The following is a 93017-nucleotide window of genomic DNA, read 5'->3' as shown; positions in this document are numbered from 1 at the left end:
AGCTTGCCAGCAGTCACAGTCAACCCAGGCGAAACGGTCAAGACGGGTAAGACGACCGTTACGAACGATAACCCAGGCGTGACGATGACGCATGACACGCCAGGAACCGATACCAACGGTAAGCCAACTACTGACCAGACCGGCGAGACGATCAACCCAGATGGCACGAGTTCATTCTGGAAAGTTCCTGAACCTGTTTCGACGACGAAGGATGGTTACTACGTCACTACAACGACGAAGGATCCAGATGGCGGTACTACCGACACCAAAGTTGATGGCAGCGGTGCTGTTACCCAGATTGATAAGACTTGGGGCGATGGTGATAAGACTAAGGTAACGATCGATAAGACCGGTAACGCAGTCTTCACTGAAACTCCTAATGGTCAGCCTAGCTTGCCTAGTCAAACTGTCACACCAGGTAACACGGCAACAGCTGGTAAGACAACCTTGACTAATAACGAGCCAAATGGTATTCAATTGACTCACAAGCCAGGAGATGCACCTAGTGTAACTGAGACGGTTACGCCAGATGGCAGCATTACCTTTGGCATGATGCCAGAACCTGTCAGCGTGGAAAAGAGTGGCAACACGAATGGAAATCCTGGCAAACCGGGTGATAATGGCAACAACCCAACTGGTAATACTGATAACGAAGGTGGAAATACCAATACCTCAACTGGTAACGGTACTGGTTCAACTGGTACTGACACAACAACTGGTTCAAATGAAGGTACTGCAGTGAAGACACCTAATGGCGAGTCGTCAAATGGCGGTTCGACCACTGGTGATAACACAGGCAACGCCAACGTTTCAACTAATGTTGCTGGGGATCAATCTGTTGGGAACAACCAAGCTTCTGTAACCGGCACAAACGGTAACGTTTCTAGTCAGAACCAGAAGACAGTTGCTCAAGGTAAATTGCCACAAACTAACGACCAAAAGAATTCTGTAGGTGCAACGATTGGCCTCGGATTGTTAGGCTTGTTAGCTGCACTTGGACTCAAGCGTAAGAAACGCGACGATGAATAATCGTAGTTAGTCTTTAGACTTGAAGCCAAGTAACGCGAAAAACGACTTATCGACATCCTTTACGGGATGCTGATAAGCCGTTTTTTGGTTTCGCTTTGAATCGCGAATTCATCACTCAAGTTCATTTGTGAAAAGTCTGTGTCTTCACGTAATCTTTGATATAATAGAGCTAACTTAATTCTGTTTAATCAAGACGTTTAGGAGTGATACTCATGAAGATTGGATTCATCGGTGTCGGTGGTATGGCGCAGGCAATTATCACTGGTCTGCTTAAGCAAGCCAAAATTTCTCCAGCAAATATATTGATTCACAGTGCTCATGCGTCAACCTACGAAGCAGTGGCGAAAAAAACTGGCGTTACTGCAATGAACACTAACACAGAAGTGGCTAAAGCTAGTGATGTGGTTGTCTTAGCGGTGACACCTAATGTTGCTACTCCGGTAGTTCAAGAGATTAGAGATCAGCTTGACCCTAAAACTAAAACGTTGATTTCAATCGTTGCCGGACTATCACTTGAGCGGCTAGAGGAATTAGCCGGGTATGATTTACCCATTTTACGGACACTGCCTAACTTGAATGTTGCCATTGGCGCCGGTATGACAGCTGTTCATGCCAACGAAAATCTTACTGGCGAACCTAAACAACAAGCGGTTGGCTTGTTTGACCAAATTGGGAGTACTGTCACATTACCCGAGTCTGATTTTTCAACCTTTTCAGCCTTAGCGGGGTCTAGTCCTGCTTACGTCTATTTCTTCATTGATTGTTTGAGTCGTGCCGGCGTTAAGCATGGGTTGACTAAAGCTGCAGCCACTAAGATTGCTGCACAAGCAGTCATGGGTTCAGCGGAGATGGTTTTAAAGTCTGACGAAAATCCATTTGGCTTGATTGACCAAGTTTCTTCACCAGGCGGCAGTACTGTCGCTGGATTACTCGCGATGGAAGAAGCCGGCTTTATGACCTCAGTAGTAAAGGGAATCGACGCCACCATTGCCCGTGATAACGCTGATTAGGATTCCTCACGCAAAAGCCAGTGAACACCGATACAACGGGCTTGCAACATGGTCTATACCAGTATATAATAAACTCGTAAACTTCAACGAGTACATGAGAGTTGATTAGGAGGAAGAGTTTATATGAGTATCGTGTTGAAACACGCGACAATTTACACTGGTGAAGACGTTATTACAGATGGTTATATTCGTTTTAATAAGACGATTGAAGCGGTTGGGCAGATGAATGATTATCGGGCACAACCAAACGACGAAGTTAAGTTTGTTAACGGCAAGGTGATCGTTCCTGGCTTCATTGACGTCCACACGCATGGTGGTTATGGTTTCGATTCCATGGATGGTGACGCTGAACAGATTGATCAGATGGTGAACTTGATGGTCAAGGAAGGGATTACCACGGTATTTCCGACGACCATGACCCAGTCCAATGACAATATTGCTCATGCGATGACGGGCATTAAAGAAGCAGCTAAAGTTAACCCCGTTATTAAGGGCGTGCACCTGGAAGGGCCCTTTATCGCGGCAATTTATAAGGGTGCTCAACCGGAAAAGTACATCAAGGATCCCGATGTGTCACTGCTGGATCATTGGAACGAACTCTCTGGTGGTTTAGTCAAATTAATCACTTATGCACCTGAAGATGAGGGTTCACGAGCTTTTGAGGATTACTGTCTCGAACACGATATTGTGCCATCAGTAGGTCACAGTAACGCTACCCGGGCGCAAATGCTCGCTAGTCGGGCCACTCATGTAACTCACCTATACAACGCTCAGCGTGAGTTCAAGCACCGCGAACCAGGAGTTACGGGTCACGCCATGTTAGAAGATAATATGTATGCCGAATTGATCTGTGACGGGTTCCATATCGTTCCAGATATGATTAAGTTGGCGTACGAACAAAAGGGACCGCACCGGATCGAGTTGGTGACTGATTCAATGCGGGCCAAAGGGATGCCTGAAGGGGTCAGTGAGCTGGGCGGTCAAAAAGTGATCGTTAAGGATAAGCAAGCTCGCCTTGAAACCGGTAATTTAGCGGGTTCAGTCCTACGCTACGATGATGCCTTTCGTAACGTGATCTCCTTCACCGGCTGCACAATTGAAGATGCGGTTCAAATGTCATCTGTTAACCAAGCAGAAGAATTCGGTTTGACTCAAAAGGGCAAACTTCTACCAGGGTTAGATGCTGATCTGAACGTCTTTGATCGAGCACTTAACCTACAAACAACTTATAGTTATGGCCGCGAATTTGACGCTGGTCAAACTGATTAGTTAGATAAGAAAGGTCGTAAATTTTATGGGATCACCTGTCTATATTCAAATTCATAATGAAATCAAGAAAGCAATCGAGGCTGGTAAGTGGTCAGTGGGCGATCGTATTCCTTCTGAACGTGAGTTAGCCGTACAATTCCATGTCAGTCGAATGACACTTCGACAAGCGATTCAAACCTTAGTCGAAGAGGGAATTTTAGAGCGCTTTGTTGGCTCCGGTACTTTTGTGGCAAATCAAAAAGTACAGGAAAAAATGTCAGGGGTCACTGGATTTACTGATCTCATGCTTGCCCAGGGTAAGAAACCATCCAGTAAGACGATTTCCTACCACGTTATGAGCCCATCTTTGAGTGAAAGTGAGAAGCTGGAGCTTAAGGATGATACCCAAGTGCTGCGAATGGAACGGGTGCGTTATGGTGATGATGTGCCGATTAGCTTTGAAGTGGCAACCATTCCCTTAGAGATTGTGGATGGCCTTTCAAAACAGGAAGTGTCAGAATCTCTGTACCGAACTTTGGAAACTAAAAAAGGCTTGGTTCCTGGACACGCTAAACAAATGGTATCAGCATCCTCTGCCTCAGAAAGAATTGCTGAGTTTTTGGATATTAAGCGAGGCGATGCCATCTTACGTTTACGGCAAATTTCATATCTGCAGGATGGCAGACCGTTTGAATACGTTAGGACTCAATACGTTGGTGAACGATTTGAGTTTGTACTGGAAAAATAATAAAGAACCTAGAGGTCAATGACTTCTAGGCTCTTTTCATACTCAGCTTACTTTTGATGACGTGCCGCTTTTTTAACCGTGTTAAGGTAACGCGGTAGGACCATCATACGTTTGAATCGAGTTGGCTCCGTAATCAAGCGGTAAAACCACTCTAGATGATGTTGTTGAAAGAACTTCGGTGCCCGCTTGGTATGACCACTGAGGACGTCAAAGCTGCCGCCAACACCCATCCATAAACCGTTATTTTGGTGTCGGTAATCAGCGATCAGCTGTTCTTGCTTAGGGAAGCCAACTGCTAAGAACACCATATCCGGCTTAGTCTTAGCGATGTCCTGTGCAATCGGTGCAAAATCTGCGAAGTAGCCATCATTGGTGCCCACTACGTTCAGGTGCGGGTAGCGGTCAGCCACCACGGTAGCCACATCGGTGATTACCTCAGGCTTAGCACCCACAAGGTACACGGACTTCTGTTGTTCATTTCCCCATTTGAGTAGCGCCAGCATGGTATCGTAGCCGGTAATTCGCTCGGGCATGGGAGTGCCCAAAATTGCAGCACCCTTTAAAATACCAATTCCGTCTGGTGTGATGTAGTCGGCATTGCTTAGAATCCGCTGGTAATCGGGATTTTCTCGGGCATACATGACGATCTCGGGATTAGCCGTCACGATAAACGTGTTGAGCCGAGCGTTGATTCGTGATTCAACCGTGGTTAAAAAGGCTGCTTGAGTTGTATTGATAAATGGCACGTTGAGCACATTGACCAGTGGGAATTCTTTAGACATAATAACCATCCATTCTAGAATTAGTCTTAAAAGCTTCTGTTTAACTGACGATAATTCAGATTAATGATAGAATAGTTCTCATAAGTAGAAATATCAATCAGTCAAAGGAGTTTTACAACCATGGCAAAGCAGTATCCAGATGATAGCACAACCTTGCACACGGATGCGTATGAATTAAGTATGATTCAAACTTATTTTGCAAAAGGAATTCAAAATAAGCAAGCTATCTTCGAAGTTTACTTTCGTGATATGCCCTTTAAAAATGGATTTGCTGTTTTTGCAGGACTAGAACACATCATTAATTATATCGAACAATTACACTTTTCAAAAACAGATATTGAATATTTAAAAGAAACCACAGATTATTCACCTGAATTATTACAGTATTTGAGTGACTTTCAGTTTAAGGGAACGATTCGCTCTGCTGTGGAAGGTGAATTAGTCTACAGTAATGAACCAATGATGCAAGTCGAAGGCCCATTGGCTGACTGTCAGTTAATCGAGACGGCTGTGTTGAACATCGTGAATTATCAGACACTGATTGCGACTAAAGCAGCCCGGATCCGCTCGGTTGCAGGTAATGATGGCATCATGGAATTTGGTTCACGACGGGCACAGGAATTCGACGCTGCTATTTGGGGAACTCGGGCAGCGTACATTGGTGGCTTTGACGCGACTTCTAACGTCCGGGCCGGTAAGATTTTTGGAATTCCCATCAGTGGAACTCATGCCCATTCCCTGGTTCAAACTTATGGGAACGACTACGATGCTTTTCGGGCTTACGCGGAGACACATAAGGATTGCGTGTTCCTAGTTGATACTTACGATACGATTAAAAGTGGGGTACCTAGTGCCATTCGGGTTGCTAACGAAATGGGCGATCAGATTAATTTCTTGGGTGTTCGAATTGACTCAGGTGATATGGCCTATCTGTCAAAGCGGGTTCGTGAACAGTTAGACGAAGCCGGTTATAAGGACGCCAAAATCTATGCTTCCAATGACTTAGACGAAAAGACCATCATGTCGTTGAAGATGCAGCGGGCCAAGATTGATGTTTGGGGCGTAGGTACCAAATTAATTACGGCTTTCGATCAACCAGCATTGGGCGCTGTTTACAAGATGGTTTCCATTGAACGAGACGGCAAGATGGAAGATACCATTAAGTTGTCCAACAACGTTGAAAAAGTGTCAACACCTGGTCCTAAGCAAGTATGGCGGATTACCAAAAAAGACGGTGGTAAGTCAGAAGGAGATTATATCGCCCTTTCAACTGAGGATCCCCGTGAACAGGACGAACTGTACATGTTCCATCCTAATTACACTTACATCAATAAAACGGTCACTGACTTCGACGCACGACCAATCCTGCAGCCGATTTATGATCAGGGCCGATTAGTCTATCAACAACCAGAACTGGTTGACATCAAGCGTCGGAGTTCTGAGAATCTGGAAAATCTCTGGCCAGAGTACAAACGGGATCTAAACCCGCAAAAGTACCCAGTTGATCTGTCTCAAAAACTATGGGACAACAAGATGAATCTGATTAAAAAAGTTCACGAATACGTCAAACAAATCGATTATGATAATAAGTAAGAGGACGAAGCCATGAGAGAATTACAAAAGGAAATTATTTCTGCTTTAAAGGTTCAACCACAGATTGATCCAGAAACGGAGATTAGACGCAGCGTTGATTTTTTAAAGGCCTACCTGAAAAAAACGGGTTTGAAGACCTTAGTACTTGGTATCTCTGGTGGTCAAGATTCGACTTTGGCTGGCAAGTTATCAGAAATGGCAGCTACGGAACTTCGCACAGAAACTCAGGATGACAGTTACCAATTTATCGCGGTTCGACTACCATACGGGAAACAGGCAGATGAATCCGACGCAATGGATGCCATCGATTTTATGCAAGCTGACCGGGTTGATCGCGTGGACATCAAGCCTGTTACGGATGCCACCGTTGCGGCGGTGACCGCTAATCAGGAAACCATTTCTGATTTCAACAAGGGAAACATTAAGGCCCGCCAGCGGATGATCGCCCAGTTTACGATTGCTGGTGCCAATCAGGGTGCCGTTGTTGGTACTGATCATGCTGCTGAAGCAGTTACCGGGTTTTACACCAAGTTTGGTGACGGGGCTGCTGACATTACCCCAATTTGGCGATTAAATAAGCGCCAAGGTAAACAATTACTTGAAGTGCTGCATGCACCCAAGCACTTGTACACCAAGGTTCCCACGGCTGATCTTGAAGAGGACCGGCCGTCGTTACCTGATGAAGTCGCACTAGGAGTGCATTATGATGACATTGATGATTATCTGGAAGGCAAAACCGTTTCTGATAAAGCAGCAGAAACGATTGAAGGCTGGTATTTAAAGACGCAGCATAAGCGTCATTTACCCGTGACGGTCTTTGATACTTTTTGGAAATAGGCTTCGTTCAACTGCGTGATACGATGAGGGAGTAATCGGCAGAATCTTCTGTGACCAACCCGTCAGCAAGGAGCAACTGTCTCCCGGGAAGGTCTTAATCGATGAGACTTATAACGAAAATAACAGGTTTCAGACTTAACAGGAGGATTTTATATGGCAGACAAACCGTGGTACCAGCAGACAACAGATGAATTGTTCGCTAATTTGGATACACAAGAACAAGGACTCACAGAAGCGACCGTCAAAGAGCGTCGAGAAAAGTACGGTGAGAATAAATTAGCAGCCAAGCGTCAGACCACGCTGTTGGAAAAATTTATTGCTCAGTTTAAGGACTTCATGATTATTGTACTGATTGTGGCAGCACTAATCGCTGGCGCAACCGGTGAACTGGTTGATGCGTTGATTATTTTGGCCGTTGTGATCCTCAACGCGGTGTTCGGTGTTTTTCAAGAATCGAAAGCTGAAGATGCGATTAATTCGTTGCGTGAAATGGCCGCCCCAGTGGCACACGTGGAGCGCAATGGTCAGGTCATCACCGTCAAAAGTGATGAGCTCGTGCCGGGCGATATTGTTCATCTCGAAGCGGGTGACATTGTGCCAGCTGATATTCGCTTACTGACAGCCAACGTCATGAAAGTTGAAGAAGCCGCTTTAACTGGTGAGTCCGTGCCGGTGAACAAAACCAGTGATGTGTTGGCTGAGGATGATTTAGCTCTGGGTGACCGGTCCAATCTGGTCTACATGACCGCTAACATTACGACCGGCCGAGGTACCGGTGTTGTTGTGGCAACCGGTATGAAGACCGAAGTTGGTCAAATTGCCGGTATGATCGAAGACACAGCAGAAACTAAGACCCCATTACAGGAGAATCTCAATCAGTTAGGTAAGTGGCTGACAGCTTTAATTTTGGCCATCGCCGCCCTGGTTTTTGTGATTGGTATGGTTCGCGGGGAAGAAACGTTGGTCAACATGCTGCTGACAGCTATTTCCTTGGCCGTAGCTGCCATTCCGGAAGGTCTGCCAGCCATCGTGACGATCACCTTGGCATTGGGCACACAGCGGATGGCAAAGCGTCATGCTTTGATTCGGAAGTTACCGGCAGTGGAAACCCTTGGGAGTACGGACATTATTGCGTCCGATAAAACGGGTACCCTGACGCAAAATAAGATGACGGTTGAACAGTTGTATGAAAATGGTCAACTTGTTGATGCTAAACAGCAACAAGTTGATTTAACCGACCCCATAGCGTTAGCCATGGTGTTGAATAACGATGGTAAATTTACGGATGATGGGTTGACAGGCGATCCCACCGAAACCGCTTTGATTCAGTATTACCTTGATCAAGGCGAACCCGCCGCTGCAACTATCAGCAACAACAAACGGGTTGCTGAGATTCCATTTGACTCAGAACGAAAATTAATGTCGACGTTTAACGAAGACCAAGATGGCAACGTGACCCAGTATGTCAAGGGGGCACCTGATCAATTATTGAAGCGGGTTGACCGAATTTCACTGAATGGTGAAGTTCGCAGCATGACTGATGCGGATAAACAGCAGATTTTAACGACTAACCATCAGTTGGCCACGCAAGCTTTGCGGGTGTTGGCCTTTGCGTACAAGCCAGTTGACACAGTTCCCACAGATCTAAGCAGTGAAACCGCTGAACAGCATTTGATCTTCATCGGTTTGATTGCCATGATCGACCCAGAACGGCCAGAAGTTGCCCAAGCAGTGGTCGAAGCACATGAAGCCGGTATTCGACCGATTATGATCACTGGTGACCACCGTGATACGGCTACGGCCATTGCCAAGCGGTTAGGGATTCTGGATAAAAATAGTACGGATGATCAAGTGATTACCGGTGCTGAATTGGATAAACTTAGTGATGACCAGTTTGATCAAAGTGTCGACCAATACGCAGTTTATGCGCGAGTTGCACCAGAACATAAGGTGCGAATCGTGAATGCTTGGCAAAAGCGTGGTAAAGTGGTGGCGATGACGGGTGATGGTGTGAACGACGCACCAGCTTTGAAGGCTGCGGATATCGGCGTCGGTATGGGAATTACCGGTACTGAAGTCTCTAAGGGTGCCAGCGATATGGTATTAGCGGATGATAACTTCTCCACCATCGTTGTGGCGGTGGAAGAGGGACGCAAAGTCTTCGCTAACATTCAAAAAGCGTTGCAGTACCTCTTGTCTGCCAACATTGGTGAAGTTCTGACACTGTTCGTGATGACCCTGTTAGGCTGGCAAATTTTAGCGCCAGTGCAGATTCTTTGGATCAATCTGGTGACTGATACCTTCCCGGCTATCGCACTTGGTTTGGAACCAGCTGAACCTAATATTATGAAACGTAAACCAAGGGGCCGGTCATCGAACTTCTTTTCTGGTGGCGTGTTCGGCAACGTTATCTACCAAGGGGCATTAGAAGGTCTGATTACACTTGGCGTTTACGGGCTGTCATTAAAGTTCCCAGTTCATACCAGTGCCCAATTAGCCCACGCGGATGCTTTGACAATGGCGTTTGCAACCCTTGGCCTCATTCAGTTGTTCCACGCCTTTAACTCCAAGTCGATTCATGACTCAATTTTTAAAGTTGGTTTGTTTAAGAACCGCTCACTTAACTGGGCGATTCTGACAGCGTTCTTGTTATTAGCGGTCACAATTGTTGTCCCTGGTTTTAATACCGTTTTCCATTTGACTGAACTGAATGTCCTTCAATGGGGAACTGTTTTTGGTGCTGGTATTTTGATGATTGCAATTGTTGAAATCGTCAAATTAATCCAGCGCCAGTTTGAAAAATAGGAGGGGTTTCTATGAAACCAAAAACAATGGCAAGTTATTTACCAGCCTTAAGTAAAGTGATTGAAGATACAGAAAATACCGGGTCTGAAATGAATGCAGATTTCGAAAAATTACGACAGGCAATTGACGATGACTCAGTTGCTGATCTGGGCACGGATACGTTAACTGCGATTAAAGCGACCTTCCAAAAGGGAACGGATGCTTATACCGAGAACTTGAATCGTCTTCAACAGGCTTCAGTGCCGGTTCGAATTCTTGGCAAACATAAGCAGCTCGTGGCAGCCTATCGCAACTACGCGCAAGCCTGTCAGGCAATGGTTGATGCCATTGATTCTGAGGGCCAAAAGGTAAACGTTGACGCCTTCAATGATTCTGAACATGAACAAGAAAACATGATGGCAAAGGTTACCTCAGCCGCACAGCGAATTATGTCGATGGTGATGTAACAAGTAAAAAATAGAGCACGATTCCGTCAAATAGACGTGAAGGTGCTCTATTTTTACGTTAAGGGTTTGTGACACCATGGTATAATGGACACACTACACGTAAGGATGTTGAAGAATGGAAATTGAAACCCGAAAACTTATTAAACAGGCACTTCCAGCCTACAAGGCACATCAAATCGATGTTACCTTAGACCTGTTAGATGACAATAACACGGTACCGTTTATTGCCCGGTACCGAAAAGAAATGACTGGCAATCTTGATGAAGTCGAAATTCGTGAAATTCAGGATGAAGCTAATCGGATTACTAAGCTCCAGCAACGAAAACAAGAAGTTCTGAACCAGATTTCTGAACAGGGGAAATTAACGGCTAAATTGTCGGCAACGATTAATGCAGCCACTCAGATGCAACAAGTCGAGGATCTCTATCTACCGTACAAGCAGAAACGTCGGACTAAAGCGACGATTGCCAAGGACGCTGGGCTATATCCATTGGCACAGTGGGTGTTGCAGTTTAAGCGTGAGGCGGTTGAAACGGTTGCCAAGCAGTACGTGAATGAAAAAGTGCCGGATGTCGACAGTGTTTTGGCCGGTGTTCATGAGATCTTAGCAGAAGCAATTGGTGAACGGGCGGAATTTCGTGAATGGGTTCGGCGATATACACAACGAAATGGTATTTTAGCCAGTAAGCTGAAGCGTAACGGTGAGGCCAAAGACGAAGATCAAGTCTATCAAATTTACTATGACTTTCAATCTGCTTTAAAAAAGGTGAGCCCTTATCAAACTTTAGCCATTAACCGTGGTGAAAAAGCCGGGGTTCTTACCGGAAAAATCACTGTTGATGAGGTCGCTATTGAGCGTTACCTGAAGTTCCAGTTGATAGGTTCGCATCAAGGACCCGCAGTTAGCCTTGTTGAGGCAGCTTATCAGGATGCCTATAAACGCTTTATTGGTCCTGCCATTGAGCGGGAACTCAGGCGGTCGTTGACCGATACTGCTCAGGAACACGCCATTCAGGTCTTCGGCAATAATCTGTATCATTTGTTGATGCAGGCACCGTTGAAAAACCATGTGGTGATGGGCTTTGACCCAGCATACCGAACCGGTTGTAAGCTGGCGATCATGGATGGTAATGGTAAGTATCTCGCTAAAAAAGTCATTTATCCGCACAAACCAGCGCCCACAGTCAAACGGGAACAGGCAATGCCGGAGTTTATCAAATTACTGAATGACTATCAGGTGGACATGATTGCCATCGGTAACGGTACTGCCAGTCGCGAGTCTGAACTGTTCGTGGCTGAGGCAATTAAACAAGTTAAGCGTGATGTTAGATATACCATCGTTAACGAGGCGGGTGCGTCGGTTTATTCAGCCAGTGCCGTAGCGCGGGCTGAATTTCCCGACTTCAATGTTGAAGAGCGTTCAGCCGTTAGCATTGGTCGTCGCCTGCAAGATCCCCTGGCTGAGCTGGTTAAGATCGATCCGAAACCAATCGGGGTTGGTCAGTATCAGCATGACGTGCCAGAAAGTGGCTTGGATGAACAGTTGGAACGAGTGGTTGAAACGGCGGTCAACCAGGTTGGTGTTGATTTGAATCGGGCCAGCATTGAGCTCTTAGAACATATATCAGGGCTCTCAAAGCAAACCGCTAGTAACATTGTGGCTTACCGCGAGGAAAATGGTAGTTTTAGCAGCCGGCCGGAGCTGAAAAAAGTGCCGCGATTAGGACCGAAAGCCTACGAACAATCAGTTGGTTTTTTGCGTATCATTAACGGGAAAAACGTCCTGGATAACACTGATATTCACCCAGAAAGTTACGCGGTTGCCAAGCAGGTTTTAAGCAATCTTGGATTGAAGTTAGACCAAGTTGGTACGCCAGCGGTAGCTTCCGTGATTGAGAACGCTGATGCAAGTCGTTTGAGCAATGAGCTAAACGTGGGAACGGCAACGTTGCAAGATATTCTTCAGAGTTTGCAGCGACCCGGTCGTGACCGCCGAGATGAGATGCCGGCACCAATTTTGCGGACAGATGTGTTGCAGATGAGTGATTTAAAGCCCGGAATGAAGCTTCAGGGTACCGTTCGAAACGTGGTGGACTTTGGCGTGTTTGTTGATATTGGTGTTAAACAGGACGGTTTGGTACACATTTCTCACCTTTCCAATTCCTATGTGAGTGCGCCTTCAGCGATTGCGTCGGTGGGGGATATCGTCACTGTGTGGGTTTTGGAAGTGGACGAGCAGCGTCACCGGATTCAATTGACCATGGTGGAACCAAATGACTGACCGAGAGTTACAGGAGTTAGTAGAACGCATTTCCCTTCAGTCTTTTGGCAAGCCGTTTAGGCACCAGGCAGTTTTTAACAGCCGCTTGAAAACGACTGGTGGGCGTTATCACCTGCAAGACCACCATATCGATATTAATCCGCGGATGTTGACCATGTTTGGTGAGTCGACGTTGGAGGGTGTCATCAAGCACGAACTGGTGCATTATCACCTTCATTTGGCAGGGCAATCCGGTCAGCACCGAACGCGGGCTTTCAAACAGTTACTGCAGGCTGTGGGTGGGCTGCGTTACGCACCACGGCAACCGAAACAGATTAAGCCAACAACCTACTTAATTTATCGCTGTGAAAATTGTGGCCAGATATATCAGCGTAAGCGCCGAATCAATACACAGAAATTTGTCTGTGGTAAGTGCCACGGGCGGTTAATTTTCCAAAAGCGGGTTGCGCAATAGTGATTGAAATTTGAATTGATCTACATGATAATGAGTAAGAAAACTGAGAACGGTAATCAAAGATATCATTTTGAATGGAGGGTTAATTTATGGGTAAAATCGTGATACGAGTGCCAGCCACATCTGCTAATTTAGGACCAGGATTTGATTCAATTGGTGTGGCGCTGCACTTATACTTGACCGTGATCGTGGAAGAAAAAACGGAAGTATGGCGGGTAAACCATGCTTTGGGGCCAGATGTGCCAACGGATGACCAAAACTTGATCGTGCAGGCAGCATTGAAGGTAAATCCTAAGCTGCAACCGCATCAGTTGACAGTCATGTCAGATATCCCGGTGGCTCGTGGCTTAGGTAGTTCTTCTACCGCGGTCATTGCTGGCGTGAAAATTGCTAACGAACTTGGTGAAATGGATCTCTCGCTTGCTGACCAAGTCACTTTGGCGGCCAATATCGAAGGGCATCCAGATAACGTGGCCCCGGCACTATTAGGCGATGTCACCGTTTCTGACTATGATGGTGAGACGGCTACTAGTGTTAAATTGGCGATGCCTGAAGGCCTGAAGATGCTGGCATTTATCAAAAACCAGCCCTTGTTAACATCGGAAAGTCGTGAAGTGTTGTCAGATCAGTTACCACGTAAGCAAGCTGTGATTGGCAGCAGCGTGGCAAACGTTATGGTTGCCGCTTTAGCAACTGATAACTGGGAATTGGCCAGTCAAATGATGGAACGGGATCAATTTCACGAAACCGCGCGCACCAAACTGGTTCCTGAACTGCCAATGATTCGCGAAACGGCACACAAGTTGGGTATCACTGGAACTTATCTCAGCGGGGCTGGGCCAACTATCGGTACCTTTGGCACTGAGCCGCAACTGATCGTTTTACGGCAGAAATTAACCGATATGGACGTCAAAGGCAGCCTACGAATTTTTGATATTGATCGGCAGGGTGCAACGGTAAATGCTGAGTAAATATGAATATTTTACAAATAACCATTGAAAACAGGTGATAATTCTGGTATATTATTTCTTGTTGATGCGGCCATGGCGGAACTGGCAGACGCGCAAGATTAAGGATCTTGTCGGGGTTTTCCCGGTGGAGGTTCGAGTCCTCTTGGCCGCATACGTAAGCTCGGAATCTTCGACCAGTTTTGGTTGAGTATTCCGGGCTTTTTTGTTGAAATTAAGCGGAGGTCATGATGAATGAATAATTTTATTTTTGATGTGGATGGGACTTTACTCGATACGGAAGCCATGTATATGAAGGCGCTGGATAAGGTCCTTCGTCAGCACCAAATTCAGCACCCGTACAACGAGTTAGCACAAACCTTTGGGATTACCAGTTTTGATGCACTAAAGCAGCTTAAAGTGCCAGCAGAGCTGATTCAGCCAATACTAGATGAATGGGCACAAGCTATTCCGGAATTTCAGCATCTCGTTCACGTGTATGACGGAATTGAAGCCATGTTGACTGGGTTGAAAAATGCTTCCGGAACACAACTGGCTATTATGACATCAAAACAAAAGTATGAGTTTAAACGAGATGTAACGCCATTGGGCTTAGATCAATATTTTTCGGAGTTTGTTTTCTTTGAGGATGCTAAACGCGGAAAACCGGCACCAGATCCGATTCTTGTTGCCATTGACCGTTTGGGTGCGGATCCCGCCACAACCATCTATGTTGGAGATACGCAGTATGATCTTCAAGCTGCCCACGCTGCCGGGGTTAAATTTGGACTGGTTGCATGGGGTAATGGCCACACCAAGCCAATTGAAGGTGCAGATTATGTATTCGCAGCACCCAAAGATATCCTTGCGCTGACTGACTAACCGTTTATGTTGTTACAGCGCGAATTGGCGCGATGTGCTATGATGATACCAGTTATGAACGTATGAACAAATTTTGTTTATTGACGAGGAGGCAATGTTTTGATTGCCATTGTGATTGCTAGTCATGGAGACTTTGCTAAGGGACTGTTGCAGTCCGCAACGATGATTTTTGGAAAACAGACCGACGTTGCGACTGTGACTTTTGAAGACCATGAAACATCGGATGATTTGATGATTAAATTTCAAACCGCATTAAGTAAATTTGAGTCTGTAGATGGCGTGTTATTTTTAGTGGATCTGTGGGGTGGTTCGCCATTTACGATTGCTGAACACATCGTGAGTCAACAACCGGGCCAGATGGCGCTGATTACTGGCGTTAATCTGCCAATTGTCATGGATGCCTTTACTATTCGGGATCAACCGTTAGACAAGGTTGTCGCCCATTTAGAAAAAAGTGGTCAGAAGGGTATCCGGCGGTTTGAACCAGAAGCACACCACGAAGGAGCTTGATTCCTATGACCATGGACATCCAGTTTGCACGAATTGGCAGCCGTCTGTTACCGAAGCAAGTGGCGAGAGATTGGGTTAAAACAATTGCGCCTAATCGAATCTTAGTTGTCTCAGATCGGATAGCAAAAGATGCCTTCCGACAGACGCTGATTTTACAGTCTTCACCAACAGGGATTGAAACGAATGTCTTAACGGTAAAGAAGATGCTGAAAATTTATCAGGACCCGCAGTTCAATGCTTACCGAGCGTTTTTATTGACTGAAACGGCCAAAGATATGGCAGAACTGGTTAAAGGTGGGGTTCAGCTGAACCAAGTTGGTGTTAACTTAGGTATCCTTGCCTATCAGAACGGGATGCAGATGCTGACTGATAGCGTTGCCGTCGATGAAAGTGAGGCAGCTGCTTTACGCTATTTAACTCATAGTGCCAAGCTGAAAGTCGTTGTGCAAGAGCAGCCTGCGGACCTTCAAGTTGATATTAAACCATTGCTGGACCGGCTTACATTTTAAAACAGAGGACAAAAAGAGCTTAGCACTTCAACAGTGCTAAGCTCTTTTGATACCTCGTATTAATAACCTGAACCGCTTGTTGATGACACATAGTTGCTGTCATCGCCGGTGCCTGTAGAGCTAGACGTTAACTTAGTTGATTCACTAAGGCCTAATGTATACCGAATGTTTTTGGAAACCTTTTGCAGTTCCGACAGTGGGGCAACTTGATAAGAAATGCCATCGATCATGGCATCTTGTCCCTGAAGAGTTTGAGATTTAATGTGATGGCTAGCATCACCATACTTGGTCCGAATAGCCAGCATATCATTAAAGGTCATATCGGTTTTCATATTGCCATTTAAAGAAGTCAAGATTTGTTTATAACGGGGGATTGAGGTAATCCCAACGCCCTTTACAACCAGTTTCTGTAAGACTTGGCGCTGACGTTTCTGACGACCATAATCACCTAATGGATCTTCCTCACGCATGCGGGAATAATCTAGGGCTTGCTTACCATTTAGATGAATTTTTTGACCTTTAACCACGTTAGCGTTGCCATAGTGGAAAGTCATTGGTGGTACGACGTCAACACCGCCAACTGCATCTACCATTTTCTCTAGACCGCCCATGTTGACGATGGCGTAAAAGTCGATCGGCACGTCCAGCAAATTCTCAATGGTGGAAACTGCGGTTGCGGGACCGCCAATGGTATAAGCAGCGTTGATCTTTTCATACGGCTGAGAGTCACCCTTAACTTGAACGCGTGTGTCACGCGGGATACTCGTTAAATAGGCGGTTTCTTTCTTAGGATTAATCGTAGCCACAATCATCGTATCGGTTCGGCCAACGTCGTTTCTGCCAAGCGCTCCCGTATCAGTTCCCATTAAAAGAATTGAGAAGGGCTTTCCCTGTTTAATGACATCATCGACGTTTCTAAGCTTATTGGTTTGACCAGCTTGAAAAGTACTATCAAAAGTTTTCTTGGCTTCGTTGTAGGCATGATAACCATAGGCAACCCCACCAGTGATTATGATCAGTACCACGATCAAGATGCTCCAAAGTAAGCCGCGATGTTTCTTCCGGCGCTTAAAGTGTGAATAATCACTGCGCCGCGTTGGTTGGTTATTTTGATTTGGATCGAAATTATTTGATGCCATAAGTTCCCCTCGCCTTTGTAAAATCTCTCTGTATTATAAAACTATTATTTTAGGTCGTGTTAATCTCTCATGAAGTTTAAGTTGAATTTAAAAAATAGCGGCATTTTCCTGCCTAACTGTACTATTACATCACAAATAATGGTTCCCGTAAACCTCCTAATGAAGAAAAGCTTAAAATGCGACAAGTCAGCGTATTGCTCTGTCTATTTTTTTGCCAAGCAACACTCAGATTAATAGAGTTGTGAAGTCAACGTTCGAGAATTATGCTATAATAAATATTAATTTTTGATGTGAAAGAAGGTATATTACACAATGTTGCTTTTGTTCGCCCGAAGTGTTGCGGGCGTGGTTGAAATTCTTTTAATGATTGCGTTAGGTTACCTTCTAACTAATCTCGGCTGGTTTAACGAATCAGCCAGTAAACTGATTGCCCGGTTAGTTACCCAGGTTGCCTTACCCGCATACATGGCATACACCATTACGAGCAAGTTTACGTTCAAGCGGTTGGTTGAAACGCTACCTGACTTGCGATTTCCAGTAGCCTCAATGATGATCTTATTTGTCGTTTCAATTATTGTCGCGAAAGTTCTACATATTAGAAAAAGTCATCGGGGACTTTTTGAATCCATGTTTTTTAATTCAAATACGGTGTTTGTCGGTTTGCCCGTCAATGTCGCGTTGTTTGGTGCCGCTAAAAGTTTGCCGTACGTGCTGGTTTACTACATGGCTAACACAACAATTTTTTGGACCCTCGGCGTTTACCTGATTCAGCGGGATGGGGAAGGCGACTATCACTTTAGTTTGAGTCAAACCCTCAAAAAGGTTTTTTCACCGCCGCTACTTGGTTTTATGGTTGGGGTGGTGTTGGTGTTACTAAAGATTCAACTGCCTCAATTTATTATGGCTGATTTAAATTACATTGGTGGGTTGACGGTACCACTGTCAATGATCTTTATTGGGATTGCGATTGCCAACGTTGATTTCCGGGACCTCACGATTAATCGTGGTAGTCTAGGAATTCTGCTTGGTCGCTTTATCCTTGCGCCCGCTTTAATGGCACTTTTGGTGTTACCTACTGGAATGCCAATGATGATGAAACAAGTCTTCATTATTCAGTCAGCTATGCCGGTGATGACTAACGCCCCCGTTGTGTCGAAACTTTATGGTGCAGATTCCAGCTTTGCTGCCGTAATGGTGACTGAATCAACGCTATTGAGTTTGTTAGTTATTCCGATTTTGATGCTACTGTTGAATGCTTCTCATTAATACAATAAAGGGACCTCGGCTTTTATCGAGGTCCCTTTATTGTATTCAGCGCCGGTGATATACTGGTATGTGAATGAAAGAGCATGAGAAGAGAGGAACAGTTTTATGGTTAAATTAGTCATTTTGCGTCATGGTGAAAGTCAGGCCAACCGGGATGGCGTTTTTACTGGCTGGAGTGATGTCTCGCTGACAGAAAAGGGGATAACGCAAGCCCATCAAGCTGGTAAAGTCATCAAAGAGACGGGCTTGCAGTTTGATCATTTGCATACCTCAATGTTAAAACGGGCAATTATGACGGCCAACATTGTGCTGGAGGAAATCGATCAGCTTTACATCCCGGTGACAAAGTCCTGGCGCCTTAATGAACGGCACTATGGTGCGTTGCGAGGAAAGAAGAAAGCCGCGGTTAAAGCTGAAGTTGGTGAGAAACAGTTCAAGCTTTGGCGCCGCAGTTACCACGTTGTACCGCCGTTGTTGGCACAACCGGATCAAGATCCGCGTTACATTCCCTTGGGTGTTACCGAACCTCGCGGAGAAAGTCTTGAAATGGCATACGATCGCCTGATGCCGTATTGGCAAGATGAAATTGCACCACGGTTATTGGATGGTCGTAATCAATTAGTGGTTGCTCATGGTAGTACTTTAAGAGCGCTGATCAAATATATCGATCGGATTAGCGATTCTGATATTGACCATTTAGAGGTTCCCAATGGTGAGCCAATTGTTTATGACTTTGACGGGAAATTAAACGTGATCAATAAAGAAGTATTGAAGGCGTAGTAGGGAAACTTGCCGGGGGAGTTGCCCTTTAGTGAGTTCCTAACAATCATGTCAAAAACGTGTTCAGGTAGGCAGAGACTTGCACGTAAGCAAAAAGGAACGTGAAACAGGTAAAAGCGCCTGTTTCACGTTCCTTTTAACTTACGCTCCAGTCTCTAAGCGCCTACCTTCACACTCTATGCTAAAGCACCCATTGGATCCCATGGTGCTAATACAGTTGGTGTTTCTGCTTGGGCCTCACGCAGTTCTGGGGTCAAATATTTTTTGTTCACGACAACTTGGTAGCAATATTCTTCCATCCAACTATCGCTCATCACGAAGTAGCCTTTTGTACCGACTTTTTCACCCCAAGAATTTTCAACTTTCCACTTAGTTGGTTTGCCATCAACCAAGTCAACGCCAGTAATGACCATGGCGTGGGTCATCAAACTTTCACCATAATCCAAGCGTTCTGCTTTTGTCATGGAAAGGTCCATGTCCAGCAACTCGTTCTTTTTATAAGTGTTTGTGTCCATAATCCCCTTTTGACGGTCGGAGCTTTGACCAACGTCACAGCCAAACCAAACGCTTTGGCCATCTTTTAACTGTGCAATTGCGAGTTGTTTGAAGTCGTCCATGGTGACGTTTAAGTGTTTGACTTCACGGCCGCCCACAACGTTACCAAGCATTTCAACGGTATAGGTCTTGTTATAAGGCTTGTCTGAAGTTGGGGAATTGATGATAGAAACGTAGTCGGTTAAGTTCCAACCAACGTATTTATCGTAAAATGACTTCGGTGTTAAACCACGGTCGATATGGTAGTTCTTGTCATCATCGCGATATTCGAAATCAAATTTCTGTGCGGGTTCACCCAGGGTGTAGCAAAGCAGCCGGTAAACTTCGCCCAGCATCTTGTCGCGAGCAGCTGCAATTTCATCAGCGCTGGCACCTTTAGCCGTTAAATCACGAAGAGTGACAGCATCCTTACGCAACTTCTTGTTCAAAGTACTGTTTAGTTCACTGGACTTGGAACTATTGTAGGTTTCTGGCATAACTGACTTTGGCACGATACCATACTTTTCGATGATGGCGCATAGCATGTCCCACTGACCGCCATCCTGTTGTGGTGTCGCCATGAGAAAGGCCACCTTACGACTGGTCAATGGCTGGTCAGCTGTATTCAGAACATTTTGATAAAAGTAGTTCGCTTTTTCGAATTTATCCCAGAAATTAGTGTAGTTTTGGGAGAGTTCAAAATCGCTAAGATCGAAGAGGTCAGCAAGATGATGACGCATGGTGTTTAACGCGGCAAACATCCAGCAACGGCCACTTTGCTTTTGATTGGCAACTTTCCCAGTATCCAATTCAATCGAAAAAACCGGGGTCATATCAGTGTCGGAAGCAAAATCGGCACTGGTAGCTAGAATGCCTTGGTGGGAAACGGCACGTTCCACCACTTTGGCATCTTTACGGTCGTTAAATAAAGTCTGATAACGGGTAATCTGATCACTGCTGATTGCAGCTGTTTTATCATTACTCAAATGAATCACACTCCTTCTCGTTCAATAGTCATTATTGTACAACATTTACCGGTAAAAGTGAGCTTACTATGAGTAACTTTTGGGGTGTTTTCCAGCCACTTTATAGTGTAAGATAAAACACATGCATGAAAGGGGAGAATGATATGACACGAGGGTTTGAAATTGTTTCTTCGTACGCTAATGAAGGACTGCATCTCCCATACCGCACCACTAAACGGGCTGCTGGTTATGATTTTGAGAGTGCAGTGGACTTTAAAGTGCCCAGTATTTGGAAATTAGACTTTTTAAAAGTATTGTGGGCCATTCGCCACGAAACCGAAGTGGATAATGAAACAGCTAAGAAAGCGAAAAAAATTCTTAAACCATTTTTAATTCCTACTGGGATCAAAGCCTACATGGGTGATGATGAGGTGCTCATCTTAGCTAACCGATCTAGTAACCCGCTAAAGCGGAGCCTAGTTATTCCTAATGGAATCGGCGTGATTGACGCTGACTATTATAATAATGACAGCAATGAGGGCGAAATTTTTATGCAAGTGCTGAACTTTGGGCTTACGGATGCCGTAGTTGCTAAAGGGGACCGCATTGGGCAAGGCATTTTCATGCAATACCTGACCGCTGATGGCGAACACAAACCGCAACAGGAGCGCCAGGGTGGATTTGGTTCCTCGGGTAAGTAATATTAAAAAGAATTTAAGCTCAATAGTCTGAGACTTCAAAAGGTCAAGACTATGCTAAAATAAGATTGGTTAGTATTAGTCAAAGTTTACCAGAAAGGATTGAAACGATTGGCGAAAGAGAAGACACAGTTTGTCTGTCAAGAATGCGGTTATCAGGCGCCCAGATTTTTGGGTCGCTGCCCAAACTGCGGTAAGTGGAACACCTTTGTTGAAGAAGTGATTGCACCTTCGACCACCTCAGCAAAGACGGCAACCAGTTTTAGCGGTGGCGCAGTGACTAAGCCAGAAAAGTTAGCCGCCGTTTCGATGCAAAAAGAGCCCCGAGTCAAAACCCAGCTGGGTGAACTAAACCGAGTACTTGGCGGTGGTGTTGTGCCCGGTTCGCTAGTTTTAATCGGTGGGGATCCTGGGATTGGTAAATCAACGTTACTGCTGCAAGTTTCCGGACAGTTGAGTCAGACTGGCGGTAAGGTACTCTACGTTTCTGGTGAGGAAAGTGCTAACCAAATTAAAATGCGTGCTAATCGTTTAGGGGTCGCAAGTGATAACCTTTATTTGTATCCTGAAACCGATATGAGTCGAATTCGGACTAACATCAATGAAATGAAACCAGACTATGTCGTGATTGATTCCGTTCAGACCATGTCTGAACCGGAAATTACTTCGGCAATCGGCTCGGTCTCACAGATTCGTCAAGTGACTGCTGAACTGATGCGTATTGCTAAGTCTCAGGGCGTTACCATCTTTGTTGTAGGTCACGTGACTAAGGGTGGCGCTATTGCCGGACCGAAAGTTTTGGAACATATGGTGGATACTGTGCTTTACTTTGAAGGTGATCTGCACCATACGTACCGAATTTTACGTGCCGTCAAGAACCGGTTTGGATCCACTAATGAACTAGGTATCTTTGAAATGCAGGCAGATGGGTTAAAAGAAGTTAAAAATCCGTCTGAAATTTTCTTAGAGGAACGGTTAAAGGATGCAACTGGTTCAGCGATTGTGGTTTCCATGGAAGGGACCCGACCAATTCTGGTTGAGATTCAGGCTTTACTGACACCTTCTGTTTTTGGTAATGCTCAGCGAACCGCTTCCGGTCTTGACCGAAACCGAGTATCATTGATCATGGCAGTACTGGAGAAGCGGGCCAACCTGATGCTGCAAAATCAGGATGCCTATTTGAAGGCTGCTGGTGGTGTCAAGTTGGATGAACCAGCAATCGATTTGGCGTTAGCTATCAGCATTGCCAGCTCATACCGTGACAAAGGAACCAATCCTAATGAGTGTTATGTGGGTGAAATTGGGCTGACTGGTGAAGTTCGCCGGGTCAACCGAGTGGAAGATCGTGTCAAGGAAGCGTCTAAGCTTGGCTTTAAACGAATCTACATTCCTAAAAACAACTTGAAGGATTGGACCGCGCCAACGGACATTGAAGTTATTGGGGTGGCAACACTTGGAGAGGCACTGCATAAAATTTTAGCTTAATGGATTTGGAGGTGAATTATTTGAACAAAAAAAGAGCAATTATTCAAGTCATTTTCGCATTTATCGGATTAGGGCTTGGCGCAGCCTATATTCCGTTGATTTGGGCGGGATTTGGCTACACCAACCGTACCTGGTTTAACAACGAGATCGTCAATGCGGTTATCGGGGCGCTAGTGTTATGGCTATTATCCCTTATTTTTTCAGGTTACATCGAGCGCTTAATTAATCGATTCGAAAAGTCACTGACTTCGAAGAGTCCTTCTTATTTATTGTTTGGAAGCGTCTCAACCATTATTGGGTTGATCCTAGCAATATTGATTTCGACACCATTATACCGGCTTGATTCTCCAATTCTTGGGGGCCTTGTACCAATTATTTTAATGATCTTATTTGGCTATTTGGGCTTTCGATTGGGAACAACCAAGCGGGAGGAATGGCGGAAGCTATTTTCATTTCGGACCAAGAAAAATGCGGACGATAGTGAAAGTATTATTGATCGACCAATTGATGATAACTATCACCACTATAAAATTTTGGATACCAACATTTTAATTGATGGTCGAATCTATGATCTGGTTAAGACCGGTTTTATTGAAGGCACGTTGTTAGTTCCTAACTTTGTGCTCTACGAGTTGCAATACATTGCTGATTCCAGCGATAGTATTAAGCGAGTTCGTGGCCGTCGAGGTCTGGATATCTTGAATAAACTTCGTGAGGAAAACATCATTCCCGTTGAAATGTATGAGGGTGATTACGATGATATTTCCGAGGTTGATAGCAAGTTGATTCGGTTGGCTAAAGAAGTCAATGGTGTGATTGTCACCAATGACTATAATTTGAATAAAGTAATTGAATTTCAGAAGGTTCAAGTGCTTAATATCAACGCTTTAGCAAACGCATTGAAGCCACGTGTCATCCCGGGCGAACACCTGGATGTCATGGTCGTTAAGAACGGAACTGAGCGTCAGCAAGGGGTTGCCTATCTGGATGATGGGACCATGGTCGTGGTTGAAGACGGTCGCTACTATCTGAATGAACACTTAGATGTCATCGTTACTTCAGCGATTCAAACGGATGCTGGCCGGATGATCTTTGCCAAGCCAGCCCACTCAACGCATGAAATCAATGAAGAAAACGAGCATGTCGGTCGGAACAGCACGGCTAAGCAAAAAAATAATAATAAGAAGTCGAACTAACTTTTCTTTTCAGAGGTTCCATTGTACACTTAAAAAGATGTCGATTGTTTGGTACACTGAAACACTGTATGAAGTGTGTTCGTCAAATAGGGGATGCATCGATCGGTGTGTCCCTTTGTTGACGGACAAAGGAAGTTTCAAATCGAACTATTTTGAAAGAGGCGGAATTAATATTGGCAAATGATTCAATTCGCGTTCGTTATGCACCTAGTCCTACTGGGCATTTGCATATCGGTAACGCACGGACAGCACTATTTAATTACTTGTTTGCGCGTCACTACAAGGGTAAGTTTATTATTCGAATCGAAGATACTGATACAAAACGGAATGTGGCCGATGGTGAAAAGAGCCAACTGGATAATCTGCGTTGGTTAGGTTTAGACTGGGATGAAGGTCCTGATAAGCCAGGTGACTACGGTCCTTATCGTCAATCAGAACGGTTTGACATTTACAAGCCATTCATTCAACAGTTGTTGGATGAAGGTAAGGCTTACAAGTCTTACCGGACTGAAGAACAGCTTGAAGCTGACCGTGAAGCGCAACGTGCGCGTCACGAAATGCCCCATTATGAATATGAATACGCGGGCATGTCAGACGACGAGATCAAGGCTCAAATGGCTGAAGCCGAGGCTAAGGGCTTGAAGCCAGTTATTCGATTCCATGTCCCAGAACACAAAACTTATGCTTGGGATGATATGGTCAAAGGCAAGGTTTCCTTTGATTCTGACACCATTGGCGGTGACTTTGTCATTGTGAAAGCGGATGGCATTCCAACCTATAATTTTGCGGTTGTCTTGGACGACCATTTGATGAAAATTTCACACGTCTTCCGTGGTGATGATCACGTTGCCAACACACCAAAGCAACTGATGATTTATGAAGCGTTTGGCTGGGATGCACCTAAGTTCGGCCACATGAGTCTGATTATTAGTAAAGATACTGGTAAGAAGTTATCTAAGCGTGATGAGACTGTTCTACAGTTTATCGAGCAGTACCGTAAGTTAGGTTACCTGCCAGATGCACTCTTGAACTTCATCATTTTGCTTGGCTGGTCACCAGTGGGCGAGGACGAAATCTTCTCACTGAAAGAATTCGTCAAGATGTATGATGAAAAGCGGTTGAGCAAGTCACCGGCAACTTTTGATAAGAAGAAGCTGGAATGGATCAACAATCAGTACGTTAAGTCCTCTGATGAAGACGTGGTTGTTGACTTAGCCTTACAACAATTGATTGCAGCTGGTAACATTGCCGAAAATCCAGATGCTAAAACCCTTGAGTGGGCGCGTCAGTTGATCAACTTATACAAGCAACAGATGAGTTATATGGCTCAAATCAATGACATGGCCAGTGTCTTCTTTGAAGAACCTGAAAAAGTCAGTGGAGAAGCCTTAGATGAGATTTCCAACGATACAGCACCAGTTGTTTTGAAAGAATTCTCTGACCGGATCAAGCAGTTGCCAATTTTTGATAAAGTTCAGATTTTAGCAACGATTAAAGCCATTCAAAAGGATACTGGTATCAAGGGTCGTAAGCTTTGGATGCCGATCCGAATTGCCGTTACTCATGAAATGCACGGACCAGAATTACCAGAATCAATCGAATTAGTCGGTCGTGACAAGACCTTGGAGCATGTCGCTCAAACCTTGGCACAATTGAATTAAACTTAATCAACGCGTTAGAGGGCTTGGTTGCAGGTAAGCGAATCTGCAATCAGCCCTTTTCTTGTTTCAATGGCAAAAATGGGTTATCGTAAGGCGCGAAAGTCTAATTAATTTGTAATGATGTCCCTAAAATTGTGGGCACGGTGATTAATTATGATAAAATATACTTACGATTAATCAGAGAGGAGCTCCCACATGCTTAAGGTATTCAACACACTTACACGACAAAAAGAAGTGTTTACCCCGATTACTTCGGGAATTGTAAAAATGTACGTTTGTGGGCCAACCGTCTATAATTACATTCACATTGGCAATGCGCGCAGTGCGATTGCATTTGATACTATTCGTCGGTATTTCGAATACAAGGGCTACCACGTTAAATACGTTTCTAACTTTACGGATGTTGACGATAAGATGATTAAGGCGGCAAAAGAGGCCAACACCACGGTTCCAGCTATTGCAGACAAGTTTATTGCCGCATTTATGGAAGACACGACGGCGTTAAACATCGAACCAGCAACCAAGCATCCACGCGCGACCGAAAACATTAAGGATATCATCGACTTTATTCAAGATCTAATTGCCAAGGGTTATGGCTATGAATCGGAAGGCGACGTTTATTATCGTGCCCGTAAATTTGCTCATTATGGTCAGTTGTCTCACCAAAATATTGATGATCTGGAAGTCGGTGCCAGTCAGCATACGGATCCAGAAGAGGTCAACCGGAAGGAAGATCCCGTGGACTTTGCGCTGTGGAAGGCTGCTAAGGCGGATGAAATCTCTTGGGATTCCCCATGGGGCAAAGGTCGTCCAGGTTGGCATATTGAGTGCTCAGTGATGTCGACGAAATACTTAGGCGATACCTTCGATATTCACGGCGGCGGCCAAGATTTAACTTTCCCACACCATGAAAACGAAATTGCTCAAAGTGAAGCTAAAACCGGACAAAAGTTTGCTAATTACTGGTTACACAATGGTTTTGTGACGGTGGGCGATGAGAACGAAAAAATGAGCAAGTCACTTGGCAACTTTGTGACGGTTCACGATATTTTGAAGACTGTCAATCCTCAGGTGCTTCGTTTCTTCATGGCAACGACACAGTACCGCCGGCCAATTCAGTATACTCAAGGTAATTTGGATGATGCCGCTAACAATTTGAAACGCCTGCAGACTGCATTTAACAATCTTAATTATCGATTAAAGGATGCCGAACCCGGCAATGATCCTAAAATCGAGCAGGAAATTCGTCAGATCGAAGCTGACTTTGTTGATCAAATGGACGATGATTTTAACGTGCAAAACGGGATTGCTCAAGTCTACGAATTGGCTAAATTAGGCAATGTCTACGCTGAACGGCCAGTGGTCTTTGAAGATAGTTTGAGTTTCATTTTGAAGACCTTGACAGAATTAGTGAACATTTTTGGCATCGCGTTCAAAAAAGAAAGTCTCAACGACGATGGTATCGAAAAGTTGATTAATGAACGGTTAGCCGCTCGCAAGAACCGTAACTTTGAGCGTAGCGACGAGATCCGCGAACAGTTGAAGGCCCAGGGAATTATTCTCGAAGATACACCACAGGGAACTCGCTGGCATAGAGATGATGGGAAAGGAAACGCATGAGCGAACAAACGCAACAGGATTATCAGCAGTTAAATGGCGTTGCTTTGGCCTACATGGGCGATGCTGCTTATGAGGTCTTTATCAGACGTCATTTAATTGAGACGGGCTTCACTAAACCAACCAAACTGCACCATAAGGCGACCATGTATGTATCAGCCAAAGCACAAGCCGGCTTGATAGCGTTAATGGAGGAAGACGACTTTTGGACTGAGGAAGAAGAATACTACTTTAAGCGCGGCCGCAATGCCAAAAGTTACACACACGCTAAGAACACAAGTGTCATGACGTATCGTATTTCGACTGGGTTTGAAGCAATCTTTGGCTATTTGACGTTGAGTAATCAACAAGATCGGTTAGCTGAGATGGCGCAATGGTGTATTGAACAAGTTGAAGCAGGGAGATTACCAAATGAAAAATAATGAACAGCTATCAGATGAACCGTCTGAATTTATTTTCGGTCGTCATCCAGCAATTAATGCGTTAAAGAGCGATCAGGAAATCAATAAGGTGTTCATTCAGGACGGCCTGAAAAACGAGCTGATTGGTGAAATTATCAAGCTGGCTAAGAAACGCGGCTTGGTGATCCAGATGGTGCCAAAGTCAAAGTTGGAGCGACTAGCACCGCGTGAAAATCACCAAGGTGTCGTGCTAGCAGTTTCAGCTTTTGATTACGCTAGTATTGATGACTTGTTTGCGAAGGCTCAGGAAAAAGACGAACAGCCATTTTTCTTGATTCTAGACAACATTAATGATCCGCATAATTTAGGGTCAATCATGCGTACGGCAGACGCGGTGGGTGCTCACGGTATTATTATCCCTAAGCGTCGTTCAGTCGGACTCACCGGTGTGGTGGCTAAAACCTCCACCGGTGCCATTGAACACGTGCCAGTTGCTCGTGTGACAAATTTAGTGAATACGGTCAAAGAGCTGAAAGATCGGGGCCTTTGGGTGTTTGGTACGGATATGAACGGGACCGACTACCGCCATTTTGACGCTAAGGGTCCGGTTGGCATTATCATCGGCAATGAAGGTAAGGGAATTTCACCACTGCTGAAAAAGGCGGTCGATGAGATGCTGACAATTCCGATGGTCGGCCACGTTCAAAGTTTAAATGCCAGCGTTGCCGCCAGCCTGTTGATGTATCAAGCCTTTTCTTCTCGCCACCCACTGAATTAAATGGAATGGGTGAGTTAATTGAAAAAAGATATTTTAATTGTTGACGCCTACAATATGATTGGCAACTGGCCCGATTTGAACCGGCTCAAGTTAACTGGACGTTTGGAAGAAGCCCGTGACAACCTGTTGTCGATTTTGTCGGAATATCACAAGTACCAACGCATCGAAATGATCGTGGTTTTTGACGCTATGTATGTCCCAGGAATGTCCAAGAAATATGACCACTACGGCTTGGAGGTTGTTTGGACTGGTCAGGATCAAACTGCTGATGAATATATTGAGATGCTAACCAAGCAAAAACAGACCCGCTTTACGCAGGTGACGGTTGCAACCAGTGACCAAGCTGAACAATGGACGGTCTTTTCTGCAGGAGCGTTACGAATTCCCGCGGGAGAGCTTCTGGCTAACATTAATCGAACTCGCAAAGAAGTTCATACGCAAGCAGTCAAGTTTGCTGATAAAGGCCAGGTTCGCCATTCGCCATGGAGCGAAGGCCAATTATCTAAGTTAGAAAAACTGCGTGATCATTTGGGTGATGAGCATCATCCAGATGTCTAACCGAAAAGTGACCGTTAAAAACAATCGATTCGATTTTTGGACTAGCAGCATAAACGGGAGTACCGTTATACTACTAGCTGAATTTCACGAATCGGTTGTTTTTTATTTGTACAATGGGGCTTTACGTTTGGTATACACCAATAACACGGGTTGTTATATTGTTTCCAATGGTGAACTACTCATAATGGAGGAAACAATATGCATGTCGGAAACGAAGCGGATTGGGTGTTGGTTGAACAGGCTCGTGATGGTAATGAACAGGCCTTGCAAGAATTGATCAACCGCTATAAGCCACTCATATTAAGTATTCAAAACCGTTATTACTTGCAGGAATTAGAACTGTCTGATTGGCTTCAAGAATCAGTAATCGTGATCTGGGAAGTGGTGATCCGTTTCGATGTGACACGAACGCATGCGTTTGGCTCATACTTGAAAGCTGCCTTGCTAAATCGTAGGCGGGATTACGCTCGGCGAATTAATGCCAAGAAGCGGAAGGCTACGGGGCCGGTTACCTCCATCGATGCTAACCCGACTTATTTCTCAGAAACCTTAGCAGACGAACATTTATTTTCATCTGAAAAGCGGGTTATTTTTCAACAGCAACTCGTGGAAACAGTGAAAAAGGACATGTCGAAAATGGAACGGTCAGTTTTGATTGCGCTACTCTCTGGTGAAACAGAAGAAACGATCTGCCAGCGACTTGGCCTTACCCATACCCAGTTTCATAATGCCAATGAACGGATAAAACGCAAAATCAGAGAACGTAAATAAGTTTTGTTGGGTTTCAACATTGCTTGACACATACTCGGCGTAGATGCTATTATGAAGCTTGCTATAAGGAGGTGTTGAACGTGGCTCAAAAGAAAGTTGCGTTAGCATGTTCTGTCTGTGGATCCCGGAACTACACGGTCCCGGCTAGTCCTAATCGTAAAGTTCGACTTGAAGTAAAAAAGTACTGTAAGTACTGTGGTAAGCATACGTTACATCGGGAGACCCGGTAACGCGCGAATGCCCGGTGTAAGGAGGAGCTCATGCGCTTTTTTAGATTTTTAGTTGGTGTTAAAGATGAGATGAAGCAGGTTTCTTGGCCTGATGCCAAACAGACACGAAAGGATACTAGCAGCGTGATTTTCGTTGCTTTATCCATGGCGATCTTCTTGGGACTTGTGGACTATCTGGTTCAACTGGGATTAAAGTTCTTGGCTTAATGCCACTAGACGGTAATCTATGCTATAATAGGTTTTGTTGAAAACTTCGCGCGGTCGGAGTTTTTTTATTTTGATTTTTAATGACAGTGTCAGTCCCTTTAGGAAAGGATGGAACAAAATGGTTGAATCAGCTGAAAAGCAATGGTATGTCCTTCATACCTATTCTGGCTATGAAAACAAAGTGAAGATGAACTTGGAGTCACGTGCCCAGTCAATGGGGATGCAGGACTACATTTTTCGGGTAGTCGTCCCAGAAGAAGAGGAACGCGAAGTTAAAAACGGTAAGGAAAAGATCAAGATGGATAAAACCTTCCCAGGTTACGTTTTGGTTGAAATGGTGATGACGGATGACGCATGGTACATTGTGCGTAACACACCAGGGGTTACCGGCTTTATTGGTTCTCATGGTCAAGGCTCAAAGCCAACGCCATTGTTGCCAGACGAAGTTGAATTGATCTTGAAGCGCCTAGGTATGAGCAGTCGGCATGAAGATCTCGACGTCGACGTTGATGATACGGTCAAAATCGTTGATGGTGCCTTTTCAGGCATGGAAGGCAAGATTACCGAGATCGATCACGAAAAGGGTAAGCTTAAAGTTAATATCAATATGTTTGGCCGTGAGACGAGTGCTGAACTTAATTTTGATCAAGTTGATCCAGTTGCCTAAATAATCTGAATAATTACTTGGCAAGACGTTGTAATTGTGGTAGTTTATATGAGTATGTTCTGCATACACGTGTGGGAGGAGAAATCTGCTCTCCATTTACCACAACACGGACTCAAGGAGGTATGTCTCGTGGCTAAAAAAGTAGCTAATATTGTTAAATTGCAAATTCCTGCGGGTAAAGCAACACCAGCTCCGCCAGTTGGTCCAGCATTGGGCCAAGCCGGAATTAACATCATGGGCTTTACGAAGGATTTTAACGCTCGTACTGCCGATCAAGCTGGGATGATCATTCCAGTTGTTATTACGGTTTACGAGGATCGTTCATTCGACTTCGTAACTAAGACTCCGCCAGCAGCCGTTCTTTTAAAGAAGGCCGCCGGTGTTGAACATGGTTCAGGCGAACCTAACACGAAAAAGGTTGCTAAGGTAACCAAGGATCAAGTTAAGCAAATCGCTGAGACCAAAATGCAAGACCTAAACGCTGCTGACGTTGAAGCAGCAATGCGCATGGTTGAAGGTACTGCTCGTAGCATGGGCTTCACTGTAGAAGGTTAATCCCAGCTACAACACTACGGATACTTTGTTAAAGCAAATGTATCAAGTGGGAGGCCAAGCCGTTATAACCACATTTGCAAGGAGGAATTCACAAGATGGCTCATAAAAGAGGTAAAAAGTATCAAGACGCTGTCAAGCAAGTAGAAGCTGAAAAGAACTACGCACTTGATGAAGCTGTTGATTTAGTTAAGAAGATTGATTTTGCTAAGTTTGATGCAACGGTTGAAATTGCATTTAAGCTTAACGTAGATACTAAGCAAGCTGACCAACAACTTCGTGGGGCAGTTGTTCTGCCTAACGGTACTGGTAAAGATCAGACTGTTGTTGTATTTGCTAAGGGTGACAAGGCTAAGGAAGCTCAAGCCGCTGGCGCTGACTTTGTTGGTGAAGACGACTTAGTTGCCAAGATCCAAGATGGCTGGTTGGACTTTGATGTTGCAATTGCAACACCAGATATGATGGCCCAAGTTGGTCGTTTAGGTCGTGTTCTTGGACCTAAAGGCTTAATGCCTAACCCTAAGACTGGTACTGTTACTATGGACGTAACGAAGGCTGTTAACGATTCTAAGGCTGGTAAGGTTACTTACCGGACTGATCGTGACGGTAACGTTGCTGTTCCTGTTGGTAAGGTATCATTCGATGCTGACAAGTTAGTTGAAAACTTGAAGACAATTGCGAACGTGGTTGTTTCAGCCCGTCCTGCAGCTGTTAAGGGGACTTACGTACAACACGTATCGATCTCATCAACCTTTGGCCCAAGTGTCAACGTTGATGTGGCATCCCTTTAATTAAATAGAAAATCCCGTATTGACTTTTGTTCTAGCATTCGGTATGCTTAACAAGTTGATATTTGTTCTGCCCAAGACTCAGGTGGCGAAAGCCTTAATCTACCTGCCGAGGAAGATGTGAATTTAGTTTTACATTTCTCTCTATGCCTGGCGGACATAGGGATTTTTTATTCCTAAAATTTTTCAGGAGGTGAAACTAATGAGTAAAGAAACTGTTGCAATCAAAGCTAAGGCAGTCGAAGAAGCCACTGAACGTTTTAATAACGCCCAGTCAGCTATTGTCGTTGACTACCGTGGTTTAACGGTTGCTGAAGTGACTGACTTACGTAAGCAATTACGTGATGCCGGTGTTTCAATGAGTGTCATCAAGAACAAGATTTTGACCCGTGCTGCTGAAAAAGCTGGTTATGCAGACTTAAACGATACTTTCGTTGGTCCTACTGCCGTTGCCTTTTCTGACGAAGATGCAATTGCACCTGCTAAGATCTTGAAGAAGTTTGCTGACAGCCATGATGCCTTGAGTCTTAAGGGTGGTATGGTTGAAGGTAAGGTTGCTTCTATTGATGAAATCAACGCTTACGCTACGATGCCAAGTCGTGAAGACTTGTTGTCAATGCTTGCTAGTGCCTTGTCTGATCCAATGCGTAAAATTGCGCGTGCGGTTAAGGCAGTCGCTGACAAGGGTGACGGCGAAGCTGCCTAACCCTGTATCTCAAATAACTTATTCAATATAAAATGGAGGAAACAAAAATGGCTTTTGATAAAGATGCTATCATCGCTTCATTAAAAGAAGCGTCAATCTCAGATTTAAACGACCTTGTTAAGGCAATCGAAGAAGAATTCGATGTTTCAGCTGCTGCTCCTGTTGCTGTAGCTGCTGGTGGTGCCGATGCTGGTGCTGCTAAGGATTCATACGATGTTGAATTAACTGAATCAGGTGACCAAAAGGTTAAGGCTATCAAGGCTGTCCGTGAGATCACTGGTCTTGGTTTGAAGGATGCTAAGGGTCTTGTTGATAACGTACCTTCAGTTATCAAGGAAGGCGTTTCAGAAGACGAAGCCAACGATCTTAAAGCTAAGCTTGAAGAAGTTGGTGGCGTGGTTACCCTTAAGTAATTTAAGGCAACCCGTTCAAAAAGCATCGCGCAATTGCGCGATGCTTTTTTTGCGCTCTGCTAAGACCTGATAGCTCTAAATCTGACTGTGAGTGCGTATTATTTAGAATAAGGTATTTACTTGGAGACAACGATAAGTTACCTTAGGATCTTATTTTATAAGGCTAACAGCTGGTAACGTCGATGGTGGCTCGTTGCCGGCTAAAACAAAAAGGATGACGTCTTTATGTTTCAAGACGTCATCCTTAATTTTGTTAAAAATTTTATCGCTTAAATATCGTAATCGCTATCCTGCATGGCTTCCACGTTTCCTAAGAGGTAACCGTTACCCACTTGGGAGAAGAAATCATGATTGGCAGTGGTGGTTGAAATCCCGTTCATAACGATTGGGTTGACATCATCTGCAGTATCTGGGAACAACGGATCTTGACCGAGATTCATCAACGCTTTATTCGCGTTGTAACGGATAAATGATAATACTTCATCGGTCCAACCAACTTGATCATAAACTAAGTGGGTGTATTTTTCTTCGTTTTCGTACAATTCGTACAAAAAGTTGAACATCCAGTCTTTCAGGTCTTGTTGTTCGTTTTCACCTAACTGGTTGAAGCCAATTTGGAACTTGTAGCCAATATAGGTACCATGGACGGATTCATCACGCAAAATCAACTTGATGATTTCGGCAACGTTGGCTAATTTATTATGTCCAAGATAGTAAAGTGGGGTAAAGAAGCCAGAATAGAAGAGGAAGGTTTCAAGGAAAACGTTGGCAATCTTCTTCTTCAATGGATGACCATCATCATGGTACAGATCGCGAATTCGTAAAGCTTTGTTTTGCAAAAATTCTTCAGAATCGCTCCAATTAAAAATCTCATCGATTTCATCTGGCGTATTTAAGGTTGTAAAGATTGATGAGTAACTTTTGGCATGGACAGATTCCATGAATTGGATGTTGTTCAAGACGGCCATTTCGTGTTGAGTCTGTGTATCTTTTCTCAATGAAGCCATTCCGTCTTGAGATTGTAATGTATCCAGTAGCGTTAAACCACCGAAGACGTGACCCACGACCCACTTGTGTGTATCATCCAGCTCGCGCCAATCATCTAAGTCATTTGAAAGCGGAATCCGGGTATCCAGCCAAAATTGTTCCGTTAGTTTTTCCCAGGTGGCCTTGTCGATTTGATCGTCCACCGCGTTCCAGTTAATTGCATGGTATGATTCTGTCATTTTCCTGCTCCTTTAGTGTCTAATTTTAACGGTTTGACTACTTGGTTAAATAACGCAGCTTTCGCATTGGTTAGCGCCGATTTCATCCGCATCATCCGTAAATGTCCGGACGTAGTAGATCGACTTGAGGCCCTTTTTGTGAGCGTAGTTCCGCAGAATCGTCAAATCACGGGTCGTCATCTTATTCGTTCGACCGTTCTTCCATTCGTACAAGCCTTCTGGGATTGTTGAGCGCATGAAGAGTGTCATACTCATACCTTGGTCAACGTGTTGTTGCGCGGCAGCGTAGACATCAATTACTTTGCGCATGTCAGTATCATAGGCTGACTTATAATAAGGTAACGTTTCGTTAGACAAGTAAGGAGCGGGGTAATAGATATTACCAATTTTCTTTTCTTGGCGTTCTTCGATTCGGTTGATGATGGGGTGCAAACTGGCAGTGGTGTCGTTAATGTAAGAAATTGAGCCATTAGGCGCAACCGCCAAACGGTTTTGGTGGTACAAGCCATCTTTCATGACTGCTTGCTTAAGTTTTTCCCAGTCAGCCGCGGTTGGAATGAAAGTGTCCTTAAAGAGTGACTTAACTTTGTCTGACTGTGGCAAAAATTCACCGTTTTGATTCGTGTACTTGTCGAAGTAACTGCCGTTAGCGTAATCACTCTTATCAAAATTGTAAAAAGTCGTGTGACGTTCTTTAGCAATGTGGTTAGAGGCAACCAGCGTCCAGTAGTTTAACAGCATGAAGTAGATGTTAGTGAATTCAACGGTTTCGGGATCGCCATACATCATTTGGTTTTTAGCAAAGAAACTGTGAAGCCCCATGCCACCAAGACCAATGGTGTGACCAAGTTTGTTACCGTTTTGAATAGAAGGTACGACGTCGATGTCAGAATGATCCGTGATGAACGTCAATGCCCGGACCATGGTCTCAACGGAGTGGCCAAAGTCGGGACTAGCCATCAAGTTAACGATGTTGGTTGATCCCAAGTTGCAGGAAATATCTCGGCCCATTTGAACGTAAGTCTGGGTGTTATCCACCGTAGATGGTGTTTGAACCTGAAGAATCTCTGAGCAGAGGTTACTCATCACGATCCGACCGTCGATAGGGTTGTCCCGGTTGGCGGTATCAATGTTGATGATGTATGGGTAGCCAGATTCCTGCTGCAACTTGCCGATTTCTGTTTCGAGTTCACGAGCGGGTAACTTCTTTTTGTGGATTGCGTCGTTAGCCACCATGTTATCGTACTCTTTAGTGATATCAACGTAGCTAAATGGTTTGCCATATTCCCGTTCAACATCGTAGGGACTGAACAAGTACATCTCCTGATTATCACGGCAAAGTTCGTAAAACTTGTCTGGGACAGTAATTCCCAGCGACAAAGTTTTAAGCCGAATCTTTTCGTCGGCGTTTTCTTTCTTTGCAGAGAGAAACGCAATGATATCTGGGTGGAAGACGCTCAGGTAAACGACACCGGCACCTTGGCGTTGGCCTAACTGGTTAGAGTATGAAAAACTGTCTTCAAGTAACTTCATGACGGGAACAACGCCGCTAGCTGCACCTTCAATGTTTTTGATTGGGTCACCAGCACCACGCAGGTTGGACAGGTTGATACCAACCCCGCCACCGATTCGTGACAACTGTAGTGCCGAGTTGATGGTCCGGCCAATCGTGTTCATATCATCAGTGGTTTGAATTAAGAAACATGATACCAGTTCACCACGTTGCTTACGGCCGGCGTTTAAGAAACTGGGGGTAGCTGGTTGATAACGTTGATGCACCATTTCATCAGCCAGATCCATAGCCAGTTGTTCATCACCATCAGCGAAGTACAGTGCGTTCAACGCCACACGGTCAATGTAGTTTTCCAAGTAGTAATCGTTGTCGTTAGTCCGTAGTGCGTACTGTGCATAAAACTTGTAAGCAGCCATGAATGATTTAAAATGAAAATCTTGGGATTTCAGATAATCGTATAGTGACTGAATAAAGTCAAACTTGTACTTGTTATAAAAATCTGATTCGATATAGTCGTTATCCAATAAATAGTTGAAACGATCCTGTAAAGAATCGAATTTCATGGTGTTGGGTTCAACGTTTTGCTTCAAGAAGGCTTGTAAGGCTTCTTGGTCTTTATTCAGCGGAATCTGACCGTTGACTGGAATGTTGATTTCGTTGTTGAGATCATAATAAGTGACATCTTTAAGCTCTTTTAAACTCATTTGTAAAATTCACTCTTTTCTATTGAGGGTAAAATACGTAAAATAAAAAAGGTGACGTTTTCTGGTATCCAGAATACGCCACCTTAACGCCTGCGTATGTTAAATGGCCAGTTTCTGTAATTTATCTGGTCTGAAGCCACTAAACTGGGTATCGCCAGTTTCGATGACGGGCAGGGATTGAAAACCGCGGTCCTTGAGATAATCAACATACTGCGGGTCTTCGTTAATGTTATGTTCAACAAAATCGACATGGTGCTCGGTTAAAAATCGCTTCGTCATTTTGCATTGCATGCAGTTGTTCCGTGAATAGATCGTTACTTTTGCCATGTGAATCACTCTCCTATGTAAACTCGATAAATAGAGTTTACACCAGTCAGCGAAAAATTCAACCTTCAAACCCCATATTTTGTGTTCAATTTTAAACTCAAACACCAAATATGGGGTAAGGACGGCGATTATAGTTACTTTTAGTCAGTGAAGAATATTTTTGACTACCAGGGATGGTAGTATGAGAAAGGTGATGTGCACGATCGAAAACGATAACCGTTATATGGAAGAAGCATTGTTAGAGGCACATAAGTCAGCGTTGATCGGTGAAGTGCCGATTGGAGCGGTAATTGTCCATGATGGTGAAGTTGTTGGCCGGGGCCACAATTTACGGGAGCATAGCCAACAAGCAGCTGATCACGCCGAAATGATTGCCATTGAGGAAGCTAACCAAAAGCTGGGCAGCTGGCGCTTGGTGGATTGTACGCTATATGTCACCTTAGAGCCGTGCATCATGTGCAGTGGCGCCATCATCAACTCACGGGTAGAGCGAGTGGTTTTCGGCGCTCGTGACCCGAAAGCTGGAGCGGTAGCAACACTATATAGTGTGTTGAATGACCCTCGGTTAAATCATCAGGTTGAAGTTACGGAAGGCGTGTTAGCAAAACGAGCTGGTGATGTCCTAAAAAAATTTTTTAAGGCCGCTCGCAAGCGCAACAAGCTGAAGAAACGACAACAGGTCAATAAATCGTGATGATGATGTGATTTTGGCTGGCATTCATATTTTAAATATGTTAAAGTAGAAATTGCCGCAAGGCCTTGGGGCAAGGGTAACCTTACGAATCGTGTCAGGTCCGGAAGGAAGCAGCACTAAGTATGTGTGACTTTGTGCTCCAAGTTGATATGACTTTTAATGAGGGCGGAACAAAACATTTAGTTTTGTTACCGTCCTCTTCTTATACGATTTTTAACGGTCCAGACAACCTCAATGTATAGTATTTGTTTCCCAAACACTATATAATGTTTACCAGTAAGTTCTATGAGAAAACCAGAGAGAATCGAGGGAATTGTCATGAGTTACCAAGCCTTATACCGGGTATGGCGGCCACAGCGTTTTGATGAAGTTATTGGGCAGACACTGATTACCCAGACTTTGAAAAACGCCGTTAAAACTAAACAAATTAGTCATGCCTACCTGTTTGCCGGTCCACGGGGAACTGGTAAGACCTCGATGGCCAAAATTTTTGCCAAGGCAGTGAACTGCCAGCATCAAGTGGATGGCGAACCGTGCAACGAGTGTGAAACCTGCAAGGCAATTACCAAAGGGACCATGAATGATGTGATTGAAATCGATGCTGCCTCTAATAACGGGGTGGAAGAGATTCGCGACATTCGCGACAAAGTGAAGTATGCCCCCACGGAAGCTGAATACAAAGTTTATATCATTGATGAAGTTCATATGCTGTCAACAGGTGCTTTCAACGCACTGTTAAAGACTCTGGAAGAGCCGCCAGCAAACGTGATTTTTATTCTTGCAACCACGGAACCGCATAAAATTCCAGCAACCATCATTTCACGGACGCAGCGGTTTGATTTTAAGCAAATTCAGGCTAAAGATAGTCTGTCACGGATGACGTATATATTGAAGGAAAAGGGCCTTGACTATGATGATGAAGCGCTGAAAGTCATCGCCAAAGCCTCTGAGGGTGGTATGCGTGATGCCCTTAGTATTTTAGATCAGGTGATTTCCTTTGGTGATGATAAAGTCACTTTGGATAACGCGTTGCTAGTTACTGGAGCAGTCCGTAAGCAGCTGTTGGTGACCTATTTGACTCAGGTCACACACCAAGAGACGCAAAAGGCGCTGATGACGGTACAGCAGATTTTAGATGAAGGTAAGGACCCAGAGCGCTTTACGGAAGATCTGGTCAATCTTACTCGGGATTTGTTGCTGTATCAGCAATCGCCTGAACTGGTGACACAGATTGAGATGGATCAGGTGGATTCTGACTTCAAGCAACTAGCGACCGAAATTAAGCCACAACAGCTTTACGACATTATTGATGACTTAAATGACATTCAACAGCAAATGCGGTTTACTACCCATGAAGATGTTTACCTCGAAGTGTTGACGGTACGTTTGGCAGGCCATCAAAAGCAACCCAATCAAACTACGGGAGCTAGCCAGGTTGACCATTCGGTGATCGACCGGTTGGAATCAGAAGTTAGCAATCTGAAAAAAACACTGGCTGAATTGCAAAAGGCTCCCGCAACGGGTGCTACACCAAAACGGCCAGCAGTGGTTAAAACCATGCCGAAACCAAAGCGCACGCAGGTTAATCTCAGCAAGGTTTACCCAATTTTGGGTGCGGCAACCCGTCAAGACTTATCCGCTTTACAAGATGTCTGGTCAGACTTAATGAACATTCTGTCAATCCCACAACGGTCGATTATGGGTGTTTCCAAACCGGTGGCAGCTAGTCCAGATGGTGCAATCATTGCCTTTGATTATGCGTTCTTACAACAACGTGCGAATGCTGACCAGGAATTAAATGACGCACTGGAGAACGGTTTAGATCGGTTAACACATAAAGTACCGAAACTGGTATTTGTGCCAACTGATCAATGGCCACAGATTAGAAAGACTTATTTGGAGCAGCACCAAGTCGCTAGTGGGGAAGATGACGGAACAACGCCCCCAGATGATCAGTCCGGTGATGAAGGTAATAAATCCGAAACAGAACCAGTGGTCGACAAGGCCAAGGAGTTATTTGGTGACGACGTGATCGACGTCAAGTCAGATTAATTATATTAATAGAGGATGGTAACAAACTATGATGCGTGGAAATCGTAATATGGGCAACATGATGAAACAAATGAAAAAAATGGAAAAACAATTGGCTGAAGAACAAAAAGTGATGGAGGCTAAGACTTACGTCGGTGTTTCGCCGGACGAAATGGTGAAGGCGACCTTTACCGGAAAACGTGAAATGACCGATCTGTCAATTGATCCTAAAGCAATCGATCCAGATGATCCAGACATGCTGAGTGATTTGATTTTGGCTGCCGTCAACTCAGCATTAAAACAAATTGATGAAGATGGTAAGCAGACCTTAGGCAAATACACCAACAATATACCCGGAATGTAGTTGAATTAAAGGAGTGAATGGCAGCAATGCAATATCCAGAACCAATTGCACAACTAATTGATAGTTATATGAAGCTGCCAGGAATTGGACAAAAAACGGCCACTCGGTTGGCATTTTATACCATTGACATGGATAGCGACGACGTGACCCGGTTCGCTAAATCATTGATTTCAGCTAAACGTGACCTGCATTTTTGTTCGATCTGCGGCAACATCACCGAAAATGATCCTTGTGATATTTGTCGTGATAAAACCCGTGATCAAAGCCAGATTCTGGTGGTTGAACAAGCGAAAGATATCATGACCATGGAGAAAATGAAGGAATATCATGGTTTATATCATGTGTTGAACGGCGTCTTGTCACCAATTGAAGGTAAGGGACCCGAGGACTTGAACATGTCAAGCCTGCTGAAACGGTTGCAGACCAATCCGGACGTTAAAGAAGTTATCGTGGCAACCAACGCAACGCCAGAAGGTGAAGCAACAGCGATGTACCTTTCACGGCTGATCAAACCTGCCGGCATTAAAGTGACGCGGCTCGCCCACGGCCTTTCAGTCGGATCAGATATTGAATATGCTGACGAAATGACGCTGTATAAGGCGGTTGAAGGCCGAACTGAAATGTAAGGAAGTGATCATTTGTTTGGTGTACGTAAGCAACGCATTAGAACTCAGTTTGATGAGCAATTATTAACGACCATCGAACGCGCTAAAGAAGAGTGGGACCAGGCTAAGCAGACTGAAATTGCGATTGCGGATGTTGATGAAGAAATCACTGCGCAAACGGCATTAGCCCGACAAAAATACCTCTTTCTCTACCGTGAAGCTCGACTGAGAAAGGTTCGTGGTGAACATATTCAAGCGTCTGTGTTTGATCATTAGACGCAGCTAAAAACAAGTCCCGTTCTAATGTTTTCGTTAGAATGGGATTTTTGTTTAACGTCGTAGGTAATCAATTAGTTTTTCAGTAATTTTGGCAACCTTTTGGCGTCTGCTAAGCGCTTGATTACGTAGCGCCAATCAAGTACAATTGCTAGTGTCGTATCATAAGTATAGTGGGTGCACAGGACGTTTTTATTGTGGCCCACGACAATTAATTGTAATCGAGGTAACCAATTTGGCAGGCTTATTTATTTCATTTGAAGGACCAGATGGCGCGGGAAAAACAACCGTGTTAACTCAAATCACTGAGCAGTTCCAGGCTCAGAAACGCACTGACATTCTGGTGACCCGTGAACCAGGTGGTAATCAGATTTCAGAAGCCATCCGAAAGATTATTTTGGATCCTCAAAACACTCAGATGGATGTCCGCACTGAAGCGTTGCTGTACGCTGCGTCACGACGACAGCTTATTCAGGAAACGATTCGGCCTGCTCTGGCTGCCAACAAGATTGTTTTGTGTGACCGATTTGTTGATAGTTCGGTAGCCTACCAAGGCGCTGGACGGCAGATTGGTGAGGAAGCGGTCTATCAGATGAACCAGTTTGCAACCGAGGGGCTGACCCCCGATTTAACCATTTACGTCGACGTTCCTTCAGAAGTCGGTCTCGCACGGATTAAAGCTCACCGGAAAAACGTGGATCGATTAGACGCTGAAGCACTGAGCTTTCATCAACGGGTCCGATCAGCCTATCTCAGGTTAGCTGAGCGGTTTCCTGAGAGAATTGTGACAATCGATGCAACGCAACCGCTGACAGTAGTGGTTGAACAAGCGATGGCACTCATTACAAATAAAATTAAGCAACGTTAATTTGGCAGAAAGAAGGGTTAGTCATGAAACTAGTAATTGCAATTGTGCAGGATAAGGATGCCAATCGACTCCGGAGCGAATTTGTGAAGGCTGGCATTGGTGCAACCCGGCTATCAACTACCGGTGGGTTTTTGAAGTCCGGCAACACCACTTATATGATCGGGATTGAAGACAAACGAGTTCAAGAAGTACTTGATTTGATTCATGAAACCTCAAGGACTCGTCAGCAGTTCATGACGCCACCTGTCAATATTGATGCGCAAATGGAAAGTACTTCAGGGTATCCCGTTGAAGTGCAGGTTGGTGGCGCAACCGTATTTGTTTTACCAATCGAACAATTTCATCAATTTTAGTACTCACGGAGGTAGGCTTTGGCTGGACAAAATTTAATTGAACAAGCTGAAAGTAAGCAACCACAACTCATGCAGCACTTTATTCACCTTGTGGCAACGAAGCGGCTCAGCCATGCCTACCTTTTTTCGGGGTTACCTGGCTGTGGCAAGCGGGCGGTGGCCCAAGTTGTTGCCATGGGACTATTTTGTCAGAATCCTAACGAGGATGGTATGCCCTGTGGCCAATGTCCAGAATGCGGTCGAATTTTAGCTGGGGATAATCCTGACGTGGTAACGGTTCAACCTGATGGGCAAAGAATTAAAGTTGATCAGGTACGTTACATTAAAGACGAATTTGCAAAGAGTCCGGTAGAAGGCTCAATCAAGGTTTTTATTATCGAGGGCGCCGAAACATTGACCACTAACGCTGCTAACGGTCTGTTGAAGTTTATTGAGGAGCCCGTTGCCAACCGGGTCATTTTTTTGTTGACCACAAATAAGTCAATGATGCTGGCGACCATTTTATCCAGAACCCAAATTGTTGAATTCCCATCGCTTACCGGGAAAGCATTTGCCGAAACCTTACGTGAGAATCATATTTCTGAAAATCAAATTCCGTTGTTGAGCGGATTAACTAATAGTTTAGATGATGCGCAACAGTTAGTTGTTGATGACTGGCTAGCCAATTGTCAGCACGAACTTAGCCGCTGGTTTGGCCAACTTGCTAAGCGTGACGATATGGCCTTCGTGACCGTTCAAACTGGCTTGATGCCGTTAGCGCATGACAAAGATCATCAAGCGGTCATCTTAGATGCGATCATTTTGCTGTGGCAGGATACGTTACAGACCAAATATTTATCATCTGACGCGCAAACGGTTTTTCCGGCGTTACAAACAACCCTGACAGAAATAGCGTCGTCGTTGTCTAGAAATCAGCTTTTAACTATTTTAACGGCGGCTTTGGCTACCAAAAAGGCGCTTGCTGGAAATATGAATATTCAAAGTATTTTAGAGACGCTGACCTTACAAATTTTGGCGGCAATGACACAGACTGCTTAGAGTGGCTATTAACTAGGCATTCGTTACATATTGATTAATCAAAGAGGGTGCAATCTTGGCAAAGCGGGATGTTTACGAAGAGTTGAAAGATCTACAGACCGAAATGTTGCAGATAATTTCGAAGTTTGAGCATGTCCAGGCCGAAGTGACCAAGACCTTAGAACAAAATGCTGAATTGAAGATTGAAAACCAGCATCTACGAGAAGTATTACGATCTGACGGCAATGACGATAATGATGGCAGTAACCCTGAACCTCAACTGTCAAAATCACGGCAGAATCTCGAGAAACTTTACGAAGAAGGGTTTCACGTTTGTAATTTTGAGTATGGCAAACGGCGAGAGAACAATGAACCCTGTGCGTTTTGTTTAGACGTTATTTATGGTGAACGGTAAATTAGGAGGAGCAACTTGCAATCGCAAATGAGTTTTTCAAAACAGAATCAGTTCGGTACGCTCTATTTGGTCCCAACGCCAATCGGTAACTTAGGGGATATGACCTTCCGCAGTGTCGACGTGCTCAAGGAAGTCGATTTGATTGCGGCCGAAGATACCCGTAATACACAGAAGCTGCTCAACCATTTTGAAATTGAAACACCTCAGATCAGTTTTCATGAGCATAATACTCAGGAACGCATCCCACAATTGGTGGCGAAGCTGCAGGCGGGTGAAAACCTTGCACAAGTGAGTGATGCCGGGATGCCATCAATTAGTGATCCTGGGCACGAACTGGTATTGGCTTGTATTGAGGCTGATATTCCGGTGGTCCCATTACCAGGGGCTAACGCGGCACTGACAGCTTTGATTGCATCTGGCCTTGAACCGCAGCCGTTTTATTTTTACGGTTTTCTCGATCGGAAACCCAAGCTACAAGTTGCTGAACTGGCAGAGTTGAAGAATCACTCGGAAAGCCAAATTTTTTACGAAGCACCACACCGACTAGCTAAAACCCTGCAACATTTGGTAGACGTCTATGGTGGTGAGCGGCAGGCCTCACTGTGCCGAGAATTAACCAAAAAACACGAGCAGTTTTTACGCGGTACACTCACTGAACTACTAGAGTGGGCCAAGCAGTCAGACCAAGTTCGCGGTGAATTTGTTGTCATCGTTAGTGGCAATCCGCAGGGGGATCGAGAGGACGAAGAGCCTGATTATAGCGGCCTCAGCATTGAGGATCATGTGGATCATCTCATTGAAACCGGACTGAAACCAAATGAAGCCATTAAGCAAGTGGCTCACTTACGCGAAATGAAAAAACAGGAAGTTTATCAGATTTATCACCATCTGAACGAGAAGGGGTAGGGGAAAACCGAATGGGTGCAAATATTTTTTCAGAAAAACATCAAGTTACTTTTTATGAAACGGATGTCTCCAACACCGTGACACCAGCCATGCTGATCAATATGATTATTTTGGCTTCCGAGGATCAGACGGATTCTCTGGGAGTGGGTGCAAAAACAGTGGCTAAGTTAGGTATTGGCTGGGTCGTTACCCAGTACAAGCTGGATATTACGCGCTTGCCCAAGCAGGGTGAAACCATTGAAGTATCCACGCAGGCCACTTGTTACAATCGTTATTTTGCCTTCCGTGAATTCTGGGTGCATGACAGTGACGGCAAAGAGTGTGTTCATGTCGAGAGTATTTGGGTCACGATGAATCACGAAACCCGTAAAATTGTTACCATCCCGGACGATATCATTGCACCTTTCAATTCTGAAGAAGTAAAGATGATCCCCCGGTTACCAAAACCCAAACGGCTGGCAGATTCAGATCAGTTAATGACTAAGCAGTATCGGGTCCGCTATTTTGATATTGATGGCAACGGTCACGTGAATAACTCGCGCTACTTCGATTGGCTGCTAGACGCTCTACCTATGAGCTTTTTAACCCGTCATAATTTGACAGCCATTAACATTCGTTTTCAAAACGAGGTTCAGTACCACCACATGGTGACTAGTGAAGCAACATTGATGACTGACGTACCAGACGCAATCGTGACAAAACACCGGATTACAATGGAAAATGGTGAGGTTGCCACTGAGGCGGAATTCCACTGGGAACCGATCATTAATCATTCAGAGGCTTAGGTGGCAGACACTTGGGCATAGGTGTATGATGATGGCTGAAGAATTGGAAAAAGAGGTATTGAAACGATATGAAAATACTGGCGCTAGACACGTCTAATCAAACCCTAAGTGTAGCGGTGATGTTAGATGACCAGGTTTTAGCAACGACTACGGTGACCACGACAAAGAAGCACGCAACCCAACTATTACCAATTATCCAAAGTGCGATGTCGGCAGCTAAGTTAAAGCCGGCTGATTTGGATCGGGTGATTGTAGCCGATGGTCCTGGCTCCTATACGGGATTGAGAATTGGTGTCACCACAGCCAAAACACTGGCCGATACTTTGGCAATTGAATTGGTCGGTGTTTCGAGTTTGGCAACGATTGCTGCCAATATTATTAATGAACCCCAACTGGTGGCAGTGCTATTTGATGGACGTAATGACAACGTTTTTGCTGGTGTTTACCGGATTGAAAACGGGGTGCCGGTTTCTGTTATTAAAGATCAGCACATCGCCTTTGAAAAATTGTTGCCTCAACTCAAAGCTTTATCAGAACCAATCGTTGTGCTAGGTGATCTTGATTCGTTCACTGAACGCTTGAAGACAGCTCTTGAGGCAAACTTTATTGAGTATCCAATTGAGTTGAGTCTGCCAAGTGCGGTTCAATTAGGTCGGCTTGGCCAGCGGGAGACACCAGTAAGTGATGTTAACAGTTTTGTGCCACGCTACTTGCGGTTGACCAAGGCTGAGGCTGATTGGCAAAAACAACATCCAGAAGAGGATAGTAGCGACTATGTTGAAAAAGTTTAAAAACTGGTATCAGCAATTATTTCAGATTCAAGATACTAGGTTTCAAGATATTTTAGACATTAAAAATCACGAAGTTCAAATCCAAAACGTTGCTTATTTTTTAGCTAAGGCTCAATTTACTGATATTCCAGAAATGTTGGGGATTGAACGCGCCGTTTATGGTGGCAAAACGCCGTGGGATTCCGCTGCTTTTGCCAGTGAACTGCGGCACGGAACTGACCGATTATACTTGGTTTTAAGACGTCACGACCGTTTGCTGGCGTTTATTGGGTGCACTTTTAATGAAGCTAAAAGTGATGCTCATATCACTAATATTGCTGTCGTACCAGACTATCAAAATCGTGGCCTTGGACATTTTTTGATTGCGGTAATGATCAAAAAGGCTCGTCAATTGGAGCTGAATCAAGTTTCTCTGGAGGTTCGATTGAGCAACGTGCGGGCTCAGGCTTTGTACCAGGACTTGGGGTTTGAAAAAGCTGGTATCAAGAAGGGGTACTATTTTGGCGACCATGAAGACGCGGTTGATATGGTAATCACCATTGGAGATTCTGACGATGCAGAATCTTAAAGTCCGAATTGTCTCTAAATCTGAATTAGGCCCGTTGGTTAAAGCCTGCGCACGAATTGCTGAGCGGGCTTACTCAACCGGAACCGCATGGACTATGGCCGACTTTCAAGCCGATATGTCTGCTGCTCACAGGCTTTATACCGTGATTTATGAGGGTGACCGTTTAATCGGTTACGTCGGTGCGATTAAAGTGCTGGATCAAGTTGATATCACGGGGGTTGCAGTGGATCCAGCCCATCAACGAGAAGGGCGTGCAATGTCTCTTTTGCACACTTTGATTTCGTCGTTGCCAACTGATACGCAGGTGTTCCTAGAAGTGCGAGAATCTAATGTCGCTGCTAGGCACCTTTACCAGCGGGCGGGCTTTGTTGCTGTTAACGTGCGTAAAGCTTACTATACTAATCCAGATGAAGATGCAATTTTAATGAAACTTAGCGTATCGGACGCGAAGGGAGAGTAAGAACGTGGAACGACATTTAATCTTGGCCTTCGAGTCAAGTTGTGACGAGACCAGTGTGGCAGTGATTGAAAATGGTGAAAAAATTCTTTCAAACATTGTTGCGACTCAAATAAAAAGTCATCAGCGATTTGGCGGTGTGGTGCCCGAAGTTGCCAGTCGTCATCATATTGAACAAATTACCGATTGTATTGATTTGGCGATGTCGGAGGCTTCAGTGACTTACGACGACTTATCAGCCGTGGCGGTTACCTATGGCCCGGGATTGGTTGGGGCACTGTTAATCGGTGTTACTGCCGCTAAAACGGTGGCATACGCACATGATTTACCATTGATCCCAGTCAACCATATGGCCGGTCATATTTACGCCGCCCGCTACGTCAAGCCAATCGAGTTTCCAGCGTTGGCGCTTTTAGTTTCTGGCGGCCATACTGAGCTCGTCTACTTGGCGGGACCAGGACAGTTTGAAATCATTGGGGAGACCCGTGATGATGCAGCTGGAGAAGCTTATGATAAAATTGGTCGGGTGCTGGGTATCAACTATCCTGCTGGTAAAGAAGTTGATCGACTGGCTCATTTGGGCAAAGATGCTTTCAACTTTCCGCGGGCGATGGACGATTCCGACTCATTCGACTTCAGCTTTAGTGGTTTAAAGAGTGCCTTCATCAACACGGTTCACCATGCAGATCAAATTGGGGAAACGCTCAATCGCGAGGATTTAGCTGCTAGTTTTCAACAAGCGGTGGTGGATGTTCTTGCCGACAAAACAGTTCGTGCACTGGATGCTTATCCGGTTAAGCAATTAATTTTAGCCGGTGGTGTTGCCGCTAATCAAGGGTTGCGTGACCGACTGGATTCAGAATTAAAAGCATTTGAAAACGTTGATTTTATCAAAGCACCCCTCAAGCTCTGTGGCGATAATGCTGCTATGATTGGGGCTGCGGGCTACGTGGGTTACCAGTTAAAACAATTCGGTGATATGAGTTTAAACGCTGATCCTAGCCTTGAATTTGATTGGATAGCCTCATAGCGAATCATTGACGAAAATAAAAATAATCGCAACTCCGAGAATTTCGGGTTGCGATTATTTTTTTATTCCGACAAATCTTCTAACGCCAGGGAAGCGTCTTCCCAATCATTTTCGGTGGTTTCAATTTGGTCGGTAATTTCGGCTAGTTGTTGCTGTAACGTTGCCATTTTAGCCTGATCTGAGAAAATCTCTGGCTTTGTCATGGTGGTTTCAATCTGACTCTTTTGATCAGTCAGATCCGTTAGCTGCTGTTCCAGTGTTTCAACTTGACGAGTCAGCTTACGTTCCTGTTTTTGACGTTCCTTTGACTGCTGATAACTCTGTTTCTTTTGACTAACAGGCTTTACTGCAAGGCTAGGGTCCTTTTCCAGTGCCTCTTCTTGCAGCTTCTCCGCCACAGCAGCCTGTTCCTGCTTCTTTTCAATGAAGTAGTCGTAATCACCAAGGAAGAGTTCCGAGCCCTCAGCCGATAACTCCACCACTGAAGTTGCAACTTGGTTAATAAAGTACCGGTCATGAGAAACAAACAGGATCGTGCCGTCAAAATCATTAAGCGTATTTTCTAGCACTTGACGGCTGTCGATGTCCAAGTGGTTGGTGGGTTCGTCTAAGATTAAGAAGTTGTCGTGTTTCATCGCCAACTTAGTCAGCAACAACCGCGCTTTCTCACCACCACTGAGACTATGCACCAGCTTATCCACGTCTTCGCCAGTAAAAAGAAAACTGCCAAGGATAGTGCGGATGTCTTTTTCAGGGGTGGTTGGATGATCGTCCCAAAGCTCTGCTAGGACTGTTTTATTGCTATGCAGGGACTTCTGCTCTTGATCGTAATACCCAGTATCAACGCCGGTACCAAACGTCACACTACCCGCTAACGCAGGAATTTTTCCTAGAATTGTTTTTAGCAGAGTTGATTTGCCCACACCGTTAGGCCCCACAATGGCAATGGCCTGGTGCTTTTTGATATCGATATTAACGGGTTTTGCTAACACTTTATTCGGATCATACCCAACAGCCAAATCCTTCACGGTTAAAACAATGTTGCCGCTTTGACGGTGGGGGGTAAAGGCAAAGTGGGCGACCTTATCATCCGACTCAGGGCGTTCGATTCGGCTCATCTTTGCCAGTTGTTTTCTTCTTGCCTGAGCCCGTTTGGTGGTGGAGGCACGGACGATGTTACGGTTAACAAAGTCCTCTAACTGTGAAATTTTATGCTGTTGTTTGTCATATTCTTTCCACTGGCGTTGCAACTGAGCCGCTTTTTGGGTAACATAGGCAGAATAGTTACCGTGAAAATGAGTGACAGTACCCATAGCCATTTCGTAAACTTCGCTCACTAGCTTATCAAGGAAGTAACGGTCATGAGACACGATCAATAGTGCCCCTTTATAAGACTGAATGTAACCCTCAAGCCAGGTCAACGTTTCCACGTCCAAGTGGTTAGTCGGTTCGTCCAATACTAGGAGGTCACGTTTCTCAAGCAGCAATTTGGCTAAAGCCAGTTGTGTTTTTTGACCACCAGACAATTCATTGATTGAGCGGTCGTAATCTTCTTCACCAAATTCAAAACCGTGAAGCACGCCGCGAATTTCAGCCCGATAACCATAACCGTTATTGTTCTTGAAGGCAGTTTGTCGTTGATCATAGGTTTTAGAAAGCTGATCAAATGCTTGTTGATCATTAATCACTTCTGGGTCACTCATTCGCTCTTCCATGCGGTGCAGTTCTTCTTCTTGGTCCTGAAGATCTTTGAAAACGCTGGCCATTTCTTCCCAGATGGATTTGTCAGAATCAAGGCCAGTATCTTGGGCTAAATAACCCATGGTCATTCCCTTTTTATAAATGATCTGGCCTTCATCTGGGGCATCGATTCCCGTAATCATTCGGATGAGGGTTGACTTGCCAGCACCATTTCGACCGACCAACGCAACTCGGCCGTGTTCAGGCACGTCTAGGCTGACATTGTCAAAAAGCGTATCCGCGCCGAATCGGCGTGTTACTTGCTGGACCTGTAATAACATGTCGTATCAGCTACCTTTCTATTGTGAAACTATTCTACCATTAATTAGTGAGAATCTGATAGGGTAGAGCGGAATGTTCATTGATTTTTTATTGAAATTTATTTCACAAATCGACCCTTTATGCTACAATTAACGAGAATGAGGTTTTCACAAGCTTGTTTACTATATCAAATTACAATGATTTTAATGGTTAAAAAGTTCGTCTTTTAAGTTGTTTTTAATCAGAAAAATTCACAAGGAGGAAAAGAAATTGGCAGAAACAAAAATTCCAAAGGCCACGGCAAAACGCTTGCCGATTTATTACCGTTACCTAAATATCTTACACGATGCCGATAAAAATCGGGTGTCATCCACGGAACTATCAGATGCAGTTAAAGTGGACTCGGCCACAATTCGCCGTGATTTTTCATACTTCGGTGCTTTGGGCAAACGGGGTTATGGTTATGACGTGGACAGTCTATTAAAGTTTTTCAAGAAGATCTTAAATCAGGATAAGCTGACCAACGCTGCTTTAATTGGTGTGGGTAATTTAGGGAACGCGTTATTAAACTTTAATTTCCACCAAAACAGTAACGTTCGAATCAGTGCTGCCTTTGATGTCCGTCCCGATTTGGCGAATACCGTCCAAAGTGGGGTTCCAATTTATCCAATGTCAGAGTTACGTAAGCAGCTTGAGGATCAGCAGATCAAAATTGTTATTTTGACCGTACCTGAATCTGTGGCTCAAAACGTGACTGATGACGCAATTGCTGGTGGTGTCCAAGGAATTCTTAACTTCACACCTTTGCGGATTTCAGTGCCATCACACGTGCGGGTTCAAAACGTTGATTTGACCAATGAATTACAAACCTTGATTTATTTCTTGGATCATTACAATGAAGCAGAATAGTTGTTTAGTTGAGGCTTAATGCCAGTGAAATTACTGGTGTTGAGCTTTTTTTGTTGAGTTTAATTTTTAATTTTAGTAAATCAGCGTTTTTTTAGGTAAATGGCTTGCATTTGAGTGGGAATAATTTTATAGTATTAGTTGTGATTAGCACTTGTGTTAGATGAGTGCTAAGAGTGCTAAACTTATATTTATTGGAGGGATTCAAGTGTTAAAACCATTAGGAGACCGTGTAATTTTACAAGCACAAGAAGAAGAAGAACAAACTGTTGGTGGTATCGTACTAGCAAGTAATGCTCAGGAAAAACCACAAACTGGTAAGGTTGTTGCCGTAGGTAGTGGCCGTGTGCTTGACAATGGTGAAAAGGTTGCGCCAAGTGTTAAAGAAGGCGACACTGTCTTATTTGATAAATACTCAGGTACTGAAGTTAAGTATAACGGTGACTCATATCTAGTTGTTCACGAAAAGGACCTTGTCGCAATCGTCGACTAGTCAGATGCAACTAGGCTAAATCTTTTAACAATAAAATTTATGAGGTGAAGGTAAATTATGGCAAAACAACTTAAGTTTTCAGAAGACGCTCGGTCATCAATGCTTGCCGGTGTCGATAAATTAGCTGATACTGTTAAGACAACGATCGGTCCTAAAGGCCGTAACGTGGTTTTGGAACAATCATACGGCAACCCAACCATCACAAACGATGGTGTGACGATTGCTAAGGCAATTGAATTGTCAGACCACTTTGAAAACCTTGGCGCTAAGTTAGTTGCTGAAGTTGCTTCAAAGACTAACGACATCGCTGGTGATGGTACGACCACTGCTACGGTATTGACTCAAGCAATCGTTAACGAAGGTATGAAGAACGTGACTGCCGGTGCTAACCCAGTTGGTATCCGTCGCGGGATCGAAAAAGCAACCAATGCAGCTGTTAAGGCTTTGCATGATATGAGCCACAAGGTTGCGACTAAGAGTGATATTGCTCAAATCGCTTCAATTTCTTCAGCTGACCAACAAGTTGGTGATTTGATTGCCGACGCAATGGAAAAAGTTGGTAACGATGGTGTCATTACCATTGAAGAATCACGTGGTGTTGATACCAGCTTGGACGTTGTTGAAGGGATGCAGTTCGATCGTGGCTACATGTCACAGTACATGGTTACCGACAACGATAAGATGGAAGCTAACTTGGACAACCCATACATTCTGATTACTGACAAGAAGATTGCTAACATTCAAGATATCTTACCACTCTTACAATCAGTTGTTGAACAAAGCCGTTCACTGTTGATCATCGCTGATGACATTACTGGTGAAGCATTACCAACCCTTGTTTTGAACAAGATGCGTGGGACCTTCAACGTGGTTGCCGTTAAAGCTCCAGGCTTTGGTGACCGTCGTAAGGCTCAACTTCAAGATATTGCCGTATTGACCGGTGGTACAGTGATTACCGATGATTTAGGCTTGAACTTGAAGGACGCTACGCTTGAACAACTTGGCCAAGCCAACAAGGTTAACGTCACAAAAGACGACACGACCATTGTTGAAGGTGCTGGCGCCAAGGAACAAATTCAAGAACGGGTTTCTGAAATCAAGACTCAAATCGATGCAACCACTTCAGACTTTGACCGTGACAAGTTAAAGGAACGTTTGGCTAAGATGGCTGGCGGTGTTGCCGTTATCCGTGTCGGTGCTGCAACCGAAACTGAATTGAAAGAACGTAAGTACCGTATCGAAGATGCTTTGAACGCTACTCGTGCCGCCGTTGAAGAAGGCTTTGTTCCTGGTGGTGGTACTGCTTTGATCAACGTTATTCCTGAAGTTGAAAAGATCGAAGCCGATGGTGACGAAGCTACTGGTGTTGCGATCGTTCGTCGTGCTTTGGAAGAACCAGTTCGCCAAATCGCTGAAAATGCCGGTGTTGAAGGTTCCGTTATCGTTGAACACATGAAGACATTGAAGCCAGGCGAAGGTTACAACGCTGCTACTAACAAGTATGAAGACATGGTTAACGCTGGTATCGTCGACCCAACCAAGGTTACCCGTTCAGCTCTTCAAAACGCTGCTTCAGTTTCAGCATTGCTGTTGACCACTGAAGCCGTTGTTGCTGACGAACCAAAGGATGATGCTGCTCCAGCTGCACCTGCTCAACCAGGTATGGGCGGTATGATGTAAACTTAGCTTAACCGCTAGTGATTTCAAATGAATTTAAAAGAAGCATCTGCAATTGATAACAAATTGCGGATGCTTCTTTTGTTTAAAATAAACCAGTAATTTGTTGGAAAAACTAGTACACTAGAGGGAGCTCGTTAACTATTTTGGATTGCATGATATCAGCTTGCTTTCATGAGATAATTTGTTGTACAATACCAGTTGATTTTGCATACCCATTTGCGGCATTCATTTATTTTAGATATCAATTTTCGAAGGGAGCTATCAGCCATTGTGATCTCAGGTTGATAGCTGTTATTCGTCGATAAAGGAGAAAAAATCATGTGGCGTTATTTGAAACGGCTACTTATTGGTAAGCCGTTGAAGACAACGGACGAGGGTGGTCAGGCTTTAACTAAATTCAAAGCTTTGGCGCTACTCTCTTCTGATGCGTTATCTTCAGTCGCATATGGGACTGAACAAATTACAACAGTTTTAATCACACTTTCTGCTGCGGCTCTGATGTATCAACTTTGGGTTGCCGCCTTGGTCCTGATTTTACTGTTCGCTATCACGTTGTCATACCAACAAATTATTCACGCCTACCCATCCGGGGGAGGTGCATACGTTGTTGCAACGACTAACTGGGGACAACCAGCTGGGTTAGTTGCTGGTGGCTCACTATTGGTCGATTATATGTTGACCGTGGCGGTTTCTGTTACTTCTGGTACTGATGCTATTATTTCCGCGATACCCGCTCTTAGTGCCCATCAAGTCGGTATTTCAATTATTTTAGTGTTACTCATTATGGGACTCAACCTTCGGGGCATGCGAGAATCTGCTTCCATGCTGACATTACCAGTTTATTTCTTCATTTTGATGATTTCTGCCATGGTTATCTGGGGGATCATTGAGATTGCTACTGGTCACGTCGCTTATCACGCTGCTGCGCCAATTAACGCACCAGTGCAAGGAATGACGATCTTACTGTTCTTCCGGGCGTTTTCTAGTGGTTCTTCCTCACTGACTGGGGTTGAAGCTATTAGTAACGCGGTGCCAAACTTTCATAAGCCCAAGAGTCATAATGCCAGTGCAACTCTGGCAATTATGGCGTCGATTCTGGCCTTCTTCTTTGGCGGGATTACGTTCTTGAGTTACTACCTTGGTATCCGGCCAATGGCTGATAACACGGTGCTGTCACAAATTGGACAAGCCATCTTTGGTCACGGTCTGATTTATTATCTGCTGCAACTGGCTACGGCTGCTATTTTGGCAGTGGCTGCTAACACTGGTTTCTCGGCTTTTCCAATCTTAGCTTACAATCTGGCTAAGGATAAGTTTTTACCACATGCTTACTTGGATCGTGGTGATCGGTTAGGCTATTCCAACGGGATTATCTCACTCGCGGTTGGAGCAATTTTCTTAATCATTATCTTCCATGGTAAGACTAGCCTGTTGATTCCACTTTATGCTGTCGGGGTTTTCGTACCCTTCACCTTGTCTCAATCTGGTATGATCCGACACTGGTTTAGAGTCCGTGAAGGTAAGTGGGGGTTGAAGGCCTGCATTAACTTCTTGGGTGCATTTATTTCATTCGCCCTGGTGGTCTTCTTGTTCTTGCTTCATTTTGGCAACGTTTGGCCTTACTTGATTGTGATGCCTGCTTTAATCTACATGTTTTACCGGATTCACAGACATTACATCAACGTTGCCCGTCAGTTGCGGGTAAGTGAGGATAGCGACTCTGTCAACCATCACTATGATGGCGCAACGGTAATCGTCCTGGTCAGTGACGTGACACAGGTCACAGCGCATGCCATTGACTATGCGCGTTCTGTTGGTGACTATGTCATTGCCATGCACGTGTCATTCGATGAGAATCCGCGTAAGGAGCACAAGACTGCACAGAAATTTAAAGTTGAGTTTCCTGATGTCCGCTTTGTCGATATTCATTCGTCGTACCGGTCAATCATCACACCAACGTTACGGTTCTGCGATGTCATTGCTAAGCGCGCTAACGAGCGAAACTTTACCACTACCGTCTTGGTACCGCAATTTGTTCCACGTCGGCCTTGGCAAAACGTCTTGCATAACCAAACCGCACTACGGCTTCGTTCAGCCTTGAATACGCGTCAAAATATCATCGTTTCAACTTATAGTTACCACCTAAAGAGATAGTTATTAATGAAGGCACATCCTACTAATCAAATGCGGGATGTGCCTTTTAACTTTGTGCAATAAAAAAGCCGCCCAACTGAATTGGACGGTTTTTCGCTATACGTAGTTTGTAGTTGAGAAAAAATTTTTAAATAAACTGTTTGTCTAGAACAAGCCCATCATATGTGCAAATGGTGGTACAACGATGTCGACCACGATTGAGATGACAACAACGGCGATTGAAGCCATGGCGCCTTGGATGGAACCAAGTTGAACGGCTTTAGCTGAACCAACCGTGTGTCCTGCAGTACCTAAACCTAAACCAGCACCAACTGGGTCGCTGTTTAAGCGGAAGATCTTAATCAAGAAGTCTGCCAAGGCGTAAATCAGGACGGCGTTGATGATACATGCCATCGCGGTAACGGCAGGCACACCACCGATCGCTCCGGAAATAGGCATTGCAATCGCTGTCGTAGCAGCTTGAGGGAGCATGGAAGAAATAATCTTGTTGTTGAGGCCTAATCCCTTTGATACGTAGTAGATGATGAATAATGAAATCACCATACCAACGATTAGAGACAAGACGATTTCTAACCAGAATTTTTTAACAACGTCATTCCGACGATACAGCGGAATGGCAAATGCGATGGTTGCAGGGTTCAAGAACCAGAATAGAATGTCACCACCCGGCTTATAGGCCGCCTGATAGAAGGTGGGCAGTGAAACACCGAACCACTTTGACATTAGCCAGAGAATGAAGATACCTAGAACCATACCAACGAATAATGGCTGAAATAAGAAGAAACCATTTGAAATTTTAAATAAATATTGGCCAATGAGAAAGACTACTAATGATAAGAAAATACCAAAGAACGCAATCCCACCGACTTTCGGATCTAAAGCATTACCGAAAAAGGTCACCCAGGTCATTGATCTCAATCCTTTCTATAATTGGGAGAAATAGCAAATTACTGAATATCAGTTGATTTGTGGAACACTTTACGACTGACAGCCATGAATGCTGCGGTAGTATATGCGATTACAACCAATAGAATGATAGTTGCCAAGATGATCGTTACAATCAGCATAACACCGGTCAATGCACCGTCATCCGTGAAAACGTTCAAAGAATTTGCCATTTGAACACCAGATGGGACGAACAAGAAAGCGATTAAACTAATCAAAAAGTCGGCCATCTTCTCCACCTGATACAGCTTAATGATGTGTGATGCCAATAACACATACATTAAAACTAAACCAATAACTGGAGTTGGGACTGGAAATGACTTTGGAAATAATGGTGACAATAGAGAAGAAACGAAAAGTACGCAGCCAAAAATACCCATTTGCTGTAGGATAGGCGCAGGCTCGTGCACTGTTCCCTCAGTCTTGGAAGCTTGCTGGTTACTTGCCATAATGAAACACTCCTTTCAGAATTATTCAAAAACTTTTCACAAACTAGTAAAGCGCTTTCGCTTCACAATGTAAGTATACTCACAATTAAAATATTACGCAAGATAATAGCAATCTGTAAACGTTTTCAAAAAATATTTGACTTGTGCAGTGAACAGTTTAATAGTAAACATTGCTCAATTTATTAAAAATTTAAGTTAATTAATCCCGTTACGCGATTGTGTTTACTGAAAGCCATTTGTATAATAGTACCAATGTGTCATGAAGAGAGGAAACTATTATGAAATTTGAAATCATTGTCAGTTTGGTTGCGACCATGATTTTATCCGCTGTCCTGACACCGTTCGTCCGAAAGCTGGCGTTTCGGGTTGGCGCAATCGATAAACCAAACGCGCGAAGAGTGAATAAAGTGCCGATGCCCACAATGGGTGGCTTGGCAATTTTTCTTTCATATACCTTTGCGACTATGTTCCTAATGAGATCTCAAATTCCCACTCGTCAATTGTGGGGTGTTTTTGCTGGTGAGTGTGTCATCATTGCTACGGGTATTATTGATGATGTTTTTGAATTAAAACCGCGGCAAAAAGTGGTTGGCATCTCAATTGCTGCGCTGGTGGTTTACTTTGCTGCTGGTGTGAAAATGAGTCACATTACGATTCCGTTTGTGGGGCTTGTTTCGCTGGGCTGGCTGAGTTTGCCGATTACCTGGATTTGGATTCTGGCCATTACGAATGCCGTAAACTTAATCGACGGCTTAGACGGCCTGGCCACTGGGGTTGGCATCATCGCGTTATCAACCATGGGAATCACAGGTCTGTTCTTTCTCAACGTTGCTAATACGTTCGTAGCGGTCATCATTTTCACGCTAGTTGCTGCTATGATTGGCTTTTTGCCATATAACTTCTTCCCGGCGCGCATTTATCTGGGAGATACCGGTTCACTGTTTATTGGCTTTATGATGTCGGTCTTTTCACTGTACGGTCTAAAAAACGTGACCTTCATTTCAGTGATCATTCCCGTGGTCATCATGGGTGTTCCAATTACCGATACCGTTTACGCTATCTTAAGGCGAATGCTGAATCGACAGCCAATTTCTCATGCGGATAAGCACCATTTACATCATCGATTGATGCAGATTGGCCTAACTCACCGACAAACCGTTTTGGTCATCTACGGCATTGCATTGATTTTTGCCTTTATTTCGTTGATGTATCCCATTTCACCAACGTGGGGGACAATCTGTTTGACCATTGCCAGTTTAGTTGGCTTGGAACTTTTTGTGGAAGCCATCGGACTGGTGGGCGTCAACCGTCAGCCACTGTTAAATTGGATCAAACGAATTGTAAAGGGCACCACTTCCAAAAATTCACATTAATAAATAACATAAAGAACCGCCATCTTTCGTATTGAAGGATGGCGGTTCTTGTCAATTATCAGGTGAAATAATCAGTCTTCAGAGTCGGGATAAACAGGGACGTCAACTTCGTGGTAATGTTCGTCACCTTGTGCAATCGTCATTTGGCCCGAGAGTAAATTCATCAAATCAGCTTGAACTTGTTCAACAGCGTCCAAATCCACTGCAATGGTAACTGTCACGTCACTTCCATAATTCGTATCCAGGACGTTAATTTGCTGTTGCTCGAGGTGATAGCTGAGCTTTTCATAGTTTGAATAAGAAACGGTGAGACTGAGATCTTGTTGGCGGACCTTTGCAACCAAACCGACTTGTTCGATTACACGTGATGTGGCGTTACTATAAGCCCGAATCAAACCGCCAGCCCCAAGTTTCGTCCCACCGAAGTAGCGGGTAACCACGGTAACAACATCGTGAATTTTGGTGCGCTTTAAGACTTCTAAAATTGGTACACCAGCTGTTCCAGAAGGTTCACCATCATCGCTTTCGCGTTGGATTTCGTCATGTTTGCCAATCATATAAGCAAAACAATTGTGATTGGCCTTGGGGTTGTTTTGTCGGACTGATTCAATGAAGGCATCTGCTTCTTCCTTCGTCGAGACGCGTTGAACGCTGCTAATAAAACGGGACTTTTTAATTTCTAACTCGTGGGAGCCACTAGTTTTAATCGTTAAATAATTTTCTGACATTGATCAATTACTCCATTTCTTGCGTATGTATTGAATGAGAGGTGAGAATAATGCAAGCAACTCAATTATTTGGTCGTCAACTGATAGCAACCGATGTGTCGGTTGAGCCCAGCTGGCAATCGCAATTAGTGCGTCGCCCCGCCATGATTTTCAACGGTCAATGGGCGATCTGTCAGCGCTGCGGACGAAAGACGGTTAAGCAGACTGTTCAGCTACCCGAAGGTGACTATTATTGTCCACACTGTTTTCAATTAGGGCGGGTGACTTCAAATCAGTGGCTGTGGTCGCTGCCGGAAACGAATCAGTTCAGACGGCAGGCTGATTCACCATTAAGCTGGTCTGGCGAGTTAACGCCGGCTCAAGCAACGTGCAGTCAAAACATCAATCAAGTTTTTATTGCTGGTCGAACTCACTTGCTATGGGCGGTCACCGGTGCAGGCAAGACTGAAATGTTGTTTTACGGTATCGAACAAGCGTTAATGAAAGGATTACGAGTTGGCATTGCCTCACCACGGGTTGATGTTTGTCTTGAACTTGCACCACGATTGAAGGCGGCTTTTGCGAGCGTGCCCCAAGCTGTCCTGTATGGCGAGATGGACGGCTCTTATGACTATTGCCAACTCACGATTTGTACAACACATCAGCTGCTTCGATTTTACCATGCTTTTGACGTTCTGGTGATCGATGAAGTGGATGCGTTCCCGTTTGCAGCGGATCCAGGTTTGCATTACGCTGCCGAGCAAGCCAAGAAGGAGACCGGAGCACTATTATATCTGACTGCCACCCCCAGCAGAGCACTATTGCGACAGGAACGCCAGAAAAAACTGACAGTCAGCTATTTACCTGCGCGTTATCACGGGTATCCGCTGCCAGAAATCAGGGTTAAGCTAACCAGTCGCTGGCGGCAAACGTTAACCAAACATCGCTTATCAGGTGGCCTAAATCGAGCACTTAAACAAATTGTGGCTAACCAACGCCGTTTTCTGCTTTTTGTCCCCCATGTGAACGATCTGTCCATACTGGAGTCCGTTCTACAACGGCAGTTTCCCACGATGTCAATGGTCACCGTGCATGCGAGTGATCCTGATCGACACGAAAAAGTTCAACGGATGCGGGATGGTCAGCTAGATTGTCTGATCACAACCACTATTTTAGAACGCGGCGTAACATTTGCAAATATTGACGTGGTTGTGCTGGGCGCGGATGATGCCGTTTTTTCAACAGCAGCGTTGGTTCAAATCGCTGGTCGAGCTGGACGTAAAGCAGCGCATCCTGATGGATTGGTCATCTTTTTTGCTGATAGTCAAACCAAAGCGATTAAGGAAGCCTGTCATCAAATTACGTTTGTGAATCACAAAGCGCGAAAGGAAGGATTGATAGGTCACCATGACTGACTGTTTGCTGTGTCACCGCGATAATTTTCAGCAGCCGACACTGTGGCAGCTTTTTAATTTTCAACCCATTGAACCGACTTTATTATGTCAAACGTGTCTAAACGCGATTGACGCTATTCCAGCTGATCAAGCGTGTTCGGGCTGTGGTCGTCTGTGCTCGAAGTCGGTGTGTGACGATTGTTTGCGTTGGCAGGAACCTCAGGACTTTAAGAATCGTGCCATGTTCCAGTATAATGCCTTACTCAGACAGTTCATGTCACAATATAAATTTTATGGCGATTACCAGTTGAGAAAAGTTTTTCAAACAAAACTTAAACGTGAGGTGGCCCAATTTAAAGCAGATTTCGTGGTTCCGATTCCCATCAACCCAGCGACACAACAACAGCGAGGTTTTAACCAAGTTGCAGGTTTGCTGGAGCAAGTAGAAACGGTTGATGGATTAAAGACGCTGCATCGGGATAAGCAGCAGCCTCAGTCCGCCAAAAATCGGCAGCAGCGGATGCAAACTCAGCAGCCTTTTACCCTTAATCTAGATCCTGAAAAATTTAATAAAAAGCGGGTTTTGATCGTTGACGATATTTATACCACTGGTAGGACTATTCGGCATGCTGCTATGTTGTTTCAAAGCGCTGGTGCCACAGAAGTTATGGGGCTTACGCTAGCACACGGATAAAATGGTGCCACGCAGAAATAATGCTGTTGTGAGCCTTAAACTATTGTGTATTGTAGCGCTTTCTATTATAATTAAAATATAAACAAAACAAACATTTAAGCCATGGTTTCAGGTCCGCTTAAATTAACTTTTGTTTGTTGTGGAAGGGAGAGAAGTTCTATGCTCACATTCAATATTCGTGGTGAAAACATTGAGGTCACTCAAGCAATCCGGGATTACGTTCAAAAACGTATCAGTAAGCTTGAGAAGTATTTTGAGCAAAGCGTGGATTCAACTGCTCATGTTAATTTGAAGGTATACCAAAACAAGGATTCTAAGGTGGAAGTAACGATTCCATTGCCTTATTTGACCCTTCGAGCAGAAGAAACTTCACCAGATCTGTACGCAAGTATTGATTTGGTTACGGATAAGCTAGAGCGTCAGATCCGCAAGTACAAGACAAAGGTAAACCGTAAGTCCCGGGAAAAGGGCTTCAAGAATCTTGAATTTACACCCGAAACTGCTGACACCGAAGATTCTGATGAACCAAGCAAGTTAGAAGTTGTCCGCACGAAGCGGGTTTCCTTAAAGCCAATGGACAATGAAGAAGCAATCCTGCAAATGGATATGCTGGGGCATGACTTCTTTATCTATGAAGACGCTGAAACTGATGCAGTCAACATCGTATACCGTCGCAATGACGGTCGTTACGGTTTGATTGAAGCAGGCGATTAATCTTAATGAGTTAATTACGAAGGGATCGAAGCTATTTTTATTGAGGCTTCGGTCCCTTTGTATTCGCTTTGTAAAGCGGTTGTTACGGTTTCTTAAAAAATATAACTATCAGATGAGTTTTAAAACCTAGACATAAATGTTAGACTAGTTGATGGTATGCAATCAAATGAATGATAATAATTGAGAACACATTAACAGAAGGGAATCAAGAATGGCTAACTTTTTAAGACGCTGGGTCGAAAGTGATAAACGAGAACTTCGACGGATCAGCAAGATTGCAGATAAGGTTAATAGCTACTCAAAAGAGTATGAAGCTTTATCTGATGATGATTTAAAAGCAAAAACTCCAGAATTTCAACAACGTTATCAAGACGGCGAAACGCTTGATGACTTACTACCAGAAGCCTTTGCGGTTGCTCGTGAAGGTGCTAAGCGGGTGCTTGGCTTATACCCATTCCACGTTCAAATCATGGGTGGGATCGTTCTTCATGAAGGTAACATCGCCGAAATGAAGACTGGTGAAGGTAAGACTTTAACTGCCACGATGCCAGTTTATTTAAACGCTCTGTCAGGTAAAGGGGTCCACGTTGTTACGGTTAACGAATACTTGTCAGGCCGTGATGCTGAAGAAATGGGTGAATTATATAACTGGTTAGGACTGAGTGTTGGTTTAAACCTGACTGAAAAGTCACCTGAAGAAAAGCGGGCAGCTTATAACTGTGACATCACGTACTCAACTAACTCAGAAATTGGGTTCGATTATTTACGTGATAACATGGTTGTTTATAAAGAAGACATGGTTCAGCGACCACTGAACTTTGCGATTGTCGACGAAGTGGATTCAATTTTGATTGATGAAGCTCGGACACCACTGATCATTTCTGGTCAATCCGAAGGTACATCACAGTTGTATCAGCGGACTGATCGGTTTGCTAAAACGCTGCATGAGGACACGGATTACAAGATCGATTTGGAATCTAAGAGTGTGTCGTTAACTGAAGAGGGAATTGCCAAGGCTGAAAAGTACTTCAACCTCAAGAACCTTTTTGATACTGATAACACTGCGTTGACCCACCATATGGATCAAGCCTTGCGGGCTAACTTCATCATGCTTCGTGATAAGGACTACGTGGTTTCTGATGGCGAAGTCTTAATCGTTGATTCATTTACCGGTCGTGTTATGGAAGGCCGTCGTTATTCTGACGGGCTGCATCAAGCGATTGAAGCCAAAGAAGGCGTTGAGATTCAAGAAGAATCCAAGACCATGGCTAACATCACTTACCAAAACTTGTTCCGGATGTATGACAAGCTTGCTGGTATGACGGGTACCGCCCGGACTGAAATTGAAGAATTCCGTGAGATTTACAGCATGGAAGTTATCTCAGTTCCAACCAACAAGCCGGTTATTCGAATTGATGAACCAGACGTGTTATACCCAACTTTGGAAGCTAAATTCCGCGCTGTTGCTGATCGAGTTAAACAGCTCCATGAAAAGGGCCAACCTATTTTGATTGGTACCGTTGCGGTTGAAACGTCTGAATACATTTCACAATTGCTGGATGAAGATAAGATTCCTCATGTTGTTTTGAACGCTAAGAACCATGCTAAGGAAGCCGATATTATTATGAACGCCGGTCAACGTGGGGCGGTTACTATTGCCACCAACATGGCCGGTCGTGGGACCGATATCAAGCTTGGACCGGGTGTTCGGGAATTAGGCGGCTTAGTTGTTCTCGGTACTGAACGACATGAATCACGTCGTATTGATAATCAACTTCGTGGCCGTTCTGGCCGTCAAGGTGACCCTGGTTTGACACAGTTCTACCTATCACTTGAAGATGATCTGATGCGTCGTTTCGGTACTGACCGGGTTAAGGGCTTCCTTGAACGGATGAACGTTGAAGGTGACGATGCGGTTATCAAGAGCCGAATGATCAGTCGCCAAGTTGAGTCTGCTCAAAAGCGGGTTGAAGGTAATAACTACGATTCACGTAAGAACGTTTTGCAGTACGATGACGTCATGCGTGCACAACGTGAAGTTATTTATAACCAGCGTAACGAAGTCATCAATGAAGATCAGTCATTACGTTGGGTAATCAAGCCAATGTTTGACCGGACCATTGATCGGGTCGTTAACTTGCATACTCAAGGCGAACAAAAGGATTGGGATTTAAGTACAATCTTAGACTTTGCCATTTCAGCTTTGGTCAGTCCAGATAAGATCAAGTTAGATGATCTTAAGGATAAGGATGCTGATCAAATCAAGGACTTGCTTAAGAGCTTGGCTGATGGTGTTTATGAAGACAAGAAGAAACAGCTGTATGATCCTGCTCAAATGCTAGAATTTGAGAAGGTGGTCATCTTACGTGTGGTTGATTCTCACTGGACCGATCATATTGATGTGATGGATCAATTACGGACTTCCATTGGCCTGCGTGGTTACGGTCAATTGAACCCATTAGTTGAATATCAACAAGATGGTTACCGGATGTTTGAGGAAATGATCGCTGACATCGATTACGACGCTACCCGTCTGTTCATGAAGTCAGAAATTCGTCAAAACATTAAGCGGTAAAAAACTTAGCTGGCGGTAATGCCGGCTAACTGAAAAATCTGTATGACTCGCTTTGGTCATGCGGATTTTTCGTATCTAGAGAAAATAATAGCTTAACAGATATACTTGGAGGCAACGAAGATGGAACTAAGTGACATTAAACGCGATATAAAAGCCATGTCAACCGAAATCGATGGCTTTGGGAGGTCTCTTTGACTTAGATGCCTTGAACGAAAGTATCGCAATCAACGAATCAAAAATGGCTGAACCCGGTTTCTGGGATAATCAGCCAAAGGCACAGAAGTTAATTGACGAGACCAATCAACTGAAAGCAAAATCAGAATCGTACCAGAACTTAAAAGAGCAGTTGGCTGATATTTCAGTGGCGGTTGAATTGCTGGAAGAAGAACCGGATGCTGAGGTTCAAAAGGAGTTGGAAGAAAATTTAGCCAAGCTCAAACAGAATTTGCAGCAGTACCGGTTAAACTTGTTGTTGAACGAACCCTATGATGCCAATAATGCTATTTTGGAAATTCATCCAGGAGCAGGTGGTACTGAATCCCAGGACTGGGGATCGATGCTGCTCCGAATGTATACTCGGTGGGCAGATCGGCATGGTTTTACAGTGGAGACTCTGGACTATCAAGCTGGTGAAGTTGCCGGCATCAGTTCAGTAACGATTCTGATTTCTGGTCATAATGCTTATGGGTATCTTAGATCTGAAAAGGGCGTTCATCGGCTAGTCCGAATTTCACCATTCGATTCAGCTGGACGCCGACACACCTCGTTCGCATCGGTGGACGTGTTACCAGAACTCGATGATTCAGTGAACATCGAAATTAATCCGGCTGACTTGAAAGTGGATGTTTACCGTGCCAGTGGTGCTGGTGGGCAACACGTTAACAAGACCTCATCAGCGGTGCGGATCACCCATGAGCCCACTGGCATCGTAGTTGCTAGTCAGGCACAACGTTCACAGTTGCAAAACCGCCAAACAGCGATGAACATGCTGAAAGCTAAACTGTACGAACGGGAAGAAGAAAAGAAGGCTAAGGAAAAAGCCGCCATTGAGGGCGAACAGTTGGACATTGGCTGGGGATCACAAATCCGGTCATACGTGTTCCACCCTTATACGATGGTAAAAGACCACCGGACGAATTACGAAACGGGTAACGGTCAAGCCGTTATGGACGGCGATTTAGACCCATTTATCAATGCTTATTTACAATATCAGTTGGAGCAGGCCAACCCTGATTGATGACGTGAAAACGTCCGACAACTTCTTTAGAGAAACGCGTTGGACGCTTTTTCTTACAGTGTAACTAGTTAAGCCCCTATATCAAATATGCTATATTGTCATTTGCGGGAAGTATCCCGGGTAAAAGCGGGTTCAATCGCTTTATGCTATACTGCTTTTAGAAACAAATGATGAAAATGCAGGTGTTGATGATGACAATTGGATTATTAGTAGTAAGTCTAGTGGCTCAGCCAGTCTGGTGGGTTGGATTAATTCGTGAATGGTGGACCGCTGATCGACGAATCAAGCAAGAAAGGTTGACCTTTGGCAGCGCTGTTTATTCCGATAAATACGAAGTGCGACATTTTGTGCTGCTCAGCATTTTGTTTGGGCTGATTAGTTCAGTGATCTCATTGGCGGTCGGCCTAACTGTGCCCACTAGCTGGTGGATTGGTTATACCATACTGGCCTTAGTCGCCATTATTATTGGCTTAGGTGCGCGACTTCCAATCACCCTTTTGGTTGGATCCGTGGTATTGTATGACTGGTTCAATCATTCTAGTATCAATCGGCAGATAATGGCACCAATGAAACAATGGGGTTTTTCTGTGAGAACGGTTGGGCTTGCTGGCTTGGTCATCCTGTCGGCTGGCGTTTTATTACTGTTTGGCTTTTGGTTGAGACGAGTCGGCGGTCGTTTTGCTTCGCCCAAGATTTTTGCGCAAAAGCGGGGGAAATTGATTGCTGGCTATCCCTTTAACGAATTATTAGTTATCCCAACGCTGGTTTTTATTCCTGGTGATTTTATTAGTTCACACTTGGCCTTTTGGCCGGTGCTTTCATTTGGCAATACTAGTGTGACACCACTATTCTTACCGTTGTTGATTGGTTTGAATCTGACGATATTCAAGCAAGCGCCGAAAACCGCTTTTAGAAAATTGTCGAAGTCACTGCTATTATTGGGACTCTTAATTTTAGCTGGTGGCATCCTTTCCATTTTCGTCAAATCAGCCAGTTTAATTGTTTTGGGTGTGGCGTATATCTGTTACTTAGGTTGCTTGATTAGGGTGCGCTGGCATGATCGTCACCAATCATTTTGGTTCTCCAAAGTCGATCATGGTGTGCGAGTCCTGGGCATCAGACCTGATACACCTGCAGCAAAAATGGATATTCAAGTTGGGGATATCATCACTGAGTGCAACCAACTGTCCGTCCATTCAGAAAATAGTTTATATGAAGCTTTGTTGTCAGACCCAACGTATTGTCACCTGAAAGTGCAGACGCCGGAAGGTGATTTAAAAGTAACAGAAACCGCAATCTTTGATGGTGCACCACATGAAATTGGTATTGTAGTGTTTAAAGATTAGGAGGATTTCATGCAAAGAGTGTTAGTTGTTGATGATGAACCAGCTATTGTGACACTGCTGACCTATAATTTAGAAAAAGCAAATTTTGAAGTAGATACTGCCACCAACGGACCCGACGCGGTGACTTTGGCGACTCAAAAGCATTTTGATGCCATTTTATTAGACTTAATGCTACCAGGGTTAGACGGGGTTGAAGTGACTAAGCGATTGCGTCAGGAGAAAGTCGATACCCCAATTCTGATGATCACAGCAAAGACGGATGAATTTGATAAAGTATTCGGTCTTGAACTTGGCGCAGATGACTACATTACTAAACCGTTTAGCCCAAGAGAAGTATTGGCCAGGCTAAAGGCTGTCTTGCGCCGCACTCAGGCGAACTCTGATAATCAGTCGACCTTTGATGAGGGCCAGCAGCTACGTGTTGGCAATATTTTGATTGATCAATCCACCGTCACTGTGACGGTGGATGGCAGGAAAGTTAAATTAACGCCAAAGGAATTCGAACTGTTAGTTTATTTAGTGAAGCGACCTAACCAAGTTTTAAAACGCGATCAGATGCTGGAAGGTGTCTGGGGTTTTGACTATGCCGGTCAGACCAGAATGGTGGACATTCATATTTCACACTTACGGGACAAAATTGAAGTGGATCCTAAACACCCGGTCTATCTGAAAACTGTTCGGGGGTTTGGCTATCGATTCGAGGCACCGCAACATGATTAAACGAATTGGCTTGGAATATTTAGTCACCTTAGTCATTAACATGGTTGTTTTCTTATTGATTGCGCGGCTTTTAATTAGCCAGCAAATGATGGCTAACGCGATTTCACAGTTGGTGATATTTAACTTAGCGGTTTCTGCCGTTGAGGTCGGCCTTTTCAACTGGGCTTTTTGGCATCGCAAACAGCCCGTGACCGCAATGACCCATAAAGTTGAAGGCATGATAAGCGACGAAGAGCCCGCACACATCTTACTGCGGAAAGATAACGATTATTATGAGTTGGCCATGGCCATTAATCGATTGCAGACGCATCAGCAAAAGGTGTTGCGGGAGAAGACGCAGCAGAGTGAAGAACTGCGCTTGCTCTTATCGTATTTACCTATCGGTGTCATGGTCATTGACCGTTACCGGAAAGTCGAAATGGCTAATGCGGCCATGGCTGAATTTTTACAAGCTCAAATTAGTGACAGGCGGCACCCGTATACCCAAGACATTCATCAGTTTGAACTGGTGTCTTTAATTGGACAGGTTTTCAGTCAAAAGGCCTCTCAACGTAAGGTGATTACCTTACCTGGCATGCCGACTGAAAAACGGGTTGAGGCCTCCGTTATTTATACGTCAACTTCTGAGGATTTTTTTCAGATTCTGGTGTTGCTGTACGATGTGACAGAAATATACGCCGTGGAAAAAATGCAGATGGACTTCTTGTCCAATGCATCCCACGAATTAAAGACCCCCGTAACAGCTATTTCCGGGTTTGCAGAAACACTGCAAGCAGGGGCGAAGGATGACCCGGGAACCTTAAATCAGTTCCTTGATATTATCCAAAAAGAAAGCAAAAGGTTAACTGAACTCATTCAAGATGTGCTGTCAATTTCCCGTATCGAGTCACAGTCGGTTTCTCAACGAAAAATAGCCAGCATTGATCTTGCTGAGTTGGTGGATGAACAATTACGAGCGTTACAACAAATGGCTTCTGTAAAACACATTACATTGGTCAATCAGATTCCTGCTGGCACAGTTCAGCTAACTGATGAGAGCAAACTTGTTGAAGTCATTAAAAATTTGGTGTCTAATGCCATCAAATATAATCGTGAGGCTGGTTCGGTCACCATCGACTACGAAGCAACTGCCCAGGATTGGACCTTGAAGGTGCAAGATACCGGGATTGGCATCGCACAATCTGAACAGGCACGAATCTTTGAACGCTTTTATCGGGTGGACAGTTCTCGTACTCAGCAAGTAGTTAATGGTACGGGGCTTGGACTAGCAATTGTAACGGAATTGGTTCATTCTTTACAAGGCCAGATTTCAGTGACAAGCCAACGTGGAGTGGGAAGTACCTTCTCCGTTTCTTTCCCAATTAAACAGGTACAGTAAGCACATTTATGGTGGATTCTAGATATTCAGATTATTGAATATTTGGAATCCATTTTGTTTAATTTTAAATTGGTATAGTGGTAAACAGCGAATATTTACAAAACATTTACAAAGTTATGTACATGATATTTACATTGAATCGATATACTAATTTCGAAAGATAACATAGGAGGACTAAAGATGACAAAGAAGCGGTGGATTCAGTGCCTGCTGCTGGTCGGCCTAATGATATTAGGTGGCTGGGCGTACCAAACCAGACAAGTTAACAAGTCAGATATGACCATTACCGCAGTGGGGTCTACTGCATTACAACCCCTCGTGGAAGCTGCGGGTGAGGATTACTCAACTCATCATTTAGGCACTTTTATCAACGTTCAAGGCGGTGGCTCAGGCACCGGTCTTAGTCAGGTCCAAGAAGGCGCCGTTGATATTGGTAACGCGGATGTCTTTGCCGAAGAGCAAAAGGGCATCAGGGCTAATCGCTTGATAGACCATAAAGTTGCTGTGGTGGGAATCACACCCATTGTCAACCGCTCCACTGGTATCACTCACTTAACCACCGCCCAACTGATTGATGTGTTTACTGGTAAAGCCCGGAACTGGGCGCAGGTCGGTGGCAAGAATCAAAAAATTGTCATTTTAAATCGGGCTCAAGGCAGTGGTACGCGGGCAACTTTTGAACGTTTTGGCCTGAACAATCACCGTAGTTTGGCTGCTCAGGAGCAAGACTCCTCTGGAATGGTGAGACAAATTGTCGCTACTACTCCTGGTTCAATCAGCTATGTTGGCTTTTCATACGTGGATAAGACAGTGCAAGCCGTCAGCTTAAACGGCATTGCGCCAACCAATCAAAACGTCGCTAACAATCAGTGGCCAATCTGGTCGTATGAGCATATGTACACCGGAAAGCACCCCCAACCATTGGCGCAAAAATTTATTAAATACGTTCAATCTCGAGAAATTCAAAATTCACTGGTTCGTCGTTTAGGCTATATCAGCATGGCTGACATGCAGGTAACCCGTGACGGACATGGAAAAGTGCACAGAGTGGAGGCTGGTCATGAATAATAAATTACAAAAACAGCTACTTAAACGATCAAAGGCAGCTAAGCTGGAACGGTGGGGCAAAACCATTAGTTTCTTAGCTTTGATGCTGATTACGGTGACCGTTTTTGCAATTATCATTTTCGTGGCATCAAAGGGGTTATCAACCTTTTTCTCTAATCACGTTAATCTCATTGATTTTTTGACGGGTAAAAACTGGAATCCCAACGTGACAAATTCCAAGGGACAGCCAGAAGTTGGCGCTTTACCAATGATCAGCGGTTCTTTCGTCGTGACGATTTTATCGGCACTCTTAGCCACACCGTTTGCGATTGGGACTGCCATTTTTATGAACGAAATTTCACCGCACCGGGGAGCAAAAATTTTGCAACCGGTCATTGAATTGCTAGTGGGTATACCTTCTGTGGTATATGGGTTTATTGGCTTGACCGTCGTGGTCCCGGCTGTTCGTAGTGTGTTTGGCGGCAGTGGTTTTGGTATTCTTGCTGGGACCTTCGTACTGTTCGTCATGATTCTACCAACGGTTACCTCTATGAGTGTCGACGCGTTGAGATCGGTACCTCGTTACTACCGGGAAGCAGCGTTAGCTTTGGGGGCAACCCAGTGGCAAACCATTTATAAAGTGGTATTAAGAGCCGCTACGCCAGGAATGCTGACGGCGATAGTCTTTGGGATGGCGCGTGCCTTTGGTGAAGCATTGGCCGTCCAGATGGTGATTGGGAACGCAGCATTGTTACCAACCAGTTTGGTGTCACCAGCATCAACGTTGACTTCCGTCTTAACTACGGGTATTGGAAATACGGTCATGGGATCGCTCCAAAATAACGCGCTGTGGTCTTTAGCATTGGTACTATTAATCATGTCACTGATCTTTAATCTGGTGATTCGCTTGATTGGCCGAAAGGGGGCAATGTCGAAATGAATCCAAAACTGAGTAATCGCATTGCCATCAGCATCTTGTACGTGATTGCAAGTACAATCGTAGTCATACTGGCAGCCTTGCTAGGATTTATTATTATCAGCGGGCTACCAGCAATCAACTGGCACTTTTTAACGTCACCAGCCAGAGCGTTCACGGCTGGTGGGGGCATCGGCATTCAGCTTTTTAACTCGTTTTATCTGTTAATTTTAACCATGATTATTTCCTTCCCAATCGCGTTAGGGGCGGGAATCTACTTAAACGAATATGCGAAACAAAACTGGGTCACGTCACTAGTGAGAACTGCCATTGAAATTTTAAGCTCACTGCCTTCAGTAGTTGTTGGCTTGTTTGGTTTTCTCATCTTTGTGGTCCAGTTTGGCTTCGGCTTCTCGATTCTATCTGGTGCCTTTGCCCTGACTTTCTTTAACTTACCGCTGCTGACACGTAGTATTGAAGAAGCACTAGCGGCGGTACCAAACGAACAGCGGGAAGGTGGCTTAGCCTTGGGCCTTTCTAAGTGGGAGACAGTGATTCACATCATTGTACCAGCGGCGTTGCCAACTATATTAACCGGTGTAATTTTGAGTGCTGGTCGAATTTTTGGTGAAGCAGCCGCGCTGATCTTCACAGCTGGCCAAAGCGCTCCAGCCTTGAACTTCACGGATTGGAATCCGTTTAACATTTCCAGCCCACTTAATCCGATGAGACCGGCAGAAACTTTAGCCGTTCATATTTGGAAGATCAACTCGGAAGGCATCATGCCGGATGCTAAGGCAATTTCTTCCGGTGCTTCCGCTGTTCTGGTCATTTCAGTACTGGGCTTCAATTTACTGGCGCGATTTGTTGGCCACCGGTTATTCAAACGGTTTACGGCGGGCTAGTCATTTCATGAAAGTTACAATCAGGAGGTATGCGTTAAATGCTGATTAATCCATCTAGCCCGCACTCGGATGACGGGTGGCTGGATCGCAATATTGTGGATCCCAGTCTAAAAGATCAACAACCAATTGTGTTGGAAACCAAACAACTGCACGTTTATTACGGTGATAACGAAGCAATTCATGAGGGTGACTTGAAGTTCCCAGAGCACAAAATTTCAGCCTTGATTGGACCTTCGGGATCAGGGAAATCGACTTACCTAAGATCATTGAACCGGATGAATGATGGCATTGCCAAGGTATCAGGTGAAATTCTGTACCGGGGAGTCGACGTTAACCGGCCAGAAATTGATGTTTACGAAATGCGACGTCGGATTGGGATGGTCTTCCAACGGCCCAATCCATTTTCTAAATCAATCTATGACAACATTACTTTTGCGCTAAAACGGCGTGGTGTTACTGATAAAAAAGTTTTAGATGAAGTGGTGGAGACAAGTCTGAAGCAAGCGGCTATTTGGGATGAAGTGAAGGATAAACTGAAAAAAAGTGCTTTAGCCCTTTCAGGTGGGCAACAGCAACGGTTATGTATTGCTCGGGCAATCGCCGTCAAGCCAGATATTTTATTACTAGATGAGCCGGCCAGTGCGTTGGATCCAGTTTCCACCAGTAAGCTAGAAGAAACGCTACTTAAATTGAAGGAAGCTTACACCATCATTATCGTGACGCATAATATGCAGCAAGCAGCTAGAATTAGTGATTATACGGCGTTCTTTAATATGGGGCGAGCGCTTGAATATGATGAAACGGCACAAATTTTTACCAGACCCAAAGTCCAGCTGACCAATAACTATGTTGCTGGCGACTTCGGTTAGGAGGGTACTATGACGAAGCTATTAGAGACTCGAGATCTTCACGTTTATTATGGTCAAAACGAAGCACTCAAGGGGATTGACCTGAGCTTTGATGAAGGTGGTATCACGGCTTTGATTGGGCCTTCCGGTTCCAGTAAATCCACCTATCTGAGAACTCTTAACCGGATGAATGATTTAATTCCTAACGTGACGATTACCGGAGAAATTACGTTTCGTGATCAAGATATCTATGCGCCACAAACGGATTTGGTGACGTTACGCAAGGAAATTGGCATGGTGTTTCAGCAACCAAATCCTTTTCCCTTTTCAATCTATGATAACGTGGCGTTTGGTCTTAAACTGGCCGGTGAGAAAAACCGCGAGTATTTGGACCAAGTAGTGGAAACCAGTTTGAAGCAAGCTGCAGTTTGGGATGAAGTTAAAGATCACCTCCACGAAAGTGCACTGTCCCTATCCGGTGGTCAGCAGCAGCGGGTCTGCATCGCTAGGGTATTGGCCGTTTCACCACAGATCATTTTGCTGGATGAACCCACCAGTGCGCTGGACCCAATTTCCAGTAGCCAAATCGAATCGACTTTGTTAAAATTAAGAACCGATTATACAATTATTACAGTAACCCATAACTTGCAACAGGCTTCGCGGATATCTGACCGAACCGCTTTCTTTATGAATGGTGAAGTGATCGAAGTTGATGATACCAAGAAGATCTTTATGAATCCGGCACGTAAGGAGACTGAAGATTACATTAGCGGCCGCTTTGGCTAAAACCTGAGGAGGGTATGCATGAGACGCTTATTTGATGAAGAGTTAGATGAACTTGACAATGGTTTTACCGAAATGGGGATTCTGGTTAGCAACGTTGTGCAGCAGTCGGTGGATGCTTTTATCAATCATGATCGCCAATCGGCACAGGCCATTATTGACAACGATCACAAAATCAACGAACGTGAGATTAATCTGGAATCTAAGTCCTTTGAAATCATTGCGCTGTATCAACCCGTGACGTCTGATTTAAGAGAAGTAGTGACCATTTTAAAAGCCGTTTCTGATCTTGAACGGGCTGGTGATCACGCTCGTAACATTGCCCACGCTACCATTGAGGTGAAAGGTAATACCCGGGTGGCTGAGATTGAAACCCAGCTTGCTGAAATGGGTCATTTAACCACTGATATGGTGAAGCAAGCCATTCAAGCTTACGTTGATAAGGATGAAGAGGCTGCTAAAGCCTTAGTAACAGTCAATGATCAGTTGATTGAATACCGGGATCGAATCATGCGCGCCAGCTATAACGAAATTGCAACGGATGCGGATGTATTAGTGGCAGCCATGAATTACAACAATGTGGCAGCTGACTTAGTTCGAATTGCCGATTATTTGACCAACGTTGGGGAGTGGATCGTTTACTTGAAGACGGGGCAGATTATTGAATTAAAATTAATGAAGTGAGTGTTAAGGCTAGCGGTTATCAGATGATAATTGCTGGCCTTTTTCCCAATCGCCATGGTTTGAATTGTCTATCTCCACTTGAGTGGGTATAATGATTCTAGTAGCAAAATTCAAGTTACTTTTAGATTCAGCGATGTCTGGACGTTCACTTATTTTTGATCGGAGTAACTAGAAATGAGGTGATTTTTTGATGAATAGCAAACGCCGACTAACACGGTCTTCAAAGCGAATACTAACCGGGGTGCTAGGCGGAATCGCAGCCTATTTCGGAATAAGCGCCGCGCTAGTTCGCATCATATTTGTTATCCTGACGATTTATCCGGGCCATATTTTGTTTGGTTTACTGGTTTACTTGCTGCTCACTGTATTGATTCCAGAGGACTCTGGCACCATGCATCATTCGGGCTTTTGGGGAATGGGACAGCAATCGCGTTCTCGAAAAGAACTTCATGATGTTACTGAGGAAGACACAGATAAAAAGTGAGTTGTCGATATGAAATTTTGGGTACGAATATTAATTAACGCAGTGTTATTTATGGCATTGGCCGGTTTTTTAAGGTCAAGTTTTTACGTTGCTAGTCCCTGGGTAGCCTTACTGGCAAGCGTTGTGTTATCGCTTTTAAACGCCTTAGTCAAGCCAGTATTGGTCATCTTATCGTTGCCGATTACGGTGGTCACGCTGGGTCTATTCAGCATTGTGATTAACGGTGTCATGTTAGAGTTGACATCGGCGCTGGTAGGCAGTGACTTTCATTTCAGCTCTTTTGGCACTACCTTACTGGTAGCAATTTTAATGTCACTCTGCAACGCAGTGATCTCTAACTATGTTGGTCATGGACGTAGTAATGGTTCAGATGATTAGTTAAATTTTCCTCCACAATTCTCACCAAAGCCGATTTGGAAAGAAGGGCGAGCCACTACTGGCTGGTGTTAGCTAAACAGGTTTTGAATGAGGACGGTCATTATAGTGGAGTATGAATCATACCCGTTAGCTAACCGGGGAACTAAAGTGATAGCGCTTTAGTCAGCATGCATTCGGTGTTCCAGTAGTGGTCAATAATTTGGCAGATAGTGTAACAGTTGCTGATTTAGTTCACAATATTCGGCTGGACGTTCTCTATGGTGATGATCTTTTGGCTGATCGGAAAATTTCAACTAGTGATATTTCACGGCCTGGACTGGAACTAACGGGTTACTTTAACTATTATCCAGCTAAGCGGATTCAGCTTTTAGGCATTACTGAGACTTCCTTTGCGAAGGGCATGAGCCATGACGATCTGTTAAACGTCATGCGGCAGATGTGTCAGCCTGAAACGCCAGCATTTGTGATTTCCACGCAGCTTGAGCCGCCAGAAGAATTACTTCAGGCAGCTAAAGAAACGGGGATTCCAATCCTTGGCACTAAGATGACTACTTCACGAGTGTTGAGTAATATGACCAACTATCTTGAAGGTAAATTGGCGGAACGACAGTCATTACACGGTGTCTTGGTTGATATCTACGGTGTTGGGGTTCTGATTACCGGTGATTCCGGTGTTGGTAAGAGTGAAACAGCATTGGAACTGGTTAAACGTGGGCACCGACTAATTGCCGATGACCGGGTTGAGGTTTACCAACAGGACGAACAGACACTAGTTGGTGCGGCGCCGGCAATTTTATCTCATTTATTGGAAATTCGCGGTATCGGGATTATCGACGTCATGAACTTATTTGGTGCTGGCGCGGTGCGTAGCGAAACTGACATTGAGTTCATTGTCCACCTTGAAGCCTGGACACCAGAGAAGAAGTTTGACCGGTTGGGGAACGATTCGGAAACTCAAAAGATTTTTGACGTTGAGATTCCTAAAATTTCCATTCCAGTCAAAACGGGTCGTAATTTAGCCATCATTATTGAAGCGGCAGCGATGAACTTCCGTGCACGTTCAATGGGCTATGATGCAACCAAGGTTTTTGATGAAAATCTCAATAAATTGATTAAGAAAAATTCCAACCAGAAATAATAATTGAAAGTTAAGAGGTGGCACTTTGCGAGGCATCCTTGCAGCACTAAATCCCATTGCGTTTCATTTGGGAGCGATTCAGGTTCATTGGTACGGCATTATCATTGCCACCGCGGTAATCATTGCCGTGACACTGGCGGTTCGCGAAGGCAGTCGCCGAAACGTTGATTCTGATGATATCTATGATATGATTTTGTGGGCGTTACCAGCAGCTATCATTGCCGCGCGGCTCTACTACGTGGCCTTTGAGTGGCCTTATTATGCTCAGCATCCAGCCGAAATCATTCGGGTCTGGGATGGCGGGATTGCCATCTATGGATCATTGATTGGTGCGGGCATCGTGGTGTTCTTCTTTTGCCGAGCACGGTTCATTCCGGTTTGGCTGATGTTGGACATAGCGGCGCCCACGGTGATTATGGCTCAGGCAATGGGCCGGTGGGGTAATTTTATGAACCAGGAAGCCTTTGGTCAGATTACCAGTCTGAGTTTTCTTCAGGGCTTGCACTTACCGCACTTTATTATTTCCCAGATGCTGATCAATGGCGCGTATCGACAGCCGACGTTCTTGTATGAATCAACCTGGGATATCCTCGGCTTCATTGTGTTGATGAGTTTGCGGCATCGTCCTGGACTGTTCAAACAGGGTGAAGTCTTTCTGAGCTATGTCATTTGGTATTCCTTTGGTCGCTTCTTTATCGAAGGGATGCGGACAGATAGTTTGATGTTATTTAACACGATTCGAGTTTCACAGTTGTTATCAGTGATATTGTTCGTTGGCGCGATTGGGTTGATAATCTATCGTCGTCGACTTGGTAATCAGGTCTCTATGTATTTGGACGGTAATCCATTTTCAAAAAAGGCCAAGCAGGCTAAAAATTAAGGAGAAATCACTATGTCTGAAAAAATTGCAGTATTAGGTGCAGGTTCTTGGGGTAGTATTCTGGCAAATCTACTGGATGAAAACGGCAACGAAGTCTCGCTTTGGTCGTATAATCCAGAACAGGTTAAAGAACTGAATGAAAAGCATACCAATACGCATTATATAAAGGATTTTACGTATTCTGAAACCCTTAAAGCCTATTCAGATCTCAAACAGGCACTGGAAGGCGCAACAACCATTTTGTTTGTGGTACCAACGAAGGCTGTTCGTTCTGTTGCTAGCGACACTAAGGCAGTTTTGGCGGAATTAAAGACCAAGCCACAGTTAGTTCATGCCAGCAAGGGGATTGAACAAGGTACCTACAAACGTGTTTCTGAAATCTTGGCTGAAGAGATTCCTGCTGAATTACGCAGATCGATTACCGTCTTGTCAGGACCAAGCCATGCTGAGGATGTTGCCAAACGTGATATCACCTTAGTAACGGCTGCTAGCACTGATTTAGATGCCGCTAAGCACGTTCAACAACTGTTTATGAACCGTTACTTCCGGGTGTACACCAATAGTGATGTGATCGGTGTAGAGATTGCGGCAGCGCTGAAGAACATCATTGCCTTGGGTACTGGTGCCTTAAATGGCTTAGGTTACGGTGATAACGCCAAGGCAGCTTTAATGACGCGTGGTCTCGCTGAAATTTCCCGGTTAGGCGCTTCGTTTGGTGCAAATCCACAGACCTTTACTGGATTAGCCGGTGTCGGTGACATTATCGTTACCGGGACGAGTCAAAACTCACGAAATTACCGTGCTGGTGACGAACTGGGTAAGGGCCAAACTCTGGAAGAAGTCGTTGATACTATGGGTATGGTCATCGAAGGGGTGGCAACCACAAAAGCGGCTTATGAATTATCGAAGCAGCGTGGTGTTGAAATGCCGATTACTGAAGCTATTTACCAGGTTCTCTATGAAGGTAAGGATATTCGTAAAGCCATCTCGGACTTGATGATGCGTGAAGGCCGCTCCGAATTTTAAAGTATTTTGCTTGTGTGCAACCTTATTTCTCGACAAACTTACAAAAAGATAGTAGACTAGGCTTCGTCTTTATAAATGCAAAAATATAAAAATTCATTGTCGCACTTGTTGCGCTTGAAAGGGGAAGTAGTATGGCTAAACAGTATGATGTAATTGTAATCGGTGCAGGCCCTGGCGGAATGACCGCTGCACTTTATGCCTCCCGTGCCAACTTATCCGTCCTTATGTTAGACCGCGGTATTTATGGTGGTCAGATGAACAACACTGCGGCAATTGAAAACTACCCTGGTTTTTCATCGGTCATGGGACCAGATTTGGCTGAGGATATGTACAAGGGTGCCACTCAGTTTGGTGCTGAGTACACATACGGTAGCGTTGAATCTGTGGAGGACCATGGTGCTACCAAAGTTGTGACCACGGATACCGATACGTTTGAAGCTAAAGCAGTGGTTATCGCTACTGGTTCAGAATACCGTAAACTGGGTGTTCCTGGTGAAGAAACATACGGTGGCCGGGGAGTTTCCTACTGCGCGGTCTGCGACGGTGCATTCTTTAAGGGTCGTGAAGTCATCGTCGTTGGTGGCGGTGACTCCGCTGTTGAAGAAGGGCTTTACCTCACTCAATTAGCTTCTAAGGTGACGGTTATTCATCGTCGTGATCAACTACGGGCTCAAAAGATTATTCAGGATCGGGCATTTGCTAACGACAAGATGAACTTTGTCTGGAATAGCAACGTTGAAGAAATCCTTGGCGATGACCAAAAGGTGACCGGTGTTAAAGTGGTCAACAACAAGACTGGCGAGGAAACCACTATTGATGCTAGCGGTGTCTTCATTTACGTAGGTATCCTACCTAAGACTGAGCAGTTTACCGATCTTGGTATTACTGATGAGATGGGTTGGATCGAAACGAATGATCACATGGAGACTAAGGTTCCTGGTATCTTCGCAATTGGCGATGTTCGCGTCAAAGATTTGCGTCAAATTACCACGGCTGTTGGTGACGGCGGCATGGCCGGTCAACAAGTCTTCAAGTACATCGAATCATTAGCTGACAATGGTGCAGCGGTTAAATAATTGAATATTTCTAATAAAGGAATGGTCACTGGCCATTCCTTTTTTAACGGATAAATTAAGTTCTCTTTTGGACTCAGTACTATATAATGGAAGGGAACGTTAATTAAAAAGGAGTCGCAAAAAAATGCAGACATTAGCCAACCAATTATCCAATCAGCTCGCCTATGATGTACGTGAGCTGACCCATGATGATGAAGACGACATTTATCAGCTTCAAAAGCAACATCAGCAGTTTTTTGATTTATTTTTAGACCACCAGCTTACCAAGCGGGAAGCCACTTCTGACTTAGACGAGGTGGCTAGTGAAGCTAGCGCGGCGCAGAAACACTATTTGGGCCTCTTTAAGGATGGCAAACTAGTGGCAACCATTGATTTAACCATTGATTATCCACTGCCACAGTTGGTTTGGCTTGGTCAATATTTTGTTGATGATAGTCAGATTTCGGCGAATGAACGCACGACGATCATCAACCAAATTTTAGCGGTGCTTAAGCAACTTACCGCTGTCCAAGTTCAGTTACTGGTCTTGAAGGCGGATCAACCTAGTCGTGATTTTTATGAAAACGCCAAGTTCGAACTGCTCAGTGAAACGCGGACAAAGGTCGGGCAAGTCTTTATGGACGCTCTGATCTACCAAAAAACGCTTTAACAATTGTTCTGTAAAAGACTGCTAGATTAGCTTTCAGACGAACTTTACTTTGCCCTGATTCTTTCATTGGCGAAAATACGTTCGCTATGTTAGAATAGACAAACGCATGTGGGAAGGCGATTGCTTTCCTACTTTTAACGTGTACTGAATTCAAGGGGGTAAGCCATTTATGATTGAACGGCAGGAAAATCGTCAGTTTGACCTCGTTTCAAAGTATCAGCCCACAGGAGACCAGCCTGAAGCCATCAAGGAATTGACGGCGGGTATCGAACAGGGTAAAAAAGCACAAGTGCTGTTGGGCGCGACTGGAACGGGGAAAACCTTTACTATTTCCAACGTGATCAAGAACGTGAACAAGCCGACGCTCATTTTATCGCATAACAAAACGTTGGCTGGTCAGCTATATGGTGAGTTCAAAGAATTCTTCCCCAATAACGCGGTTGAATATTTTGTGAGTTACTATGATTACTACCAACCTGAGGCTTACGTACCGTCTAGTGATACGTACATTGAAAAAGACTCTTCCATTAATGATGAGATTGATAAGCTGCGGCATTCCGCAACCAGTTCACTGCTGGAACGAAACGATGTGATCGTGGTGGCGTCAGTATCCTCTATCTTTGGTTTAGGGGATCCTACTGAATATAAGAATCACACTGTGTCGTTACGAGTCGGTCAGCAAATCGAGCGAAACGACTTAATGCGCAAGTTAGTCGATATTCAATTTGAGCGAAACGACATTGACTTCCAGCGTGGCCGGTTCCGAGTTCATGGTGATGTCTTGGAGATCTTCCCAGCATCTCATGATGAACGGGCGCTGCGAGTGGAGTTTTTTGGCGATGAAATCGATCGAATTCGCGAAGTAGATGCCTTAACCGGTGAAATTATTGGTGACCGTGATCATGTTGCCATCTTCCCGGCGACTCACTTTATGACCAATGACGATATTATGGATAAGGCGATTGACGGGATTCAAGCTGAATTGAAAGACCGCTTAGCCTACTTCGAAAAGGAAGGTAAGCTGTTGGAGGCCCAACGGCTGCAGCAACGGACAACCTATGATATTGAAATGCTGCGGGAAATGGGTTACACCAACGGGATTGAAAACTATTCCCGCTTCATGGATGGTCGAAAACCTGGTGAACCGCCATATACCTTACTGGATTTCTTCCCCAAAGATTTCTTACTCGTTGTGGACGAGTCTCACGTTACCATGCCCCAAGTTCGCGGGATGTATAACGGTGACCGTTCACGAAAACAGCAACTGATCGATTACGGTTTCCGGTTGCCTAGTGCCCTGGATAACCGGCCACTGAAGCTAGATGAATTTGAACAACACGTCAACCAAGTGGTTTATATGTCGGCTACCCCAGGAGATTACGAAATGGACCAGACAAACACGGTGGTTCAGCAAATTATTCGGCCAACTGGGTTACTGGATCCAACGGTAGAAGTTCGACCAATCATGGGCCAAATGGACGATTTAGTTGGTGAAATTAACAAGCGTATTGACGCCAATGAGCGGGTCTTCGTCACCACGTTAACCAAGAAGATGGCGGAAGATTTAAGTGAATATTTGAAAGATCTGGGCATCAAGGTGGCTTATTTGCACAGTGACATTAAGACACTGGAACGGACCCAGATTATTCGTGATCTGCGACTGGGTAAGTATGACGTGCTGGTTGGGATCAACCTGTTGCGTGAAGGAATTGACGTGCCTGAAGTATCGTTAGTTGCTATTTTGGATGCCGATAAGGAAGGTTTCCTTCGAAATGAACGGTCATTGATCCAAACTATGGGCCGGGCCGCTCGTAATGAACATGGGTCGGTTATTATGTATGCCGATACCGTGACTGACTCCATGAAGCGGGCGATGGATGAAACTGCTCGTCGTCGTAAGATTCAAATGGCTTATAACAAGGAACACGGGATTACACCGAAGACAATCAAGAAAGATATCCGTGATTTGATTAGCGTCACCAAGCCGGATGAGAGTTCTGGTAAGAAGGATGACTTTGTGGAAACTGACTTTGAGTCAATGACACTGGAAGAACAAAAAGACATGATCAAGCGACTGGAAGATGAGATGCGCAGCGCCGCTAAGAAGTTGGACTTCGAACACGCCGCCACGTTACGTGATACGGTTCTAGAATTAAAGACTGAGTTAGACGGGTAATAAGGGGGACATGGTTTTTGGCAAACGATTATATTGATATTCACGGGGCAAGAGCCCATAACTTAAAAAACATTAACGTTAAAATACCTAAAAATAAACTGGTGGTCGTTACTGGTTTATCAGGATCCGGGAAGAGCTCGTTAGCGTTTGATACCTTATATGCTGAAGGCCAGCGACGTTACGTACAAAGCTTATCAGCGTACGCCCGTCAGTTTTTAGGTCAAATGGATAAGCCGGACGTGGATTCCATCGATGGTCTGTCACCGGCAATTTCAATCGATCAAAAAACCACATCTAAGAACCCTCGGTCAACGGTTGGAACCGTCACTGAAATCAACGACTATTTGCGGTTGTTATGGGCTCGGGTGGGAACACCAATCTGTCCTAACGATGGCACTGAAATTTCCAGTCAATCCGTTGAACAAATGGTGGATAAGGTGCTCTCACTGCCTGAACGAACAAAATTACAAATTTTGTCACCCATTATCCGGGAGAAAAAGGGGCAGCATAAAAAGGTCTTTGAAAAGATCAAGCGTGAAGGCTTCGTTCGGATTCGGATTGACGGTGAAGTTCACGATGTTGACGAAGAACTGGATTTAAATAAGAACCAGATGCATTCCATTGATATCGTGGTGGACCGGATCGTTGTTAAAGACGGCATTCGCTCACGGTTATTCGATTCTTTCGAAGCAGCATTACGGTTAAGCGGCGGCTATGCGGTTGCCGATTTAATTGATGGCGAACCTATCATGTTCTCAGAACACTATGCCTGCCCAGTTTGTGGGTTTACTGTTGGGGAACTTGAACCCCGTTTGTTTTCCTTCAACGCGCCGTTTGGTGCTTGCCCGGACTGTGATGGTTTAGGAATGAAGTTAGAGGTCGATCCCGATTTGATTGTTCCTGACACCACCAAGACCTTGCGTGAAGGGGCCTTGGCACCATGGGACTCCAGTTCCAAGTACTATCCTGAAATGTTGCGCCAAGCTTGCGAACAAGCTGGTGTTGACATGGACACACCATGGCAGAAGATGGCTGAAAAGGATCAACAATTCGTCCTGTATGGTTCAAAGGGTAAAAGTTACCACTTTGTGTTAGACAGCGACTTTGGTGGTGTCCGGGAAACGGATGCGCCATTTGAAGGTGTCATCAACAACGTGGAACGCCGCTACCATAACGGTTCTGACTTTACTCAGGGTCAAATGCAGCAGTATTTCCGCGAGTTGACCTGCCAAACTTGCCACGGCTACCGGTTGAACCGGAAAGCTTTAGCCGTTAAAATTGATGGGCACCATATTGGTGAAGTGTCTGATTTAGCCATCAGTAAGGAATTACCCTTCTTTGAACAGGTTCATTTTAGTGAGCAGAACGAAACGATTGCCAAACCAATTTTAAAGGAAATTCGTGACCGGTTGACCTTCTTGGAAAACGTTGGTCTAGATTATCTGACATTAAGCCGTTCTGCTCGAACCCTTTCCGGTGGTGAAGCCCAACGAATTCGGCTAGCTACCCAGATTGGCTCTAACCTATCTGGTGTGTTATATATCTTGGATGAACCTTCCATTGGGTTGCATCAACGGGACAATGATCGATTAATTGCTTCATTAAAGAAGATGCGCGACCTCGGTAACACATTAATCGTCGTTGAACATGATGAAGACACCATGTTAGCCGCTGATTACTTGATCGATATTGGCCCAGGTGCTGGAGCCAATGGGGGTAAGGTTATGGCTGCCGGGACACCCAAGCAGGTCACCCGAGTCAAGAAGTCGTTGACCGGACAGTATCTGTCGGGTAAAAAGTTCGTACCGGTGCCGACTGAACGCAGCAAGGGTAATGGTAAGAAGATTCGGATTACTGGTGCTGCTGAAAATAATTTGAAGGATATTACCGTTGATTTTCCGTTGGGAGAATTCGTGGTCGTTACCGGCGTTTCTGGTTCTGGTAAGTCAACGCTGGTGAACACGATTTTGAAGCGAGTTCTTGCTCAGAAGATCAACCATAATTCTGAAAAGCCCGGGAAATACAAGTCCGTCAGTGGCATTAAGAACATTGAGAAGATCATTAACATCGATCAAAGCCCAATTGGCCGGACGCCACGGAGTAACCCGGCGACGTATACTGGGGTCTTCGATGACATTCGTGGCTTGTTCGCGCAAACTACCGAAGCCAAACTGCGGGGCTACCAAAAAGGCCGCTTTAGTTTCAACATTAAAGGTGGCCGTTGTGAGGCCTGCCATGGTGACGGTATTTTGAAGATTGAAATGAACTTTTTACCAGACGTTTACGTGCCTTGTGAAGTTTGCCATGGCAGTCGCTATAATTCGGAAACGCTGGAAGTGGAGTATAAGGGAAAGAACATCGCGGACGTCTTGAACATGACCGTTGATCAAGCCTTGGACTTCTTCAGCGCTATTCCTAAGATTACCCGTAAGCTGCAAACAATTCACGACGTAGGTTTGGGTTACGTCACACTGGGTCAATCAGCAACCACCTTATCTGGTGGTGAGGCGCAACGGATGAAGCTTGCTTCCGAACTGCAAAAGAAGGCGGACGGCAAGAACTTCTACATCCTTGATGAACCCACAACTGGGTTGCACACCGATGACATTAAGCGTCTGTTGGACGTGTTGCATCGTTTAGTGGACAATGGCAATACCGTTTTGATCATTGAACATAATTTGGATGTGATTAAAACCGCGGATTACCTGATTGATCTGGGACCTGAGGGTGGTGACGGTGGCGGCCAAGTGGTTGCTACGGGAACACCTGAAGATATTGCCAAGGTTAAAGAAAGTTATACTGGACAATATTTAGGCCCGATTTTGGAACGGGATAAAAAGCGGATGGCTGCTCAAAACGCCAGCGCGATTGAAAATAAATAAGGATTACAACAAAGGCTTCATTTCAAGCGTGACTTGAAATGAAGCCTTTGTTGTAAGCATAAGTTGAGATTAATGACTTTTTGTGGAATTTTGCTTATTTTAGTTGCTTTTAATGCATGGATAAACTATTATGGTTATCCAAAGAGAAAACGATAGATTTTATTTATTTTGGTCATGATTGAAACTAATCATTGGCGTTTTTTAGCGCTATAATAAGGAATAGAACTGGTTACATGATTTGTTCCATAGCATAAGTGAGTTAAATTGATGAAAACAACTAATATCAGAATTAAATAAAATTAAAATTATATATTAAAAGTGCAATAATAGTGTTTTTTTCACTTACTTTTAGTATAATCACGGTTAGATATGTATTATTGAGATCAAAGCCTTATTTTTATGATAGTCGACTTTAAAAGTAATGGGTTTCGGAGACCTTGGTCATCTATGTGGGGGGTTACATCATATGTATTTTTTTGTTAATGAACGGGTTGCAGAGCAAGGTTCTGGGATTGAACATGCTCAAGTGCAACGTGGCTTACTATTTCGGAAAAACCAGGTATCGTTTAAGATCGTTACCCGGACCTACACCCAAACAGGTCACCGGGATATTCTGGCTTGGGGCGTAAATGACGCTGAGCTGATCAACCTTTTTGATTATTACGCTCAGACGGAATACGTGCCAGAGCAGCCAGTTCACGCTGAAGACGTGGACTGGGGTGGCCGGACACCTGCTATTCTCGAAAAAGATAAGGATCACCCAGATACGACCTTAGTCTGGGAGGATGACGACAAGCAAAAGTTTATGGGGCGGATTCACACCGACCCCAAACATGATAATATTGTAACCTTTACCGAAGTGTTCGAGCATTTCGGTAATTTGTATAAAGTGGACTTTTACGACACTCGCGGGTTTGTTTCTAAAACCCAATACATTGATCCGGATGGGACACCGAATACCAATGTTTACTTGGACTTAGATGGCCGGCCAGTGATTGAAGAATTCTTACGTAAAAAGCCGTTGCGACCAAGTGAAGTTAACCTGCGAAAGCGAAAGTTCTTTGAGGCTGAGGGACAGCGTAAAGCTAACGCTGAGTTAAATGGTGACGAGTTTAAAGAAGGTAAGTTCGAAACCCCTAAAGACGAAGCTATCGTTACCGGCTATCGGTTAGTTAAGCCAAATGGCTTGACGTATATTTTGGATTCCTTTGATGAACTCACCAAGGAATTTTTAAATAATCTGAACAACGATTTCTTCAGTGATAAAACCCCTAACGTTTTCATTTCTGATCGGTCCAGTGGTGCCAGTGATGGCATGATCAACATGGATCAGCCAGCTTACAAGGTGCTGCATTTGCATAACCTGCACGCTTCCGATACCCGAGACGTGATGACTACGGATGCCAACAACAACTACGAATACGATTTGATGAACATTAATCGGTTTAACGCCGTGGTTTCTGCTACTAACAAGCAGCGACGAGACGTCAATAAGCGGTATAAGTCGGATGCTAAGGGCTTCACGATTCCCGTGGGGGTGGTGCCGCAAGCGATTCGAGACTTGAATCGGGTACCAATGGCTGATCGGGATCCGCATTCTGTGTTAATGATTGTGCGTCGAGCACCTGATAAGCGAATTAACGCGGTTACTGAAGCATTGATGATTGCAAATCGGGAACATCCTGGATTGAATGCACACCTAGACGTCTACGGTTATTTTGATGGCAGCAACAATAATCAAACTAATCGGGATCTTTTAAAGTTATTTGAAGAATTTAAATTAGATAAGCCAACCATGTTGGATGATAACGACAAGCCAACCGATGACATTACCAAAGTTCGCCGGATCGAGTCCGACGTGGTAACCTTACACAACTACATTACTGATCGCGACGAACTGTACCGGATTCACCGCCGACACCAAGTTTACGCCTTAGCCTCAATCATGGAAGGGTTCAACATTTCCATGATGGAAGCCATGGCAAACGGTGAGCCGGCAATTTCCACCGACGTGAACTACGGGCCTAACGACCTTGTCGTCCACGGCAAGAACGGTTACTTAACTCGCTGGGCACCACAGGGCGAGGAAAGCCTGTTCGTTAAGGAAATGGCTGACCGGTTCTATGAGGTCTTCAGCAGTGATAAGAAACTGCAAGACTTATCCGATCAGGCTTATGAGCTGAGCTCCCGTTACTACGAAGAAAGTGTTTGGGATGCTTGGAAACAATTGATCAATGATGCCAATAAACAGTGGCCAGAATTGTACAAGCAGCATTTTGACCTGCCACGTTATGGTGTTGGCTATAAAGGCGAGATGGATACGCAATTCCAGCTTGGTCTACGAGCTAATGAAATTACTTGGCGCGGGCCGAAATCCGTTAAGTACTTTAAACGCATGAAGCAATTGGAGGGACAGTTATGAAATTATATGTAGACAAATCTAATAATCCTAACTTGGACCCAACGATTGCTGAAGCGGTGAAAAAAGAGAAGGATGCCGGTAATCCAGCCAAAATTGTGGTGCGCGGTTATTTTCCTAACCAACACGCCCATTTAAAAGATTACGGTTTAGATAGTGGCGATTTGCTCAACATGTACGATGTGTTTCTAGGGACAGTCGATATGCCAGAAAAAATCGTGCATTATCGGTACAATCCAGAAATCGATAAAACCAGATATCATTTGGAAGGCACTGATTTTGCGTTAGCACGTGCGAAGCGTGACGGCGTGGATTACGGTCGAACCATGATCGATATCGATTTATTCGGTGAGCAGCCGTTAGGTCAGGTGTCCATGTTAAATTACCTTGACCGACGAGAAGAAAACGTGGTTTCAGATATTTGGGACTGGCGCGGCTTTCGGTCAGCTACCCGTTACTACACCACGTTTGGTGGGTTATCACACATCACCTTTTACAACGGTGAAGGTAAGGTTGGTGCTCAATCATCATTCATGTGGCAACATTTGGATGGTAAGGGACCCAATGAGTGGCCAATCGTTCAGACCAGTTTTGAAATCATGGACTACGATGGCCAGCACCGGTGGTTCGATAGTGAACAGACTGCTTTCGACTATTTCTTAAGTAATGAAGTTAAAAAGTATGACGCAGATCTAATTATGAGTTAGGCACGGTTTTCCCAAGGGGGGAGTTTATAAATGAGCAGTAGATTCAGAAATTTAAAAAAACAAGATGACGTGAAAGAAAAGCGCCATTACAAGATGTTTAAGGCTGGTAAGAGATGGATGTACTCTGCCATCTTATTGTTTTTCACCAGTATCAGCGCATACGTGATCGACGGTGGCGATACCGCTCAAGCCGATACGGTTGCTACAACTAAGAACAATTCACCAGATACCACGGCGACAACTGATAGTGCAGGACAATCGGTGCAAACTGATACGTACACGCTTCAGCAAAGTGCCACCGCAGCCACGACTAACAGTATGGCTGCCGATACCAGCGTTACTGCACCAAGTAGCGTTTCTTCAAGTGCGGTTTCTGACGATGCAAGTATCTCCGTTAAGGTTGCTGACGAATCCACTGATAAAGCAACTAAGGAATTAGCTTCAGATGACGCTCAAAACACAGCCGTTAAAGCTGCCGAATCTGCGGGAACAACTGTGGCAAGCACCACGGAAAGTACCAGCGCAGGTGTCAGCGATAATGCCGACACACCAACAACGGTGCAAGCTGTGAAGAGTGGCAGTGCGGATGCACTTTCCGCTAGCGATGGTGGTGCGTCGACCTCTGATGGTCAAACCAGTGTTAGTGCTGGGTTAAATGTTAGTGATGGAACAAATGCGGGTTCAGCGACCGGCACTCTTTCTGGTGGAAAAGATTCTGTTGTGTTGAAGACGCCACCGGTTAAGGCTGATTCATTGACTCCGGCACAGCAGGCAATGGCCGATTCAATAACAGCGGCAACTAATAATTTAGCTTTGCTAAGTAATGCTATTACTAATATTAATGCCGATTATTCTTTAGGTATGGCTGCATATTATGCTGCCTCAAAGGGTTTTGCGGGATCTAAAGATGCCTTGCAAAGTATTTTTTTGGATGTTCAAGCAGCCTATGGTGCTTTTTATAAAGCACCCAATCAATATATCGGAGTTACTACTCAAGCGTTATCTGATTATGCTACTTCTGTTAGCTCAATGTCGGCCGCTTTATCGGATATTTTAACTAGCCTTAATATGCAAACTGATCCCACAAAGATACAGAATTTACAGGATCAGTTCAATTCGCTTTCGAACAGTATTGCGGATTATGCTACAGATGCGTCAAAGCAAAATCTTACAGCTGATACGCAAATTAATTCTTTAGCTAATATCATTATGCCAGTAGCTTCCGCTGCGGCATCGTCTTTTACCTCACAGACTAATGAAGCTAGCGGGATGGTTGCAGGATTGACAGCCTATCCGGATTTAATTGGTAAAGATATGGTTGCTTCAATGACGGATGTATACAATAAATTATCTGCTGAAAATGCTTCAGCTGTTGATATTTCTAACACATTGTCATCAATGTTTAACAAAACAATTATTATTTCTGATACGACAACATTCCAGAATCAAATTGATTCATTGAGCAGTGCAAGTACAGCTGGTAGTACAGCGGTTAGCACTTTGAATACTTTGGAAAGCAATGCATACACAACAGCAGCTGAGAAAATTACAGCTCAAGCAAAAAACTCCTCAGCAGCTAAATCGGATTATGATTTTGGGATGGCTCCATGGCCATCACTAAGTGCCGCATTGCCTACTTTAGCTGCCAGCGTTTCAGCAGGTGGTAGTAGTTTAGCCACTGTAAATAGTGTACTTACAGCATTGAACAGTATCATGACTGCAGTCACCAATGATAGCTTGTCAATGGGGCTGGCATACAGCTCCGCGTCGACAGCTGTATCTTCTGCGCAAGCTAAGAAGGACTTAGGCGCAGCGTTATCTGCATTGAATGATTTGAGCTCAGCGACTAGTGCTATGACAAGTTATAATTCCAATGCTAGTGTCATTGGCGATGTTGGTGGCCCCAATGCTTCTTATGGACTCCAAGTTGGAGCAACTTTAGATTTTGCGTCATTAGCTGACAGTTACAGTGCTACTAATACAAAGTTAACACAGCAAGCTGGAAAGATTATTGCCGGCAATTACACTTCTAATGCTGACTTCAATAGCAATGGATCGACATTATTGAGTAATTTAGTAAGCAGCATGAATGCAGCAAGTGCTAATGCTGCAAAGTTAGTGACGTCTGGTAAGGATATCAATGATTCAATAACAGGATTAGTTACCGGTCAAACGAAGAAAGATTTGGGAACTCAAGCGACAAACTTTATCAATGCTTTAACGGATGCCAATTCACTTGATTCCTTAGCTGGGGCCATGAATGACACTTACACGAAGTATTCTTCAGCTTCAAACTCTGCTGCTAAAGTAAATGCCGCACTGCAGACTGATTTATCTGCTAAAAATGCAATCGCTAATGTTAATACAATAATCAACAGTTTAAGCGATGCAATTCAGAAAGTAACTGATAGTCTGGGCGGGATTAGTGCTGGTTTAACTAGTTATGGCAAGTCAGATGCAAAATTAAGCACGGCAAACTCGACTGTTAATGACACGCTGGTTTCTTTAAACGCTTCATTGACAGCCGTTCAGGCACAGAGCACAAGTCTGAGTGCGCTTTATGATTCTATTGAAAAAGACATTCAAGCTGGTGACTATGGGAATCCTGCAACGTATACTCATATAAATACGTCCATTAACAGTGGCTTGACAGATGTTAATGCAGCTTCAACTGCGGCAAGCACAGCCACAATAACTGCTACTAATAATTTAGTAAGTGCTACTAATCGAATCACCATTGACAGTGCAGTTTCTGTTGCTAACAGTGCTGCCACTTCTGCTCAGGCTGTTGCGGGAAAAGTGAGTGATGCTGCGTCTAATGCTTCTCAGTCCCTAGCAAGTGTCAAAAACGCTGCGAGTGGATATATTGTAAGTGGCACGGTTCTTTCTGGGCTAGTTCGTAGCCTGTCCGATACTGTTGGAATGGTAGGTAATGAAAATGGGGCTGCTCAAAGTAATAACGATACAATCGTAGCTCAATTGGATTCTATTAAGTCAGCAGATACAGCAAATAATGCGTCTGTAATGCAGGGTTTGTTGGCCAGTTTGGCTACTGCTGCTACTCAACTTAATGGAGATTCTGTTTACGCAGCTCAGTTCAGCACCACAGCTTCCACTTTGGCAAGTAAAGCAACAGTCGCAATCTCAGTAGCGTCAGCTTCTGCAGCTCTTAAGAATTTATCGGCTGCTTCTACTGCCGTTTCCAATGATTACAATAGCGCATTAGCTGATTACAATTCATTGTCAACTTCAGCTCAGAATTATTCAGCGAGTGCGTCAGTTGCAGCTTTACTCACGGATGCTAAAACCAAGTTGGACAGTATTGCTGTGGTTTCAACAGCTGCAGGCAAAGGCTATACTGACATGACAAATGCTGTTAATAGCATGAGCACTGCAATTGCTACCGGTAGTTATTCAGCAGTCAGTGATTTAATGACTGGTTTTACCACAGGTTCTACAGCATTTGGCGCTAATAGTGATGTGACCGCTGGTAGTGCTGCGGTTGCCAGTGACTCCAACGCATTTACTGGTTGGACTTACACAAATACGTTAAGTAGTGCTCTTAATACTGCTAAAACGGATGTTAAAACAGCTACTGATGCAAGTACTAGTATTGCAACAGCTTCTCAGAATGTTTCTAACGCTATTAGTGACTATTCGGCAGCTGCAACTTCTGATATTACGAATGATAATAAGAGCTTAGCTTCTAACGCAACGAGTGCAAGTACTGCTGTGGACACCGCTAATGCGGCTGTAAATGATATTACAGATGTTTCTTCTGCATTAAGTTCAGCGATTGCAAAGGGTGACTTATCGACAGCAAGTACTATCATTGACTCGGTTACTAAGAACACGTTAGCTTCAGCAAATAATGCTGCTAAAACTGCCACTGATCAATCAAACGCAGCTTCGAACACTGAGAGTGCAGTAAATAAATGGCACATGGGTCAGGATGCCAGTGCAGCCGGAGTTAACTCCTCAGCTGCCGGTGTTGCCTCAACTGGTGTTGACACGCAGTCCGGTATCGCCGGTACTGCAGCAACGTCAGTAGCTAGCATGGCAAGCAATTATCCAAACGATGACGCATTGTCGAGTGCTAAGACCGCAATCAATAGTGTGAGTGAAGCCATCAACACAGCTGCAACTTCAGCCGCATCAGCATCTACGGCCGCTTCCAGTGCAGCCAGTGCAGCCAGTTCATATGCGAGTGTTGGTAATAGTGCTTCAGCAAGTTCAGCGTCAGTAGTTGCTTCTACTGAAGCGGGCAAAGCGCAAGAAGCATCGACTGCGGCAGCTAATGAAGGTGCCAAGATCAATGACATTTTAAGTAGCGCTAACAGTGCGCATGTGATGGATGATGTAACCAACGCTTCCATTGCGGCATCCACCGCTTCAGATAGCGCAGCACCAACGGGTCCTGCCGTAGCTTCGACCGGCTCAACCGCTGACAGCATCGCAAGCATGGCTAACCAGTATCCAAGTGACACTGATTTAAGTACTGCTGCTTCCACGGCCAGTGACTTAGCTTCAACTGCATCGAGTGCAGCTAAAGCTGCCAGTGATGCCGCAACTAAAGCATCCAGCGCAGCCAGTGTTGCCGAGAGCACAACTGATAGTGCAACTGTAAGTTCCGCTAATAGTGTTGCCAAAGAAGCTTCAACTGCTGCCAATACGGCTTCAACGACGGCAAGTAATGCAGTTAAGTCATTAAATGATTTAAGCTCCGCTGTTGCCGGCAGCAACGTTACCAACAACAGTAGCGCTGCGGCAAGCAATTCAACTGCCGCTAGTGATGCTGCAACGTCAGCAGCAACCGATTCAACTAACGCC

Annotated in this window: 88 protein-coding genes, 1 tRNA gene, 1 other RNA gene and 1 other annotated feature; of the genes, 80 read left to right on the top strand and 10 right to left on the bottom strand. The window is 44.5% G+C overall.

Features of this window, described 5'->3' with window-relative positions; translation table 11 throughout:
• The 4 genes from HC026_RS06440 to HC026_RS06425 all read left to right on the top strand — a co-directional run.
• On the top strand, positions 1 to 1029 hold a 1029-nt coding region (locus tag HC026_RS06440; RefSeq protein ID WP_168925174.1), incomplete at its 5' end, for an LPXTG cell wall anchor domain-containing protein.
• 212 nt (positions 1030 to 1241) lie between these two features.
• A complete protein-coding gene (gene proC / locus HC026_RS06435; RefSeq protein ID WP_168925173.1) occupies positions 1242 to 2039 on the top strand; it encodes a pyrroline-5-carboxylate reductase in 798 nt (265 codons plus the stop codon).
• 123 nt (positions 2040 to 2162) lie between these two features.
• Positions 2163 to 3308, top strand: coding sequence for an N-acetylglucosamine-6-phosphate deacetylase (gene nagA, locus HC026_RS06430; protein ID WP_168925172.1), 1146 nt, complete (start codon positions 2163 to 2165; stop codon positions 3306 to 3308).
• 25 nt (positions 3309 to 3333) lie between these two features.
• Entirely contained in the window at positions 3334 to 4035 is a 702-nt protein-coding gene (locus HC026_RS06425) for a GntR family transcriptional regulator (protein WP_168925171.1), read from the top strand.
• A gap of 47 nt (positions 4036 to 4082) precedes the next feature.
• Here HC026_RS06425 and HC026_RS06420 read toward each other — a convergent pair whose 3' ends face one another.
• Positions 4083 to 4817: a WecB/TagA/CpsF family glycosyltransferase gene (locus tag HC026_RS06420; protein WP_168925170.1), complete on the bottom strand. Its 735-nt coding sequence runs from the start codon at positions 4815 to 4817 to the stop codon at positions 4083 to 4085.
• A 120-nt stretch (positions 4818 to 4937) separates the two neighbouring features.
• Here HC026_RS06420 and HC026_RS06415 point away from each other — a divergent pair, with 120 nt between their 5' ends.
• From HC026_RS06415 to HC026_RS06365, 11 genes are all read left to right on the top strand, one after another.
• On the top strand, positions 4938 to 6410 hold the full coding sequence (locus HC026_RS06415; protein ID WP_168925169.1) for a nicotinate phosphoribosyltransferase: 1473 nt from the start codon (positions 4938 to 4940) through the stop codon (positions 6408 to 6410).
• A gap of 12 nt (positions 6411 to 6422) precedes the next feature.
• The gene (gene nadE, locus HC026_RS06410) at positions 6423 to 7247 is read left to right on the top strand and encodes an ammonia-dependent NAD(+) synthetase (RefSeq protein WP_168925168.1); all 825 of its coding nucleotides are present in this window, start codon (positions 6423 to 6425) and stop codon (positions 7245 to 7247) included.
• A gap of 153 nt (positions 7248 to 7400) precedes the next feature.
• Positions 7401 to 10052: a cation-translocating P-type ATPase gene (locus HC026_RS06405; protein WP_168925167.1), complete on the top strand. Its 2652-nt coding sequence runs from the start codon at positions 7401 to 7403 to the stop codon at positions 10050 to 10052.
• Between the two features lie 11 nt (positions 10053 to 10063).
• The gene (locus HC026_RS06400; protein ID WP_168925166.1) at positions 10064 to 10498 is read left to right on the top strand and encodes a hypothetical protein; all 435 of its coding nucleotides are present in this window, start codon (positions 10064 to 10066) and stop codon (positions 10496 to 10498) included.
• Positions 10499 to 10613: 115 nt separating this feature from the next.
• Positions 10614 to 12779 (top strand): Tex family protein, encoded by a 2166-nt coding sequence (locus tag HC026_RS06395; protein WP_168925165.1) that lies wholly within the window; start codon positions 10614 to 10616, stop codon positions 12777 to 12779.
• Positions 12772 to 13233: a SprT family protein gene (locus HC026_RS06390; protein ID WP_168925164.1), complete on the top strand. Its 462-nt coding sequence runs from the start codon at positions 12772 to 12774 to the stop codon at positions 13231 to 13233. The genes HC026_RS06395 and HC026_RS06390 overlap by 8 nt, the downstream gene beginning before the upstream one ends.
• Before the next feature lie 89 nt (positions 13234 to 13322).
• Positions 13323 to 14204: a homoserine kinase gene (gene thrB, locus HC026_RS06385; protein ID WP_168925163.1), complete on the top strand. Its 882-nt coding sequence runs from the start codon at positions 13323 to 13325 to the stop codon at positions 14202 to 14204.
• 66 nt (positions 14205 to 14270) lie between these two features.
• Positions 14271 to 14355: transfer RNA gene (locus HC026_RS06380), tRNA-Leu, on the top strand.
• Positions 14356 to 14435: 80 nt separating this feature from the next.
• Positions 14436 to 15062, top strand: coding sequence for an HAD family hydrolase (locus HC026_RS06375; RefSeq protein ID WP_168925162.1), 627 nt, complete (start codon positions 14436 to 14438; stop codon positions 15060 to 15062).
• A 99-nt stretch (positions 15063 to 15161) separates the two neighbouring features.
• Complete coding sequence (locus HC026_RS06370) at positions 15162 to 15572, top strand: PTS sugar transporter subunit IIA (RefSeq protein ID WP_168925161.1); 411 nt, start codon at positions 15162 to 15164, stop codon at positions 15570 to 15572.
• Between the two features lie 5 nt (positions 15573 to 15577).
• Positions 15578 to 16081, top strand: a complete 504-nt coding sequence (locus tag HC026_RS06365) for a PTS system mannose/fructose/N-acetylgalactosamine-transporter subunit IIB (protein ID WP_168925160.1) — start codon at positions 15578 to 15580, stop codon at positions 16079 to 16081.
• 59 nt (positions 16082 to 16140) lie between these two features.
• Here HC026_RS06365 and HC026_RS06360 read toward each other — a convergent pair whose 3' ends face one another.
• Positions 16141 to 17220 (bottom strand): LCP family glycopolymer transferase, encoded by a 1080-nt coding sequence (locus HC026_RS06360; RefSeq protein ID WP_168925159.1) that lies wholly within the window; start codon positions 17218 to 17220, stop codon positions 16141 to 16143.
• Between the two features lie 312 nt (positions 17221 to 17532).
• Between HC026_RS06360 and HC026_RS06355 the strand changes: the two genes are divergently transcribed.
• Positions 17533 to 18486 (top strand): AEC family transporter, encoded by a 954-nt coding sequence (locus tag HC026_RS06355; protein WP_211089435.1) that lies wholly within the window; start codon positions 17533 to 17535, stop codon positions 18484 to 18486.
• Positions 18487 to 18591: 105 nt separating this feature from the next.
• Positions 18592 to 19266, top strand: coding sequence for a 2,3-bisphosphoglycerate-dependent phosphoglycerate mutase (locus HC026_RS06350; RefSeq protein WP_168925158.1), 675 nt, complete (start codon positions 18592 to 18594; stop codon positions 19264 to 19266).
• Between the two features lie 176 nt (positions 19267 to 19442).
• Here the strand turns inward: HC026_RS06350 and HC026_RS06345 are convergent, their stop codons facing one another.
• Positions 19443 to 20786, bottom strand: a complete 1344-nt coding sequence (locus HC026_RS06345; RefSeq protein WP_168925157.1) for a C1 family peptidase — start codon at positions 20784 to 20786, stop codon at positions 19443 to 19445.
• A 143-nt stretch (positions 20787 to 20929) separates the two neighbouring features.
• On the opposite strand from HC026_RS06345, the gene HC026_RS06340 reads away from it, so the two are divergent.
• The 16 genes from HC026_RS06340 to rplL all read left to right on the top strand — a co-directional run bounded on the left by HC026_RS06340 (position 20930) and on the right by rplL (position 33493).
• Positions 20930 to 21466, top strand: coding sequence for a dCTP deaminase/dUTPase family protein (locus tag HC026_RS06340; protein ID WP_168925156.1), 537 nt, complete (start codon positions 20930 to 20932; stop codon positions 21464 to 21466).
• A gap of 108 nt (positions 21467 to 21574) precedes the next feature.
• Positions 21575 to 22948, top strand: coding sequence for a DNA repair protein RadA (gene radA, locus HC026_RS06335; RefSeq protein WP_168925155.1), 1374 nt, complete (start codon positions 21575 to 21577; stop codon positions 22946 to 22948).
• Between the two features lie 20 nt (positions 22949 to 22968).
• On the top strand, positions 22969 to 24144 hold the full coding sequence (locus HC026_RS06330; RefSeq protein ID WP_232843661.1) for a PIN/TRAM domain-containing protein: 1176 nt from the start codon (positions 22969 to 22971) through the stop codon (positions 24142 to 24144).
• 173 nt (positions 24145 to 24317) lie between these two features.
• Positions 24318 to 25805, top strand: coding sequence for a glutamate--tRNA ligase (gene gltX / locus HC026_RS06325; RefSeq protein ID WP_168925153.1), 1488 nt, complete (start codon positions 24318 to 24320; stop codon positions 25803 to 25805).
• 195 nt (positions 25806 to 26000) lie between these two features.
• Positions 26001 to 27425: a cysteine--tRNA ligase gene (gene cysS, locus HC026_RS06320; RefSeq protein WP_168925152.1), complete on the top strand. Its 1425-nt coding sequence runs from the start codon at positions 26001 to 26003 to the stop codon at positions 27423 to 27425.
• Positions 27422 to 27844, top strand: coding sequence for a Mini-ribonuclease 3 (locus tag HC026_RS06315; RefSeq protein ID WP_168925151.1), 423 nt, complete (start codon positions 27422 to 27424; stop codon positions 27842 to 27844). Before cysS ends, HC026_RS06315 begins: the two co-directional genes overlap by 4 nt.
• Positions 27834 to 28601: a 23S rRNA (guanosine(2251)-2'-O)-methyltransferase RlmB gene (gene rlmB, locus HC026_RS06310; protein WP_168925150.1), complete on the top strand. Its 768-nt coding sequence runs from the start codon at positions 27834 to 27836 to the stop codon at positions 28599 to 28601. The genes HC026_RS06315 and rlmB overlap by 11 nt, the downstream gene beginning before the upstream one ends.
• Positions 28602 to 28619: 18 nt before the next feature.
• Positions 28620 to 29159 (top strand): NYN domain-containing protein, encoded by a 540-nt coding sequence (locus tag HC026_RS06305; protein ID WP_168925149.1) that lies wholly within the window; start codon positions 28620 to 28622, stop codon positions 29157 to 29159.
• A gap of 198 nt (positions 29160 to 29357) precedes the next feature.
• Positions 29358 to 29930: a sigma-70 family RNA polymerase sigma factor gene (locus HC026_RS06300; protein ID WP_168925148.1), complete on the top strand. Its 573-nt coding sequence runs from the start codon at positions 29358 to 29360 to the stop codon at positions 29928 to 29930.
• A gap of 80 nt (positions 29931 to 30010) precedes the next feature.
• On the top strand, positions 30011 to 30160 hold the full coding sequence (rpmG, locus tag HC026_RS06295; RefSeq protein WP_089088234.1) for a 50S ribosomal protein L33: 150 nt from the start codon (positions 30011 to 30013) through the stop codon (positions 30158 to 30160).
• Positions 30161 to 30190: 30 nt separating this feature from the next.
• Entirely contained in the window at positions 30191 to 30367 is a 177-nt protein-coding gene (gene secE, locus HC026_RS06290) for a preprotein translocase subunit SecE (RefSeq protein ID WP_168925147.1), read from the top strand.
• Between the two features lie 118 nt (positions 30368 to 30485).
• Complete coding sequence (gene nusG, locus HC026_RS06285; protein WP_089088232.1) at positions 30486 to 31034, top strand: transcription termination/antitermination protein NusG; 549 nt, start codon at positions 30486 to 30488, stop codon at positions 31032 to 31034.
• Positions 31035 to 31163: 129 nt separating this feature from the next.
• Entirely contained in the window at positions 31164 to 31589 is a 426-nt protein-coding gene (rplK, locus tag HC026_RS06280) for a 50S ribosomal protein L11 (RefSeq protein ID WP_089136453.1), read from the top strand.
• Between the two features lie 95 nt (positions 31590 to 31684).
• Positions 31685 to 32377 carry a 50S ribosomal protein L1 gene (gene rplA / locus HC026_RS06275; RefSeq protein ID WP_168925146.1) on the top strand — a complete coding sequence of 231 codons (693 nt, stop codon included), beginning with the start codon at positions 31685 to 31687 and terminating at the stop codon, positions 32375 to 32377.
• 52 nt (positions 32378 to 32429) lie between these two features.
• Positions 32430 to 32555, top strand: a sequence feature (ribosomal protein L10 leader region).
• Positions 32556 to 32576: 21 nt separating this feature from the next.
• Entirely contained in the window at positions 32577 to 33080 is a 504-nt protein-coding gene (gene rplJ / locus HC026_RS06270; RefSeq protein WP_168925145.1) for a 50S ribosomal protein L10, read from the top strand.
• A gap of 47 nt (positions 33081 to 33127) precedes the next feature.
• Entirely contained in the window at positions 33128 to 33493 is a 366-nt protein-coding gene (rplL, locus tag HC026_RS06265; protein ID WP_168925144.1) for a 50S ribosomal protein L7/L12, read from the top strand.
• 269 nt (positions 33494 to 33762) lie between these two features.
• Here rplL and nrdF read toward each other — a convergent pair whose 3' ends face one another.
• From nrdF to nrdH, 3 genes are all read right to left on the bottom strand, one after another.
• Positions 33763 to 34719, bottom strand: coding sequence for a class 1b ribonucleoside-diphosphate reductase subunit beta (nrdF, locus tag HC026_RS06260; RefSeq protein ID WP_168925143.1), 957 nt, complete (start codon positions 34717 to 34719; stop codon positions 33763 to 33765).
• Between the two features lie 45 nt (positions 34720 to 34764).
• Positions 34765 to 36936: a class 1b ribonucleoside-diphosphate reductase subunit alpha gene (gene nrdE, locus HC026_RS06255; protein WP_168925142.1), complete on the bottom strand. Its 2172-nt coding sequence runs from the start codon at positions 36934 to 36936 to the stop codon at positions 34765 to 34767.
• A gap of 99 nt (positions 36937 to 37035) precedes the next feature.
• Complete coding sequence (nrdH, locus tag HC026_RS06250; protein WP_168925141.1) at positions 37036 to 37263, bottom strand: glutaredoxin-like protein NrdH; 228 nt, start codon at positions 37261 to 37263, stop codon at positions 37036 to 37038.
• A gap of 181 nt (positions 37264 to 37444) precedes the next feature.
• On the opposite strand from nrdH, the gene tadA reads away from it, so the two are divergent.
• The 16 genes from tadA (at position 37445) to tsaD (ending at position 48423) form a co-directional block, all read left to right on the top strand.
• Positions 37445 to 37957, top strand: a complete 513-nt coding sequence (gene tadA / locus HC026_RS06245) for a tRNA adenosine(34) deaminase TadA (RefSeq protein ID WP_168925140.1) — start codon at positions 37445 to 37447, stop codon at positions 37955 to 37957.
• A gap of 62 nt (positions 37958 to 38019) precedes the next feature.
• An RNA gene (gene ffs, locus HC026_RS06240) (signal recognition particle sRNA small type) lies at positions 38020 to 38106 on the top strand.
• A gap of 169 nt (positions 38107 to 38275) precedes the next feature.
• Entirely contained in the window at positions 38276 to 40009 is a 1734-nt protein-coding gene (gene dnaX, locus HC026_RS06235) for a DNA polymerase III subunit gamma/tau (RefSeq protein ID WP_168925139.1), read from the top strand.
• 28 nt (positions 40010 to 40037) lie between these two features.
• On the top strand, positions 40038 to 40352 hold the full coding sequence (locus HC026_RS06230; RefSeq protein WP_168925138.1) for a YbaB/EbfC family nucleoid-associated protein: 315 nt from the start codon (positions 40038 to 40040) through the stop codon (positions 40350 to 40352).
• A gap of 26 nt (positions 40353 to 40378) precedes the next feature.
• Positions 40379 to 40978 carry a recombination mediator RecR gene (gene recR / locus HC026_RS06225; RefSeq protein WP_168925137.1) on the top strand — a complete coding sequence of 200 codons (600 nt, stop codon included), beginning with the start codon at positions 40379 to 40381 and terminating at the stop codon, positions 40976 to 40978.
• Between the two features lie 12 nt (positions 40979 to 40990).
• Entirely contained in the window at positions 40991 to 41233 is a 243-nt protein-coding gene (locus HC026_RS06220) for a YaaL family protein (protein WP_168925136.1), read from the top strand.
• A gap of 235 nt (positions 41234 to 41468) precedes the next feature.
• Positions 41469 to 42101, top strand: coding sequence for a dTMP kinase (gene tmk, locus HC026_RS06215; protein WP_168925135.1), 633 nt, complete (start codon positions 41469 to 41471; stop codon positions 42099 to 42101).
• 23 nt (positions 42102 to 42124) lie between these two features.
• Positions 42125 to 42454, top strand: coding sequence for a cyclic-di-AMP receptor (locus tag HC026_RS06210; RefSeq protein ID WP_168925134.1), 330 nt, complete (start codon positions 42125 to 42127; stop codon positions 42452 to 42454).
• Between the two features lie 18 nt (positions 42455 to 42472).
• The gene (gene holB / locus HC026_RS06205) at positions 42473 to 43492 is read left to right on the top strand and encodes a DNA polymerase III subunit delta' (RefSeq protein WP_168925133.1); all 1020 of its coding nucleotides are present in this window, start codon (positions 42473 to 42475) and stop codon (positions 43490 to 43492) included.
• A 55-nt stretch (positions 43493 to 43547) separates the two neighbouring features.
• Positions 43548 to 43886 (top strand): DNA replication initiation control protein YabA, encoded by a 339-nt coding sequence (locus tag HC026_RS06200; protein WP_168925132.1) that lies wholly within the window; start codon positions 43548 to 43550, stop codon positions 43884 to 43886.
• A gap of 27 nt (positions 43887 to 43913) precedes the next feature.
• The gene (rsmI, locus tag HC026_RS06195; protein WP_211089437.1) at positions 43914 to 44792 is read left to right on the top strand and encodes a 16S rRNA (cytidine(1402)-2'-O)-methyltransferase; all 879 of its coding nucleotides are present in this window, start codon (positions 43914 to 43916) and stop codon (positions 44790 to 44792) included.
• Positions 44793 to 44803: 11 nt separating this feature from the next.
• Entirely contained in the window at positions 44804 to 45577 is a 774-nt protein-coding gene (locus tag HC026_RS06190) for an acyl-[acyl-carrier-protein] thioesterase (protein ID WP_168925130.1), read from the top strand.
• 68 nt (positions 45578 to 45645) lie between these two features.
• A complete protein-coding gene (tsaB, locus tag HC026_RS06185; protein WP_168925129.1) occupies positions 45646 to 46368 on the top strand; it encodes a tRNA (adenosine(37)-N6)-threonylcarbamoyltransferase complex dimerization subunit type 1 TsaB in 723 nt (240 codons plus the stop codon).
• Positions 46352 to 46936, top strand: coding sequence for a ribosomal protein S18-alanine N-acetyltransferase (rimI, locus tag HC026_RS06180; protein WP_168925128.1), 585 nt, complete (start codon positions 46352 to 46354; stop codon positions 46934 to 46936). The genes tsaB and rimI (HC026_RS06180) overlap by 17 nt, the downstream gene beginning before the upstream one ends.
• Positions 46923 to 47396, top strand: coding sequence for a ribosomal protein S18-alanine N-acetyltransferase (rimI, locus tag HC026_RS06175; RefSeq protein WP_168925127.1), 474 nt, complete (start codon positions 46923 to 46925; stop codon positions 47394 to 47396). Before rimI (HC026_RS06180) ends, rimI (HC026_RS06175) begins: the two co-directional genes overlap by 14 nt.
• A gap of 4 nt (positions 47397 to 47400) precedes the next feature.
• Positions 47401 to 48423: a tRNA (adenosine(37)-N6)-threonylcarbamoyltransferase complex transferase subunit TsaD gene (tsaD, locus tag HC026_RS06170; RefSeq protein WP_168925126.1), complete on the top strand. Its 1023-nt coding sequence runs from the start codon at positions 47401 to 47403 to the stop codon at positions 48421 to 48423.
• Between the two features lie 62 nt (positions 48424 to 48485).
• Here the strand turns inward: tsaD and HC026_RS06165 are convergent, their stop codons facing one another.
• Positions 48486 to 50444, bottom strand: a complete 1959-nt coding sequence (locus tag HC026_RS06165) for an ABC-F family ATP-binding cassette domain-containing protein (protein WP_168925125.1) — start codon at positions 50442 to 50444, stop codon at positions 48486 to 48488.
• Positions 50445 to 50694: 250 nt separating this feature from the next.
• On the opposite strand from HC026_RS06165, the gene HC026_RS06160 reads away from it, so the two are divergent.
• The 4 genes from HC026_RS06160 (at position 50695) to HC026_RS06145 (ending at position 55657) form a co-directional block, all read left to right on the top strand.
• The gene (locus tag HC026_RS06160) at positions 50695 to 51333 is read left to right on the top strand and encodes a redox-sensing transcriptional repressor Rex (protein ID WP_168925124.1); all 639 of its coding nucleotides are present in this window, start codon (positions 50695 to 50697) and stop codon (positions 51331 to 51333) included.
• Between the two features lie 205 nt (positions 51334 to 51538).
• The gene (gene groES, locus HC026_RS06155) at positions 51539 to 51823 is read left to right on the top strand and encodes a co-chaperone GroES (RefSeq protein WP_168925123.1); all 285 of its coding nucleotides are present in this window, start codon (positions 51539 to 51541) and stop codon (positions 51821 to 51823) included.
• A 57-nt stretch (positions 51824 to 51880) separates the two neighbouring features.
• Positions 51881 to 53503, top strand: a complete 1623-nt coding sequence (groL, locus tag HC026_RS06150) for a chaperonin GroEL (protein WP_168925122.1) — start codon at positions 51881 to 51883, stop codon at positions 53501 to 53503.
• 318 nt (positions 53504 to 53821) lie between these two features.
• A complete protein-coding gene (locus HC026_RS06145) occupies positions 53822 to 55657 on the top strand; it encodes an APC family permease (protein WP_168925121.1) in 1836 nt (611 codons plus the stop codon).
• A 144-nt stretch (positions 55658 to 55801) separates the two neighbouring features.
• Here the strand turns inward: HC026_RS06145 and lrgB are convergent, their stop codons facing one another.
• Both lrgB and HC026_RS06135 read right to left on the bottom strand, forming a co-directional pair.
• Positions 55802 to 56566 carry an antiholin-like protein LrgB gene (gene lrgB / locus HC026_RS06140; protein WP_168925120.1) on the bottom strand — a complete coding sequence of 255 codons (765 nt, stop codon included), beginning with the start codon at positions 56564 to 56566 and terminating at the stop codon, positions 55802 to 55804.
• A gap of 38 nt (positions 56567 to 56604) precedes the next feature.
• Positions 56605 to 57051 carry a CidA/LrgA family protein gene (locus HC026_RS06135; RefSeq protein WP_168925119.1) on the bottom strand — a complete coding sequence of 149 codons (447 nt, stop codon included), beginning with the start codon at positions 57049 to 57051 and terminating at the stop codon, positions 56605 to 56607.
• A gap of 278 nt (positions 57052 to 57329) precedes the next feature.
• Here HC026_RS06135 and HC026_RS06130 point away from each other — a divergent pair, with 278 nt between their 5' ends.
• Positions 57330 to 58424, top strand: a complete 1095-nt coding sequence (locus tag HC026_RS06130; RefSeq protein WP_168925118.1) for a glycosyltransferase family 4 protein — start codon at positions 57330 to 57332, stop codon at positions 58422 to 58424.
• Between the two features lie 71 nt (positions 58425 to 58495).
• On the opposite strand, the gene HC026_RS06125 is transcribed toward HC026_RS06130, so the two are convergent.
• Entirely contained in the window at positions 58496 to 59152 is a 657-nt protein-coding gene (locus HC026_RS06125; RefSeq protein WP_168925117.1) for a YigZ family protein, read from the bottom strand.
• 50 nt (positions 59153 to 59202) lie between these two features.
• On the opposite strand from HC026_RS06125, the gene HC026_RS06120 reads away from it, so the two are divergent.
• The 26 genes from HC026_RS06120 to HC026_RS05995 all read left to right on the top strand — a co-directional run.
• A complete protein-coding gene (locus HC026_RS06120; RefSeq protein ID WP_211089432.1) occupies positions 59203 to 60546 on the top strand; it encodes a DEAD/DEAH box helicase in 1344 nt (447 codons plus the stop codon).
• On the top strand, positions 60539 to 61219 hold the full coding sequence (locus HC026_RS06115; protein ID WP_168925115.1) for a ComF family protein: 681 nt from the start codon (positions 60539 to 60541) through the stop codon (positions 61217 to 61219). The genes HC026_RS06120 and HC026_RS06115 overlap by 8 nt, the downstream gene beginning before the upstream one ends.
• Positions 61220 to 61378: 159 nt before the next feature.
• Positions 61379 to 61933, top strand: a complete 555-nt coding sequence (gene hpf / locus HC026_RS06110; RefSeq protein WP_168925114.1) for a ribosome hibernation-promoting factor, HPF/YfiA family — start codon at positions 61379 to 61381, stop codon at positions 61931 to 61933.
• A 211-nt stretch (positions 61934 to 62144) separates the two neighbouring features.
• Positions 62145 to 64508, top strand: a complete 2364-nt coding sequence (gene secA / locus HC026_RS06105; protein ID WP_168925113.1) for a preprotein translocase subunit SecA — start codon at positions 62145 to 62147, stop codon at positions 64506 to 64508.
• A 120-nt stretch (positions 64509 to 64628) separates the two neighbouring features.
• A protein-coding gene (gene prfB / locus HC026_RS06100; RefSeq protein WP_211089431.1) for a peptide chain release factor 2 occupies positions 64629 to 65745 on the top strand; the annotation gives its coding sequence in 2 pieces (ribosomal slippage) (positions 64629 to 64688 and positions 64690 to 65745; 1116 coding nt in all).
• Between the two features lie 191 nt (positions 65746 to 65936).
• Positions 65937 to 67091, top strand: coding sequence for a PDZ domain-containing protein (locus tag HC026_RS06095; protein ID WP_168925111.1), 1155 nt, complete (start codon positions 65937 to 65939; stop codon positions 67089 to 67091).
• A 9-nt stretch (positions 67092 to 67100) separates the two neighbouring features.
• Positions 67101 to 67811 carry a response regulator transcription factor gene (locus HC026_RS06090; RefSeq protein WP_168925110.1) on the top strand — a complete coding sequence of 237 codons (711 nt, stop codon included), beginning with the start codon at positions 67101 to 67103 and terminating at the stop codon, positions 67809 to 67811.
• A complete protein-coding gene (pnpS, locus tag HC026_RS06085) occupies positions 67804 to 69189 on the top strand; it encodes a two-component system histidine kinase PnpS (protein ID WP_168925109.1) in 1386 nt (461 codons plus the stop codon). Before HC026_RS06090 ends, pnpS begins: the two co-directional genes overlap by 8 nt.
• Before the next feature lie 180 nt (positions 69190 to 69369).
• Entirely contained in the window at positions 69370 to 70257 is an 888-nt protein-coding gene (locus HC026_RS06080) for a phosphate ABC transporter substrate-binding protein PstS family protein (protein ID WP_168925108.1), read from the top strand.
• Positions 70250 to 71176 carry a phosphate ABC transporter permease subunit PstC gene (gene pstC, locus HC026_RS06075; protein ID WP_168925107.1) on the top strand — a complete coding sequence of 309 codons (927 nt, stop codon included), beginning with the start codon at positions 70250 to 70252 and terminating at the stop codon, positions 71174 to 71176. Before HC026_RS06080 ends, pstC begins: the two co-directional genes overlap by 8 nt.
• The gene (gene pstA / locus HC026_RS06070; RefSeq protein WP_168925106.1) at positions 71173 to 72057 is read left to right on the top strand and encodes a phosphate ABC transporter permease PstA; all 885 of its coding nucleotides are present in this window, start codon (positions 71173 to 71175) and stop codon (positions 72055 to 72057) included. Before pstC ends, pstA begins: the two co-directional genes overlap by 4 nt.
• An 80-nt stretch (positions 72058 to 72137) precedes the next feature.
• Positions 72138 to 72926 carry a phosphate ABC transporter ATP-binding protein PstB gene (gene pstB, locus HC026_RS06065; protein WP_408640982.1) on the top strand — a complete coding sequence of 263 codons (789 nt, stop codon included), beginning with the start codon at positions 72138 to 72140 and terminating at the stop codon, positions 72924 to 72926.
• 9 nt (positions 72927 to 72935) lie between these two features.
• Positions 72936 to 73691, top strand: coding sequence for a phosphate ABC transporter ATP-binding protein PstB (gene pstB / locus HC026_RS06060; RefSeq protein ID WP_168925104.1), 756 nt, complete (start codon positions 72936 to 72938; stop codon positions 73689 to 73691).
• Between the two features lie 18 nt (positions 73692 to 73709).
• Entirely contained in the window at positions 73710 to 74372 is a 663-nt protein-coding gene (phoU, locus tag HC026_RS06055; protein ID WP_168925103.1) for a phosphate signaling complex protein PhoU, read from the top strand.
• Between the two features lie 190 nt (positions 74373 to 74562).
• A complete protein-coding gene (locus HC026_RS06050; RefSeq protein WP_168925175.1) occupies positions 74563 to 74856 on the top strand; it encodes a PspC domain-containing protein in 294 nt (97 codons plus the stop codon).
• A 9-nt stretch (positions 74857 to 74865) separates the two neighbouring features.
• Complete coding sequence (locus HC026_RS06045) at positions 74866 to 75234, top strand: phage holin family protein (RefSeq protein ID WP_168925102.1); 369 nt, start codon at positions 74866 to 74868, stop codon at positions 75232 to 75234.
• A 199-nt stretch (positions 75235 to 75433) separates the two neighbouring features.
• Positions 75434 to 76372 carry an HPr(Ser) kinase/phosphatase gene (gene hprK, locus HC026_RS06040; protein ID WP_168925101.1) on the top strand — a complete coding sequence of 313 codons (939 nt, stop codon included), beginning with the start codon at positions 75434 to 75436 and terminating at the stop codon, positions 76370 to 76372.
• 25 nt (positions 76373 to 76397) lie between these two features.
• Complete coding sequence (lgt, locus tag HC026_RS06035) at positions 76398 to 77252, top strand: prolipoprotein diacylglyceryl transferase (protein ID WP_168925100.1); 855 nt, start codon at positions 76398 to 76400, stop codon at positions 77250 to 77252.
• Positions 77253 to 77264: 12 nt separating this feature from the next.
• The gene (locus tag HC026_RS06030) at positions 77265 to 78278 is read left to right on the top strand and encodes an NAD(P)H-dependent glycerol-3-phosphate dehydrogenase (RefSeq protein ID WP_168925099.1); all 1014 of its coding nucleotides are present in this window, start codon (positions 77265 to 77267) and stop codon (positions 78276 to 78278) included.
• 131 nt (positions 78279 to 78409) lie between these two features.
• Positions 78410 to 79354, top strand: coding sequence for a thioredoxin-disulfide reductase (gene trxB / locus HC026_RS06025; protein ID WP_168925098.1), 945 nt, complete (start codon positions 78410 to 78412; stop codon positions 79352 to 79354).
• 124 nt (positions 79355 to 79478) lie between these two features.
• Positions 79479 to 80003, top strand: coding sequence for a GNAT family N-acetyltransferase (locus HC026_RS06020; protein ID WP_168925097.1), 525 nt, complete (start codon positions 79479 to 79481; stop codon positions 80001 to 80003).
• A gap of 169 nt (positions 80004 to 80172) precedes the next feature.
• On the top strand, positions 80173 to 82179 hold the full coding sequence (gene uvrB, locus HC026_RS06015) for an excinuclease ABC subunit UvrB (protein ID WP_168925096.1): 2007 nt from the start codon (positions 80173 to 80175) through the stop codon (positions 82177 to 82179).
• Between the two features lie 17 nt (positions 82180 to 82196).
• Complete coding sequence (uvrA, locus tag HC026_RS06010; RefSeq protein WP_168925095.1) at positions 82197 to 85061, top strand: excinuclease ABC subunit UvrA; 2865 nt, start codon at positions 82197 to 82199, stop codon at positions 85059 to 85061.
• A 466-nt stretch (positions 85062 to 85527) separates the two neighbouring features.
• Positions 85528 to 87483 carry a glycosyltransferase gene (locus HC026_RS06005; RefSeq protein WP_168925094.1) on the top strand — a complete coding sequence of 652 codons (1956 nt, stop codon included), beginning with the start codon at positions 85528 to 85530 and terminating at the stop codon, positions 87481 to 87483.
• The gene (locus HC026_RS06000) at positions 87480 to 88187 is read left to right on the top strand and encodes a glycosyl transferase (protein ID WP_168925093.1); all 708 of its coding nucleotides are present in this window, start codon (positions 87480 to 87482) and stop codon (positions 88185 to 88187) included. The genes HC026_RS06005 and HC026_RS06000 overlap by 4 nt, the downstream gene beginning before the upstream one ends.
• Positions 88188 to 88217: 30 nt before the next feature.
• On the top strand, positions 88218 to 93017 hold a 4800-nt coding region (locus tag HC026_RS05995), incomplete at its 3' end, for a KxYKxGKxW signal peptide domain-containing protein (RefSeq protein ID WP_168925092.1).

It is taken from the genome of Secundilactobacillus angelensis (genome assembly GCF_012641075.1).
Taxonomy (GTDB): domain Bacteria; phylum Bacillota; class Bacilli; order Lactobacillales; family Lactobacillaceae; genus Secundilactobacillus; species Secundilactobacillus angelensis.
This window is presented reverse-complemented; position numbering and strand designations above follow the sequence as displayed.

Coding starts and splice junctions, on each gene's coding strand:
- HC026_RS06095 (WP_168925111.1), top strand. CDS start 65,937: ATGACAATTGGATTATTAGTAGTAAGTCTAGTGGCTCAGCCAGTCTGG.
- lrgB (WP_168925120.1), bottom strand. CDS start 56,566: ATGACCTGGGTGACCTTTTTCGGTAATGCTTTAGATCCGAAAGTCGGT.
- rimI (WP_168925128.1), top strand. CDS start 46,352: ATGTTGAAAAAGTTTAAAAACTGGTATCAGCAATTATTTCAGATTCAA.
- HC026_RS06145 (WP_168925121.1), top strand. CDS start 53,822: ATGTGGCGTTATTTGAAACGGCTACTTATTGGTAAGCCGTTGAAGACA.
- pstC (WP_168925107.1), top strand. CDS start 70,250: ATGAATAATAAATTACAAAAACAGCTACTTAAACGATCAAAGGCAGCT.
- HC026_RS06090 (WP_168925110.1), top strand. CDS start 67,101: ATGCAAAGAGTGTTAGTTGTTGATGATGAACCAGCTATTGTGACACTG.
- HC026_RS06350 (WP_168925158.1), top strand. CDS start 18,592: ATGGTTAAATTAGTCATTTTGCGTCATGGTGAAAGTCAGGCCAACCGG.
- rplL (WP_168925144.1), top strand. CDS start 33,128: ATGGCTTTTGATAAAGATGCTATCATCGCTTCATTAAAAGAAGCGTCA.
- secE (WP_168925147.1), top strand. CDS start 30,191: ATGCGCTTTTTTAGATTTTTAGTTGGTGTTAAAGATGAGATGAAGCAG.
- HC026_RS06420 (WP_168925170.1), bottom strand. CDS start 4,817: ATGTCTAAAGAATTCCCACTGGTCAATGTGCTCAACGTGCCATTTATC.
- HC026_RS06135 (WP_168925119.1), bottom strand. CDS start 57,051: ATGGCAAGTAACCAGCAAGCTTCCAAGACTGAGGGAACAGTGCACGAG.
- HC026_RS06340 (WP_168925156.1), top strand. CDS start 20,930: ATGACACGAGGGTTTGAAATTGTTTCTTCGTACGCTAATGAAGGACTG.
- proC (WP_168925173.1), top strand. CDS start 1,242: ATGAAGATTGGATTCATCGGTGTCGGTGGTATGGCGCAGGCAATTATC.
- rlmB (WP_168925150.1), top strand. CDS start 27,834: ATGAAAAATAATGAACAGCTATCAGATGAACCGTCTGAATTTATTTTC.
- tadA (WP_168925140.1), top strand. CDS start 37,445: ATGAGAAAGGTGATGTGCACGATCGAAAACGATAACCGTTATATGGAA.
- HC026_RS06365 (WP_168925160.1), top strand. CDS start 15,578: ATGACCATGGACATCCAGTTTGCACGAATTGGCAGCCGTCTGTTACCG.
- nagA (WP_168925172.1), top strand. CDS start 2,163: ATGAGTATCGTGTTGAAACACGCGACAATTTACACTGGTGAAGACGTT.
- HC026_RS06300 (WP_168925148.1), top strand. CDS start 29,358: ATGCATGTCGGAAACGAAGCGGATTGGGTGTTGGTTGAACAGGCTCGT.
- HC026_RS06415 (WP_168925169.1), top strand. CDS start 4,938: ATGGCAAAGCAGTATCCAGATGATAGCACAACCTTGCACACGGATGCG.
- HC026_RS06000 (WP_168925093.1), top strand. CDS start 87,480: ATGAAATTATATGTAGACAAATCTAATAATCCTAACTTGGACCCAACG.
- tsaB (WP_168925129.1), top strand. CDS start 45,646: ATGAAAATACTGGCGCTAGACACGTCTAATCAAACCCTAAGTGTAGCG.
- rplA (WP_168925146.1), top strand. CDS start 31,685: ATGGCTCATAAAAGAGGTAAAAAGTATCAAGACGCTGTCAAGCAAGTA.
- phoU (WP_168925103.1), top strand. CDS start 73,710: ATGAGACGCTTATTTGATGAAGAGTTAGATGAACTTGACAATGGTTTT.
- trxB (WP_168925098.1), top strand. CDS start 78,410: ATGGCTAAACAGTATGATGTAATTGTAATCGGTGCAGGCCCTGGCGGA.
- HC026_RS06190 (WP_168925130.1), top strand. CDS start 44,804: ATGGGTGCAAATATTTTTTCAGAAAAACATCAAGTTACTTTTTATGAA.
- HC026_RS06210 (WP_168925134.1), top strand. CDS start 42,125: ATGAAACTAGTAATTGCAATTGTGCAGGATAAGGATGCCAATCGACTC.
- thrB (WP_168925163.1), top strand. CDS start 13,323: ATGGGTAAAATCGTGATACGAGTGCCAGCCACATCTGCTAATTTAGGA.
- nrdF (WP_168925143.1), bottom strand. CDS start 34,719: ATGACAGAATCATACCATGCAATTAACTGGAACGCGGTGGACGATCAA.
- secA (WP_168925113.1), top strand. CDS start 62,145: ATGGCTAACTTTTTAAGACGCTGGGTCGAAAGTGATAAACGAGAACTT.
- HC026_RS06080 (WP_168925108.1), top strand. CDS start 69,370: ATGACAAAGAAGCGGTGGATTCAGTGCCTGCTGCTGGTCGGCCTAATG.
- HC026_RS06355 (WP_211089435.1), top strand. CDS start 17,533: ATGTTGCTTTTGTTCGCCCGAAGTGTTGCGGGCGTGGTTGAAATTCTT.
- nadE (WP_168925168.1), top strand. CDS start 6,423: ATGAGAGAATTACAAAAGGAAATTATTTCTGCTTTAAAGGTTCAACCA.
- HC026_RS06230 (WP_168925138.1), top strand. CDS start 40,038: ATGATGCGTGGAAATCGTAATATGGGCAACATGATGAAACAAATGAAA.
- cysS (WP_168925152.1), top strand. CDS start 26,001: ATGCTTAAGGTATTCAACACACTTACACGACAAAAAGAAGTGTTTACC.
- HC026_RS06400 (WP_168925166.1), top strand. CDS start 10,064: ATGAAACCAAAAACAATGGCAAGTTATTTACCAGCCTTAAGTAAAGTG.
- HC026_RS06125 (WP_168925117.1), bottom strand. CDS start 59,152: ATGTCAGAAAATTATTTAACGATTAAAACTAGTGGCTCCCACGAGTTA.
- dnaX (WP_168925139.1), top strand. CDS start 38,276: ATGAGTTACCAAGCCTTATACCGGGTATGGCGGCCACAGCGTTTTGAT.
- HC026_RS06120 (WP_211089432.1), top strand. CDS start 59,203: ATGCAAGCAACTCAATTATTTGGTCGTCAACTGATAGCAACCGATGTG.
- pstB (WP_168925104.1), top strand. CDS start 72,936: ATGACGAAGCTATTAGAGACTCGAGATCTTCACGTTTATTATGGTCAA.
- HC026_RS06375 (WP_168925162.1), top strand. CDS start 14,436: ATGAATAATTTTATTTTTGATGTGGATGGGACTTTACTCGATACGGAA.
- HC026_RS06395 (WP_168925165.1), top strand. CDS start 10,614: ATGGAAATTGAAACCCGAAAACTTATTAAACAGGCACTTCCAGCCTAC.
- pnpS (WP_168925109.1), top strand. CDS start 67,804: ATGATTAAACGAATTGGCTTGGAATATTTAGTCACCTTAGTCATTAAC.
- HC026_RS06130 (WP_168925118.1), top strand. CDS start 57,330: ATGAAATTTGAAATCATTGTCAGTTTGGTTGCGACCATGATTTTATCC.
- HC026_RS06360 (WP_168925159.1), bottom strand. CDS start 17,220: ATGGCATCAAATAATTTCGATCCAAATCAAAATAACCAACCAACGCGG.
- HC026_RS06045 (WP_168925102.1), top strand. CDS start 74,866: ATGAAATTTTGGGTACGAATATTAATTAACGCAGTGTTATTTATGGCA.
- HC026_RS06115 (WP_168925115.1), top strand. CDS start 60,539: ATGACTGACTGTTTGCTGTGTCACCGCGATAATTTTCAGCAGCCGACA.
- nusG (WP_089088232.1), top strand. CDS start 30,486: ATGGTTGAATCAGCTGAAAAGCAATGGTATGTCCTTCATACCTATTCT.
- nrdH (WP_168925141.1), bottom strand. CDS start 37,263: ATGGCAAAAGTAACGATCTATTCACGGAACAACTGCATGCAATGCAAA.
- HC026_RS06425 (WP_168925171.1), top strand. CDS start 3,334: ATGGGATCACCTGTCTATATTCAAATTCATAATGAAATCAAGAAAGCA.
- HC026_RS06405 (WP_168925167.1), top strand. CDS start 7,401: ATGGCAGACAAACCGTGGTACCAGCAGACAACAGATGAATTGTTCGCT.
- hpf (WP_168925114.1), top strand. CDS start 61,379: ATGCTCACATTCAATATTCGTGGTGAAAACATTGAGGTCACTCAAGCA.
- recR (WP_168925137.1), top strand. CDS start 40,379: ATGCAATATCCAGAACCAATTGCACAACTAATTGATAGTTATATGAAG.
- HC026_RS06030 (WP_168925099.1), top strand. CDS start 77,265: ATGTCTGAAAAAATTGCAGTATTAGGTGCAGGTTCTTGGGGTAGTATT.
- groL (WP_168925122.1), top strand. CDS start 51,881: ATGGCAAAACAACTTAAGTTTTCAGAAGACGCTCGGTCATCAATGCTT.
- HC026_RS06390 (WP_168925164.1), top strand. CDS start 12,772: ATGACTGACCGAGAGTTACAGGAGTTAGTAGAACGCATTTCCCTTCAG.
- HC026_RS06315 (WP_168925151.1), top strand. CDS start 27,422: ATGAGCGAACAAACGCAACAGGATTATCAGCAGTTAAATGGCGTTGCT.
- rsmI (WP_211089437.1), top strand. CDS start 43,914: ATGAGTTTTTCAAAACAGAATCAGTTCGGTACGCTCTATTTGGTCCCA.
- HC026_RS06050 (WP_168925175.1), top strand. CDS start 74,563: ATGAATAGCAAACGCCGACTAACACGGTCTTCAAAGCGAATACTAACC.
- HC026_RS06165 (WP_168925125.1), bottom strand. CDS start 50,444: ATGTTATTACAGGTCCAGCAAGTAACACGCCGATTCGGCGCGGATACG.
- pstA (WP_168925106.1), top strand. CDS start 71,173: ATGAATCCAAAACTGAGTAATCGCATTGCCATCAGCATCTTGTACGTG.
- nrdE (WP_168925142.1), bottom strand. CDS start 36,936: ATGAGTTTAAAAGAGCTTAAAGATGTCACTTATTATGATCTCAACAAC.
- uvrB (WP_168925096.1), top strand. CDS start 80,173: ATGATTGAACGGCAGGAAAATCGTCAGTTTGACCTCGTTTCAAAGTAT.
- HC026_RS06020 (WP_168925097.1), top strand. CDS start 79,479: ATGCAGACATTAGCCAACCAATTATCCAATCAGCTCGCCTATGATGTA.
- rplJ (WP_168925145.1), top strand. CDS start 32,577: ATGAGTAAAGAAACTGTTGCAATCAAAGCTAAGGCAGTCGAAGAAGCC.
- HC026_RS06005 (WP_168925094.1), top strand. CDS start 85,528: ATGTATTTTTTTGTTAATGAACGGGTTGCAGAGCAAGGTTCTGGGATT.
- rimI (WP_168925127.1), top strand. CDS start 46,923: ATGCAGAATCTTAAAGTCCGAATTGTCTCTAAATCTGAATTAGGCCCG.